Below are 115343 nucleotides of genomic sequence, written 5' to 3' on the forward strand. Positions count from 1 at the left end.
ATGGATACCGTGTCTCCTTTCCCGGGGAATGGCTATGGCACAGCGAAGGTGTAGCACTATTGGGATCAGTTATTTAGGCCCTCTTTTGCATTAGGGAAGGTGCTAACAAGTCACTTGGCACAAAAACACACCATTCTAAATTATTGATATTAAATGGCTAAACTTTTTAGTTTTGGCACATAGGGTACTTATTCGCACCTTCCCTAATACCCCCACCGATTAAATGCCAGCGGCATCTTGTTGAGCTTCTCGCGATGCTCGCGCCAGTTGGGCAGATGGGTATCCATCAGTGTGATAAATCGCTGGTTATGTTTGCGCTCTAACAGGTGAACCAGCTCGTGCACCACAATAAATTCCAGGCATTCAGGGGGCTTCTTGACTAATTCGAGGTTGATCCAGATGCGGGATGTATCTGTTTTGCAGCTCCCCCACATGGTCTTCATCCGTTTGATACCGACAAACGAAGGGGTGACGTTGAGCAAGGCCTGCCACTTGGCCATCAATATCGGCAGCCGCTGGCGTAGCAATTGGCGATACCAGCCCAGTAGCAAGGCTTCTCGCTTCGCGGCGTCATAATGAGCGGGAACCCGCATCCGGATCCACCCCCCTTGTAGCTTGACGCTGTGCGCTCCCTCAACCGGGATCACCTCCAATCGATAGCCCCGTCCCCAAAGGTAGTGCGTCTCGCCGCTGCACATCTGGCGCTCGCTCTGACGTGGCTGCGCCTGAAAGTGGGCCTGTTGCTGCCGGATCCACGGCAAGCGTCTGACCACGGCCATTCTGATGGCCGTCTGTGACAGCGACGCCGGGGCCGAGACGCGCACGCGACCATCAGGGGGCAGCACATTGATGTGCAGGTTCTTGATCCCCTTATGCTGCAACTCCAGCGTGAGCTCACCAATGGTGATCAGGGGCATCAGTGGTACTCCTGCTGCGCTTTCACCAGCTCCATCACCTCGGCAACGGTCACATCGTATCCCTTGGTTTCTTCGGCAATGGCAAACGCGATCTCCCGCTCCTTGAAGCGATCGCCATACCAATCGGCCTTCTTGGTATAACGCACGGCGGTATCAATCCTGGCCACCAGCAGCTCATCCTTGCCCAGATTGTCATAGAGTGCCCGTTTGGCTGCCGTGTCTATGCTCTCTGGGTAGGCGCTCTGGCTATGGCTCTGTGGATATTTCACCTGCTTGGCCAGCTCGCGGACCTTTTCCAGATACTCCTGATAGGAGATGGCCTGCTGGCGGCGCAGATCGATCAGCTCATCGAGCAGCACCGACATCCTCTCGTAGTATTTGGGGTTGACCGGGTTCTCATCGACGATGGTCCGGCGCACGTTGTTTTCAATCGCCTCGGCCATCGACTCCTGATTGTCGCGCATCTCCTTGGGCAACCCATCCAGCGCCTCGGGGCCGCGCTGGATAATGAGCTCCAGCAGCCCCAGCTCCTCAAAGTCCATCAGCGTCTCGCTGGGGTCGGCATCCACCCACAGATCCAGCATCTGGCGCATGCCCGGCTCGAACTGCTTCATATCCACCAGATCACCACTGGCCAGCTTGATCTCATCCCGGACCTTGGCGAAGTGTTCGACCTCCTGCTTGATCGAGGCGGCCTGCGAGGCGCTGTAACCCGCCTCCTCCAGCTCACCCGCCAGATTGGTAAAGGCGCGGAGCAACTTGGCCACCAACTGATAGAGGGTCAGCCGCAATGCCTCTTTCTCGCTCAGGGTCTCTTCATCGGCTCCCGGCTCACAACAGAAATAATGCTGATAATCGAGTTGCGACTTGGGCGCCTTCACCGGCTCACACAAGGCACGGACGGCTTCCAGAGCGTTATCCAGATCCTCTTTGGCCTGGGCCAGTCGATCCTTGAGCAGCCCGGCCACATCCTCCTTGTCATAACCCGCGAAGGCCTCGGCCGTATAGTCGTTGACCGTCTTCTCCAGCGACTTGAACAGGTCTTTGTAATCGATGATGTAGCCGTACTCCTTGTCGTCACCATCCAGCCGATTCACCCGACAGATGGCTTGGAACAGGTTGTGATCAGCCATCTTCTTGTCGATATAGAGGTAGGTGGCAGAGGGGGCATCAAAACCGGTCAGCAGCTTATCCACGACAATGAGCAGACGCATCTGGCCCGGCTCTTTGATAAAACGCTGCTTGACCAGTTTTTCAAACTCTTCGACCCGCTTAGCCGCCTCATCCTCCGGCTGCTCGAAATAGTCGGCCAGCATCTTGCGATAGATGTTGTACTTGGCCAGCTTCTCCGTCAGCCCCTCGCCCGTCTCCTCGCCCTTGATCTCGCTGGCATTGGGTTGGTAACTGGTGACGATGGCGCACTTGCCAGCAAAACCGGCCTGGCTGAACATCTCGTAACTTTTGCAGGCTTGATAGACGCTGGCGCAGACCAGCATGGCATTGCCACGACCATCGGCCAGCCGGGGCTTGCGCTCGAAGTCGAGCAGAATATCGGCCACTATCTGCTCCAGCCGCGAACGACTGGAGAGCAGCTTCTGCATTGAGGCCCACTTCTGTTTAAGCTGCTGCTTGCCCAGTCGCGAGAGATCCTTGGTCTTGGTATCGAACCACTCATCCACTTTTTTCTGGGATTTGACCCGCTGATCGATATCCCGCGCCTCGTAGCGCAGATCCAGCACCACGCCATCACTCACCGCCTCGTTGAACTTGTAGGTGTGAATGTAGGGGCCAAAGACCTCGATGGACTTTTTTTTGTCCTGCTTCATCAGCGGTGTGCCGGTAAAACCGATAAACAGCGCCTCTGGCAACAGGCTCTTCATAGCCCCATGCAGCTTGCCGGACTGAGTGCGGTGGCACTCATCGACAAACACAAACAGCTGCCCCTTGGGGCTGAAGTCCGAGGGCAAACTGCGGCGCATATCAGCAATAAAATCATCCGAGCTGCCATCATCTTCGTCATCCGACTCGCCTTCTGGCGTGCGACCGAACTTGTGTACCAGCGAGCAGATAAGCCAAGGGTTATGGGCATGCAGACGGGTCACCAGATCGGCACCGCTCTTGGTGCGCAGGATCTCCTCTTCCACCCCACTGAATACCTTCTCGATCTGCTCATCGAGTTCAGTGCGGTCGGTGATGATGAGCACCCGGCTGTCGGTCACATTTTCTCGGATCCACTTGGCCAGCCAGACCATGGTCAGGCTCTTGCCGCTGCCTTGGGTGTGCCAGATGATGCCGCCATCCCGGCGGCGGATATAAGCCTTGGCGGCACGGATGCCGAAATACTGGTTATGGCGGCAGGTTTTCTTGGTGCCCGCATCAAACACGATAAAGTCGTGGATCAGCTCCAGAAAGCGCGCCTTACTGCACAACTGCGTCAGATGCTGGTCCAGCAGATTGGCACCCGGCAGATCGACATGGTCGGAATGGATTGGATCGGCTGGCTCTTTCCACTCCAGATAGTATTTCTCGTGGGTTTCGATAGTGCCGTAGCGCACCCCTTGGGTGTCGTTGCCCGCCATCACCAGCTGCATGGTGGTGAAGAAGTTGCGGATAAAATCCTTCTTCTGGTTATCCAGGTTCTGGTGGATACCTTCGGAGACAGAGACGGTAGATCGCTTGAGTTCAATGACGCCAAGGGCAATGCCGTTGACATAGAGCACCAGATCCGGCCGTTTCTTATGCTCGCCTTTGACCGTCACCTCTTCGGCAATGGCAAAGTCGTTGGCCTGCGGATTGGCCCAGTCGATCAGCCAGACGGTTTGGTTCTGCTCGCCTGCCCCTACTTTTTCCTTCACGCCATAACGCAGCAGGCGATAGACCTCCTTGTTGGCGTCATAGAGGATGCGCCCTTCGCCCAGGCTTGCCGCCCGATCCAGTTGCCTTAGCACCTTGGGGATAAGCGCCGCGTCCACACCACGCCCCGCCAGCCAGGCGGTCAGCAGTTCCGGCTCGACATTCCGGTTGTTCTCCCGTGTATGCCAATCCCCCAGATAGCGATAGCCCAGCTCCGCTTGAAATAACTTGATGACGCGGTTCTGGGTTGCCCGCTCCCGTTGGCCGACTGAAATCATGCTCTCTATCCCTGTTATTCTCTCAAGCCGCCGCGACAACCGCGCAGCCGCTCTTATTTGTTACACCCACTTCGTTACACCAATCCCTGCTGCAAACGGGTCAAGGCGATCTGCAGACTGCGATCATCAAACAGCCGCGCCTTGCGCTCACCCCACGGGGTTCCCGCTGGCCAGCGCTGCAACCCCTCTCGCAGCGCGCTCAGCGTCGGCGCACAGCCCTCTTCGGCTATCAACCAATCGACCGTGGCCAATAACTCCATGCCATAGGGCGACTCAAAACCGTCGATTAACGCGGTCGTCTGCTCCAGTATCGGTAAAAATGCTTTGGCCTCGGTATGGAGATAAACGGCAAGCTCTTGTTTTTTGGCCTCATTAAACCAGATGACATCAAACGGCTTGCTATCCGGGATGCGCTTGTCGGACTGCAGATAACTGCCGTCCATCGCATTGAGCAGATGAGTCAGATTGTTGGCATAAGGGCCATAACGATGGGCCTTAAACTGCAACTGCAGCGGATCCCCCAGCGGGTTACGGCCAATGACCCGAGCCAGAAACCAGGCCAGCTTCTGGATCTCCAGCAAGCTGCACTCCATCCCTAAAAACCAGTAGCGACGCACCAGTTCAGCAATCAGGGCCCGAGCCGGAGTCAGCTCCGCCACCCCGCCCCGCTTGGCCACATTTTGGTATTGGCTACTGGGCTCATAGAGCAGGATATCGATATCCAGATCGCCCAGTGCCGTTTCAATCGCCTGTTTGACCTCTGGCCAAGGCAGACCACCGTTGCCAGCCCCCAGCGGCGGAATGGCAATCGAAGAGACCTGCTGCGCCTGTAACCAGGCCCGCAGATCCTGCAAACCGTCCTGGATCCACGCCATCTGTGCCGGATTGCGCCAGTGCTGTTTGGTCGGAAAATTCACGATCCAGCGCGGCCCCAGCAGCTCACCCGTCTGGGTAATAAACATCTTGCCGGTGACGACATCACCCTGTTTGCACGCCTCGGCATAGGCGCGCATATTGGCCGGGAACCGCTCCTTGAACATCAAGGCGATCCCCTTGCCCATGACACCGACGGTGTTGACGGTATTCACCAGCGCTTCCACCGGAGCATCCAGCAGATTGCCTGTTGTATATCGAATCATCTGAAATACCACCCATCACGGACATAGACGGGGCGCGAGACCCCCACCCGATTCATGCATTGTTCCACGCGGTTCTTTATCTCTTCGTTGTAACACACCACGCCCAACAACGCCTCGATGGGGCAATGTTGATGGATCAAGGCCTCGGCCTGATAGCGTTCCAGCTTGCTCAAATCTTCCGCATCACGCTTGAAGTCACGGCGCTGCAACAGTGGCCAGTCAATCCGCCCCAGATCGCCAAGATCGACATAGAAATTGGCCCACTGGTAATAGGCATGGCTATCGGTAAACACAAACGGTAGCCCCAATTCAGCCATGCGATGCAGGCTGGAAACCAGGATCAAGATTTCATCATTTTCACGCTGGGGAACACCGCGCCCTGAGTGAATATTGCTGAGCATGGGAGAAAACGGCGTGAAGTAGAAGGGCACATAGTCATTCAATACGCCGTAAGGCGCCAGCGGCACCGGATGGCGCGCGCGCTTGGCAATCAGCTCCGGCAACCCGATATGCACCCAGTGCGAGTTTTGCTGCTGACCATTCCCCGCCCACAGGCCATGGGTCAGGATCCATTCCAGGTTATCCCGATGCACGATCCGGAATATCAGCGCCTTCTCCGGATTCAGGCTCTGGCTATAGTCATAGGCCATGGGTGGCTAGCTCCTGCGATACCCAACGCTTGATAAACACGCCAACGATGACCCCACCCGCTTTTCGTATGCGGGTGGCCGCTGTGCACGCCATCAAGCAACTCACAATAAAAGTATCTCTTTCTTTTCAGATAGATAAACATCTATCGCGCCAATTAACAACCGCCCCAGTCACGCAACAGTCAAGCAAATCCGGCCTGGGTGGCTCGGTGGCCAGGCTCGCGGCAGAGGCGGTCATCTGGCTGGGCTGCACTCATGCCCCGTCTATGCCCCCGCCGCCAGCGGCAGGCGAATTTTGCCGGTCAGCAGTTGCTGCATCATGCCTTGCTTCAGGGCGCGGGCCTTCTCCAGCTTCTGGGTTAACACCTGCAGCTCGTTATCCATATCGGATAAAATAGTGGCGATGGCGGTTTGTTCCTTAATATCTGGAAAAGCAAAGCTGATTTGATCAACATGACTGGGTTTAAGGTTGTTAATGCTAGACCCTGCCAAGACCAAATCAATATATCTTCGGTACCATTCGGTATTCATGAGATAATGAACATACTGACGATTCACATTATCCGAAGCCCTATAAACCCCCATAAAAGCCCCAAAGGTGTATTTGTAACCATCATCAATACTATAAAACGCCGACTTCCCGACCAGACTTTTACTACCATTAGCCATGCAAATGAGAATGTCGCCAACCATGATTACTTGATGATCTGCAACTCGTGATTTAGATACATATTGCAATTCTGACTTTTCAATTTTTGACTCAAATATGTTATTTGAACGAAACAGTCTTATCGACTCGGATGAGTCATAAAGAAAAAGATCATGATTTGGATTGTAACTTACACCTCTAATCGTTCGACCAAAACTTCCTAATGACAGAACCTCCCAATCCTCCGGAATATCTCCCAGTTCGCTGGGTTTATAACCTTTCGGGGTGCCATCGGGGCGTAGGGCGAAGGCGGGCAAGCGGGTGCGGCCGGTCAGCAGTTGCTGCATGGTGGCGCTCTTGATGGCCTGCTTCTTGGCGATCAGCTGCGCCAGTGCATCGATCAGCGCATCGCTATCCGACAGCACATTGGCAATGGCGGTTTGTTCTTGTTTTTTACTAGGAAACGGTACAACAAAATTCAGCAAGTCACCGACATTGATATGCTTCATTGTTGTTCCAGTTTCTAACTCTTTTAACCGCATGCGTCCTTGCTGAGAGTTAAACAAATAGGAAAAAAAGGCCGAGTCATATTCAGGCTTAAACCTATTTATTATTAAGGCGTGACAATTCGATCCTTCCAAACATGGAGGAACAACTGTTACAAGGCCGACATCTCCAGTTTGAACCATTAAAAGATCGCCAGCCTTAAGGCACGACTTTGAATTTTTCCTATGGAATTCCTCAGTAACCTTTTTTATGCCATGAAAATTAAAGCCATTCTCTTCAACATTATAACCCTGTATGTATGTAACCCCATTATGGGCCTCTGTATAATGCGTTTTGGCTGTCCCTACAAAACCATTGGTCATCAAACACGTTAATGATGACATTGGGGATACACTCCAATCCTCCGGAATAACCCCCAACTCGGTCTGCTGATAGCCTGCCGGGATCGCCTTGCCTGCTGTCTCTTGCATCATCTGCTCTGCCATTATGCCCACTCCAGCCCCATGCTTTTGAGATGCGCGGCCACCTTGGCCTCCAGAGCGGCGACCTGCTGAGTCAGTTGCGGCAGGGTGGCGCGGTAGCGCTCCTCCAACTCCTTGACGCGGTTGGCCAGCTGCTGGGTGATGCGCTCAATCTCCGCCTCGATGGCGGCCTGCAAGCTGGCGCGCCACTTATCCTCCACCAGCAGTTGCTTGATCTCACTCTCCAGAAGCTTGGGGTAACGGGCAACCACAGCCCGATCCAGCACCTCTTGCGCTTCTTTTACCGCCTTTTTGGCACTGCTTTCGGCTTCGAACAGCTTGATGGCGGTTTTTAGTGCCGATTTTTCGTCGGCATCGCTGGCTTGCTTGAGCCGCGCCTTCAGGCTGGCGGCGTTGATCTTGCCCGCGTCGTTGGCCGCGTCACTCAGCAGCCCCTCGTCGCCCCCTTGCTCTTCCAGATAGCTCTCCAGATGTTGACTCACCTCATCCGCGGTGGCCTGCAAGGCGTCGATTTCGGCCTGCTTATCGCTAAAGAAGCGGGCCACCAGCAGGGCCGGAGGCAGCAGCTCGGCCTTGTATTTGCTCTTGCCCAGCACCAGATCCGGCGTCTCTTTAAGCTTCTCGCCCTTGTCGACTTTAAGCTCGCGCAGCACCTTGCCCGCCACCCAGCCATCCTGGCAGAGCACATAGACATCGTCCTGCATCACGGCATGCCAGTAGTCCAGCAGCAGTTGGTAGATATCGTAGTTATCGATGAGCGGCAGCGGCGCATAGGCGGCGAGCAGCGATTCGCTGATCTCCTCGATCAATGCCTTGGGCGATTCACCCGGCTCAATCTCCGCCAGATGGCACTCGGTAAACCAGCGTGAGAAGGGTTCAAGCGAAGCAGAGGCAAAACGGACAAATTCGGGGTGCGCCAGTATGGTGCCCTTGACCTTGGCGGCCTCCACCCGGCCATGACTGTAGCCCGCATGGGCCGGAGCAAACAGATCGGCCCGCAGGGTCGGGAACACCTGCCAGTAAGCGCCCAGAGCATCGATATCGCGATTGGGAATGCCGCCTTTAAGGTGGGCGGCCAGATCGTGCAGATCCTCGGCCTCGCTGGCATCGATATAGCGCGGAATATTCAGGTTGTAGTCGTTGGCGGCGATCTCCGACAGCGGCACGGCGCGGCTGTAACGGGGGATCAGCTGCTCACGGGTAAAGGTATCGACGATCTTGTGGATGTCCTGCTCGCGCAGCCGGTTCTTGTTGCCATCTTTGATAAAGCCTTTGCTGGCATCGATCATAAACAGGCTCTGGCTGCTGTAGCCGCTGGTCTGGATGGCGCGCTGGTGTGCCGTCTCTTTGTCGATGACGATGATGCAGGCCGGAATGCCGGTGCCGTAGAAGAGGTTGGCAGGCAGGCCGATAATGCCCTTGATAAAGCCTTGTTTGAGCAGATTCTCGCGAATGCGCGCCTCGGCATTGCCACGAAACAGCACGCCGTGGGGCAGGATCACCGCCCCCTTGCCACGGCTGTTGAGGCTCTTGATGATGTGCAGCAAGAAGGCGTAATCGCCATTTTTCTCCGGCGGTACGCCCCAGACAAAGCGGCCAAACTCATCGTGCTCGGCATCCAGGCCGCTGGTCCAGTTCTTGTTGGAGAAGGGCGGGTTGGCGACAGCAAAGTCGAAGCTCTTGAGCTGGTTGTTGCCCTCCTTCCACTGGGGCGCGGCCAGGGTATTGCCCTTCCAGATCTTGGCGGTCGGATTGTCGTGCAGGATCATGTTCATGCGCGCCAAGGCGCTGGTGGCGTTATCCATCTCCTGACCGTAGATGGTGAGCCCCTTGGGTCCCGCCTCGTCACTGGCCTTGAGCAGCAAGGAGCCGGAGCCGCAGGTAGGGTCGTAGACGGTGGCATCTTGCGGCGTCTGGCGGCTGATGCCGATCACCTTGGCCAGAATGCGCGACACCTCGGCCGGGGTATAGAACTGGCCCTTGGACTTGCCCGATTCGGTGGCGAAGTGGCGCATCAGGTATTCGTAGGCATCGCCTAACAGATCATCGCCCTCGGTGCGGTTGGCGGAGAGATCCAGCCCCTCGAAGATGCCGATCAGCTTGGTCAGGCGGTCGATCATCTCCTTGCCCTTGCCTAGCTTGTCTTCATCGTTGAAGTCGGCGATGTCGATCACGCCTTTGAGATCATTGGCTTCGGCCAGCGCCGAGATGGTGAGGTTGATCGCCTCGCCGATATTCTTGTCGCCCTTGAGCGCCACCATGTCGTCAAAGCTGGCCCCTTGCGGCACCTCAATCATGGCGTAGGGGTTGCCCTTGGCCTTGTCGGAAACGTACTTCACAAACAGCAGGGTCAGCACATAGTCCTTGTACTGGGAGGCGTCCATGCCGCCGCGCAGTTCATCGCAACTGGCCCACAGGGAGGAGTAGAGTTCGTTTTTCTTGATAGCCATGGAAAGGGTTCCAATAAGAGTCAGTTTGCGCCAAGGGCGCATGGAAAACGAAAAGAGGCGATTGTTTGCACCCATACGGGTGAGCACGCCAGAGATTGCCAACGAGTTTACCCACTTGACCCCGTGGCAACCATGGTGGATATCACATCAGTGACGGATAGGCAGATCGTTTGCTGCAAAAGCCATCATTTGCCTTCCAGCAAGGCCGGCGGTGTGCTCTCGCCACGGCATTTGAGTTGCCCCAGCGCGTTGGTTCGACAGACGGTGCCATCAGATGCACGCAACTGACCAAGTGCATCTTCACGCCATGTCACCCGTTCACCGGTTTTGGCATTGCTGCCGCGAATATTGCCCAGCGTGTCTTGCCGATAGGTAGTGCCATCGCTCCCCTTAAGATTGCCGAGCGCGTCCTTACGCCAGGTCGTTCCGGTTCCCGAGTCTTTGATGTTGCCAAGCGCATCCTCACGTAAGGTGCCCTGCTTGCCATCGTCACATTGATAGCGGGTATGGCCCAATGCATCTTTTCGATAGGTGCAGTCGGCTGCAAACACGACTTGCGGCGTTAGGCTCAGCAGCAGTGCGGCCAGCGACCACTGGCGTGTCGCTAGCCAAAAGCCGGGTTGGTGACTCATTGCATCTCTCCTCTGACGTGAACTCGATTGACTATACCGGGCCAGCCGCTCAGCCTCGATACTGAGGTTTTTAACATGTCGTGTTTTCAGGCGGATGCGTGATGGCAAGATCGTCCACTGAGGCGCGATCAGTCCAGCTTGAGAGAATTAACCTCGTTGGTATTTACCCACTTGCTCAAGAAAGTAGCTGCCCAGCTCACCCTTATGCTGGCTTGCTTCGCTTTCTGCGCTGGCCAAGTAACCGTTGCGCTCCTTCCATACCGCATATGCGGCGGCCTTCTCGACCTCGACCCGTTCTTGCTGCTCTTTCGGTAGGGCACACAGATTGTGACTCATACTGACCTCTTTGTTATTTGTTGGCGCCATGGTACGTCATCAGTGGCATGCGGGACTTGCGCTGGTTCAAAGGTGGTGCGCTATAATGGCTGTATATAAATACAGGTGTTTTGCCATGAAGCTGTTAACCCCAGACCCATCACCCGCCGAGGTGACCATCCCGCTGTTCTTACACCGCGCCTCTTGCGGCTTTCCCAGCCCAGCCAGCGACTATCTGGAAGGGAAGTTGGACCTTAACACCCACTGCGTGACGCACCCTGCCGCCACCTTCTATCTGCGAGCTGAGGGGGAGAGCATGACCGGGGTGGGGATCTTCCCCGGCGACCTGTTGGTGGTGGACAAGAGCCTCACCCCACGCCATGGCGATGTGGTGATCGCCCTGCTCGATGGAGGCTTTACGGTCAAGACGCTGCAGCTAAAGCCAAGGCTGCGATTGCTAGCGGCCAATCCGGCCTTTGCGCCGATCGATCCAAGCCTGAGCCTCTCCCTTGAGCTGTTCGGGGTAGTTACCCATGTGATCGGCAATCTGAGACAGCGTGATGGCCATAGCGCTCGTTGATGTAAACAACTTCTACGCCAGCTGTGAGCGGCTGTTTCGCCCTGAGCTGCGTGGCCGCCCGATCGTGGTGCTTTCCAACAACGATGGATGCGTGGTGTCGCGCAGCCCCGAGGCAAAGGCGATGGGCATCAAGATGGCCGGGCCCTACTTCAAGATCCGCGAGCAGTTCGAGGCGCATGGCGGTGTGGCGTTCAGCTCCAACTACGCGCTCTATGGCGATATGTCTGGCCGGGTAATGAGCACGTTGGAGACCATGGCCCCCGAGCTGGAGGTCTACTCCATCGATAAGAGTAAGTTGTATAGTGCGGACGCCTAAGCTATTGAGTTCTATCTATGGACATTGTTAAGCGTCCCAGGGGCGTTGAATGGCGACGCTAGAGCGCATTCATTTCGTGCCCCATTACCTCGTGCGCAGAGAGAACGCCGTCGCATACTCCCCCAGTAGCAGCCGGCCATCCATTGAGGGCTTGCCCCAAATCTTTTGGGCAGACTATGCACCTTGGAGGGAGGCAAACCTGTGGGCAGTGGAGCGAGCAACGACTGGTGACGCTTCTCTTAAGACCGTTGCCAGTAACATGAATGGCCTTCTCAATTACGCTAAATTTCTTGAATCTCGTGATTTGCAGTGGTTCGAGTTTCCCGCTCGCAAAGCTGACCGCTGCCTGGTGCTATACCGAGGGGCGTTGATCAAGATGCGCGATGCCGGCCAGATCGGCCCATCCACGGCGTCTGAGTACATGCGCAATTGCATCATGTTCTATCGGTGGGTAAGGCATAGGGAGCTTCTTTCTCCACACGTCCAGCTGTGGCGGGAAAAACCCTACGTCGTTAAATACTTCGACCGGGTGGGGTTCGAGCGAACGATCAGCGGAACCACCACCGACCTCAGCATCCCGAACCGTAAGCGCCCAGGCCAAACGCTTGAAGATGGGCTGTTGCCAGTCTCGGAGACCGATCGCGATGCAATTCTGGATTTCGCCGCAGAGAACGCCACGCCCGAGCTCTACCTCATGTTGGCCCTTGGATTTTTTACCGGGATGCGGCTCGGCAGCATCTGTGATCTCAAGATTCAGTCTCTGGAGCGCGCCGCCCCCGACCCTTCCGCTGAAGGGCTTCTACGCCTTGCAGTTGGTCCAGGCGCAGCTCCGCCAGTGCACACGAAATTCGGTGTGACTGGCCAGGTCTGGATACCCGAAGCGTTGCGTGATGAATTGCTGGAATATGCCAAAGGCTGGCGGAGGATGGAACGAGAGGCGAAAGCCTCGCCCGAGAATCGTGATTTGCTGTTCTTGACCCGCTTTGGTAACGCCTATGGCAGGCGCGGCACCGATCAGTCATCTGCTGTGAATGTTGAGATGTCCGAGTTTCGAAAACGGGGCGTCAAAGCAGAACTACAGGTGCTCCGTAAATTCCGCTTCCATCAGTCGCGCTGCACCTTCGGTACCGAATTGGCACGTCTGGCGCTATCGGCTTGTGCCGATGTCGCTATTGTAATTGCGACGGTCAGCGACGCGTTGCTCCATGGGCCTAACTCTGAAGCCACCACCTTCAAATACATCCGATTCGTACAGGCACTGCCGATCAAACAAGCCCTCTCAAATAGCTTCATGGCGGCATTTAGCGGGATCGGCGCTGGGGCGCGGCACGATGGATAGTTCCGAATTCGACCTCACTTTCCCGATGCTTGAGTATGGGGCCACTGAAACGCCCTGGGACCTCCGGCCGCTGCTGTTTCGCGGAGGTGCAGCAGCAAAGGTGAAGCATGTGGGCCGCCAGATCGCGCAGGGCGAACTCGGCAGTCCCTTGCCGGAACGTTTCGAGCTGGTGACGCAGCTGCATGAGCACATGACTGACGACCTTGCTGGTGGCGGAAGTCGCTTCTCGGTGCAGAACAAGATCAGTGCATTGCGCCGATTCTTTGCCTGGATCGATTCAGAAAACGTGAATCTCAGTCTCGAGACGGCGGCCGACACGTTCATTCGTTGGACCGATCACTTGCTCCAGCGTCATCGAGTCGAACGCAATTTCAGCGATGGGTCCCTGTACGATCTCACCAGGCTCACGGCGACGATGCTGGACCGAGCATTGGACCGCCAAGCAAGCCTGAGCAAGAGCACACGTATTCGCAAGCCGCGCGGCAAAGGCAAGGTACATACGAGCAAAGCGGACAAGCAGAATCTGCAAAACACCTTCGCATTCGGACACCTTCTAGCTGACGTATGCGAGGCATTGACCTGGAGGGGGACAATGGCCCCCCTCCCAGTTTGTATTTCGTTACGCACCGGCCAAGTGCTGGAACTATGGTCGGGATTGCAGAGCCCCGAGAAAGTAGCGGCCCGCCGTACCAGGCCGCAAAACCAAGCGCAAATCGAAGCATCCCTGGCGGCGCGTGCCGCCCACGATGCAGATCGGACACTGCGGACCCGTTTCCCCATCGTCAATTTACGGATCGAGAGTGAATTGCTGATGTTCATCGCCCAGACCGGTCTGAACCTCCAGCAAGCACATACCCTGCGGGTTGAGCAGTTTCATTACACCAGCCACATAGACGGCTACCAGGTACGTACCTACAAAAATCGACGGGAAGGAGAAGTGCTATTCGAGATCTTTGCCAGTTATCGAGAGTGGTTCGAGCGCTATCTCGAATGGCGTTCCGAATGGTTTCCCAATGAGCCGGATGGTTTGCTCTTTCCGCTTATACGTAGCGGGGGACGAATCCTAGAAGAGGCGACGCAGTTCACGAACGTTACGCGCATCTGCCGCGAGCTTGGCATACCGATAGTGAGACCGCGAAAACTGCGCGGGACGCGCATCAACTGGTTGCTTCGGGAGTCCCAGAATCCCCAACAGGTTGCGGAGTTGGCCCAGCATACGGTGCAAACGCTGATACGCGTATATGCCGACCCCCATCCGCAGATCGCTATGGTGGAAATTACGCGCTTCCATCAGCAAACCGATCCGTCCCTTTCACCTCCTGCTCCTGGTAGATGTGTATCGGCCACACCTGAACCAGTGGGCACGATGCCGAAGAATGGTCCGCGACCCGACTGCATCAATGCTGCCGGTTGCCTGTTCTGTACCCAGCACCGGGATATCGAAAGTGAGGATCATGTGTGGTCTCTCGGTAGCTTGCGCCACCTCAAATCGCTTGAACTGGCACGCTACCGCCCATCCAGTTCGGGTAAGCACCTGACGACAGAGCATCCGGCCCTGCTGGTGATCGATCGGCTGACGGCCAAACTGCGCTTCTTCGAAGAAAGTAGCGAGGTCCGCAGGCTTTGGGTCGAAGAAGCCAGAGCGCGCATAAGTGAAGGTGACTACCACCCGGCCTGGGATGGCTTCATCCGATTGGCAGAACTGCGACAAAGATCAGCATGACGAAAAATATTCTTTCCGAACTTGGCCTCGGCATCGACTCGCCCCTAGCGATTCCTGATGCGCCGAACTACCGTCCGCCGTGCTGGCCACCGCAGCGTGATTGGCCGGTCATCATAGATGCCGCTGGCCAGGTGGTGAGCCGTTGGGGCGATGCCATTTGGCGGCTCGACCCATGGGCGGGAAAACGGCTCACTCTCAATTTCGGCGATGGCCCAGCTAAGAAATATGTCGCCGCGATCGATCCTGCGAACGCCGATTTATTGCGGACCGTAATCGGCTGGTGGCTATACGGCCCCAATGGAGCCCGTGGATACCGAGGCCTGAAAACGCGCTTCGACCAGATGCGTCGGCTGTTCGTCTTGTGCACTCAAGAAGGCATTCTCGCATCCGAACTGAGTCATTTTCCGCGCGTTGCCGACCGTCTCCCGGAGGTGCTCCAGGCTTCCCGGTCCGGTGAGTTCTTGGCATTGCTGCACGAACTGTACGAGCGGCGGGATGCGCTGGGGTTCACCTTGTTGGATCGCGCAGGGTTGGCACGCCTCGCAGCGGCCATGCCCGACCACCAGAAGCTCCAGACCCCCTATATCCCGCCCCGCATTTGGCACTATCAAATCACACGCTTGCGCGAATGCCTGGATGACTTTTTGGCGCATCGAGGCCAAGTCGAGGAGTGCTTCCGCTTCTGTCTGGCTGCCTATCGGCACAACTCTGCCAGTCTCCAAGGACAACGCAGGCCACAATCGTTCTATCCGTTTCAGTGGCCGTCGGATGGATCAAACGGAAAGTGGACTGGGCGGCAGTACTACGGCCCATTCATCGACACCGCGCATCGGTTTGGCATGGTGGAACTATTTCGTCGCTGGCTGGGAGTGAGCGACGACGAAATTCGCATTCAAACTCTGAGTCGCTACCTCAACCTCGTGAGTCGATCTGGACTGTGCTATCTGCTGAACTTCAGCCTCATGCGAGTCGAAGAGGCTTGGAACCTGCGCGCCGATTGCTTGCACATAGAACGTGATCCGCAGTTTGGCGACATCCATGTATTGTGCGGACGAACGACCAAGACGATGTCGGATTCTGAGGCACTTTGGGTGACGTCCCCGTCAGCTCAGGTGGCAGTTGAAGCCATGCGTGTGGTCGCAGACCTCCGCGCAGAATGCGACTCTCCCCCCGGCGAGGCCTCGGTGCCGGATGATCCGGCCAAGCGCTATCTGCTTGATTATTGCCTTGAACCGTGGGGAACGAAGTTCACCAAGATCAACCGCACGATTCGGCCATCGATTCCGAGCTATGCCCATGTGCTTCAGTGGTTCGACAAGCTGTTCGACCGTGAGCAATTGCGCATTACGCCGGAAGATTTCGAATTGGCTCGGTTGGTGACGCCGACGCTGACCGACGAGTTTGCGGTCGGCAAAATCTGGCCGTTGGCCTGGCATCAACTCCGACGAACCGGCGCAGTGAATATGCAGGCATCCGGGCTGGTCAGCGACGCTTCATTGCAGTTTCAGCTAAAGCACGTCGCCAGAGCGATGAGTCTCTACTACGGGCAAAACCATTCCAGGGTACGGCTGGAAGAGAAGGCCCATACCTACTACGTCCGCACCATGTACGAAACTTTGGGTAGGCAGCTGCAACAGCTGACGAGCAACCGATTCGTCAGCCCCCACGGCGAGAAGCGAAAATCTGAGATTGTCCGCCTAATCTCAGCCTCTGATGCTAAGAAAGCGATCAATCTGGCTAAGAAGGGGACGGTCACTCATCGACCGATTTTGCTGGGCATCTGCACGAGCCGTACCCCCTGTCCCTATGGGGGCATCGACAATATCGCTCGCTGCGGAGGGGGCGACTCCCCCGGAGAAACCAAACCATGTGCGGACGTTCTCTATGACCCCGAGCAACTCGACGAAGTCGAAGTGTTGGAGGCGGTATTGGATGAGCGCCTGGCCGCTGCCGAGGTAGACAGTCCGCTAAGGACTTCGTTGGAAGCCCAGAAACGTAGTGTGGAGAATTATCGCCATGTCATCCGGCAAACATGAATCCGCTGACCCGGCTAAGCGAATGAGTGCCGGCGAGCAGTATCGCGCAGCGTTCGAGCGGCTGAAGAGCAACAAGCCCGAACGACTGCCGAAGGGGACGCCCGTAAGTCAGAACAACGTTGCCAAGGAGGCCGGCAGCGACCCCTCTGCACTGAAAAAAGCTCGTTTCCCCCTACTGATCGCTGAGATCCAAAAGTACGTGGAAGGACACGCTGAGCAACGTCCGCCATCAGTGCGCCAAGTCAGCTTATTAGCCCGCAGAAAAAATCGTGGACTTCGAGAACGGATCGAGGAAATCACGCAGCAGCGTGACCACCTAGCCAGCCTACTCAGTGAGGCCGACGCCACCATTCTTGAGCTGTACGACCGTATTGCGGACTTGGAGCGCCAACTGCCGGCCTCCAATGTGCTTCCTCTTGATCCGCGAGGCCACAAAAAACTTTGAAACGGAGAGCTCGCAATATTCGAAAGAAACACAGCCATGCCCGACCAGCCCGGCATGAAACGTCGGGCTAGCCGCCGAAGAGCTTCTTGCGTTGCGCGGTCCGCTCCCGGCGTAGATTCTCGTAGGCAGTTCGGCGTTTAGTCGCGTTTTTGATTAATTCCAGGACCTGGGCGATATCGCCGAGCAACTCCTCACGCGCGGGAAGCGGTAGTTGGCGCTCGCCTGGGGTGTCGTGGGCCTCGGTAGCTTCGCAGGCCCGCGCATACACTGCCAGCAACTGCTCCCACTCCTCTGCGGGGTGGCCAATGACAGCACCAAATGCTTCTACGCTCACCACATCGCTGAACGGCTGGACGGTATTGTTCAAAAAAACCTCGCGTATGGCGCGCTCGACAGTGCCTCGGAGGCTTGAGTATCCCGATGCGATTTGCCGCTCAAGCTCATCATCCGGGTCGCTGCCGACCGGAACGTTCAGTGCTTTCGCACGACTTTCGAGATCGGCCAGGCGGGCCTTGGTGTCCATCGTCGTCCACGTCAGCCCCTCGCTCACTAGTCCCGGCGACTCGTCCCAACCGATGGTCTTGTAGCTGGCCGAGCGATCAGCGCGCTGAAGCGCCATCGCGAGCTCGGTCAGGAACACCGCATCATGGGTGAACACCAGCACTTGGCGGGTCTCAGCCAGCGCTACCAAACGCCGAGCTATGGCCCGACGATATACGTGATCCAGCGACGTAGACGGATCGTCGAAAATAACGGTCGAAGTATGTGGCAGGGATTCGAGCTCGGCGAGGAACATAGCCATCCCCAACGCGCGCTGCTCGCCCTCTGACAGCACCTTGGAGGCTTTCGCCGTGATTTCCTGCAGGCGCAGCGTGACCTTGGTCACCCCCAGCTCTGTGCGCCCGCTCAGGTCGGGTTGCACCCGTCGCTTATAGCCCAGGGCTTTCAACTCAGCATTCATAGAAGCGGCCAGAGCCTCGGTCACATGCGTCGCCGCCAGGGACGTCAGTTTGCGTGACACTGCCGCTGGGTTGAGGGCGGCATGGCAGCGGCTCAATGTGGCATGGACCTGACTGTCCTGAACAAAGCGCTCCACCGCGCCAAGCTGGTTGGCGAGGCGTTGTCGGGCTTCTAGCTCTGCCAGTTCTTGGGTCAGCGCCAAGCGTAGAGCGGGATCGGCAGAGGTCCGCAGGGTATTGGCGTCGACTCGGAGCGAAGCAGCTTTGGCGGCGAAGAGACTATCGAGGTTTGCTTCGATAGGAAGCGGTTCTGACTCGGGGGACCAGTTTCCAGTTTGCAGGGCTTGGCTAACCCAAGTATGCCGGGCGGTCCAGACCGATGCCGCTGCGGTGATGGCAGCGTGTAGGTCGGGCAGTCGCTCCTCCACGTCAGCCCGTGTTGGCACATCCAGAACGTTTAGATCGACAGCCTGCACCTTCCCTAGAGCGTTCATGCGCGCAAGCGTGGCGGCTTGCGCATCCGCCGTGGCGCTGTCGGCGACAAATGCCGCGAAACGCCGCATGCGCTCCGAGGCATCCGTTGAATAAGGTTGCTGGCAGAGTACGCAGTAAGCGTCCGGTTCCAGGTGCGGGAAGGGATGTTCAGGGTATGCCGTCTGCTGAGAGAAAGCCTCAGCGGCTCGGTACATCGTTTGCCAGAGTTCAGCTCCTGTGCCTTCCAGCAGCGTGGCGGTGGGTGAGGACGTTACCGGCAACTCCATGGCGTTCAGTGTGTCTCGATCCTGAAGACGCGCTTGCGCCAGTTGCATGGCGAGATGCGCGGTTTTTTCCGTTGTAATCAGTTCCTTTGCCCGTGCTATGGCACGATCATTCACCCAGCGCTGGACTTCCTCGGCTCGACGCTGCGCCTGGTCCAAGCGTGTCGCCAAACGTTCCAAGGCCAGCGCCTGCGGCACAGGATCGCTTTCCAGTAATGTCCGCTTCAGAAACTCCAGTCGCCGGAGTTCATCGTCACCGACCGTCCCTAATCGAGCAAGCACGGCGCGGTCCGAGTCCCCACCTAATTTGGCGATGTAGCGGCCGACTTCGGTGTCACCCTTCAGCGGTTCGAATTGCCGGGTATCCAGAGCCAAGGCATTGCGTTCGGTCCCAATCCGTGCCTGTAAATCACGCTGAAGTAGGACCAGGCGCGTCAGATGAGTGAGTCCGTAGGGCTGAAATGCAGGGGTCCCTTCCGCGTCGATGTAGTCATTGGCACAGGCCGCGTCGTAGACCGAGACCGAACTCAAATGCAAATGGGCCGGCCCGTTCTGGACCCAACGTGCGGTTTCCGGAGTGCCATCCACCAAAATGGCGAAATCTGCTGATGGCAGTCTAGCTGGGGTTGCCGCCCCAAAAGCGTCGGGCAGGACCTCCACCCGATGCCGAGCGTTGCAGGCATTCTTGAAGACGCGGGCGTAGCCGGATTTGCCGGCGCCGTTATGACCAAAGAAAATGGTCATGCCCTCCGGTGCGAGGTCAAAGGCACGACCGGACGGGAAGCCGTTTACCTGGTCTAGCCCCGAGACACCCACCAACCGCACGGTTGCGCCACTTCCGGCGCCTGGTACGTCGTCCAGCGTGAATGGCCGTGCTCCCCCCGTGGTTGCGTCTTCCCGTTCTTGCTCGCGAACCATTCGCAGAATGGTCTCGATGTCATCTTGGGTTAGTTCGGCCCGGGCAAATATCCGGCGCAGTGCTTCCTGCTGCCAGGGTCTGAGTCCGCCGGCCCACCCAATAATCTCGTCCAACAATGGCATATCCGTCTCCTTTCCAGATCCGCCGATTAAAGGCCGCGCCCAGTTGGATGGCAAGTGGCCAGCGCCTTCGAGGTGCTTCGCCGTGTTCCGTTTGCCTGCCTTCCTGACCGCCACCCTAGTGGCTTGTCCGGTCGTGACGCTACACGGGCAGAATTTCTGCATGCTGGCCAGTATCAAGCCGCTCTAAAGTCCGCTACCGGAAAGCGCTGTTTAGCGGTGAGAGACGGGGAAAGTGCGGAAGCTACTACCGACGCAAGCGATGTGGTGAGCAGTCCTCAGGTATGTGCGAAATTGCACTCCTCTTGACCACCAATTTGGGTTGGCGTTGACCACGGATTGCGTTCAACTTGACCAGGGCGTGTCACTGTCACGACCGTCAGAGAACGGCCAAAAACGGACACCGCCAACCCGTTGGAAAAAAAACTGAGCGTTGCTTTCCGTTAAGTTTGGTAGTTGCAAGCCCCGTTCAGGAAGAATTGCTCGATCAACGCCGCCATACCTGCGCGTGCGATACGGCCGCGGCGCTCGGCGTCTACCAGGCCGAAGATCAAGGAGGAGAAGATTTCGGTAAGCGCCGGGGCACCGATATCGATACGGAATACGCCCAGTTTTTGCCCGCGGAGAAAGAACTCGTCCAGCGTTTCCGAGTAAGGCAGCCATCGGCAGCCGCCTGCATCTAAATCAAACGTGTCCGGGCGCCACTGGAATGAGAGGAATACCAACAACTCCCTGTGAATCAAATGGCCTTCGATCAGACGATGCAATGCGTCCAAGGGCGCCGCCTCAAGATCGGCATCGGCAATGACCCTATAAATAACCACCGAACCATGATTCAGAAGCATCTCGATCAGGTTGTCGCGGGTGCCGCAAAACCTGTTGAGCGTCGCCTTGCTGACCCCCGCTGCCTGGGCTATTTCTTTGAACGTGGCTCGCGGGTGGTCAACGATGGCGATCGCCAGGGCCTTCAGCAATTTCTCATCGGCAGCAGTTAAGGCAATGCTGATCAAGGTCCACCGTTGTCGCTTCTCAAACGTTATCCGCAGATGAAGCAGCAGACCCTGGCAATGGCCGCAGATCAAAACAACGGATTCGAGCAGTCGCGCAAGCCCACCCGACGTGAAGAGTTCTTGCGGACCATGGAGACAATAGTGCCTTGGGCCGCCCTGTGCCAGGTGATAGAGCCGCACTACCCCAAGGCCGGCAACGGCCGCCCGCCCATTGGCCTAGAGCGCATGCTGCGCATCCATTTCCTGCAGCACTGGTTCAACCTGGCCGATCTGGCGTGCGAGGAGGCTCTGTATGACAGTGCCAGTCTGCGCCGCTTTGCGGGCATTGACCTGGGTCGTGAACGGGTGCCCGATGCCACCACGCTGCTGAAGTTTCGCAAACTGCTCCATGAGCACAAACTGGGCGAAGCCCTGTTTGCCAAGGTAGGCCAGCAATTGCAGGAGCGCGGCTTGAAGGTCAATACCGGCACCATCGTGGATGCCACCATCATCGCCGCGCCCAGTTCTACCAAGAACGCCGACAAGGCGCGCGACCCCGACATGCACCAGACCCGCAAAGGCCAGCAATGGTATTTCGGCATGAAGCTGCACATTGGGGTGGACAGCCAAAGCGGGCTGGCGCACAGCGCCGTGGTGACGGCGGCCAACGTGCACGACAAACACCCACTGCCCGATCTGCTGCATGGCAATGAGCGACGCGTGTACGGCGACTCGGCCTATGCCAGCCAGAAAACACTGATAGCGAGCAAAGCCCCCAGGGCCAAGGACTTCACCAACCAGCGCACCCGCCGTGCGGGCGAGGTGGACGAAGTTCAGCGGGCCAAGAACCGCAACAAGTCACGGGTGCGCGCTCGGGTCGAGCATGTCTTTGCGGTGGTAAAGCGCCTGTGGGGATTCACCAAGGTGCGCTATCGCGGGCTGCAAAAGAACGCCACGCGTGCGTTCACGGCCTTGGCGCTGGCCAACATCTACCTTGCCCGAGGGCGCCTGCAGGGACAGGTGCGCCCGTAAGGGTCCGAAAGGGGCTCAAAGGCTCCCGAAACAGGCCCTGTGGGGCAAAGCACAGTATCTTTGCGGGCCATTTGGCATTCAAATGGCTGTGCGATGGATATGACGTTACTTGTTCAGCATTGCCTTAAATCCATCGGTCACTCTTTATCTATCGCGGGCAGATGCGGGTATTTTGCCTAGAACACTCATTTTTCTCAAAGAGGATACTAGCTTTGTTCACACCAAAATCAAATGAGTCAATATTGACTTATTTGATTTTTGCGTGGATCATGCGCGGCTTCGACTACGTACTGGCTTCGCGCTTGGGTGAGATATGAACAAATTCCGCGAATGGATCACTTTTTCCGTGATCTCCTATTTGATCGCCGTGACCCTGGTTGGCTGCGACAAGCCCGAAGAGCAACGGGAAGAGGCGCCAGCGCGTGAAGTCGATGTGCTCAGCGTGAAGACCGAGCCCTTCACAGTGTTCGCCGAGCTACCAGGGCGCATCGAGCCGGTGCGTGTCGCCGAGGTGCGCGCGCGGGTGGCGGGGATCGTGCTCAAGCGCACCTTCGAGGAAGGGGCCGACGTGAAGGCCGGTGACGTGCTGTTCCAGATCGACCCTGCGCCGTTCAAGGCGGCCCTGTCGCGGGCGGAAGGTGAACTGGCTCGCGCCGAGGCGCAGCTGTTCCAGGCTCAGGCGATGGTTCGCCGTTACGAACCACTGGTGAAGATCGACGCCGTCAGCCAGCAGGATTTCGACAACGCCATGGCCGCTCTGCAGAGCGCCCAGGCCGACAAGCGCTCGGCCCAGGCCAATGTCGAAACTGCCCGCCTGGACCTGGGTTATGCCGAGGTTCGCGCCCCCATCGCCGGGCGTATCGGTCGCGCCCAGGTCACCGAAGGGGCTCTGGTAGGCCAGGGCGAAGCCACGCTGCTGGCACGTATCCAGCAACTCGATCCGGTGTACGCCGACTTCACCCAGCCTGCTGCCGATGCCCTGCGCCTGCGCGCGGCAATCGCCGAGGGCAAGGTTGCCGGTGCGAGCGACCAGCCGCTGTCGCTGCGTGTCGACGGTACCGATATCGAGCGCAAGGGCACGCTGCTGTTCACCGATATCTCGGTGGATCGCAGCACCGGGCAGATCGCCCTGCGAGGCCAGTTCGACAACCCCGAGGGCGTGCTGCTGCCGGGTATGTACGTGCGTGTGCGCACACCGCAAGGGCTCGACCAGAACGCCATCCTGGTGCCGCAACGTGCCGTGCAGCGTTCGGCTGACGGCCAGGCCAGCGTGATGCTGCTGGGGGAGGGCGATACCGTCGAGGCGCGCCAGGTCACCACCGGTGCCATGCAGGGCTCGCGCTGGCAAATCAGCGAGGGCCTGCAGGTCGGCGACAAGGTGATCACCAGCTCGCTGGCGGCTATCCGTCCGGGCGCCAAGGTCATCCCCCGCGAGCAAGATGCCGCCGAAGCCGCTCCACAGTCCCAGGTGCAGTAAGCCGGAGAACCTCTCATGTCCCTGTTTTTCATCCGGCGCCCCAATTTCGCCTGGGTAGTCGCCCTGTTCATCTCGCTGGGTGGCCTGCTGGCCATCCCGTTCCTGCCGGTGGCGCAGTACCCCAACGTGGCGCCGCCGCAGATCACCGTGACCGCCACCTATCCCGGCGCTTCGGCGCAGGAGCTCACCGACTCGGTGACCAGCGTCATCGAGGAAGAACTCAACGGCGCCAAGAACCTGCTGTACTTCGAGTCCACCAGCAACGCCAACGGCATCGCCGAGATCACCGTCACCTTCCAGCCAGGGACCGACCCCGAACTGGCCCAGGTTGACGTGCAGAACCGTCTGAAGAAGGCCGAGGCACGCATGCCGCAGGCCGTGCTGACGCTCGGCATCCAGACCGAGCAGGCCACCGCCGGCTTCCTGCTGATCTATGCGCTGAGCTACACCGATGGCGACAAGGACGCCAACGTCACGGCGCTGGCCGATTACGCCGCGCGCAACATCAACAACGAAATCCGTCGCGTGAACGGCGTCGGCAAGCTGCAGTTCTTCGCCTCCGAGGCGGCCATGCGCGTGTGGATCGATCCGCAGAAGCTGGTCGGCTACGGCCTATCCATCGATGACGTGAACAACGCCATCCGCGCGCAGAACGTGCAGGTGCCGGCCGGTGCCTTCGGCAGCACGCCGGGTTCCAGCGAGCAGGAGCTGACGGCGACCCTGGCGGTCAAGGGTACCCTGGACAACCCGCAGGAATTCGCCGCCATCGTGCTGCGTGCCAACCAGGACGGCTCGCGCCTGACCCTGGGCGACGTGGCGCGCATCGAGGTCGGCAGCCAGGACTACAACTTCGGCTCGCGCCAGGACGGCAAGCCCGCCGTTGCCGCCGCCGTGCAGCTGTCGCCCGGTGCCAACGCGATCCAGACCGCCGAGGCGGTCAAGCAGCGTCTGACCGAGCTGTCGGCCAACTTCCCGGACAACGTCGAGTTCTCCGTGCCGTACGACACCTCGCGCTTCGTCGACGTGGCGATCGACAAGGTCATCATGACCCTCATCGAGGCCATGGTGCTGGTGTTCCTGGTGATGTTCCTGTTCCTGCAGAACGTGCGCTACACCCTGATCCCGTCCATCGTCGTGCCGGTGTGTCTGCTCGGTACGCTGACCTTCATGTACCTGCTTGGCTTCTCGGTGAACATGATGACCATGTTCGGCATGGTGCTGGCCATCGGCATCCTGGTGGACGACGCCATCGTGGTGGTGGAGAACGTCGAGCGGATCATGGCCGAGGAAGGCCTGGCGCCGGTGCCGGCGACCATCAAGGCGATGGGGCAGGTGTCCGGGGCGATCATCGGTATCACCCTGGTGCTGTCGGCGGTGTTCCTGCCGCTGGCCTTCATGGCCGGCTCGGTGGGGGTGATCTACCAGCAGTTCTCGCTGTCGCTGGCGGTGTCGATCCTGTTCTCGGGCTTCCTCGCGCTGACCTTCACCCCGGCGCTGTGCGCCACGCTGCTCAAACCGATCCCCGAAGGCCATCACGAGAAGACCGGTTTCTTCGGCTGGTTCAACCGCAAGTTCACCGCCCTGACCGGCCGCTACACCAAACTCAACGGCAAGCTGGTGCCGCGCGCCGGGCGGGTGATGTTCATCTACCTGGGCGTGGTGGTGCTGATGGGTTTCTTCTACCTGCGCCTGCCGGAATCCTTCGTGCCGGTGGAAGACCAGGGCTACATGATCGTCGACATCCAGTTGCCGCCAGGCGCCACCCGTGAGCGCACCTCGGCCACGGGTGAGGAGCTGGAAGAGTTTCTGATGGCCCGCGAGGCCGTGCAGACGTCCTTCCTGGTCCTCGGCTTCAGCTTCTCCGGCATGGGTGAGAACGCGGCCATTGCCTTCCCGCTGCTCAAGGACTGGTCCGAGCGAGATTCTTCGCAGTCGCCGGAAGCCGAGTCGGCTGCGGTCAACCAGCACTTCGCCAACCTCGATGACGGCGCGATCATGGCGGTGCCGCCACCGCCGGTCGAAGGCCTGGGCAACTCGGGTGGTTTCGCCCTGCGCCTGCAGGACCGCGCCGGCCTTGGCCGCGATGCCCTGTTGGCAGCGCGCGATGAAGTGCTGGGCAAGGTCAACGGCAATCCGAAGTTCCTCTACGCCATGATGGAAGGTCTGGCCGAGGCGCCGCAGCTGCGCCTGGTGATCGACCGTGAGCAGGCGCGCACGCTGGGAGTCAGCTTCGAAGCGATCAGCAGCGCGCTGTCCACTGCGTTCGGCTCGTCGGTGATCAACGACTTCGCCAACGCCGGCCGCCAGCAGCGCGTGGTGGTACAGGCCGAACAGGCCGAGCGCATGACACCGGAAAGCGTCCTGCGCCTGCATGTGCCCAACGACAGCGGCAGCCTGGTACCGCTGAGTGCTTTCGTCACCACGAGCTGGGAAGAAGGCCCGGTGCAGGTCGCGCGTTACAACGGTTACCCGTCGATCCGCATTGCCGGTGACGCCGCGCCCGGCGTGAGCACTGGCGAGGCGATGCTCGAACTGGAGCGCATCGCTGCCGAGCTGCCCGAAGGTATCGGTTACGAGTGGACCGGGCTGTCGTATCAGGAGCGGGTCGCCAGCGGGCAGGCGACGATGCTGTTCGCCCTGGCCATCACCGTGGTGTTCCTGCTGCTGGTGGCGCTCTACGAGAGCTGGGCGATCCCGCTGACGGTGATGCTGATCGTGCCGGTCGGCGCACTCGGCGCGGTACTGGCGGTGACTGCTATCGGCCTGCCCAACGACGTGTACTTCAAGGTCGGCCTGATCACCGTGATCGGCCTGGCGGCGAAGAACGCCATTCTCATCGTCGAGTTCGCCAAGGACCTGTGGGAAGACGGCTACTCGCTGCGCGATGCTGCTGTCGAAGCCGCGCGCCTGCGTTTCCGCCCGATCATCATGACCTCCATGGCGTTCATGCTCGGCGTGGTGCCGCTGGCCATCGCCACTGGCGCCGGCGCTGCGAGCCAGCGCGCACTGGGCACCGGGGTGCTGGGCGGGATGCTCAGCGCGACCATGCTCGGGGTGATCTTCGTGCCGATCTTCTTCGTCTGGGTGCTGTCGCTGCTGCGCACCAAACCTCAGCAAACCGACAACCATCCCCTGCATAAAGCGGAGTAATGCGATGACCTCTCACTTCATGCTCCGTCGCGCTCTGCTGCCCCTGGCCATCGCCGCCCTGGCGGGTTGTTCGCTGGCCCCGACCTACGAGCGCCCGCAGGCACCGGTCGCGTCGCACTGGCAAGCCGCCGACGCGGAGGGCACCCGTGCCCAGGCGCTGGACTGGCAGACCTTCATCGTCGATGCCGACTTGCGCCGCGCGGTGGATACGGCGCTGAGCAACAACCGCAGCCTGCGCCAGGCGCTGCTGGATATCGAAGCTGCGCGTGCCCAGTACCGCATCCAGCGTGCTGATCGCCTGCCTTCGATCAACGCCAATGCCAGCGGCAACCGCCAGCGCCTGCCTGCCGATCTGTCGCAGACCGGGCGCTCGGAAGTGACCAGCAACTATCAGGTCGGCCTCGGCCTCGCGGAGTACGAAGTCGACCTGTTCGGCCGCGTGCGCAACCTCTCCGAGGCCGCGCTGGAGACCTACCTGGCGACCGAGGAGGCGACCCGTGCCACGCAGATCAGCCTGGTTGCCGAGGTCATCCAGGCCTACCTGACCCGCGATGGTGCGCTACGCCGCATGGCCCTGGTCGAACAAACCCTGGACAGCCGCATGGCCTCGCTGGAGCTGGTCAGCCAGCGCCGTGCAGCGGGGGCCGCCACCGCCCTGGATTACCAGGAAGCGGTCGGCCTTGCCGAACAGGCTAGGGCCGAGCGCGAGAGCACCGAACGCCAGTTACGCCAGGCGGACAACGCCCTGGTCCTGTTGCTCGGCACGCCAGATGCCGCTCGCCTGCTGCCCGCGACGCCCCGCGACGACCTGATGGTGCTGCAGGACATCGCCCCCGGCACCAGCTCGGAACTGATCGAACGGCGCCCGGACATTCTCGCCAGCGAGCACCGCCTCAAGGCGCGCAATGCCGATATCGGTGCAGCTCGCGCCGCGTTCTTTCCCCGGATCAGCCTGACCGGTTCGGTGGGCAGCTCCAGTGCCGAGTTGTCCGGATTGTTCGATGGCGGCTCGCGGGCCTGGAGCTTTGCCCCGACGCTGTCGCTGCCGATCTTCGCCGGTGGCCGCAACCGCGCCAACCTGGACCTCGCCGAAGTGCGCCAGGACGCGGCGGTGGCCGACTACGAAGGCACCATCCAGACCGCCTTCCGCGAAGTGGCCGATGCCCTGGCCGCCACCGACACCCTGCGCCGCGAGGAGGCTGCCCGCCAGGCTCTGGCCGGTTCCAGCGAGGCTGCGATGGCCCTGGCTAAGGCGCGTTACGAGGGCGGCGTGGACGACTACCTGCGTTATCTTGACGCCCAGCGCAGCACCTTTAGCAACCAGACCACACTAATTCAAATCAGCACGGAACGGCAGATTGCGCTGGTTGACCTGTTCAGGTCTCTGGGCGGTGGCTGGGGCCAAACTGAACCGATGGCCGGGATCGGCGCTGAGTGAGCAAAGCCAGGAGTCCTGCATCCGAAGACCGGACTCTGGCTCCATCACCGGTGAGCTACTGGTCATCGACGGGGCAATCGTCTGATCGAGAATAAGACTGTCTGACGACTGGCAGGCCTATGGATTATTGGTGGCAGCAGCTAACGGCTCTATAAAGAGCTGCAAAAAATCACTGTAACGCATGATTGACTGACTGCTTCTGGCCGGTTTCTGCCTGTTGCGTCTCTGCTGCCCACTGGCCAAGTCGGATGCACGCGGTGGTCAGTACCAATGCAATTGACTGGTCAAATGGGTGCAATTGCGCAGGTATGGACTTCAAGCCCCAATTTCCTGGAAAAGAGGTTCTTTCTATGGACATCCGACATCAGAGATTGAGTAGCGGAATGTCTGAGCTGAAGTCATGTCCATGGCTGTTCTTCTTTCCTTTACATCGATGAAGCATTCCTGTCACTGTCAGAGTCGTTTGCCGGGGAGCTGACAGCCTATGGGCAACAGATCCGGCAGCGAGTGTGGCAGTGGACCGGCCTAACGGTAGGGGTCGGGATCGGCCCCACCAAGACCCTCGCCAAGCTGGCCAACTATGCCGCCAAGAAGTGGCCTGCCACTGGTGGTGTGGTCGATTTGCGTGACGAGCTGCGCCGTGCCCGGCTGATGGCCATCACCCCGGTGGATGAGGTGTGGGGTATAGGGCGGCGCTTGGGGGCCAAGCTGGTGGCACAAGGCATCCACACCGTGGCTGACTTGGTGGCCAGCGATGCCAAAGGGTTACGCGCCCAATACGGCGTGGTGGTCGAGCGGATCGTACAGGAGCTGCGTGGCCTGCCTTGCGCAGAGCTGACCGTTGAACCGGCGGCGAAGCAGCAGATCCTCTCGAGCCGTTCCTTTGGGGAGCGCGTGACTGAGCGTGGGGAAATGGCCCAAGCGTTGTCAGGCTTTATGGCTCGTGCTGCCGAGAAGTTGCGGGCCGAGGGAATGTGTTGCCAGCGGGTGCACCTGTTTGTGCGTACCAGCCCCTTTGACGAACGTGCACCTTACTACAGTGAGCAGGCTGGCCTTCGGCTAGTCAGCCCCAGCGATGACACCCGGTTGTTGCTACAACAAGTGGGCGTGTTGCTACCGCAGATTTGGCGTGACGGTTACCGCTATCAGAAAGGCGGGGTCATGCTGAGTGAGTTCACTCCCAAGGGGCAGCAACAGGCCGATCTGTTTGCCCCGTCCTCCGCTCAATCGGATGCGCTGATGACTGTGATGGACCAGATCAAAGCCAAGGGGCTGGGGCGTGTAGGCTTTGCTAGTCAAGGCTCGGGATCGCCTGAGTGGATGATGCGACAAGCGCACCTGAGCCCCTGTTACACCACCCGCTGGGAGGACCTGCCGGTGGCGAGGTAGAGCCACATTCACCAGCTCAAACATCATACGGCCGCAGGATATACCTATAAAACACGCATATTCGCTGCAGATAAAATACCCTTACGTAAATCACGCCGTAGCTTATACAAGCTACGGCTGTCGCTGGGTGACCTGCTCACGGTCAAAGTCAGCAGCCCATTAGGGCTGGTCAGTCGCCCATGTTTACCACCATTTTGAAAGGCCCACCCCTGACGAATCAACTGGCGGATCAGCTGGTCGATGTCTTTATTTGAACAGTACTTCATACGCCCACATCTGTATTGGTCCGGATATAGCGTGCGCCAAATCGCTTATGGTCAAAGCTCATTTCGCTAAAGGCCATCCCTGCACCAACCTCGAGGATTGGCCGACTGTAGGCATAACCCTGACCAGCAGGCAACAGAGGGGTGTTCTGAAAAAAACGCCCGTATGGATCAACCATCAGATATGACTCATGCATGTCTAGGTTGTCCTCGATACAGAGGATTTGAGAGAAGGGGTTATGGCGAGAAACAAACGCAGCAAACTGCTCGTCATTAACAGTCAGGTGTTGATTCACTACCGGCAGCATGCGCAGGACTTTCCACTTATCAGGCGCAAGACTCACGATCAGTGGGCCCAGATCTTCGTGGTGGTTGATCTGGTTAACCACGGTATTGAGCTTGATACGCAGCTCTGGGTTTAATTGACGAGCCTTATCCAAGTTGGCGGCCAGACCATTCAAGTCAAGTTGTCGGCCACGATAATCTACTCGCCCAATTGCATGATTGTTTGCGGCTGAAGCCGAATCAATGCTGATACCGAGCCAAGTCAGATATGGCGCCAGACGGTTTAGCAGCCCATCGTTGAGATAGCTGCCGTTACTTATTAACGAGACCTCGAATCCGAGGTCTCGCGCTTGACTGACGATGGATGGAAGCTTGCCCGCATGCAACAATGGCTCCCCACCAGCCAGATTGAGCCGTACTGAACTCCATTTTAATTGGCTAGCTAATGGGTTTGCACGGTTAGCCGGTCGAAAGAAACGGTACAGCTCGGTCAGAAACTTAGTGGTTTGCTCCGGATCTCGGATCAGCGCTCTCTGGCAAGTCATTTTATGCCAAGTCGCATAACAGTAGTGGCAACGATAGTTACAGGCTTCCGTTAAGTGCCAATTGATAACGATTTGAACGGGTAACGACATGATTAGGCTCTCTTTGGTCAAGGATACGCAAAGGGTGCCTATGGGTTGGCTTAAACGATATGAAACACCGTGTATCCCCCAGTTTTGCGGACTGTGAGAGGGGGGTACAGGGTATTTCAGTGATCCGATGGATACACATTGCCAGAATGGCCGAGACATCAAACAACCTCAGGATGAGACACAACATGAGCACCTTGCCACTACCCGAAGCCATCTTGCTGGAAATTCATCAAAGCCTTGGCTGCCAAAGCTATCCGACTACCAAGAAAACAAAGTTTGCAACCGGCCAGATAAGTCTTAAAGCTCACAAAAGTATGGTCGAAGAAGTCTTTGACGATATACTCAGGGCGCTAGGAATGGACCCACTGGCACAATTAGATGCACTCGACAACTTCATGGAATTTGTGCATGCCTACAAGTTGCTCGAGCTCAATACTTGGACATTCGCCGCAGATCAACGCCAGATCATCTGGACGATGTTGACGCATTTCTATATGCCGGGTCTGGCCCGCCGGATGGGGTTTTGGAACCTTGAGCAAACACTAGATAGAGGTATGCCGGGTGGGCGTTTCTGGTATCTTCCAGAGCCCTGCGAGGTGAATGGCAAACCTAGCCTATATATGCCGGTTGCCCAAGTGGTCGATTGGCTGTTGGACCTGCTGGGTATGCCTCTAGAGGCATTCGCAGAGCAACATAGTGGATTGATCGAGGATGGCAATGATGGTTTACGCCGATCCTTATATAACTGGCGTAATGGAACCACGATTCGCCCAGAGACCATCGATAAGTACTTCTCTGACAAGATAAAACTACGTTTTGACGGCGCGATATTACTCCACAACGATTGCAGCCCTTCTGCACAATTCAACAACGTTCTGAGTTTTTTGGAAAAAAAAGGGCTGAGTGCCGATAAGCTGCTGTTGGAAATCCCCATGACTCAACCTGGTCGCATAGAGTCAATTCTGGCCGGGCAGGCAGATGAAGACGAGCAAGCCACCTTCGTTAAATGCATCGCCGAGCGTTATGCAGCACCTTTACCCAACACTATCCGCCAACGCTTGTTACTTGCTCGGACGGTACAGGATGGTTATGTACGGCTACTCAAATACCTATTTCCCAATGTTGACAAGTTGTGTGCAGATCCCCAGCAAAATAAATTACTTCAACTATTCGCCATCTATAAGGCTATCTACAACTTGACTATCGATGCATACCGATATTGTAGAGAGCAAGGTGAATCTGCTGAAAATACGTGGTTCGAAGCACATCTGCCTGAATGGGACAAACAAGGCATATTCCTTTCGATCCTTCCTTCTCGTCGTGAAACTGCAAACCTAGAGCTCGCTCAGTTATTGACTCGTCATTTCTACCATTTGCAGCCTGGGGCGATGCTTGAAGATCACTTTGCACTCGACGCAGTATCCGCTGAACCCATCATTCGAAAAAAGTTGGAACTCCTCAAGGCTCATGCTGATGAGACACAAGCTATCTATCGGTTGATTGACCGGATGAGAACCTCATCACCTTGGCGCGCCTTGCAAGCCGAGCATCGATATTGGGTCGTCAGTCAGGTCGCGCAGCATCCATCCCTAACTCCACGAGCCAAAGAGGCCGCTGTCCAGCGTCTGTATGAGATAGCAGCAACACCAGCCGAAACTATCCAAACAATTCTGTTCGGACTGGACGGCTACCTGAATGGTGATCGTAAACAAAGGCCAAAGGACACAAAAACCAAGGTACAAGTTCTACTCGATGAAGCTGAAGCCAGCTCAGGATATGAGTTATGGAAAGCACCCATTTTGCAATACAAAGCCAAGCACCTGCTGGCCAGTAATGATTTTAAGGGGGCAGCCAAGCTGTTCAGAGAGGCGCTGGATGCTGCTTCGGAACGTAATTATGGTCCTATACGTGGGGAGATCGCGAGGGATGGTCTGGCCTTAGAAGTTGCCAACCAGAAACTAATCACCAATAACCACGAAAAATACTATCGGGAGATGCTGGCCGGAGGAATGATGGCCGAGTGCGATACGATTCCATCTATCGAGGATATTGCACGCTGGGCATCAGATTACTTTTGGGATGACCTATACAAACCCTATCCAGGTATTGAGGCCGAAATCCGTAGCATACAAAGTACGATGGATAAGTTACTTAACGACCTGCTGCCATTGTTCCAAGCTGGTGATGAAGAAGGATTGCAAAAATGGATCAAAGCCAATCGTTCATTGTTGAAATCTAGCCTGCCTGATGTCGATGGAAATTCCGTATTGATGGCTCTTCTCAAGATGCATTCTTCTTTTATGCAGATAATGCCTCCCATGAAGTTAATTGTTCCACTCGAGCTGCAAAGTGAAACGCGTCGGTTCGAGGCCATGTTGGCGCATTGGCGCTCGTTTATCGGCCAACTGGCACAAGAGAGCCCTAAACAACTAAATATTCCCGATATTAAAGGGCAAACCCCCTTGATGCTGATGGCTGAGAAAGGAGATACCGAGTTAGTAACCATCATGCTCAAAGCTGGCGCTGATCCAGAAATACAAAGCAGTAGCGGAATGACTGCTCTACATTCGGCGATCAAGTCTGGGGTAGATAGTTGTGTGGATATACTCCTCGATCACCCGTGCAAGCGAGACAATCTCACGGATGACGGGCAATCACCACTGCACACGGCGAGTTGGACTGCCAATTTGCATGCCGTCAGGCGCTTGCTGCAACTATCCCCCAAACTCGCACGGCAGCGCAACTCTCAGGGAATGACCCCCCTAGAATGGATTAACCACTTGATCGACAACCCAGAAGCATTAAGCCTCTTAGCTAACCAGCGGGCTCAAAATGGGCTGCGTTGTGCCACCAAGCAAGAGTTGCTCGTAACTGCAGACTTGCTTGCACAAGCGATGTCTGTGTTACAGAAATAGAGCGAACCTAAAGCGCATCGAAGGATGGGGACACTGATATAGCGTTCTCCTGTGATTTGCCATCTGAAGTTGAACGACCGATTCCGGGTTCTATGAATAGGCAAATTTGGACGGGGAATTTTTTTCCAATCGAGGAACTGATACAACAGAGAGCGCCGACTTTCGCAAGAGGCAGTTACCTTTTGAGAAAGGTAAGAGTTAAAATTTCCTTCACTGCCAATGAGCCATTCCAGCCCAGATAACACTATGTTACTGCAGAAGTTCTGATGTTAGGCATACGGTTAGGCATATTGAAATTTTCTGAATTGGCCATTTTTATTTAAAATCAAATAATTAACCGCCTGGTTCAACATCCCCCAGCTCCACCACCTTCTAAAGCCCTGATTCGTCAGGGCTTTTTCTTTATGGCTGGTCAGGGAGTGACACACTGAGGTGTCACATATGCTCTATCCCGGTCTCATCAAAAACCGCTGTGGTGTCTACTGCTACCGCCTGATCTTCCCCCCATCCCTCCGCCAGTACGGCGCTCCCCGTGAGACTCGCTTCTCACTGGGCACAAAAAATCGCGCTAAAACGGGAGAATTGTGGATCCATGCTTTCAAAATTGGCAGGCTCCTGCTCGACGAATTATTGGCATTAGTTCAGGAAGTCGATCAGGAAGTAAACATGGCTGAAATCTCAGAAATCATGAAGGCGAAGATCGCCGCGAAAAGAGAACAAATCCGGCTCGGGGAGCAGTTGGCCGCACTGCAAGACCAGATTAACGAGCAGCGTCTTGCAGCACTGCGCTCTCGCAAGGAGCTGGCGACAGCTCAGGCTGTGACTCAGAAGGCGAAGGAGCTGGCCCGTACTGCGGTTGGCATTGCCCAGCGGACACAAGGCCAGCTCATTGAAGCCCGGCGGACGGCGGACGCTCTCGCCTCGTTGCCAACAACGCTCAACGCCGAGCCGGTGCCCGTCGGTAGTGCCTTGGTTGCCCCTTCTGCGCCCGGTCAATCGTTGGAATGGCTGGTGGCCCGATTCAACGAGCACAGCGAACATGTGGAGAAGCTCAAACCCAAGACCCTGAGCCAGCGCAAAAGCAATCTTGCGCGTTTTCTCGATGTTCTCGGCCCGCTGAACAGCGCGGCGCTTGTTGCTGCCGATATTACCCACTATCGAGAGGTTATCCGCACGATCCCTAAGAATCTCCCGAAATTGTCAATCTGGAAAGAGCGCCCTGAGGATCCCTTGCTGCGGCGTAACTGGTATCTGGGCTTAGGCAAGCAGGGCCTGCCATCCCTGTCCGAGCAGGGACAGATGACCCACTTCCATGACGTTAAACCCTTTCTTAAATGGCTTAAGGCTGAGCGGTATGTCGCCGAGGATTTCAGCGACATGCTGACACCCATCAAGAACGATGCCGACTATGAAGAAGGCGGACAACCCTTCACTCAGGAACAACTGGGGAAACTAGTTAATAGACTCTGGCGAGCCGACAGTAGGCTTCCCTACGAACAGCCGAAAGACTGGCATTTCTGGGCTCCATTGCTGGGACTGACTACCGGGATGCGCGGCGATGAAATTGGCAGCCTCACTGTGGCCCATGTCATTTATGTAGGAGGCATAATCATGCTCAACGTGCCGGGCTCTAAGACCCCTAACGCCGAGCGCCTGATACCGCTCCCGGATGTAGCTTTGAATGCGGGTTTTATGCAGTTGGTGGAATGGGCGCGGATGTCTAGTGGCGACGCGCGACTGTTCCCGGACTGGGCGCTTGGCGGCGACTCAAAGGCACAAAACTACTCACACAAGCTGGGCAAGTGGTTCAACCATTACAAGGGAACCGGGTTGTTGGCAAAGCTGGACATTTGGCAAACCGATCATCAAGTCAGCTTTCACAGCCTGCGGCATACCTTCATCACAGCCGCTCATCATACTGACATCCGGCTTGAGCTAATGCAGATGATCGTCGGCCACGGGCCAGACCTGCGCAATACCTATGGTCTGCCAGCTACTAAAGATAAGGGGTCATCCACCCCCTACATCAAACCGGGTGTCAAATATAGCCCACGGATGCAGGAGGCTTGTGCAACGCTGCGCAACGTCATAAACAGTGTCGATTTCGGCTGTGACCTGACCGGGATTAATTGGTTGAACTGGCGAAGAGCCAAGAAAATGGGGAATTTGAAATGAGATCCGACATCAGCTTCGAGGACGTCCTGCTGTCCATACAGGCTAGGGTATTGAGCGTGTCGCTGCCCTGTGGGTGCCGCCTGTCTAACGGTCGCCATATCCATCATTGCGAAGGCGTGTGCGAGTGGTTTCAATGGAGCGAGCGCGAATTATCACAGGCAGGGAAAAGGGCGCTCTGGACGCTACTGATCCAGAGTGCCTTCGATGACATCCAGCACGTTTCACCCGCTGATGTGCTGGATTATCTCGACGAGAGCGACAACGGAACGCTCCCGGTGTCTGCTGCCGATTTCAATCTGTGCCTGATGCTGGGGCGTGATGTTCTGGGGGTGACTCGTCAGGTGGTGGCATAGCTGCGAAAGGTTTGATTCTGGGGGCCTAGAACGCCCCCTGTGCGTTTTTGTCGCTATGCCATTTGGTACGGTGCCGGATGCTCGCTGGAGTGCTCTAAAGCGGTTTTTGTAAATCGTCCCGGTACTGTCTCACACGTTTACGATCCCCCTTACACCTGACACACCCCGTACATCTACTTTTACTACCGGGTCATTAACCGTCCGTTACCGGGTCAGCTCTCCTTGCATCTCTTCCCTTCCGAAGTGAGTGGCTGCCCACTTGTCCAACTCTACGAGCATGGCATCAAGGGCACTGTCTTCAGGTAGCCGGGGCTGGTGGACTGGTTGGCCCTCTATGTCGCCAAAGCTCACAGAATCGCTTTTAACCGCTTTGTTGGTGCTTGTGCTGTCTTGGGGTGATTTTGGGTTTGAAATTGATTCTGGCGCGTCCTGTGGGCCTTCATGAGCGTGTCCGGGTGTGCCTGTGTGGTCTTCGGCCTCGATTTTCAAAATTGCAGTGCTGACGTTCTCACTGGGGGATGAGTAGGGAGCTGGTTTTTCTAGGACTTTGGTTTGTGTGGGGCTGGTGGCCTTTTGGCTGACCGTGGAATCCCGTTCGGCAATGAAGTGAGGGAGAAGGAGGGCTGTCGTTCTCCCGTAATGGGCTTGTCCTAGGCGCGTCAGCTCGTGGGGGATGTAGAACTCGGCGTCTTTGCCTATGTCCTTGTGTATATACCAGCCCCATCCGATAGCCTCTCCCATACCGTAGCGCTCAGTGGTACGACGCTGGCGGCGCGAGTCTGAACCATCCCATTCACCGCCCGCACTCTTGAGCCTCTTTTTCTGCTCTGCGGTGAGGCTTCCGAAGTAGATACCATGACAGTGGGATCGGCCCTCGCTGTCTCTCTCTATGCAGAACATGGTCATGTGCTCGACCTCGCGTCCTAGCGCACGACCCAGACGCTTCCTGATGGGGTCTTTTAGTTCAGCGGGGCTCTTAGCTGCGTCCTCCATGGATAAATTCAGGGAAAAGGCTACGTACCGCTTGCTACACCTCTCATACATCATGCCGGATGTAACCCAAGCGTACTTTTCCAAGCCTGATAAGTCTTTCCATGGCCGAAGGGGTTCCTTCCTCCAGTTGGGTGTTGAGATAAGGACAAAGGAAGGATCATACATATTTACTACAGACGAGATCATTTTCTCGTAGTCGCGTCGGGACGCTAAGCCAGACAGGACAAGGCTTTGACGCACCATCCCCTTGAGAGCTCTTGCGGCGGTTTTTGTATTTGGAAACCTTGCTCGCCAAAGCGTCCAGCGGGCTGTTTCACTGATGCTGGTTACAGCTCTGTTTGTGGCTCGCCGGATACTTTTATCAACGTTCATCCCCCCCTTGAGTGCATCCCTGATTCTGGCGATCTGCATCTTAGCAATCCGCTCGTCTCGGGATGGGGAGTCGTCGCGGTGTAGGTTGCGACGGGCAAGCGCAAACTCATTAGGCTGCGTTAATTTTGATGACCGGTCATTGAGCGCCGAGCTCTCTGATGATACTCTTTTCATAGTTAAAACCTTTTGTGCCGCCTCATTGGGCGGCTTTTTTTTACCTGCTTGCCAACGGCAAGCCCTCTTTCAAATCTCGTTCACCTCATCCCCCTGAACGCCTGTAAAGCGCGTACAGCGACAACTGACCGGTTAGGGCCGGTGTCAGTACCTATGGGGATTCCAGCGAAAAGACGCCGCGAAATGGGCGTTAGCGAAGAGGTAGGGCCGACTCATCGGCCAAAATAACAGGGTTACTTTGCAGCATGGGCGGGGCCGCCGTCAACCTGCATCACTCTGGCGGCACATCGCCCCAGCAATCGCGCTCGGCCCTGATAGCCAATATCTCCTCGTCTGTGTAGTCTCTCACAACCAGCTCCGGCAGGGCTTCGACCACCTCCGGCTCCGCTGCCAGTGTGAGTACCCGGCGCAACCCATCAGCGGCCAGCTTGCTGGCTGTGGCACACGCTGAAAGGATCTTGGCCGCTTGGTGCCTGTCACATTCACTATCAATTGTCAGGCTCTCTAACAGCTCGGCTGTCTTGGTATGGATTTGGTTGCAAAGTGCAACCTGTGACCGGACGAGGCGAGCGCCCTCCGAGGCGGCGAACTCAGAAGATAATGAGGCCCGCAATCCGGCGCGGGCCTCCTCTATCAACTCCTCCCGCATCGAGTCGGGGCGAACACCTGAACGCCCCCGGATCCGTTTCACTGTGGATAGGCTGATTCCCGTCTGCTCGGCGATAGCAACAATCGGCCATCCTGCCGCGAGAGCTGCGGCAACCTGCGCTTCAAGGGCGGGGGAGGTGCGACGCATCGCGGCCCCCCTCTATTCCGAGCGCATCACACGGGGTCAATTGCTCCCATCGGGTGATTGCCAGCTCTACAATTTGCGTGGGCGACATATTCAGAGCACTGGCCCATATCGCCACACGTTCCGCGACTGGACGGGATAGCCGTATTACTTGGACTGTTTTTTGCGGCTTCATGCTTTCCCCTCTCCATGCTCCAAACCCTGCTGCTGTTCGCAGAACATCGTCCATAAACGCGCATTCCCATTTTGATATGTCAGGGTTGCCGCCCGCTCATTGTCATTGGCTATGGGGGCTACTGCCGCCGATTGTGGGATCCTAGACAGCATGGAGACGAAGAAATCATTTTCTACTGGCACATGCATAGAGATCAGATCCACCCCGGCAGGTGATACGAGCAAGGAGCGGACGATCTCGCGCAACCCTAACACCTGCTGCAATGCGAAAAATCTCCGGCTATCCATACGCCTCGCCTCGCATAGATTACGAACAGCCCCATAAAGCCGGGTATCAATAACTCGGGCCTGATCTTCATTGGTCTTTTGAACCTCAAGGATTACATCGCGAGCCGCCACAACGTCCCCCTTATCCATCAGTTCCAAAGCGTATGAGAGCTTGCCCGCTGTCACACCATGCGCCTGTTCGAAACGCGTTTCCGGGATCATGCTTTACCTCCATTGCGGGCCAATGCCGCCGCTATACGATACGAGCCGCCAAGGCTTCCACGCTCAATAGTGCGCTGACGCTGCTTCTCGATTTCCTCCTTAACTTCCATGCGCATCCTGTCCGCCAAATCTAGATGGGTCTCACGCTCTTCAATCCAGCCGGTTTCCCCTTCACCAGTGATGATCTCGTCGTCTTCAATCTGCTCAACCGGTATACCGGCAAGCTCTGCTAAAAACGCTTTGTCCCTACCTTCCAGATAGTGCGCATCCTCACCCATCCGCTCTGCGAGCTGACGCTTCAACATTGAAACCTTCATGTATAAGCCTATAAATCTCAATAAGTTACAATGATCGCATGTTACACAAATAGATGACCGATCACCATATTATAGACAAAAAAATACCGGCGCTTGGCCGGTATGTTATTGCTTTATTCGCGTGTTGTTTGGATCGTCATTACGCTGCTTTGCAGGCTCGCTTCACACTGGCGGGTGAAATCCCAAAATGTTCGGCGGTCGCCTGGATGCTTGCGCTGTTTTCCTTCCGCCAGATAGCAACGGCAACATCATCAATGGTCTTTTCTCGCCCTAATGCTTTGCCCTCTGCCTTGGCCTTGGCGATCCCGGCCATCTGACGGGCCTTGATATTTGAGCGTTCCAGCTCTGCGACAGCGGCCAGCATGGTCAGCATTGCCTTACCGATTGGCGTGGACAGGTCGAACCCCTCCCGCAAGCTGATAATCGACACACCCTTGGCTTGCAGCGCCTCAACCGTGTGCAGAACGTCAATGGTGTCACGCCCAAGACGGTCAACGGCGGGAACAATTAGCGTATCGCCCTTCCGCACAAACTTGAACAGCTCGGAGAATTCCGGGCGCTCTAATGCCTTCACTGCACCAGATATACCCTCGTCTGCGAACCACGTTTCCACCTTGTGGATCTGCTCAATGCTGTGGCGCTGAGTCTCAACGCTCTGCTCGCCAGTGCTTACCCTTAGATACCCGATAACAGCCATAACCATTCCCCACGTGTGGCTCAAAAACTATGGCTCACAATATAATGATAGCTCATATTGAAATCAACACTTTTGAGCCACTCTTTTCGATAGGGTGTTTGGGTGGCTCAAAAGGTACACATTATAAGCCAGCGCTGAAGGGATGATCCTGCAGTTGCCTAACCTCATCTGACCGTTTTCATCATCAACCATGAAGACTAATCAACTAGATTTAGCAACATGAATTAGCGAAAAACGCTGGTCATTTATAGATTTCGCAGGAAAAAATAACGGAAAATTTCATTTAGGAAGCATACACAATAGTGTGTGTTATCTATAGAGAGGCAAGATGGATTAACTAAGACAGGACCGAGAACTGAATGCAGTTTTGCTTTTTCAACAACTCGCCATGCTCTTTGAGTAAAGAGCATGGCATGTTATCAGGATCAACTACTTGGAATGTCTTTCTTTCAAATACTTGACCGTCGAACTGCATTGACGCGAATCGATTCCATTCAGCCCCATTTGAGCACAGCAAATCGAAGAGAATCTCACCAGAGACTTCCTTCTTCTGCAGCTCATCCATAACAGATGACAGCTCTTGTAGGGGATTTTGATAGTCAGTAGCAATCACAACTGCTGCGTAGCGACTATCATCCGTCCGAATGAAATACATGGCTCTCCGTCTTAGTGAAGGTCGTCAAGGAAAGAATAGATTGTATTGGTCAGCCTGTTAACTTCTTCGAGGCTGCCGATTACCCGACTGCCATCGATCAAGCTTTCCATATGGAACAATCCATGTCGATGCTTATTGAAAAAAGAGTAAGCGTTATGGACTAAAGTCTGTTCCTCTCGTTGAGGCATCAGATGATGATAATCCTGCTTTAAAACATACGTGTTACGCGCAGGATCTTGGAGTTCATAGAAAGAACCCACGGTTCTTTCTCGAGTCACTTCAATCCCTCTATCGGCTAGAAAACTCTTGACAGCCCCCTCAAGCGATCTCAACTCAGGGAATACTAACATTGAGTAGTCTGGCAGCTTAGGGGCGGAAAGCCTAACACACAGACTGGACAAAAGTAAGGCACTTGTCACTTTTGGTAAGCGTTCAACAGACTTTGGAAGTTTTGTCCGTAAAAATTCCATCGCGATCTCCGGCCTAACGATCTCTGCCTTGCCGCCATCTTCTGTACGACTCAACACATACTCTAAACCAGCCAAATCTAACAAAGATGACATCAGATAAATTAGCCGTCGATAACATGACAAAGGGCGGCCTTGTATCTGTAAAGTTCGGGTATTTCTGTGATGAGTAACAACTATTTGATCTTTATTGATTTTTGAGCTGATTCGCCACTGTGCTTGTCGCTCTTCATTCCTAGTAATTTCTACTTGGTAATCTCCCTCACTGCATTCAGGGACTTCAGAGATAATCGGCTCTATCTGATCTTGAGCAACCCCCCTGATAGACATATTAACTTGTTGAAACTCATCAGGATGAATTGTCTCAAACAGTCGCTGTGCTAAATCGAAACCAACCTGTTGATTTTTACCAACTTTATAGTTAAGTGTAGACGTTCCATTTTTATTGAAGTAGACATCCAAAGTCGCATCGACCATACCAACTTTGCCAATGATCACACGGTAAATTTGTTTCTCCGGCAACATCCCCCTACTTCTGAGGCTAAGGGAATGCTCAGTAAGAAACTCATCGATTACAGGTTCTAAGCATTCACGATTGAGATTGAGTTCCTTGAAAGATGGCAGCTCAGTAGACATTGTGTGCAGTCCATGAAGAAAGTGTGAGTCTGATGCTACCAACCGCTTCTGTTTCAAAGCAATCATCAGGCTACTAAAGCATGAACTCAATCATTGAACATGCATAAAAGGGAGTTGAACCGGCGTCCAAAATTTGGTGTCATGGTGAAGGGTCACAGAAATGATTCGCTGGAACAGGTCATCTAACCGATTGATCTGAAATGATAAACTAAAGATTGGTTGTCACCTCCCCCCAGCTCCACCAAACGTTTGGAAAGGGCCATCTCGCAAGAGGTGGCCCTTTTTTTATTCCTCTGTTTTCAGCAAACACCCAACCGCACAATCTCGCCGCTTATCCCGTTACGTCTCGCAACCAACTATCAACGCTGGCATCAGGGTGATGGTCATGGCGATGCTCATGGTGTCACCGCGCTGCAGCAGACGCAGGCCGGGGTGACCGGCCATGTGGTGGGCATTGGCGGCGTGGCTCTGAGGCTCGAGACAAACAAAACCGCTCGTTTCATCCGGCTGATAGAGCATCAGGAAAGAAGCGTCGCTGACCACCTTCAACCGCTGCTGGCGGGCGGGGTGCACCATCTCGGCCGTACCATGCCAACCACCGTAACAGTGGTTGAGCCACCCTTGCGGGCGAACCCACTGGCGAAAGTCGAGGTGGGGCGCAAGCCTGCTCGACCAGTCGGTCGGCAGATGCTCCGGCCCCTCCTGCCAGACGCCGCTCGCCAGAAAGCGAATCTTGGTCTGCTCGTCGCGCCAGAAGAAGGGATGAAAACCGGCGCCGTAGAGACAGGGTGCTTCCCCCAGATGCGTCAGACTGATGCGTGCCAGCAGGCTCACCCCCTGCAGCCGATAGTCAATCTCGGCCAGATAGTGAAAAGGGTCGCATTGGCTGGTGAGCTGCAGCGTCACCGAACTGGCAGAGTCCGCCACCCGTTGCCATGGCTGCAACCAGCCATCGCCATGCAGAAAGAAGTCGGGATCTAGGGGACTTTCTGGCAAGCCATGCTCCTCCCCCCACAACTCAACACAGTTGCCTGCCACCCGGTTGGCCAGCGGCACCATGGGAAAGAGGGCGCTTTCGCCGGGATGACAAGATGCACCGGGGTTGGTGCCGCGCAGCAGCGGGCGCCCCTGCTCATCCTCCAGCCCCAGCACACAGGCTCCTTGGGTTGAAACCCGCATCCGAAGATGCGGGTTGCTCAATGTGTAAACCGTCATGCCGAGGCGCTCGCCTTGGTCGGCGTCAACTCCACCTTGCCCTGGGCCAGCTGGGCTTCCAGCGCCTCCAGCGTTACTCCCTTGGTCTCGGGCACCTTGCGGTAGATGAAGATCAGCCCGGCGAAACAGATAAGGCCGTAGAGCAGGAAACTGCCAGCAGCCCCCAGCCCGGCGTTGAGCAGCGGGAAAGTGTAGGTCAGCACGAAGCAGGCGATCCAGAGCGCCAGGGTTCCGGCCGACATCGCCAACCCGCGCACCCGGTTGGGGAAGATTTCGGAGAGCAGCACCCAGGTGACCGGTGCCAGGGTCAGGGCATAGATGGCGATGGCCGCCAGCACCAGCAACAGCACCGGCAAGCCCAGCACGCCGCTGGCATAGGCCGCAGCCATCATGCCATAGATGATGGTGAGACCAGCCGAGCCAATCAGCATCAGCTTGCGGCGGCCAAGCTTGTCCACCATGGGCAGCGCAATCAGGGTAAACAGCAGGTTGATAAGGCCGGTGGCGACGATGGACTTGAGAGTGCTGTTGATATCAAACCCGGCGGAGGCAAAGATCTCCTGCGCGTAGTTGAAGATGACGTTGATGCCGCACCACTGCTGGAACACCGCCAGCACCATGCCGATGATGAGGATGGGGCGCACCGAGGGCTTGCCCAGCTCCGCCAGCGATACCTTGTGCGCCGACTCCCCCACCAGAGTCTGGCGGATCTCGGCCAGCGTCTGCTTGGCATAGGCATCCCCGCCAATCTTGCCGAGCATGCGGGCCGCCTGCTCATACCGGTCATCTTTGGCCAGCCAGCGCGGTGACTCCGGCACGAAGAACATCAGCACCAGAAACGCCAGCGCAGGTACCAGTTCGGCCCCGAACATCCAGCGCCAGCCGGACTGGCCGTTCCAGGTGGCCAGAATATCGGCCTGGGTGGCGTTGCTCGCGACCGGATCGGCGATCATCAGGTTGACCAACTGAGCAGCCAGCACGCCGATGACAATGGTGAGCTGGTTGATGGCAACGAACTTGCCCCGCTTGTCGGCCGGGCTGATCTCGGCGATGTACATGGGCGAGAGCGCAGAAGCCAGACCGATACCGATCCCCCCCACGATGCGATAGACCACGAACAGATCGAAGTTGCTGGCCGCAGCCGTGCCCCATGCCGAGATGGCAAACAGGATGGCGGCCAGGATCAGCGGCTTCTTGCGGCCGAAGCGATCCGCCGACCAGCCGGAGATGGCGGCCCCCAGCACACAGCCCACCAGCGCCGAGCTCATGGCCCAGCCGGACTGGGCCGGGTCGGTGATAGAGAAATAGGCCTCATAGAAGGGCTTTGCCCCGCCGATGACCACCCAGTCGTAACCAAACAGCAGGCCACCGCAGGCGGCCACCAGGCAGATCATCCAGACGTAGCCCATGTTGAGCCGGTGCGTATCCGAGCGATGTTGAGTGTGTTCCATGACTCATCCTTATTATCTTGTCGATTGTAGGGTGCAGTGGCGCCCCGTACCGTGGCGGGGCGCCCGTTGTTGTTATGGCTGTGATGGATTGAGTGACAGCTCACGGCAGATCAGGGCAAACAGCTGCCCCTTGTCGTGGGCCGGGTTGAGAGTCAGCAGCTCGCGCAGGGTCTGGGCACATGCTTCACGCTGATCCAGCCCCAACTGGCCGAGGGCCCGGACCAGCAGGCAGTGCTGACGGTGTTTGTGCTGCGGGTCGTCATCCAGCACGATGAGATCCGGCAGCGAGACGGCGAAAAAGTCCGCCTCGACCGACTCGCCCATTGCCTGCTCGGCCCAGCCGACCATCCCTTCAAACAGACGCTGCGCCTCGGCAACCCGTCCAAGACGAGCCAGCGCCATACCCTGATAGAAGAGATAATCCACCGGCTGATCGTTGTAGTAGCGGCTGGCCCCGAGCGATCCTTGGCCCAGACAAGCCTGTTGCAGGCACTGGGCCGCCAGACTCTGGTTGTCACAGGCCAGATGGCAGAGCGCCAGCAGGAAGTGGATGTCATTGTCGGTTTGTCCCACAAGGCGCCCCTCCCCCAGATTGAGGGGATAGTTCAACGCCTGTTGCAGCAACGGAATAGCCTGCTCGTGGCGTCCCTGAGTCATCAACACCAAGGCACGGCGCTGCTGGTTGATGAGGTACTGGCCGGTCACCTTGCCCTCGCCCCCCTCCCAGGGGTGGAATTCGCGCAGCCGCAAGATCTCGGCCGCCGCATCCAGCTGACCGGTAATGTGATAGAGGCTGAGCAGTTCGGCGGTCAGATCGTCGCGCTTGAGGGCGACCGCACGGTGCGCCTCCAGCAGCGCCAGCCGCTCTGCAGGAGCCATGGCACAACGCTTGTGCAGTTGATCCAGCTCGAACAGCAGCCGCGCATCGTCCGGCTTGAGGGCAAAGGCCCGGCGCAGACACCGCTCGGCCGCCGCCATATCACCCGCCTTGTTGAAGTGGTGGATACCGAGGTTGCGCCAGACCGGGGCAAAGTCCGGTGTCTGTTCGCACACCTGCTGCCACAGGGCAATCGCCTGCACATAGTTGCGCTTGCTGTAGTGGAAGCAACCCAGCAGGTAGCTGGCAAACCAGCTGTGTGGCAGTTGCCCCAGCATGGCCACCTCGCCAAGGGTATTGGGGAAGCGCACCTTGCGGCCAAACGCCCGCTCGGCTCGCGCCAGCAGGGCATCCTGCGCCTCACCTTCCGGCAACAATGCAGCCTGGAACAGCAGCGGCAGGGTCTCCTCCATCGTCAATGTTGAAAGCAGTTGCTGCGCCAGCTCGGGGCGTCCCCAGCTCAGCAGTTCGCTGACGAGGAAGCAGAGGTTGGTGCCACGCCCGTTGCAAAGATGTACCAGCGCGTCGCGATCGGTGCTCTGCTCGCTTGCCAGCCAGCGCAGGAAGGCCAGCTGATAGTGGAGTGGATAGCGGACTCGCTGTTCGTCGATATAGGAGATGGCTGCCTCCGGCTCACTAGACTCCAGCAGGGCCAATCCCTTGAGAGCGATGGCGCCGTAGTGGGTGCCGTTGACGGCGAGACTGCGCTCGACAAATTGCAGTGCCTGCAAGGCGTCGCGGCGCACCATGGCGATACGGGCCAGCCCGAGGAAGCCGCCATCGCGGCAGTTGCCACTCCAGGTCGCCTTGTAGAAGTCATCAAAGGCTGCATCGAACTGGCCGAGACGCTCTTCGATATGGCCGCGCAGCAAACTCGCCTTGCCACATTGGGGATTCTTGTTGAGGCGATGGGCACGGGTTAGCGCCTGATTAGCGTAAACCAGCGCCTGCTCGTAATTGGCACGGTTGTACTCCAGCGTTGCCAGTGCCAGGTTGCAGCGATAGTCGCCGCTATCCAGCTCCAGCCCCCGCTGGTAGTAATCAAAGGGCGAGCGGCTGGCGTGCAGATACTGCTCCAGATGCTGGCCGATGAAGTAGAGCTCGTCGACCGAGTCGAGATTGACGGCGGGTTCCGGCGCGGTAGCGGGATCCGGCAGGGCTTCGCCTGCGGGTTGATGCTCGAGGTAACTCAGCACGCACTGACCCTGCTCATCCAGCAGACGGGCCTGCAAGCGTCCCTCGCTGGTGATAGCGAAAGGCTCAAGCCAGGCCTGACCCGGCTGCAGATCCAGAGGTTGCGTAAACAGCACGCCCCCCTCGTCGCTTACCTCGAAGCTGCCCCCGAGAAGTGGCGCTACTGCATAGACCCCGCAGACGAGCCCGTCATTGCTGCGCTCCAGCTTGATGGCGGCGCGGGTGTTGGCGTTTTGCAGAGTGCCCAGGGTGTTGTAGGGCAGGAAGTTCTGCACAAACACCTTCTCCTCCCCCGCATCCAGCCAGGTGAAGTCGGGCTGGTTGTCGGTGTAGACCCCGGTCATCAGCTCGATATAGGGGCCGTTGTCGTCGGTCAGGTTGCGATCCCAGGCCAGACCGAAGTCACAGTTGCCCCAGCTCCACTGCTTTTTGCCCGGCGAGACGTGGTGATCCGCCACATGCAACAGGCCCCCCTGTTCGTCATGACAGTAGGCGCCGACAAAGTCGTAGTCGGACTTGTCCGCCATATAGGAGGTGGGCACCGGAATGTTGCGGTAACGGGAGATATCGACCCCGGCGGAGTAGTCCACCTTGTAGTAAGTGCCACGGGCGATGGGGAAGGCACTGACGTCGCGCTTGCCGTGGTCATAGACGGCGGTGACATCGGGCGGGAAGACGCTCTGGTGGGCATCGCCCCCTTTCACTGCCGGGTTGGACCACCAGAGGAAATGGCGCGGCGTATCGTTGCCGTTGAACACCTTGCCGGTGATCTCGATGAGCGCCTTGTCGGGATAGAGGGTGAACCCCGCCATCACCTGTAAACCACGCATCGGCTCCACCTCGCCCAGCCAGACGGTCTTGGCGCCACCCTCCTGCTCCGCGATGGTGAAATCCACCGGCATGAAGGTGGTGGGTCTGTGGTGCTGCGGCCAGTTGAACTCGATGCCGCCGGAGATCCAGGGTCCCACCAGCCCCACCAGCGCGGGCTTGATCACTTCGTTGTAATAGACGAAATCCCGCTGCATCACCTTGTCGTAAGCACGGTGGATGCGACCGCCCAGCTCCGGTAACAACATCACCTTGATGAAGTCGTTCTCCAGCCAGACCGCCCGATAGGGCTTCATCTGCTTCTGGCCGGTAAGAGTATCGATCACCCCATAGGGATAGACGGCCCCCGAGGAGCCCTGATAGACCCGCTTCTCGAGAAACATGGGGTTGGGATCTTCGGCGCCCACCTCGTAGGTCGGCAGGGTGATGGTTTCGACCCAGACCTTGACATCAGCTCTCATCAATCTCGCCTCACTTAATACTTGTTAGTAAAAATTTCAGTGAGACCAGATTAGAATGGTTAAACCACCATTAATTGCCTAAAGATCACGCAATATAGTAAGCGGAGTTTAGTGAAGTGATGAGCACAGGGTTGAACAACCAGAAGGTACGCCACCACAACAAGCAGGTGCTGTTGGCCCTGCTCTATCAGCTCAAGGAAGCGAGCAAGTCCACCCTGGCGCGCCATTGCGAGCTCTCCATTCCGGCGGTCAGCAAGATCCTCGACGAGCTGGTGGCCGAGGGGGCCATCAGCCACAGCGACCAGAACCTCTCCCAGCGCGGCATCAATGGCGGCAGCTACCGCATCGCCAGCGGTCAGGGGGCAATCCTCTGCCTCAATATCAGCCCCACCAGTCTGGAGAGCATTCTGGTGGACAACCTGATCACCCCTCTCGACGACTACGCCGGCCAGAAAATTGCGCCGCAAACCCCGGACGAGCTGCTGCGCCTGATCGAGGCCTGCTACTACCAGCACAAGCGCCGCCACAAGGGGCTGGCGATCCGGCTGGCCATCGCGGTACACGGTCAGGTCAACCCGGCCAGCGGGGTATCACAGACCATGCCCCAGGCCCCTTGGCACGCGCCGGTCGAGCTCAAATATCTGCTGGAGGAGCGCCTCGGCTGCGAGGTGATAGTGGACAACGACTGCATCATGCTGGCGCTGGCCCAGAAGTGGCAGGAGGAGGAAAACGTCGGCGATTTTTGCGTCATCAACGTCGATTACGGCATCGGTTCAGCCTTCATCATCAACGGCCAGATCTACCGGGGAGCCCTGTTTGGTAGCGGCCAAATCGGCCACACCATCATCAACCCGGATGGCAGCGCTTGTGCCTGCGGCCGTTACGGCTGTCTGGAGACGGTCGCCTCCCTCTCGGCCATCAAGAAGCGGGCCAGGGTCTTTCTCAAGCAGCAGGGGGTGGATCTCGCTGCGCTGGCGGAGAGGCGTGTCGGCACAGCCCAGTTGCTGGCACGTTACCAGCAGGGGGATCCCATGATCCGGGCCATGGTGGATGAGGGTGCCCGCGCCATTGGTCTGAGCCTCTACAACTTCCTCAACATCCTCAACATCAACCGTATCTGGCTCTATGGCCGCAGCTGCGGTTTTGGCGAGGAGTGGCTGCAGACCATCATCCATCAGACCGGTGCCAACCCGTTCGACTGCAGCGACGCCGTCAACGCCACCCACATCCGCTTTGGCCAGCTCAGCCGCGCCCAGCAGGTGATGGGGATTGGCTATCTCTATGTGGAACGTGCCCTGGCACAGCCTCGCTAGCCTGTTTGCGCAAGGGCTGGCTCAGACCCGCGCCTGCTGGCAGGCCCAGTCGATGAAGGCTTGCGCCTTGGGGTTCTGGCAATTGGGCAGGGTGGCGATGTAGTAGCGCTGGGCGCAGCGCACCGCCATGTCCGGGAAGGGGGCCACCAGCTCGCGCCGTGCCAGCCGCTTGCTCACCAGGTTCTGGCGTCCCATGGCGATCCCGGCGTGATTCATGGCGGCGATGATGGCAAGATCGGAGCGATCAAACCCCATGCTGGCCCTGCATGCCGAAAGCGACACGCCGGACTGCTCGGCCCAACTGGACCACTCGTCGCCGTCGGAGTCATGGCCCCAGGCTTGCCGATCATGGAGCAGGCGGCAGTGCGCCAGGTTGGCCGGGTTGCCGAGCAGCCCGTGCTGTTCGGCATACTCAGGGCTGCACACCGGCACCATGTACTCGTCCATCAGCGGATGGATGGCGAGCCGCGCAGGCGTCTTGTCGTCGAAATAGAGGGTGAGATCGATGCCGTAACCATGCAGGTTGATGTTCTCGTTGCCGGTCATGATGTTGAGCTCGATCTGGGGATGCAGGCGGGAGAAATCCGCCAGTCGCGGCACCAGCCAGCACTGGGCGATAGAGGGGCGCGAGTAGACGGTCAGGGTGCCCGACAGCTCCTGATGGCGGATCTCCAGGATCTCCTGGTTGATGAACTCCAGCGATGACTTGAGCGCCCAGAACACCCGCTGCCCGTCTGCCGTCAGCGCCACCTTGCGGTGAAAGCGCTGGAACAGCTTGAAGCCGAGATCCTCCTCCAGGGCGCTTATCCGGTGGCTCACCGCGCTCGGGCTGAGCGCCAGCTCGTCGGCCGCCAGCGCAAAGGAGCCGTGTCTGGCTGCCGCTTCGAAGGTGTGCAGCCTGGCCAGCTGATAGCCGTTGAGCAGCTTGTTTCCCGCAACACTGCTTCTCGCCACATAGTTCTCTTCGCCGTACATATGCCCCCCCTTGCAAAACCGGCACCGATGATACCGAAAAAGTGGCCCGCTGCATCAGCTCACACCACGCAAAACCACCTTCACACCATAAATGTGATGAATGTGGCACCTTTGCATCAACCCAGCTCACCCAAGCTGCCGATTTCATCATTTGTCAGGGAACCTGCATTTTCATTCAATAGCGCCAACATCATTCCCATGACAGAGGCACGCCATGAATTCAGAAATGTGGATCGTCGGAACCCTGCTGACCAGCATACTGCTGATCGTCGTCACCATAGTGAAGGGCAAGGTCCACCCCTTCCTCGCCCTGCTGCTGGCGAGCTTCTATGTGGGCGCCCTGATGGGGATGAACCCGCTCAAGATGGTCAACGCTATGGAGGAAGGCATCGGCGGCACGCTGGGCTTTCTGGCCGCCGTCATCGGCCTTGGCACCATACTCGGCAAGATGATGGAAGTGTCGGGCGCCGCCGAGCGCATCGGCCTCGCCCTGCAGCAGTGCCGCTGGCTGTCGCCCCAGGTGACCATGGTGCTGGTCGGGCTGGTATGCGGTATCACCCTGTTTGTGGAGGTGGGTGTGGTGCTGCTCATTCCGCTGGCCTTCTCCATCGCCCGCAAGACCAACACCTCGCTGCTGACCCTGGCCATTCCGCTCTGTACCGCCCTGATGGCCGTGCACTGCATAGTGCCACCCCACCCCGCCGCCCTCTATGTCACCAATCAGCTGGGTGCCGATGTGGGATCCGTCATCGTCTATGGCCTCGCGGTCGGGTTGTTTGCCTCGCTGGTAGGCGGCCCGCTGTTTCTGAAGCTGCTGGGCAAGCGGGTACCGTTCAAGGAGGTGCCTACCGCCTTTGCCGACATCCAGGCCCGCAGCGAGGACGAGCTGCCGACCTTGGGCGCCTCTCTCTTCACCGTGCTGCTGCCTATCCTGTTGATGCTGGTCAAGACGGTAGCTGAGCTCAACATGGATCACGCCAGCCACCTCTATACCCTGCTGGAGTTTATCGGCAACCCCATCACCGCCATGTTCATCGCCGCCTTCACCGCCTACTACGTGCTGGGGATCCGCCGGCGCATGCAGATGGAAGGGCTGCTGGACCAGACCGAGCAGTGTTTCTCCTCCATCGCCAACATACTGCTGATCATCGGTGCCGGCGGCGCCTTCAACGGGGTACTCAAGGCCAGTGGCCTTGGGGACGGCCTGGCCACCATTCTCTCCCAGCTCGACATGCATCCCATCCTGCTGGCCTGGCTGGTGGCCATCGTGCTGCACGCCGCCGTGGGCTCCGCCACCGTCGCCATGATGGGGGCTACCGCCATCATCTCCCCCATCATGGTGCACTACCCGAACATCAGCCCGGAGATCATGACGCTCGCCATCGGCTCCGGTGCCATTGGCTGCACCATGGTGACCGACTCCCTGTTCTGGCTGGTCAAGCAGTATTGCGGCGCCACCCTGAACGAAACGCTCAAGTACTACACTACCGCCACCTTTGTCGCCTCCCTGATGGCGCTGGCCGGCACTTTCCTGCTCTCCTGTATCGTGTAACGAGGCCGAGAACACCATGAAACACATCGATGTATCACAACTCACCCAGCAGTTTCCACTGCTGCAATCCCTGATCGCGCTGGAGCCGGTCAGCTGGTTCAACCCCAAGGCCACCACCCTGGTGGAAGGTCTTCCCTATGTGGGGCTCGATGGCAGCGATGTGGCGGATGCCTCCGCCCGCCTGGCCCGCTTCGCCCCCTACCTGTGTGAAGCCTTCCCCGAGACCCGCGCCAGCAAGGGCATTCTCGAATCCGACATCGCTGCCATCCCGGCCATGCAGCACACCCTGAATGCCCGTTACGGGGTCGAGGTGAGCGGCAGGCTGCTGCTCAAAAAAGACAGCCATCTGCCCATCTCCGGCTCCATCAAGGCACGCGGCGGCATCTACGAGGTGCTGACCCATGCCGAGCAGCTGGCCATCAAGGCCGGTCTGCTCTGCGAAGAGGACGACTATCGCAAGCTGTTCACGGACGAGTTCCGCCACTTCTTCGGCCAGTACAGCATTGCGGTGGGCTCCACCGGCAACCTCGGCATGTCCATCGGCATCATGAGCGCTCGCCTCGGCTTTCGCGTCACCGTCCACATGTCGGCTGATGCGCGGGAGTGGAAGAAGCGCAAGTTGCGCGAACATGGTGCCATCGTGGTGGAATACGCCGAGGATTACGGGGTCGCGGTGGAGCAGGGCCGCAAGGAGGCCGAGCGCGATCCCGCCTGCTTCTTCATCGATGACGAGAACTCACGCACCCTGTTCCTCGGCTACGCGGTAGCCGGTGAGCGGGTGAAAAAGCAGTTTGATGAAATGGGGATTGTGGTGGACGCCGACCATCCGCTGTTTGTCTACCTGCCTTGCGGCGTCGGTGGCGGCCCCGGCGGGGTGGCCTTTGGCCTCAAGCTCGCGTTCGGTGACCACGTTCACTGCCTGTTCGCCGAGCCGACCCACTCCCCCTGCATGCTGCTCGGGGTCCACACCGGCTTGCACGATGCCATTGCGGTGCAAGACCTTGGCATCGACAACCTCACTGCGGCCGACGGCCTCGCCGTGGGGCGCGCTTCCGGCTTTGTCGGCCGCGCCATGGAGCGGCTGCTGGCAGGTTTCTACACCCTTAGCGATCAGGAGATGTATGACCTGCTCGGACTCTTGGCCCGCGCTGAGCAGATCAAGCTCGAACCTTCTGCCCTGGCCGGCATGGCAGGCCCGTGGCGCGTCGCGGCCAACCTTGAGTGGCAGGCCGGTCAGGGGCTGGATGCAGCAAAAATGGCTCGGGCCACCCACCTGGTATGGGCCACTGGCGGCGGCATGGTGCCCGCCGAGGAGATGGAAAAGTACCTGGCCAGCGCCCGCCGCTGATCTTTTTTTCAGCCATAAAACCCGCCAGACTGGCGGGTTTTTCTCGTGTGGGATCAGCAAGATGGCGCCGCTGTTCGCCCCCTTGTAAGCCAGACGGCCAGACAGCTGGACACCCTGAATTGCCGACAATCCCCCCAAGCTGGTTATTTTGTGATACGATAGTGGCCGTTTTTTGACATCTGCACCCACGTTGGCGCCCTGATCCGGCGAGATCGCGACCCAATCCGTCGATCACAACCATCACGGGCATGCAGAAAAACCGTGGCCTGATGGCCCCGTCCGGCACAAAGCCTGGCGGCGGTCAGCAAGACACACGAGATAAGGAGATCGGGCAATGAAACAATATCAAAGCTGGCTGGGACAATATCTGATGAGTCGCCGCGATGGGGATCACGCCATGGCATCCGAACTCGCCAGCTCCATCTGCGAGTTCTGGCAGGCCCAGGGAGACGAGGCCGAGTTCAGCAAGTGGCAGCAGATCTACCAGCAGCACGTGGAAAAAACCACCTGACCCATTGGGTGCCCCCCTCGGCACCCGCCCATCACCCATAAAAAAACCGGCGCTCATGGCGCCGGTTTTGCATTTCAGTGACCCGTATTACATCTGGTCGACCATATCCTGGGCGAACTGGGAGCAGGAGCGCAGGGTGGCGCCTTCCATCAGACGCTCGAAGTCATAGGTGACGGTCTTGTTGCGGATCGCCGCTTCCATCCCCTTGATGATGAGGTCGGCCGCCTCAACCCAGCCCATGTGGCGCAGCATCATCTCGGCGGAGAGGATGAGGGAACCCGGGTTGACCTTGTCCTGACCGGCGTATTTCGGCGCGGTGCCGTGGGTCGCTTCGAACAGGGCCACGCCGTCACCGATGTTGGCACCCGGTGCGATGCCGATGCCGCCCACCTGGGCCGCCAGCGCGTCGGAGATGTAGTCACCGTTCAAGTTCATGCAGGCGATGACGTCATACTCGGCCGGGCGCAGCAGGATCTGTTGCAGGAAGGCGTCGGCGATGACGTCCTTGACCACGATGGTCTTGCCGGTTTTCGGGTTCTTGAAGGAGCACCAGGGGCCGCCGTCGATGAGCTGGGCATCGTACTCTTTCTGGGCCAGGGCATAGCCCCAATCCTTGAAGGCACCTTCGGTGAACTTCATGATGTTGCCCTTGTGCACCAGGGTCACGGAGTCGCGATCGTTGTCGATGGCATACTCGATGGCGGCACGGACCAGACGCTCGGTACCGGCCTTGGACATGGGCTTGATGCCGATGCCGCAGGTCTCGGGGAAGCGAATCTTCTTCACGCCCATCTCGTTTTGCAGGAAGGCGATCACCTTCTTGGCTTCGTCGCTGTCGGCTTTCCACTCGATGCCGGCGTAGATGTCTTCGGCGTTCTCGCGGAAGATCACCATGTCGGTCAGATCAGGACGCTTGACCGGGCTCGGGGTGCCCTCGTAGTAACGAACCGGACGCAGGCAGATGTAGAGATCCAGCTCCTGGCGCAGGGCCACGTTGAGGGAGCGAATACCGCCGCCGACCGGGGTGGTCAGCGGGCCCTTGATGGCCACGCAGTATTCACGAATGAAATCCAGGGTTTCGGCCGGCAGCCAGGCACCTTCGCCATAGACATGAGTCGACTTCTCGCCGGTGTAGATCTCCATCCAGGCGATCTTGCGCTCGCCTTTGTAGGCTTTCTCGACCGCGGCATTCACCACATTCAACATGGCCGGGGTCACGTCCACACCGATGCCATCCCCTTCGATAAACGGAATGATCGGATGGTTGGGAACCTGCAGCTTGCCGTTGGCATCGACTGTGATTTTCTGGCCCTGGGTCGGGATAACTACTTTGCTTTCCATCGGCATCTCCTAACTTCCGTTTGTTATCAATCTGTAAGTTGCGCGCGGCCATCTTAAGCCCATCCATTTGCAGAATCAAATGGCGAGCACGCATGTCAGCCCATAGTCGCGCACTGGATCACAATGCGTCCCTTCTGCCTGCTCCGGATCCGAAGCAGCCCCGCCGGAGCCTGACTCGGACAGGCTCCAGCAGCATCCCTGCTTATCCCGCCAGCCCCTGCGGCTGGCTGAGTGCCCGGTACTGGGAGGGGGTCAGCCCGGTCTTCTGCTTGAACACCCGGCAAAAATAGTTCACATCGCTGTAACCACAGCGGCTGGCCACCTCTTCGAGGCGAAAGCGGTATTTCTTGAGCATGAACTTGGCCCGATCGATGCGCACCCAGCTGATGTAATCGGCCAGGCGCATGTGCCCCTGCTCGCGAAACAGATGCGACAGGTGGCTGACCGAGACGTTGAAGCGATGGGCGATCGAATCCCGGCTGATGGGGCGGTGAAAGTTCTCCTGGATATAGATGCAGATCCCGTGAAACAGCTCAGCCCCCCGCGGCCGCTCGAAGGTGGACTCGGCCAGCAGCTGGCGCACGCTGGTGAGCAGCGCCTGCAGCAGGTGATTGTCGGTGGGGGAGCGAGCGGGATCCTCGGTCAGCACGTTGAGCACCGCCAGTATGTGTTCGTTCACATGGCCGGCCCGGGCCATGATGCTGTGCTTTTGCACGTCAAAGAAATCGGGGTCTTCCCGCCGCTTGCTCACCAGACTGAAGCCCAGCTGACGCTTGCCGAACAGCAGGCTCAGCACCGAGCAGTCGGTGGTCCAGAGCGGCTTGTTCCAGCCGTTGGGAGGGATGTAGAGCGCCTGCCCCGGGGCGATGCAGATCTCCTGGCAGCCCTGCTCCCTGTCCCAGATCTGGTTGCGGTACTCGCCGCTGAACACCAGCTCGAGGCGGGGAAAGTTGACCTGATAGCTGAAACCGGGCGGCACCCCCTGATCCTGGGCGAACCAGATCTGGTCGAAGGGGGCCTGCTCGTGGAGGGCGCCATCGAGCAACTGGCTGAAGACAAGAGACATGCTGATCCTGATCAAGAGAGAGGCAAGCGGTTGCGGTGCCCGCGACCGCCCATGTTATAGTCCGGTCCACGGCAGCAATGCCACCCTTTTCTGCACCCGATTTTCTGCACACCAAATGAGGCATCCCTTATGAGCAGTCGCGATCTGCCCTCTTTTTTGTCAATGCAAAATCCGATTCAAGGCTACGACTGGGGCAGCCATGACGCCCTCACCACCCTGTTCGGCATCCCCAATCCGGCGGGCAAGCCCCAGGCCGAACTGTGGATGGGTGCCCACCCCAACGGCTGCTCCGAGGTAGTGCTGGCCGGACAGGCACAAAAGCTCTCGACCCTGATAAAGAGCGCCCCCGCCGCCGTGCTGGGCGAGGCCACCCAGACCCGTTTTGGCAACCTGCCGTTCCTGTTCAAGGTGCTGTGCGCCGAGAAGGCCCTCTCCATTCAGGTGCACCCGAGCAAGGCGCAGGCCGAAGCGGGCTTTGCCAAGGAAGAGGCCGCCGGCATCCCGCCCAAGGCCGCCAATCGCAACTACAAGGATCCCAACCACAAGCCCGAGCTGGTGTTTGCCCTCACCCCCTATCAGGCGATGAACGGCTTTCGCGCCATCCCGGCCATCCTGGCGCTGTTCGAGCGGGTCAAGCTGCCCGCCCTTGCCGAGCTGGTCGCCGCCCTCGCCGCCAGCCAGAACGAAGCGGGTCTGCAGCACTTCTTCCACCAGCTGCTGGTGCTGGAAGGAGCGCGCAAGGAGGAGGCACTGGCGGGCCTGCTGGCCTTTGCCGCCGCCCATCAGGATGAAGAGACCTTCGCCCTCGTCACCAGCCTGGCCGCCCAATACCCGGGGGATGTGGGGCTGTTCTCGCCGCTCTTGCTCAACGTGGTGACCCTGCAGCCCGGTCAGGCAATGTATCTGGACGCCTGCACCCCGCACGCCTATGTGCGCGGCACTGGCCTCGAGATCATGGCAAACTCCGACAACGTGCTGCGCGCCGGGCTCACTCCCAAGTACATAGACGTGGCAGAGCTGTTGGCCTGCACCCGCTGCTTGCCCAAGCCGGACGACCAGATCCTGCTGGCCCCCCGCATGGAAGGGGCGGTGCAGCACTTCGAGGTGCCGGTACCGGACTTCACCTTCAGCGTCTATCCGGCGGGCGAGCACCAGCTCACCACCACCAGCGCCGAGATCCTGTTTGCCATCGACGAGGCCGTGATCCTCAAGCGCGGTGACGACACCCTGCGCCTCGAGAAGGGGCAGTCCGCCTTCATCCCGGCCGCCACCGGCCGCTACCAGCTGCTGGCCGAGGGCCGGGTCGCCCGCGCCGGCAACCGCTGCTAAGCCGATTCAAATCGACCCACGACCACAAGGGCCATCCAGGATGGCCCTTGTTTTTTGACGGTCTCAGCCACTACGCCGCCCTGCCTTCTGCCGACAAATTTCTTGATGTGCGGCATAAATTCATCAGATCCTGCTGTCGTCCTCTGCCGGGTTGGCTATCATGCCCGTCTGGCTATCACTGCGCCTTGACCCTCGCCGAGGCCACCACGGTCACCCGGCCCCCGTTCAGGAAGAACATCATGAAAGGCTACTGCGGACTATCCGTTTTACTGCTGGCGCTGCTGGGCAGCCCGGTGCATGCCGCCTGTGACAAGGAAGTGGCGCTCAGGCTGGCCAAGGCGTTCTGGAGCGAGCACAAGGATTTCTATTACGCCGACCCGGCGCCGCTCAAGGCGCTGCTCACCCCCGACTTCTTCGCCGTGCTGAGCAGCGAGGCCGCCTGCAACGCCGACGGCGAGGTGTGCGCCATCGATGCCGACCCCTGGATCAATGCCCAGGATGGCGAGGTAAGCGAACCCGTCAGCTTCACCCTGGCCAACGCACAAGAGCAAGGAGTAACGGTCAGGATGCAGTATCTGTTCGCCCTCTCCGACAGCCAGAAAGAGCCGCAGACGGTCAGCCTTCATTTTCAAAAGAGCGGCGACAATCGCTGCTACCTGATGGATGACTTCATTCCGCCCGGCGACGGCTCGCTCAAGCAGCGCCTGCGCCAATGGCAGAGCCACAACGCCATCGAGCCGCAATAAAAAACCCCCGCCGTGCTGGCGGGGGTTTTGCATTCTGCCGGGCCGCGCGCCTCAGCGCCGGGCTGGCCACGGGGTCACTCCTCCACTGCCTCCGGCTGAGGTTCTTCAGCGCGGATCTGCTGCAGCTCTTCGACCCTGGCCTGCCATTTGTCGTGGGCCTGTTTGCGCTCCTGTTGCTTGAACTCTTCGCGCATGGTGTCGATCTCTTGGACCAGTTTTTCCATCGGGATGTCTCCTTACATCTGGGTGAACATGACAAGTAAAACGGGTTGACGGCACACTCCGCATCAAGGGCGTTGGCCTGTCGGTTCATCAGGTTTGACTTCCGGTTTGCCAAAACTGTCCAACTAAATAAACGATTGGATATGCAAAAAGCAATCTAAAAAATGATTAAACGTCTCCCGGAAGGCCATCAAAAGGAGGTCAAAACCGCCTCTTTCCGCTCTGACCAATAAAATACAAAACATTAATTATCAAATAGTTAAATGCACATCACTACAAATCTGCACACCCTTTTCAATCGGCCGATTATGCACTGATTTTTCATCCCCTCATTCTTGCGTTTCCTGCCACCCCGCCACCATGAGCATCCCCCAAAGCCAGGCCACCACTTTTGCCGACCGGCTCACAATTTTCTCGCCTGCTCGAGCGCACAAATCTCCATCCCGTCGTCTGCCGACAGCATTCAGGCTCACCACTTATTGGTCATCAGTCGTACTCGGATTAAAAATAACCTTCTGTTTTAAAATGTATTTCTATAAAAATGAGATCGTTCATTCAGGCAGGACAAAATGCGAGCAGGGTCACAGGCAGGCACCGTCGGCACAAAAATCCAGTAAAGGGCACATATGTCCGATTTCGGCCGAGGCACTTGGGAGAAACAATAGGCAGGTCAACCCGTTGCACCACAGTTTCAACAGGACCACTTCCATTCGGACGGCACCAGCCAGGAGAGAACCATGCTCACCACCCTGATAGATGAAGGATTGATCTGCCTCGATCTTGCGGCCCGCGACAAGCAGGCGCTGTTTGTCGAACTGGCCGCCAGGCTCAAGGCCAGCGGCAAGATAGCCAGTCAGGATCAGTTTGTCCGCGACCTCTGGGCGCGGGAGGAGCTGGACAACACCGGTTTCGAGCAGGGGGTCGCCCTGCCCCACGCCAAGAGCGAGGCGGTGCGAGAACCCGCCATCGTGGTCGGCATCAGCCGCCAGGGCATCGACTACGGCGCCGAAGATGGCGAGCCCTCCAAGCTGTTCTTCATGATTGCCTCCCCGGCGGGCGGCGCCAACCACCATATCGAGGTGCTGGCCGAGCTATCCACCAAACTGCTGGAACCCGGTTTCATCGCCAGCATGCAGGCAGCCACCAGCCGCGCCGAGGTACTCGCCTTGCTGGCCGCAGCAGGGCCGTCCGTAGCCCCTGCCGCCCCTCAGCCGCAACCCACCCAGCCGGCGGAGCCGCAGGAGCGCGGCATCAAAGCCCAGCTCAACACCCTCAAACAGCACTTGCTGTTTGGCACCTCCCACATGATCCCCTTCATCGTCGCGGGGGGCGTCTTGCTGTCGCTGTCGGTGATGATCAGCGGCAAGGGCGCCGTGCCCGAGGAGGGCGTGCTCAAGGACATGGCCGACATGGGCATCGCCGGGCTCACCCTGTTTACCGCCGTGCTGGGCGGCTACATCGCCTACTCCATGGCAGACAAACCGGGCCTGGCCCCCGGCATGATCGGCTCCTGGATTGCAGTGCAGCAGTTTCACACCGGTTTTCTCGGCGCCATCCTGGTGGGCTTTATCGCCGGCCTCATCGTCAACCAGCTCAAACGCATCAAGCTGCCGGACTCCATGAGTTCGCTCGGCTCCATCTTCATCTATCCGCTCATCGGCACCTTCCTGGTGTGCGGCATCGTGATGTGGGTGATCGGCGCCCCCATCGCCGCCATGATGGAAGGGATGAACCACTGGCTCTCCGGCATGGCGGGCTCGGGCAAGGTGATGCTGGGGGCCATCCTCGGTGGCATGACCGCCTTTGACATGGGCGGCCCCATCAACAAGGTGGCCACCCTGTTCGCCCAGACCCAGGTCAACACCCAACCCTGGCTGATGGGCGGGGTCGGCATCGCCATCTGCGTGCCGCCGCTCGGCATGGCGCTGGCGACCCTGCTCTCACCGCGTCGCTACAAGAAAGAGGAGCGTGAAGCGGGCAAGGCAGCCGCCATCATGGGCATGATCGGCATCAGCGAGGGGGCCATTCCGTTTGCCGCCGCCGACCCGGTGCGGGTCATCCCGGCCATCGTCGCTGGCGGCATCGTCGGCAACATCACCGGCTTCATGATGCACAGCATCAACCACGCCCCCTGGGGCGGCTGGATCGTGCTGCCGGTGGTGGAGGGCAAGATGGGCTATATCCTCGGCACCCTGCTCGGCGCCCTGACCACGGCCCTTATCGTCAACCTGCTGAAAAAGCCGGTCAGCGACACCGAAGAGAGCAACGAGCGCCAGGAGGAATACCAGATCATCGAGGCGGAAGGGGAAGCCGAGGTGCTGGCCATCACCGCCTGCCCCTCCGGCGTGGCCCACACCTTCCTGGCCGCCAAGAGCCTGCAAAAAGCGGCCGCCAAGGCTGGCATCAAGCTGAAAGTGGAAACCCAGGGCGCCAACGGCATCATCAATCGCATCAGCGCCAAGGACGTGGCCAACGCCCGCTGCGTGATCTTTGCCCACGATGTGGCCATAAAGAACAAGGAGCGCTTCGCCCATATCGAGGTCATCGACGTCAAGACCCGGGAGGCCATCCACAACCCGGAAGGGCTGCTGGCCCGCACCCAGCCGGGGCGCCAGGTGGCCTGACAACGGCACTTGAGAATACCTACGACAGAAGGGGCCAAGGGCCCCTTCTTTTTATCCCGGTATCAGATAACAGCAGTCCTTCTTCATCTGGCGCCCGAACGGGGATAGCGACTTCACCCTCAGGATCGATAAGATAGGAGTCATATTGTGCCTTCGCCGGCTTGGCGACCGCACCTGGACGGAGCCTTGCAAAACATGGAATTGACGGACGTACTGCTCACCCTGGCGGGTCTGGTGACCGCCGGCATCATTCTCAAGAATCGCGCGGTGACCCAACCCGACTGGGACAAACTGCCCACCCTGCCCGAGTACCTCGCCCGCCATCCCGAATGCACCACCGACGATAGCGAAAACGCCAGTTGCTGTGCCTGCGGTTCGCACAAGGTGCTGTTCAGCCCGCTGACCGGCGCCGGCGATTACCGTTTGCGCCACACCTGCCTGGCCTGCGGCAAGGTGCTGTTTCGCAGCCGCGCCATTCTCTGACAGAATGCCGCCGCCATGCCATTACTGTACGCCTCCTCCTTGACGGCTTAACCTTCATCACTACCAGACCCAAACAGCACGAAGGGATTTGATGACACCAGATCTGGATCTGAACACCCTGCGCAGACGTTGGCTTAAAAAACATTTGCAAGAACTGCGGGCAGCAAAAAATGAGGAAGAAGAGAAAGGAGGCATACTGGGATTCGTCGGTATTCTATGCGCTCTGATCCCCTTAATGACGGCGACTGTGTACTTTGTGGGAATGCGCTATTACCAAGGTTACCTGGGGCAATTCAGACTGGACTCAACGGAGTTTTCTCCACCCGCCGACAACACACTTTTTACCGGTTTCTATCTGCTTATCCAGCTGCTTTTACCCTACGTAGTCCCAGTAATCGCTGCGCTAGGAACGCTTTTTCTTACTCTCTTTGCCATGTTGTTTACTATGAGGTGGCGTCTGACTCTCTCTTGGTGGGTGATCCGTTTCTTTGTCCTAACCCCTCTGGTACTAAAGGGAGGAAAAATCGCCAATAACTACCCGGCCCCCTTAACCTTCAACATCATGATCTGGTTGCAGAGTTCTATTTTCAAACTCGCTATTTTCATCGTCCCTCCCTTGCTGGTCATCATTGCCTCTGAACATCTCAAACCCATGGGCGAAGAACTTGCCCAAAAACAGATAGACCAGTTAGAACAAGACAAATGGCCGCAGACTGAGGCCCATAGTCAGTCTCCTCTGCTGGGGGATGAGCCCCATATTCGCATCGCCTGCAACGCTTCCCACTGCGCTTATCGCCTCAAGGGGGGTGATACCCTGATCCTGCGCTTCGATCAGATAGAAGAGACCCGCTATCGGCCTGACAAGGCCGCCTCGAAATAGCAACCGCCGCCCAAGGGCGGCGGCGCGCTATCTGGCCAGCAGTTCTTGCAGTGCGCTTATCAAGGCGTCGAGGCCTTTATCTACTTTTGAGCGAGGGCAGCCGACGTTAAGGCGAAGATAGCCTGTGCCTTCGGGGCCATAGGTGTCGCCGCGCATGATGGCGACCCGGTATTTTTCCACCAGCAAGGTTTGCAGCGCATCCATCCGTTCGGTGTTGTCGATGCCAAGGCCGCTCAAGTCAATCCAGGCGAGATAGGTCCCCTCGGGCACCCGATAGTCGATGGCGGGGAAGACTGCATTGAGCCGCGCCGCCACCTGGGTCAGGTTGTCATGCAGATAGCGTTTAAGGGCATCGAGCCAGGCACCGCCGTCCCGATAGGCGCTGATATGGGCCAGCACCCCGAGAATGGGGGGCGATGAGAGGCCGTGGGCCGCCTTGAGCCGCTGCAGATAGCCGGCCCGCACCTCGGCGTTGGCAATAAAGGCGTAGGCGCCGCCAAGAGCCGGAATATTGAAGGATTTGGAGCCCGAGCTCACCAGCGCCCAGCTCTCGTCCTCTGCCACCTCGCTCCACGGCAGGTAGCGGGCAAAGCTCACATCCATATGGATGTCGTCCGAGATGACCTTGACTCCGTTCCGCTGGCAGATGGCGGCCATCCGGCCGAGTTCATCCCGCGTCCAGACCCGGCCGGTGGGGTTGTGGGGGCTGCAGAGCAGCAAAATCCGACAATCGGGGCGAGCGGCTTGCTGCTCAAAGCAGGCCCAGTCGATCTGGTAACTCCCCTCTGTTTTTTTGAGCGGGCAAGGCAGCAGCACCCTGTCGTTGGCGGCCAGCATATTGCCGAAGGCGTCGTAGGCGGGGGTATGCACCAGCACGCCTTCGCCCGGCGCTGACCAGAGGCTCACCAGCTGGGCGATGATGTAGATGACCGAAGGGCCGTAGACCAGGTCGGCTGGGTCGAGCTGCGCCCCGTAACGGCTGGCGAACCAGTTGCTCACCGCCCCCTTGAAGTCGTCGTGATTCCAGCGGCTGTAGCCAAAGACCCCGTGCTCAAGGCGCTTGGCCAGGGCTGAGCGAATGCAGGGGGCTGTCTCGACATCCATGTCGGAGATGGTAAAGGGGAGCAGGTCGGCGTGGCCAAAACGGTCAGCCACATAGTCCCACTGGGTGCAGTAGGTGCCGTGGCGATCGACGACGCGATCAAAATCAAAGGAGTCGGTATTGGGCATCTCTTTCTCACCAGTAAAACAGCAATGAACAAGGGGGCATGGCGCCCCCGAGGTAGGGTAACAGAGGGCCGGATCAGGCCCCCATCAGGCTCTGCAGCTGGTTTTTCACCAGATGGACCTGAGGCCCGATCACCACCTGCAGGTTGTGCTCGTCGAGCTTGATCACCCCGATGGCGCCGTTCGCCTTCAATACCTTGTCATCGACCCGGCTCATGTCCTGCACCGACATCCGCAGGCGAGTGATGCAGTTATCGAGCGCCAGAATGTTGTCGGCGCCGCCCAAGGCGTTCAGGATCACCTCGCCGTTATAGCCGCTGTTGCCTGCCTTCTTGCCCGCGGGCTGGGCAGCCTCGCTGGCTTCAATCTCGCGGCTCTCTTTTTCACGGCCAGGGGTTTTGAGGTTGAAGCGCACGATGGCGAAGCGAAACACCCCGTAGTAGATGGCAAACCAGATGGCGGCTGCGACCGGTACCAGATACCACTTGGTGGCGGTGCCCTGCAGCACGCCGAACACCAGAAAATCGATGAGGTTGCCGTCGGTGTTGCCGATGGTGACGCCGAGCAGCCCCATGGTCATAAAGCCGAGCCCGGTCAGGATAGCGTGAATGACGTAGAGTACCGGCGCCACGAACAGGAACAGGAACTCCAGCGGCTCCGTGATGCCACCGATGACGCAGGCCACTACACCGGAGACCAGCAGCGCCTTGATCTTGCCGCGATTTTCCGGGCGGGCGCAGTGATACATGGCGAGCGCCGCCCCCGGCAGGCCGCCGAGGAAAGCCGGCATCTTGCCCTGAGAGAGGAAGGAGGTGGCCGACACCGAGAACTGGGTGGTGTCGGCGCAAGAGAGTTCGGCGTAGAAGATGTTGAGCGCGCCGCTCACCTCGTTGCCGCACACCAGCGACGTGCCGCCCGCCTCGGTAAAGCGAATGAGCGCCACCAGAATGTGGTGCAGGCCGAGCGGCAGCAGCAGCCGCTCGCCGGTACCGAACAGGAAGGGGCCGAAGGGGCCGGCGTGGGAGATGAGCGTCCCGATGCCGTTGATGCCGGCGGCAAACCAGGGCCAGACCAGAGGCACCACCAGACCGACCACCCCCAGCACGATGGCGGTAATGATGGGCACGAAGCGGGCGCCGCCGAAGAAGGCGAGTGCATCGGGCATCTGGTAGGTGTAGAAACGGGCATGCAGCTTGGCGACGATCACCCCGACGATGATGGCCCCCAGAATGCCGGTGTCGATGGAGCTGATGCCGAGGATGGATTTCACCCCGTAGGCCTTCTCCGCCGCCCCGTCACCGATGACGTTGGCCACCGTGAGGTAGAAGTTGATGGAGAGATTGAGCGCCGCATAGCCGACGAAACCGGCAAAGGCCGCCACCCCCTTCTCTTCCCGTGCCAGACCCAGCGGAATGGCCACCGCGAACATCACCGGCAGGTAGATAAAGGCCACCAGCCCGACCTTGGTCATCCAGAGGAACAGCAGTTGCAGCACGGTATTGTCGAGGAAGGGCATGCTCTGCTTGACCGCATCGCTGGTGAGCGAGCTGCCGACACCGAGCAGAATGCCCGAGAAGGCCAGCAGGGCGACCGGCAGCATGAAGGTCTTGCCGAGGCTCTGCAGGAACTCCCAGACGGTGGATTTGGCGGGGGACTTGGCCATGTGTCAGATCCTTGTGAGGTGAGGGTCATTCGATACGCCTGCCCGGTACCGTTCCTGACGGATGGCGACGGTGAGCCGTATCTGGTTTTGCTGGATGATAAAACGTTTTATCAACTCACAAGTGCCGACAGGATCACAGTTCAACCGCCCTGCTGGACGCTGTTCCTCAAATTTGTGAGGCAGATCCATGGGCGCGGGATGTAACGTTTCACTCGGCAACCCAAGCGGGTATGCTGTGCACCTCGTCTCTTCGCCTTGATCGCCACCGCCTGCCTATGTCGCCCAAACCGCTGCTCGCCAACAACCCCAAGATCACCGACGTGGCCCGGCTGGCCGGGGTCTCGGTCACCACCGTCTCCATGGTGCTGCGCGGCAAGGGGCGTATCTCGCCGGCCACCGCCGAGCGGGTGCAGCAGGCGATCAGGGAGCTAGACTACGTGCCCAACAGCGCCGCCGCCAACCTGCGCAGCCAGCAGTCCAACCTGGTGGGGCTGATCCTGCGCGACATCACCGACCCCTTCTATACCGAGGTGACCGCCGGGGTGAGCGAGGTGCTGGAGCAGCAGGGCTATCTGCTGTTTCTGACCCAGTGCGGCCACAGCCCCGAGCGGTTGCAGCAGAGCATCCAGTCCCTGTCGCGCCAGGGGGTGGCGGGCATCATCTTCAACCCGGTGCGCGGCGCCGCCGCCAAGCCGCTGGAGAATCTGTTTGGCTCGGCGCTGCCGCTGGTGTGCGCCGCCCGTTCCTACTATCGGGACGACGTGGACTTTATCGGCCCGGACAACACCCACGCCGCCCAGCAGGCCACCACCTATCTCATCGAGCAGGGTCACCGCCATATCGCCTACGTCGGCGGGCGGGCGGACTCCCTCACCCGCGCCGAGCGCATCGGCGGCTACTGCGCCAGCCTGCTGCAATACGGCCTGCCCTTCAAACCTGAGTGGGTACTGGAGTGCGAGCGCACCCAGCGCAGCGCCGCCGACACCATCGCCCAGCTGCTGCACCGGCACCCCAAAGTGACCGCGGTGCTCTGCCACTACCCGGAGGTGGCCCTCGGCGCCATCTACGGCGTCGAGGCGAGCGGGCGCAGCGTGGGCAAGGACAACTACGTCGGCCAGCAGGTGGCCCTGCTCGGCTTTGACGATGTGGCGGAGGCCGAACTCACCTTCCCCGCCCTCACCTTCGTCAGCTCGCCGGCCCGTGACATCGGCCGCCAGGCCGCCCTGCGCCTGCTGACCCGATTGCAGCAACCCGAACTCGCCCCCACCCGCCATCTCATCATCCCCAGCCTGCAAAAGCGGGCATCGGCCTGAGTTCGCTGGGTGGCAAGCCCCCTCTTCACTTTTCCTGCGCCTTGATCCAGCGTCGATAGCGGGCGTTGCCAAGCAGGGTCTGCCACTGCTGGCAGGCCAGCGCCAAGGCGGGTGCGATCTTGGGGCGGCTCGGCTGGCCGCGCCCCAGCCGCCGCAGCTGGTATTTCACCATCGCCATATAACCTACCGAGGCCAGCACCTTGTTGCGCCAGGGGATGGGCCGGAGCTCGGCACTTGCCGCCTGCTCACGGTGCCATCTGGCGGGCAGATCCGGGGCGATTGCCAGCGCAGTGGCCATGCCGGCGACCGCCACCCCGCTGCCAAGCACCTGCTCCACCACCGGGTAGCGGCGAATTCCCCCGGTCACCATCACGGGCATATGGGCAACAGAGACGATCTCCCGAGCGAACTCCAGAAAATAGGCCTCCCGCGCCAGAGTCCGACCATCGCGGGCCTGGCCGTGCATGGCGGGCGCCTCGTAACTGCCGCCGGAGAGCTCCACCAGATCCACCTCGAGCGGGTTGAGCATCTCCACCACCGCCTTTGCATCCTCGGTGCTGAAGCCGCCACGCTGAAAGTCGGCGGAGTTGAGCTTGACCGACAGTGCGAAGCCGCTGCCCGCCTGCTGGCGGATCCCTTCAACTATCTCCAGCAGCAAGCGCGCGCGATTCTCAAGGCTGCCGCCCCAACGATCGCGGCGCTGGTTGGTGAGTGGCGAGAGGAACTGGCTCAGCAGATAGCCGTGCGCGGCATGGATCTGCACCCCGTCAAAACCGACACGCTGTGCCAGCAGCGCCGTGTTGATGAAGCGCGCCTTCACCTCGGCAATGTCGGCCTCGCTCATGGCTCTGGGCGGAGAGAACTGCCTCGAGAAACGGCCGAGCGCCATGGGTACGGCGGAAGGGGCCAGGGTGGGCTGCCCCAGCGCCGCGGGCATCTGGCGACCGGGGTGGTTGATCTGCATCCAGATCTGGGCGCCCCCGCTCTTGGCCGCCTCGGCCCAGGCACTGAAACGCCCGGCCAGCGCCGGGGAGAGATCGTCGGAGTCGAGTACCACGCCCCCCGGCCCCGTCATGGCGTGGCCGTCCACCATCACATTGCCGGTGATGACGAGGCCGGCGCCACCCTCTGCCCAGGTACGATAGAGGCGGATTAGCGCCTCTGAGGGGGCATGGTCACGGTCGGCCATGTTCTCTTCCATGGCTGCCTTGGCGAGACGGTTGATAAGCTGGCTGCCATTGGGCAGGGTCAGGGGAGTAAATGGGTTCATGGCGATCTCCTCATAGTGAGGGCCCCACCATAAGTTTGAAGCTGACTTGAAGGTCAAGCCCCTTTGTCGGGATGCCGTTGCGATAGGGGAAATGCTATCCACCCGACCCCCCTTGCTCAGGGCCGTTGACATTCAAGTCGGCTTTAATCTTAGAATCCCCCTTGATCCCGCCCTTCGTCCATGACAGTGGGCGGAGCCGCCAACCCGTAGCCCAGGAGACAAGATGAAGATCGGTGAACTGGCCAGACAGACCGGCATGGCGGCCTCGGCCATCCGCTTCTACGAAGCCAGAGGCCTGCTCAGCAAGGTGCGGCGGGGTGCCAACGGCTATCGCGACTACCCGCCCGAGACGGCGCAGTTGCTGACCATCATCGCCCTGGCGCAGCAGGCGGGCTTCTCCCTCGACGAGATCAAGCAGCTGGTGCCGGCGGATATCAGCACCTGGCAACATGCCCCGCTGCTGGCGGCGCTCAAGGCCAAGGTGAGCGACATCGAGGCGCTGGAGGCAAGACTTGCCCACAGCAAGCAGCAGTTGCAGGCCCTGATCGGGCTGGTGGAATCCAAACCCGACGAGATGCCATGTGAGGAGAACGCCGCCCGGGTATTGGCCAGCATGGGTATCACGCCCCCGCAGCAATCCTGAGCCAAACCGCCCCCTCTCGCGCAGCCCCTTGCTTAAGGCACATTGCCCCTTCAGCGGCGCCGGCACTATACCTAACAGTGCGAGGCCGGCGAGACCCCGCACAGGCATCTCTGCCCCGGCTTGCCGTCCGCGCAGGGAGGATCACGGCCCCGCCCGCCGTCTCTGCTGCAAGGTGAGCCATCATGTCATCACACCAACCCACCGGGGGCAAAAGCACCTCCCCGCTGCCGCTGGAGAACTTTTCTCTGGTGCTGGGCGGCCCACTCTATCAGCTGTGGAGCCGCGCCCATCTCGGCAATGTGTCATCCCACCTGAGGCTGCGCATCGTCACCCTGAGCGCCTTGTGCTGGCTGCCCTTGCTGCTGCTCAGCGCCTGGGAAGGCACCCTGCTTGAAGGGGTCACCGTCCCATTCCTGCTGGACATCGAGTCCCAGGCCCGCTTTCTGATCTGCGTGCCCCTGCTGGTCTTTGCCGAGCTGATCGTCCATCAGCGGATCCGGGGCATCATCGCCCAGTTTCTTGAACGCCAACTGGTGCCAGACGCCTCGCTGCCACGCTTTAATCAGGCCATAGGCAGCGCCATGGCATGGCGCAACTCGGTGGCCGTCGAGCTCGCCCTGCTGCTGTTTGTCTTCTCCAGCGGCTACTTCATCCGCACCAACACCTTCGTGCTCGATGCATCCACCTGGTACGTCACCCAGAGTGACGGTCAGGATCATCTCTCCTTCGCCGGCATCTGGTTTTTCTGGATCAGCATCCCCATCACCCAGTTTCTGGTGCTGCGCTGGCTCTACCGCATCCTGATCTGGAGCCGGCTGTTGTGGCAGCTCTCCTGCCTGCCCCTCGCGCTGATCCCGACCCATCCCGATCGCAATGCCGGCCTCGGCTTTCTCGGGGCCTCGGCCTATGCCTACTCGCCACTGTTGACCGCCTTCGGAGCCCAGCTGGCCGGTTATGTGGCCAACCGCATCCTGCACGATGGCGCCGTGCTCACCGCCTACAAGCCGGAAATTGCCCTGCTGGTGGTCGTGGGGCTGTTGCTGGTACTCGCCCCGCTCACCGTTTTCGCAGGTCAGATCATGCGCACCAAACGCCAGGGGATGCGTGAATACGGCGCCCTGGCGGCCGAATACACCCGCGATTTCGAGCGTCGCTGGCTGCGCAGCCAAGACCGGGATGGCGAAGCCCTGCTGGGAGCCGCCGACATCCAGTCCCTCGCCGATCTCGGCAATGCCTACGCTGTGGTCAAGGAGATCCGCCCCCTGCCCTTTAGCCGGGACACTTTTATGCAGCTCATCCTGGCCACCCTGATACCCTTCGTGCCGCTGCTGTTCACCCTGTTCCCGTTCGAGGTGATGCTGGATCGGGTGATCGGGATTATTTTCTAGGGGCCGGCCTTCACCATATGCGGGGACAAGCTCCCCGCATTCTCGACAAAGCTCACATGCGTGACTAATGGCAGATAAGTCTTCTGGTCTGATTGAAGCCCGCGTAGCTATGATGGCGCCATGAGGAATGCAGGTGGCCACAGGGTCACCGCAGGCAAAAACATATGCCCCTCTCTTCGTAACCAGCCAGGGATCATGCAATGAGTGGATTGGATCGTCACGGCCAGCCATTGGCCAATTACAACGCGGCACGTAACCGCGACAAGCAGCTAAACAATCTGATGGGTATTTTGGATGGTATCGTGGCCGACAGCGCCATCGATGAGCAGGAGATGCTCTATCTGGACATCTGGCTCAAAGAGAGCGCCAGCCTCAACGGCTGGATCTTTTGTGAACTGCGGGAGATGGTGGCCGACGTCCTGCAAGACGGGCAATTGTGTGAAGCAGAGAAGCTGCACTTGATGAGCGCCCTTCCCCGCCTGATGGAAACCTATCGCCATCTACCCGGAGTCGACTTCTATTCAGAAGAGTCAGACAAGTTGTTACTCGAGGGACTCTGCCAGGGCTTGATGGGAGACCAAACGCTTTCTGATGATGAGATCCACTACCTGAACTGGTGGATGAAACAAAACAGCATGCTACGAGCCCACTATCCCGGTAAGCAGCTTTATCAGACCGTGGAGCGGATCCTTCAGGATGGCGTTATCACTGAAGAAGAGAGGGAAGAGTTGCAGCAACAATTGCTGCTGTTTGTCGGCAATCCTTTCGAGCAAGGGGTTGTCACGGGTATGGCGACCAAGCTGGCCATCAGCGATACCGAGATCGATACCTTGCATGGTTGCAGTGTCTGTTTTACCGGTATGTTTCTTTCCGGTACACGCCGGCAGTGCGAGGAAACAGCCCTGCTATTGGGTGCAACTCCCCAAGACGCTGTCACACAAAAACTTGATTACCTCATCATCGGTGAGCTCAGTTCACGGGATTGGCGTTTCTCCTCATATGGCAGAAAAATCGAAAAGGCCATGCTGCTGCAGGAGAAGGGACATGCGCTGCAGATTGTCACCGAGGAGGCTTGGCTTGCCCATGCCAACACTCTGCACGAGTCGACTTGAACCTTACATCACGGCGAGGGCTCACGCCCGCGCCTTGATAATTCATTCCTTCTGCTAGCCCACAGCATGCCAAAACGTGAGCCTGCTCACTGCGTTGGCAAGGAGAGATTGAGAGCCAAGTGGAGAGGAATATGATGGGCACCCACTCTCTTCACGAGCCCCTTTATGAGCAACCCGCACGACCAGAATCCACCGAGTGAAATCCATCGCTGTGACAAATGCCGGGAGCGCACCCGCCATATCGTGGTGCTGGTCGCCCGCGATCACACTCAGGACATCATGCCCAAGGATCCGCGCAAAGCCTTCTGGCAAGCCTTTCGCTCCAGCAGCCTGACCAACGCGGTATTCGGCCAGACCCTCGCCTATCAGGCTACCCATGTAAAGCACCTGATCTGCGAGCGCTGCGGCGAGAAGTTTCTGGAGTATTGAGGCCCAGAGGACGGTGCACTACGGACCGTCAGAGCGGGATAAAAGAGAAATAAAGATGAAGTTTGTCGAGATGGCCCCCGGTCAACTGCCGCTGGCGCTGCTGCTGGAGGCCGATCCCGCAGAGCAGCGCATTGCCGCCTATCTGCCCGGCGCCTGGGGCTTTGCCGCCCTGGCGGGCAACGAGGTAGTGGGCGCCTGCGTGGCGGGTCTGGTGGGGGAGCAAACGGCCGAGCTCTTCAATATCGTCGTTGCCCCCAACCACCAGCAGCAAGGCATCGGATCCCGCCTGCTGCGCTTCGTGTTGACCAGCCTGGCCGGGAAAGGGGTACACCGCGTCGAGCTCGGTACCGGCAGCTTCGGCCACCAGCTCACCTATTACCAGCGCCACGGCTTTCGCGTCGATGCCGTCATTAAGGATCACTTCCTTATCCACTATCCGGAGCCCCTGATGGAACACGGCATCCAGCACAAGGACATGCTGCGGCTCTACCTTGAACTGGGCTAGGCTATCCCTACCCTCAGCAGCCTGTAGCGCCCTGGGGATAAATGGTGGGGGGATCAATTTAGCGTCGCCACATCTCATCGAAAGCAACGAGAGCCATATCGATCGCCATGACACTGGTAAAGGGATGAATGCAGGATGCAGACAAGAAAAGCCAGCCCAGATGAACTGAATGCCATCTTCTGGATGGGCTTTGATGCTTGGGGCGAAGGACTGTCACCGACTGAATATCTGGCGAACTGCCACGCCAGTCAAAAATACCGCTCCGGTGTGTGGTATGTCCTGATTGTGGACAATCAGCCTGTCTCTTCCCTTATCGTCTATCGGGACCGGTTTGGCCTTGGCCAGGGCTGTTTTGGCATAGGTTCACTGGCAACGACACCTGCGATGAGGGGGCAAGGATTTGGTGCCCATCTGCTGCGTGGTGTGACAGGCATGCTGCTGGATAGTCCCGATGCCGTCGCCACCTTCCTCCATGCAGATATCGACCATCACTTCTACGAGAGGCTGGGGTATAGGCGCATTCCGGGGGGTGATTGCATGTATTTCTCTCATAGGCGGCCACGCTATGTCGACGAACCGCCAACCTACTTTTAATCCGCTCCCAGCGTCATCACCTCTACCTTCCAGCCTCCACACATTCTGTGACCAAACAAGCGGTGCAATTCACTTCGTTCATTGCACCATACGGTACTTGATACGCACCTCTGCGATTAACAAGGACGTTATGTTCAAGCTTGAAACAACACATCTTATACTGCGCGATATGCAGCCAACTGATGAGGCGGCATTTGTCGTTATCTCGCAAGAGAGCAAGTATCAGCGGTTTTACAGCGAATCAGATTGCGACCCGGATAAATATCGGCAGCTCACCAAGCTGTTTATCGAGCAGGCAAATGAACACCCTCGCACCGCCTATCAATTGGCCATCGAGTACAAGGCAACCGGGAAATTTATTGGCACGGTCTGCCTGCGTCTTGAAGCAAATAATCAGGCATCAATGGGCTGCGGCATGTCCCGGGAGTATCAGGGTCATGGCTTAATCAATGAAGCAGCGCATGCCTTGCTGGATTTTGGTTTCCGGACCTTGGCGGTACACCGGGTCTATGCAGAAACCATCAGCCGGAATCGCGCTGCGATACGGTTATGCAAAACGTTGGGCATGAGGCAAGAGGGATATTTTCGCGAACACCGTTTCTTCAAAGATCAGTGGTGGGATACCGTGGTGTTGGCCATCCTCCAGCGCGAGTGGCAACAAAGTTCGTCACCAGCCAATTAGGCATATAAAGAGCGCTCATAGATGCAACGAATTCTGATTATTGGCAACTCGGGATCGGGCAAGAGCTGGTTGGCGGCTCGATTGGCTGAGGGATTGACTATCCGGGAGGTCAATCTCGACACCATTGTCTGGCAGCCGGGCGGCTTTAACCAAAAACGGCCCCAGCATAAGATTGACCATGCCATTCAGACACTTGCTCAAGAGCCCTCATGGGTGGTCGAAGGGGTATTTGGCGCCCTGGCCGAGCAACTGCTTGATGCCGCCGATACCCTGCTATTTCTGGATCTCGACTGGTCTGTATGCCGTGATTCACTACTATCACGCGGATCACAAAGTGCCAGGCAACGGGATGCAGTGGCAGCCGAAGAGAGCTTTCAACAACTGCTGGTATGGGCATCGGAATATGGGCAGCGAGCCAGCAAAAGCTCCTGCCAATCCCATCGCGAGCTGTTTGATCGATTCCCAAACGCCAAGCACCGTTTCACGACTCGGGCAGAGGTAAATAGCAATCTCACTCAACTGACCACTCATAGCTAACGGGGTAGCCCGTAGGTTCGAATAGCGGAGCGTATTCGGACGTTCGCGTTATCACCTCTCTCTTTTCGGCCATCCCCTCTCTTGCCTCCCCTCCCTGCCCAAACAAGCGGTGCAATTCACTTCGTTCATTGCACCCTACGGGGCCAATGCCTGTGCTTTCACTCGCGCGTTGTGGTGGGCTGTCTGGCACCAATGGCTCAACCCATTTCTCCACCTTTCCCCTCGCCTGTCTCCCCTTACCAAGCGCCCCGTCACCGCCATTTATGTGCACCAGCTCACACCCCGCCCGCTCTTTTCACCTCACAAATTTACAGCTCCTCACTGATTCTAGGCCGGATAACATCACTCTCCATCATAAAAACATGTTGAAAGAATCAGCACCAAGGCGCTGATTTTAAAAAATAAAAAATAACTTATCGATTCAATCCAGACCCATTTTATCAGCTGGTCTGCTGTGCGATCGGGGTCACACTCGAGGCGATAGCGCACAAAAATCCAGTATTTCGCAGTTTTGTCCGATAGGTGCGCAGCTCAGCGGGCGGGATAATAGTGGGGTCACTTTTGTCTGCATCTCCTGGGCGATAGCCCAGGAAAAGATGCCAACAGGCTCCGGCCAGGAGCAGGGAGAACGCCATGATCACCACCCTTATCAACGAGCAGCTGATCGCGCTCGATTTAAAGGCCACGCGCAAGGAGGAGGTCTTCACCGAGATGACCCGCCTGCTCGCGGCGCAAGGCAAGGTCAGCGACGAGCAACAGTTCATCAAGGACCTGTGGGCCCGGGAAGAGCTGGACAACACCGGCTTTGAAGAGGGCGTCGCCCTGCCCCACGCCAAGAGTGCGGCAGTGAGCACCCCGGCGGTGGCCATCGGCATCAGCCGCGCCGGTATCGAGTACGGCGCCGAGGATGGCAAGCCCTCCCGGCTGTTTTTCATGATTGCCTCTCCGGCTGGCGGCGCCAACCACCATATCGAGGTGCTGGCCGAGCTCTCCGCCAAGCTGATTGAAGAGGGCTTTATCGATGCCCTGCTGGCAGCCAAGACGCCTACCGATGCGCTGGCGCTGCTGCTCGAGAAGAAAGAGCCGCAAGTGGCCACCCCGGCCGCCGACAAGGGGCTGATCATCGGCGTCACCGGCTGCCCGGCCGGCATCGCCCACACCTATCTGGCGGCGGAATCCCTGGAGCGCGCCGCCAAGGAGCTGGGCTTTGAGGTGAAGGTAGAGACCAACGGCTCCATCGGCGTCAAGAACAGCCCGACTGCGGCCGAGATCGCCCGCGCCAGCGCCATCGTGGTGGCCTGCGACAAGCAGGTGGACATGGCCCGCTTCAACGGCAAGCCGCTCATCAAGACAGGCGTGAAGGCCCCCATCAAGGATGGCAAGGGGCTGATTGAGCAGGCGCTGAAGGCCCCCGCCTATGTGGCGGACAAGGATGAGCGCAAGAGCGAGGAGAAGAGCTCAGGCGGCAGCTCGGATCTCTACCGTTATCTGATGAACGGCGTCTCCCACATGATCCCGTTTGTGGTGACGGGGGGTCTGCTGATCGCCCTGGCACTGGCCATCGGCGGCGATCCGACCCCGAGCGGCATGCAGATCCCGGCAGGGAGCATGTGGAACCAGATCCTCAACGTGGGGGTCGCCGCCTTCACCCTGATGATCCCCATTCTGGCGGGCTACATCGCCTACGCCATCGGTGATCGTCCGGCACTGGCACCAGGCTTTATCGGCGGCTGGATCGCCAACAACGGCAGCTTCTACGGCGCCGACGCCGGTACCGGCTTTATCGGTGCCATCATCGCGGGCCTGTTGGTCGGTTATCTGGTGCGCTGGATTGCCACCCGCCACTACCACAAGATGGTGCAGCCGCTGGTGCCGATCCTGATCGCCCCCATCGTCGGTTCCCTCTTTATCGCAGCGGTATTCATCTTCATCATCGGCGCCCCCATTGCCGACATGATGACGGGTCTGAACGCCATGCTGCTCTCCATGAGCGGTGGCAGTCTGGTGCTGCTGGGGATCGTGCTGGGCGGCATGGCCGGCTTTGACATGGGTGGCCCGGTCAACAAGGTGGCCTTCCTGTTCTCGGTGGGCATGATCGCCTCCGGCCAGACCCAGTTCATGGGTGCCATGGCCTGCGCCATCCCGGCCGCGCCCCTTGGCATGTCGCTGGCCACCGTACTGGGTCGCAAGCTCGGCATCTTCGACGCCACCGAGATTGAAGCGGGCAAGGCTGCCGGTGCCATGGGCCTGGTGGGGATCTCCGAAGGTGCGATTCCATTCGCCGCCCGTGATCCGCTCGCCGTCATCCCGGCCAACGTGCTGGGCAGCATGACCGCTGCCGTGATGGCCTTCCTGTTCGGCATCACCAACAGCGTCGCCCACGGTGGCCCCATCGTGGCCCTGCTCGGCGCCGTCAACAAGCCGCTGCTGGCCCTGCTCTGCATGATCTGCGGCGCCATCGTCACCGGCGTGGTCGCGGTTGCCCTGAAAAAACTGCGGGTCAAGAAGAGTGACGAGGTGACCCTGGCCAAGGCCGCCTGATCCCCGTCCAACCAAGCCTCCCTGCTGGGAGCGACCAAACCGGACGAGGCCACCTGCGGGTGGCCTCCTCTTTTGTCGGGTTCGAGAGAGCCCGTCCACCTCTGCTGTACGACGCCGGCTTGTGATCCTCTTCACGCTTCGCGGCCGGATCCCGCCAAACTAGGAAATTTTCCTACCCCCCCTAGGGATGGCTCTCACGCCATTTGCAGCGCGCCTCATTAAAGTCACGCTACCTGATGTCGTTACCCGACCCGCGCCACGGCGCAAGGGACGGGCATGGGTTCAATCGACAGGGGCTCGCCGCGCACCGCGCCCGCTTCCTGTTGTTCTTTCCGTGGCGTGACCTCCAACTCCAATCAAAAAGGGAGGAACGCGGCGGAAACAGCGTCTATCTCGCAGAGGATGAACGAAGATGTTTAAACTGCTCGAACAGGTCCGGGTCCCCACCCTGAACCTGCCGGTCGAAGCCCGGCGCAAGCTCTGGTTCAAACCGTTTATGCAATCCTATCTGGTTGTGTTCATCGGTTACCTGACCATGTATCTGATCCGCAAGAACTTCAACATTGCGCAGAACGACATGATCCAGGAGTACGGTCTCTCCATGACCGAGCTCGGCATGATCGGCCTTGGCTTCTCCATCACCTACGGGGTGGGCAAGACCATCGTCTCCTACTATGCCGATGGCAAGAACACCAAGCAGTTCCTGCCGCTGATGCTGATCCTCTCCTCCCTCTGCATGCTGGGCTTCAGTGCCAGCATGGGCGGCACGGGTTTCAGCCTCTACCTGATGATCTTCTTCTACGCGGCCAGCGGTTTCTTCCAGAGCTGTGGCGGCTCCTGCAGCTACTCCACCATCACCAAGTGGACGCCCCGCAACAAGCGCGGCACCTACCTCGGCATGTGGAACCTCTCCCACAACGTGGGCGGGGCCGGTGCGGCCGGGGTGGCGCTGTTCGGTGCCAACTACCTGTTCGATGGCAACGTGCTCGGCATGTTCATCTTCCCCTCCATCATCGCGCTGATCGTCGGCTTCATCGGCCTGCGCTTTGGTAGCGATTCGCCGGAAGCCTATGGTCTGGGCAAGGTGGAAGAGCTGTTTGACGAAGTGGCCAGCGAAGAAGATATCGCCACCGAAGAGCAGCAGCTGACCAAGTGGCAGATCTTCGTCAAGTACGTGCTGATGAACAAGGTGATCTGGCTGCTCTGCTTTGCCAACATCTTCCTCTACGTGGTGCGCATCGGTATCGACCAGTGGTCCACCGTCTATGCCCACCAGGAGCTCGGTTTCTCCAAGGAAGTAGCCATCCAGGGCTTTACCTTCTTCGAAGTGGGCGCTCTGGTCGGTACCCTGATGTGGGGTTACCTCTCGGATCTGGCCAACGGTCGCCGTGGTCTGGTGGCCTGTATCGCGCTGGCGCTGATCATCGCCACCTTGGGGCTCTACCAGCACGCCACCACCCAGTTCATGTTCCTGGGATCCCTGTTCCTGCTTGGCTTCCTGGTGTTCGGTCCGCAACTGCTGATCGGCGTGGCCGCCGTGGGCTTCGTACCCAAGCAGGGCATCAGCGTGGCCGATGGCGTCAAGGGCACCTTCGCCTACCTCATCGGTGACAGCTTCGCCAAGCTGGGTCTGGGCATGATTGCCGACGGCACCCCTATCTTCGGCCTGACCGGCTGGACCGGCACCTTCGCCGCGCTGGACATGGCCGCCGCCGCCTGTCTGGTGCTGATGGCCTGCGTCGCGGTCGCCGAAGAGCGCAAGATCCGCCGCATCAAGCGTGAACTGAAAGCAGCTACCTTGGCCACCCAGTCCGTCTGAACCAGCGCGAGCTCAAAGCTGCCACCCTGGCCACCCAGTCCGTCTGAGCCCCGGCATCCGCCCAAGCAGACCGGGCAGTCACTGCCCGGCAGCACGGTTTCACTCCGTAGTGAGCATTCGGCCCGCCCTCTGGCGGGCCGTTTTTTATCCTCTCTTTTCCCCACTTGTCCCTTTTGGGGCCACAAAAGCGCTCACCCCTTGCCCATCCCTTCAACAGAGCGCAGTCGGGATCCCATTTTTGCCTCCGCCCCTTTGGCAAGGCCGCCCCTTGGCGCTATCTTGTTGCCCCACCCAAACTTGCCGTGAGAGCCCATGAAGATCCTCGCCGTCACCGCCTGCCCCACCGGCATCGCCCACACCTACATGGCCGCCGAGGCGCTGCAAAAAGCCGCCGACAAGCTGGGGCTCAAGATCAAGGTCGAAACCCAGGGGGCCATGGGGCTGGAGAACATCCTCACCGCCCGCGACATCGCAGGCGCCGATCTGGTGCTGATCGCCTCCGATATCGAGATTGAGCAAAAAGATCGCTTCCTCGGCTGTCCCATCCACCAGGTCGCGCTGGAGGCGGTGCTGCTCGATGCGGTGGCCGTGCTCAAGGCCGCCGCCCCCGGCGTCTGAATGCTGATCCGCGAGATCTCCTTTCACTGCCGGCTGGGGCTCACCATCACCCAGGCCAAGCAGTTGAGCCGGCTGGCCGGGCTGTTCAAGTCCCATATCCAGTTCATCAACGTCACCCGCCATCAGGCGGTAGAGGCGACCAACCAGCTCTCCCTGCTCACCCTGGCCACCCAGCCCGGCGATCTCTGTCTGCTGCTGATCGAGGGGCTAGATGCCGAGCTGGCCCACATGGCCTTCACCTGCTGGTGCGTGGAGCTAGGCCAGCCGCTGGGGCGCCCCGGCAGTGCCACCCTGGCCGAGCAGCGCCTGGGCCAGGCGCTGCCCGACTATTGCTTCACCCTGGCTCAACTTGGCCATGCCACGGCGCCCCTCGACAAGGGCCAGGCATTGGCGGTGCTGGTGGATCTGCTGCCCGCCGCGCTGATAAGCGACAGGCCAGCGCTGGAGCAGGCCATCGCCGCGCGCGAGCAACTGGCCGCCACCATCATCCGGCCCGGGCTCGCCATGCCCCACGTCATCTGCCCCGCCATCCGTCGACCCGCGCTCTCGCTGCTCAGCAGCAGCGAGCCCATCGAGTGGGGCTCCGCACTCGGGCCGGTGCAGACCCTGATTTTGCTGGCAGTGCCCACCGGTCTGGCTCCCGAGCAGTTGCGCCCCCTCACCCGGCTGGCCCGCGCACTGATGGACGAGCAGGTGGGCACCGCATTGCTGCACGCCGGCTCCGCCCCCGCCCGTCAGGCCATCGTCATCGACGGCCTGCTCGGCTGAGCAGCTGGCCTCCCGTCCCCGTCGTTCATGCCCGCGACAGCCCCCTGTGGTACACTCGCCCTTCCCCTGTTTTTGGTATGCATGCGATGAAATCAACCCGCCCCCGTCTCTCCCTCTCCCCCCGCCCTGACACCGAGCACAAGGCCAAAGGGCCCGCCATGACGCGCCCATCCCAACGCCGGGAGGCGCAGCACGCCATGAGAGACAAGGAGGGCGAGCGCAAACCGGCCCCCGCCCCGGCCGATCGCAAGCTGCTGCTGTTGAACAAGCCCTACATGGTGCTCTGTCAGTTCACCGACGAGGCGGGCCGCGAGACCCTCAAGGATTACATCACCGAGCCCGGTATCTATGCCGCGGGCCGGCTCGACCGGGACAGCGAGGGGCTGTTGCTGCTCACCAACGACGGCAAGCTGCAGGCGCGCCTCACCCAGCCGGGAGAGAAGACCCCCAAGACTTACTGGGTGCAGGTGGAAGGAGTGCCAAGCGAGGAGAAACTGGCTGCCCTGCGCGCCGGAGTGGAACTCAACGACGGCATGACCCTGCCCGCCGGGGCGCGCATCATGGAGGAACCTGCCGTGTGGCCACGCAACCCGCCCATTCGCGAGCGCAAGGAGATCCCCACCTGCTGGCTGGAGATCAAGATAGTGGAGGGGCGCAACCGCCAGGTGCGGCGGATGACCGCCCACATCGGCCACCCCACCTTGCGCCTTATCCGCTACGCCATCGGCGACTGGACCCTCGACGCGCTGGCACCGGGGGAGAGCCGCGCCCTGCCCGCCCCCGAGCTGGCACCGGCCCCTCGGCCAACTACCACGCAAGGGAAAGCACGGGCATCCGCCAGGCCGCAAGGGACAGGCAGCCACAACGCACCGCGAGCGGCTCGCCGCCCCCTGCATCAGGGCCAAGAGCAGGCACCCGGCCAAGGGCGGGGCAACCGCGAAGCCGAGCCGCGCCCCGGCCATCGCAGCGGCGGGCGCACCACCGCCCGTCGCCCGGCCCGTAGCAAGCCGTCGGAATAACACGCGTAAGCCATTTGGCCTGCGTGTCGTCACCTGAACAGCACACTTGAAGCGAGCGCCCCACCGGGGGCACAGCCAACCAGACAAGGAGTCCCTATGAGCGATCACCCACCGCTGCCCACCCGCCTCACCGTGGCCGCCCTGGTACACTGGCAGGGCCGCTTCCTGCTGGTGGAAGAGGAGATCAAGGGCCAGCGCCGCTTCAACCAGCCCGCCGGCCATGTGGAGCCGGGGGAAGATCTCATCCAGGCGGCCTGCCGCGAGCTGAAGGAAGAGACCGGGCTCACCGCCGCCCCCACCGGCTGGCTCGGAGTCTATCTCTACAAGCCGGCGGACAGCGAGGCCACCTTTGTGCGTACCGCCGTCATCTTCGACCTTGAAAAGGCGCCGGGTCAGCACCATCCAGAGGATCCTGACGGCGACGTGCTGGCCTGCCACTGGCTCACCCTGGCGGAGATCGCCGAGTGCAAACAAGCCCTGCGCAGCCCTCTGGTGTGGCAGTGCATTCAGGACTACCTGGCCGGCACCCGCTTGCCGCTGTCGGCCCTCAAGGCCTTCATCTGAGAGCCGTTGGAAGCTCTTTTTGACGCGATCGGGCCGAGACAAGAAAAACGATTTCCTGCTGCCAGGTTCCTGATGGGAACGGCGGCATGGATATGTGACCGGGGGCGCGAAATTCTGGTAGAATACGCCCCGTTTAAACGAACTGGTAACTTCGACTAATGACAGACAACAGCCAAATCAAGGTGATCGTCGGCATGTCCGGCGGCGTGGATTCTTCCGTCTCGGCCTACCTGCTCCAGCAGCAGGGCTATCAGGTCGAAGGCTTGTTCATGAAGAACTGGGAAGAAGACGACACGGACGAGTACTGCTCTGCCGCCCAGGATTTGGCTGATGCCAGGGCCGTCTGCGACAAGCTGGGGATGAAACTCCACACCATCAACTTCGCCGCCGAGTACTGGGACAACGTGTTCGAGCACTTCCTCGAAGAGTACAAGGCAGGCCGTACGCCGAACCCCGATATCCTGTGCAACAAGGAGATCAAGTTCAAGGCGTTCCTGGAGTTTGCCGCCGAAGAGCTGGGGGCCACCTACATCGCCACCGGCCACTATGTGCGCCGTGACGACAGCACCGGCCGCCCGCGCCTGCTGCGCGGCCTGGATACCAACAAGGATCAGAGCTACTTCCTCTACACCTTGAGCGAAGCTCAGGTGGGTCAGAGCCTGTTCCCGGTTGGCTGCCTGGAAAAACCCGAGGTGCGCCGCATCGCCGAGCAGCTGGATCTCATCACCGCCAAGAAGAAAGACTCTACCGGCATCTGCTTTATCGGTGAGCGCAAATTCAAGGACTTCCTGGCCAAGTTCCTGCCCGCCCAGCCCGGTAAAATCGAGACCGTGGATGGCAAGGTGATCGGCGAGCATCAGGGTCTGATGTATCACACCCTGGGCCAGCGCAAGGGGCTCGGTATCGGTGGTCGCAAAGATGCCACCGAAGAGGCCTGGTATGTGGTCGACAAAGAGGTGGAGCGCAACGTGCTGGTGGTGGCGCAGGGTGAGCATCCCCGCCTCTACTCCGATGGCCTCATCGCCAGCCAATTGCACTGGGTGGATCGCACCCCCATTCGTGCGCCGCGCCGCTGCACCGTCAAGACCCGCTATCGGCAGGAAGATATTCCCTGCCTGATCCAGCCCATCGACGATGAGACCATCCGGGTCATCTTCGACGAGAAGCAGGCTGCGGTCACCCCGGGTCAGTCCGCCGTCTTCTACGACGGGGAAGTGTGTCTGGGCGGCGGCATCATCGAACAACGTTTCAGCCATCCGGTCTAAGGGCTGGGCGCTCACGAGCGTCCGCGCTGTACTCCCTTCTCCCTTCTCGGGAGAAGGGTTGGGGATGAGGGGGTAACCACCCTCACCCTGACCCTCTCCCTGAGGGAGAGGGGACAAAGACAAAACAGCACAAGGCAGCGATACATGATTGGCAACTTCCAGGCCGGCTCATGGCATCGGCCGATGAATGAACAAAACAGGGCTGTGAAGATATGAGCGACAAATTTCAAGGCCGGATCATGGCCTGCAGCGGATATCTGCCAGTGAATGAACAGAACAAGGCCGCGAAGATATGAGCGACAAATTCCAAGACAGAACCATGGCCTTTGCCGGCATCTGCCAGGCCGCCTATCTGGTGCAGAAGGTGGCCCGTGACGGCAGCTGCGACGAAGCGGCCCTGCGCGAGAGCCTCTCCAGCATTCTGGTGACCAACCCGAGCCAGCCGCTCGAGGTGTTCAACAACACCCATCTGGCCATTCGAGACGGCTACCGCGCGCTGGTCGAGCAGCTGGGAGCCGACGGCAGCCAGAAGAATGCCGAGTTGACCCGCTACGTGGTGAGCCTGATTGCGCTGGAGCGCAAGCTGGCCAAGCGCAAGGACATCCTCAACATGCTGGGTGAGCGGATCAGCCAGATTGGCCGCCAGCAACAACACTTCGATCTGCTCGACGAGCAGATCCTGGCCAACATGGCGAGCATCTACAGCGATCTCATCAGCCCCATCGGGCCGCGCATCCAGGTGGCGGGTACCCCGCTGTTCCTGCAGCAGCCGCTGGTGCAGCACAAGGTGCGCACCCTGCTGCTGGCAGGCATCCGGGCCTGCGTGCTGTGGCGTCAGCTCGGTGGCAGCCGCACCCAGATCATCTTCGCTCGCAAGAAGATGGTGGAGCTGGCCAAACGTTACTAATCATCGGCTCGCGCGCAGGCCGAGGGACGACAGCAAGGCGGGCAGCCGCACATCCCCTTGCTGACACCCTGGGCCCACGCATGAGTGGATACGGATCCCCCACACCAATCATCAGGAGTTCACCCCATGGAGCTGTCCGCGCTGACTGCTGTTTCCCCGATTGACGGTCGTTATGGCGACAAGGCCGATGCCCTGCGCCCTATCTTCTCCGAATTCGGCCTGCTGCGTTTTCGCGTCGAAGTCGAGGTGCGCTGGTTGCAAAAACTGGCCAGCCACGCCGGGATACCGGAAGTCCCTGCCCTGAGCGCGGCCGCCAGTGCCCTGCTCGACGGCATAGTCCAGAGCTTCAACGAGCAGGATGCCGCCCGCATCAAACAGATCGAGCGCACCACCAACCATGATGTGAAAGCGGTGGAGTACTTCCTCAAAGAGAAAGTCGAAGTGAACCCGGAGCTGGCCGCAGTCAGCGAGTTCATCCACTTCGCCTGCACCTCGGAAGACATCAACAACAACTCCCACGGCCTGATGCTGAAAACCGCCCGCGAAGAGGTCATCAAGCCTTATTGCGAGAAGCTGATTTCCGAGCTCAAGCGCCTGGCTCACGAGTATCGTGACATGCCGCTGCTCTCCCGTACCCACGGTCAGCCGGCCACCCCGAGCACCATGGGCAAGGAGATGGCCAACGTCGCCTACCGGCTGGAGCGCCAGTACAAGCAGATCATGGCGGTGGAGATCCTCGGCAAGATCAACGGCGCGGTCGGCAACTACAATGCCCACATCAGCGCCTACCCGGATGTGGACTGGCACCAGTTCTCCGAGGAGTTCGTTACCTCCTTGGGTCTGACCTGGAACCCCTACACCACCCAGATCGAGCCGCACGACTACATCGCCGAGCTGTTCGACGCCATGGCCCGCTTCAACACCATCCTGATCGACTTCGATCGCGATGTGTGGGGCTACATCTCCCTGGGCCACTTCAAGCAGCGCACCATCGCCGGCGAAATCGGCTCCTCCACCATGCCGCACAAGGTCAACCCCATCGACTTCGAGAACTCCGAAGGCAATCTGGGTCTGGCCAACGCCGTGTTCCAGCATCTGGCGAGCAAGCTCCCCATCTCCCGCTGGCAGCGGGATCTGACCGACTCGACCGTGCTGCGCAACCTTGGTGTGGCGGTGGGCTACTCCCTGATTGCCTATCAGGCGACCCTCAAGGGCATCTCCAAGCTGGAAGCCAACGACTCAGCCATGGCTGCCGATCTGGATGCCAACTGGGAAGTGCTGGCCGAGCCGATCCAGACCGTGATGCGCCGTTACGGCATCGAGAAGCCCTACGAGAAGCTCAAAGAGCTGACCCGTGGCCGCCGCGTCGATGCCGAAGGGATGCGTACCTTTATTGACACCCTGGAGTTGCCGGAAGCCGTCAAGGTCGAGCTGAAGAAGCTGACCCCGGCCAACTACATCGGCGACGCCCAGCGTCTGGTCGATCTGCTGAAATAAGCGAATAAGTGACACCACCGGGGCCCTGTGCATGATCTGCAACAGGGCCCCGGTTATTTTATGTGGCACCCTATACACCCTTTGCAAGAGGTCTTGCCCGAGGCCAGCCACCGCCTCCGGCAAGACCTCTCTTGACCTTTGTCGAACCCTTTGACGAGAAGATCTATGTACCAACTCAATCTGGATATCGCTCACTTCCTCGAGCACTACTGGCAGAAGCGCCCACTGCTCATCAAGGGCGGCTTCACCGACTTTCAGGATCCCATCAGCCCGGACGAGCTGGCGGGTCTGGCCATGGAAGAGGTGATTGAATCGCGCCTCGTCACCCGCTTCAACAACAAGTGGGAGGCTGCCCACGGCCCCTTCGAATCCTACGATCACCTGGGTGAAGAGAACTGGACCGTGCTGGTGCAGGCCTGCAACCATTGGGCCCCCGAGGTCAACGAACTCGCGCTGCCGTTCCAGTTCATTCCGGGCTGGCGTTTTGACGATGTGATGGTGAGCTTCTCCACCCCTCACGGCGGGGTCGGCCCCCACATCGACAACTACGACGTCTTCATCACCCAGGGCCAGGGCAAACGCCACTGGCGCGTCGGCGATGCTAAACCCTTGAACGAGTTCGCCGCCCACGCGGCCCTGCTGCACTGCGAGCCGTTCGAGGCGATCATCGACGTCATCATGGAGCCGGGCGATATCCTCTACATCCCACCTGGATTCCCCCACGAGGGCTACGCCATCGAGCCGTCCCTGAACTTCTCGGTGGGCTTCCGCGCGCCGGATGCCAAGGCGCTTATCTCCTCCTTTGCCGATCACCTGATCGACAACGAGGTGCGCACCGAGCGTTACGGCGATGCCGACCTCAAGCCCCGCGCCCGTCACGGCGAGATCCAGCCCCACGAGCTGCACCGTCTGCGCGAGCTGATGCAGCAGGCCCTCGATGACGAGACCCTGTTCAAGGAGTGGTTCGGCACCATGATCTCCGAGGCCAAGCACGATCTGGACGTCAATCCGGTGGAGCCGGACTACAGCGCCGAGGAAGTGGCCGACCTGCTGACCCAGGGCGAGCCCGCCATCAAGGTGCCGGGCCTGCGCACCGTCTGGTTCAGCGGCGAGAGCCAGCAGTGCTATATCGATGGCGAAGCCTGGACGCTGCCAAGCGAGGATGCCGCCGCCATTTCGCTCTTGTGTGACAAGGACATGGTCACCCAGGCCGACATGGTGGAGCTTGCCGATCAGGCCGGCTTCCTGCAACTGCTGACCCGGCTGGTCAACCGCGGCTACTGGTTCTTCAGCTGAGCTGACGGACAGAGATAAAAAAGGCGCCCGAGGGCGCCTTTTTCACAGATATAGACCATTCATGCCTCGAGCGGCGCTTCGTCAGGCAGCTCGTCAAACAACGGGTGGTAAAGCACTTCGCCCTGCATCCCGGTCAGGCCGCCTTCCTGCAGCTCCATCGCCATGAAGCAGTCGGCGGGCACTTCGTAGATGCAGTGCAGGCCGAACTCGCTGGCGGGGCGAAAACCGAAGCGGCTGTAATAGGTCGGGTCACCCAGCACCACCACCGCCTTCCAGTCCATCTCCAGCGCCGTGTCCAGCCCCTCGCGTACCAGATCCGACCCTATGCCCTGCCCCTGCCAATCGGGATGGACCGCCACGGGCGCAAGACCGAGCCAGGGCCCTTCCATGCCGTTAATGGTGATCGGGCTCAGCATCAGGTGCCCCATGAACTCGTACTCCTCCTCCTCGACCATGGTCACCACGGCGGCGCCACATTCGCGCAGGCGGTTGACCAGTTCGGCCTCGTCGGAACGGCCAAAGGCGGCGCTCACCAGGTCATAGACCGGCAGCATGTCGCCGGGGCGCTCGGTTCTCAGCATACAGCGTTACTCCTCGTACAGCAGAGCGGGCATTATTCCACAAACTGACCGCCGCCCTGAGCACCTTTGTCGAGAAATGGGAGGGTGGACTCAGGAAACCGCGCGGCCAGCAGGCGCAGCACGATTTGCAGATCGCTCGGTTGCAGGGTGGTGATGGCCGCCCGATAGGCCGCAAACAGCTCGGCATCCGTCTGCTCCAGCCAGCTCAGCGTCTGGTCTGGTCCGCGATGCCAGCGTCCGGCCAGCTCGTCGATGAGGGTGGGCAACTCCACCAGCAGCCAAAGCTGGTGATAACGGCGACTGACGCCATTCCCCTGTGTGTTCTCGCCGCTCGCCCGGCGGGCCAAGGTGCCCAGCCAGCCGAGCCGCTGACGCCGCTCCGCCAGCGTGAGCGGAGCCGGCCCCTGGCGCTGCAGGCTGGCCAGCTGCTGCAGATAGGCCAGCCCCTGCTCTTCACAGTCCTTGAGCAGCAGCCCCCGGTACAAGTAGAGCTGGTCCGGCTCGGCCTGCGCCAGCGCCGCCTGATCGTGATACTCCACCGCCAGCGGCCCGTCGTCCTCCTGCTCGGGCAGGGAGTCGACAGCCAGTCCGCCCTCTGGCTCCGGCCGCGCCAGAAAGAGGGCCAGCCGCCTCGGCTCACCCTCCTCAGCGCCTGCTTGCAGGATGGCCGCCACCACCCGTTCGTCGGCCAGCAGAGGGGCCAACTGCCGTTTGAGCGGGGCCGCGAGCGTCTGGCTTCGCTCCAACTGCCAGTAGCTCACCTCGCACGGCGGCTGACCACTCAGCTCGCGCCGACCGCAGTAACGCATACCCAGCTTGGCCATCACCCGGCCGGAGGCCAGATTGCCTGGCATATGGCGGGCGGTCAGCACCGGCAGTTGCAGCCGGTCAAACGCAAAGGCCTTTACCAGCCGGGCGGCCCGGGTCGCCAGCCCGCGATTTTGCCAGGGCACGCCCACCCACCAGGCGAGCTCGCCGTTCCAGTGCAGCGAGATCACCCCCACCAGCGGCGCCTGGCCCTCCCCTACTGGCAGGGTCAGCGCCCAGCTCCAGCCCAGCTCGAGCGCCGCCTTGCGCCAGCAGCCGGCCAACCAGTCACGGGCCGCCTCCGGCGGGTAGGGATGGGGGATGTTGAGGGTGTAGCGGGCGAGCGCCGCATCGCTGCAATAGCGCACCACGTCGGCCTCATCGCACGCCAGCAGGGGACGCAGTTGCAGGGCTGGCCCCGACGGCGAGGCGGGCTCGGTCAGCACCGGCACCGTCAGGCGGCGGGCCAGCAGGCGGTTGAGCACGGCGCCCAGATCGTCTTGCGCCGTCAGCGTCAGATCGGCGCCCTGTAGCCCCAGCGTCAGCAGCCCCTCCTCCCGGGCCAGGGTCAGCAGGGAGGCCGAGCCGCTGATCAGGATCTGGCGGCTCGGATCCCTCGCAGGCTGGGCAGGCAAGTCACCATCCAGCCAGGCGGCCAGCAGCGCGCTGGCCGAACGCACGCCATCGGGCGGACAACAGGACCAGAGTCCGCCGGTGTCGCTCGGCAAACCCTCATCGACCTTGCTCTGCAGCAACAGCCAGCGGCCGCCCTGCCGTTGCCAGGCTTGCAGCACCGGCGCCCAGTGGGGCTGCCACAGGGCCCGCTCGATCAGCAGCTCCATCAGCCGGCCTGGCAGGCAGCCGGCAGGCTCAGGTGACGGGGATGCGCCTCGATACGGGCGATCCAGTCGCGAATGGCTGGCCAGCCCTGCAGCGAGAAGATCCCCTCCTCCGCCACATGGGTGTAAGCGTAAAGCGCAATGTCGGCGATGGTCGGGGACTCACCGCACAGGTAGGGACTCTGCTTGAGCTGCTGCTCCAGCACCGCCAGCGCCTTTTCACCGCCGGCTTTGAGCCCGTCGAGGCGCGCCTCCTGAGACTCCGGCCGCCCCAGATAGTGCACGATGAAACGGGCTACCGCGATATAGGGCTCATGGCTGTACTGCTCGAAGAACAGCCACTTGAGCACCTCGGCCTGCTGGCGCGGCTCGGTCGGCCACAGGGGCGAGCCCTGCGCCAGATAGAAGAGGATGGCGTTGGACTCTGCCAGGGTATCGCCGTGGGCCAGCTCCAGCACCGGGATCTTGCCGTTGGGGTTGATGGCCAGAAAATCGGGGGTACGGGTCTCCCCCGCCAGCACATCCACCGGCACCCAGTCGAGGGGCAACTCAAGCCAGCGGGCCAGCAACCAGGGCTTGTAGCAGTTGCCGGACTTCAGATCGCCATACAGACGCATACAGACTCCTTGTCAGCGGCAGCGGGCACTCAGGGCGCCAACCGCTCGATGTGCCAGCCTTCCCCCTCGCGGGTGTAGTAGAAACGGTCGTGCAGGCGATGCTCGCCCCCCTGCCAGAATTCGACCGTGTCGATCCGCACCCGAAAACCACCCCAGAAGCTCGGCAGCGGCACTTCGCCATTGGCAAACTTCTGCTTGAGCTCGAGGAATTTGGCCTCCAGCACACCGCGCGCCGAGATGCGGGTCGACTGCTGAGAAACCCAGGCGGCGATCTGGCTGTCCTTGGGGCGGCTGTGGAAGTACTTCATCACCTCGAAGGTGCTCATCTTCTCCACCCGGCCGGTCACATGCACTTGTCTATCCAGCGTGTGCCAGGGAAACAGCAGGCTGATGCGGGGGTTGCCCTCCAGCTGATGCGCCTTGCGGCTGCCCATGTTGGTGTAGAACACCATGCCCTCTGCATCGTAATGCTTGAGCAGCACGGTGCGCTGCCAGGGCTGGCCGTCGGCATCGACGGTGCCCACCACCATGGCGGTGGGATCGGTCAGCTTGGCCTCGCACGCCTGGGCCAGCCACTTCTCGAACAAGGCGAGGGGCTCGGCCGGCAGATCGGCCCGGTGCAATCCACCCCGGGTGTATTCGCGGCGCAGATCGGCTACATCCATCATCTTGATTTTCCTTCTCTCTTTGCCGCCCATGCGGCCATGCGTGCTGGCATTGTGCGACGAGCACGCCATGGGTACAAGCCTTGTGACCGGCAAATGGCGGCTGCAAAAAAGAGGGAGGCTCACGCCTCCCCCCTTGGTATGTCCTTCACACGCTCTTGGTACGCCATGCCCGCCGGCAGGCTTATTGCTTGCCAGAGGCAGCGGGACAATGCGCCAGCATGCGCCGGTTGTAATCCGCCGCGTAGGCCGCCAGCTTGGCCTGGGCCTCTTCCTGCCCGGGCTTGATGACATCCCCCAGGCCATCGAGGTAGCGCACGCCGCAGCGCGCCTTGGCCGAGGCCTGCTGCTCCGGCGCGATGCCGGGCGCCACCTCGCCGCGCCCGGCCCGCACGATCAGCCGGTAATCCTGCTTGGCCAGACTGGCGCTGACCGCCTGCTCCAGGGTATCGGCGTCCGCCTGGCAGCCGCCAAGCAGGGACACCAGCACCAGCCAGCCAGCCCTCATCCGCGCCTCCGTTGCCAACCCAGCAGGGCCAGCGCCAGAGTCCAGAGACCGAGGGCGCCACCACCACCGCCGCCACCGCCCGAGCTGCCGCCGCTTTGGACGACCGGCAGCTTGGCCGGACTGATGGCGAAGAAGATGTTGTCGCTGCAGGCCACCTTGAGGCGTGCGGCGCTGGCCAGATCCGCCGGCAGGGTGACGGTGGCGGCGCCACTGTTGGGTTGGCTGACCGCCAGATTGCTCCAGCTGGCCCCCTCATTCTGGGTGATGAACAGGTCTACCTTGCTGCAGCTGATCGGCGCCAGCGTGGTGCCGGCCACATCCCAGCTGACCGCCTGGCTGGCCCCCGGCGTCAACGCCACCCCAAGCGGGGCGGTCAGCCGGAAGGCGCTGCCGGTGTTGACCACCTGGACCTTCATGTCGTCGCTGGCGACACCGCCCTTGCCATCACGCACCGTCAGCCGGAAGTTGAGATCCCGGTTGGTGGTGGGCCAGGCCTCGCCCTTGGCGAGCATGCCCGAGAGCAAGGAGGGCAGGCTCGGCAGGATCCGCTCCGCCGAGCTGGTGGGGGAAACGAAGCGAAACAGCGGCCGGCTGCCGTCGTCCACCATGGTGGCCGGGCTGCTCGATTCCGTGCCCAGGTCGATCTGCTCCCAGGTGTAGGTCAGAGGATCCCCGTCCAGATCGGCGCCAGCCCCCTTGAGCACGAACGGCGTGTTGGCCGGGATGATGCGGCTGGCCCCGGCCGCCGCCTGGGGCGCATTGTTGACGAGGTTGAGGGTGGTACCACAGGCCGGCACGGTCGCCATGTGCGCTCGCATCTGCTCGATGGACTTGCTGTGGAAATAGGGGTCGCTGTGGGGCTGGATGTTCTCGTCCCCGCAGATCCCGGCATAGGCCATGATGGAGGTACCGCTGCCCGGCTCCCAGGCTTGGGTCGCCTCCCGATTGCCGCTGCCACAACTGTTGGTGGTGCCGTTGAAGGTGTGGTCGGCGCCGAACTGGTGACTGATCTCGTGGGCCACGTAGTCGATAAAGAAGGCATCCCCCACCGGGGTGGCTGAGCCGGTCATGCCCTGCGAACGGGTGGCGGTACAGAGCGCACCGAGATTGGCCAGCCCGCCGCCCCCGGTATTGACCACATGGCCAATGTCGAACGGTCCAAGCGGCGCGCTGGGCAGGGTCTGGGCATTGGCCTGCACCACGCTGTTGATGTCGACGTCGGCATCACCATTGGTGAAGGGATCGCTGGCCGGATCGGTAAAGATGATGTTGTCGTTGCCGCTGGCCAGCTGAAACTCGGCCCCCACGTCGCGCTGGTATACCTCATTGACCCGGTTGAGCAGGGTGGCGATGGCCGCGGTGGCCAGCACCTTGGAGCCACCGTGGAACTGGGTGTACTCCCCCGCCGCCGAAATGGCGATGACGTAACGCTTGCGCACGTTGCCATCCACCTGCACCTTGTGCGCCAGCGCCCTGCTGGCCTCGCTGCCGATAACCTTGTCCGCGTCCTCCTCCAGCCGGCTGTAGGCATCCTGCTGGTAATAGACGGCATAACCGTCGGCATTGCGCAGCGGGTCGACGAACACCGTCTTGCCCTGATGGGTGAACATGGCGTGAAAGCCCAGCGGCCCCAGGTCAAAACGTCCCGTCTCTACCGGTGCCGCCGGGTTATGACCCTTGAAGGTCAGGATCTCGGGGAATTTGGCCGCCTGATCGGCAGGCAGCAGATCATAGGCCTCGAGGGTGAAGGTCACCTCTCCCCCGTCGGGCAACGGCAGGGTCAGCGCACGGGCCCCGGCCTGCAGGCCGGCAAAATAATCGATGGGCACCTTGGCGACCCGAAACTGGTTGGCCCGCACTTCATAGCCGTCGGCGGCGCTGGCGCGCGCCACCACCGTGTCCCACTCCTTGGCCGCAAGGCCACCCGAGCTCATCAGGCTGGCTACCACCAGCGCCAAGGGAGAAAATTTCATCAACTGCATCTTTTTAGTCCTTTTAAATGCACTCACCCAAACTGCAACTGGCATCATTCGCCTGCCGCCCTGCTTAGTCCAGCACCACCTGACGGATATTCCCCGAATGGGGAGTGTTGCACCAACCCTGTCTAGCCCCTATCATTGCGCGGATTTATCAGTTTTTGAGCCGCGTCACCATGACGACGGTTCGTCTTTATCTGACCAAGGTTAATCTCATGCTCAAATCCCCACTGTTGCCCCGTTTCGGGGACCTGGTCGTTGCCATTGTTGACGATGTGCTGGGCCAGGGTCTCACCCTGGATCGCGCCTATGCCCGTCACTTCTCCGGCATCGAACTCAAACCGCAAGAACAGGCAAGGATTGCCCTGGTCACCGGCGATCTGCTGCGTCGCCTCAGCCTCTATTGCGCCCTGACCGGCATCCAGGTCCGTCAGGCCGAGAAGAACGTCTGGCCACTGCTGCACAGCTGGCACGCTTTTCACAAGATAGCCCAACCCAACCATCCGACGCTGGATCGCTTCAATGAAGAGGCGTTTCGTCGTCGTCTGACCGAAGCCAAGAAGAACCCGGTGCTGATGGATGGTTGCCCGACCTGGCTTGAAAAACTCGGCAGCGAGCAACTGGGCGAAGCCTGGCCTGCCGAACGTGCCGCGCTGGCCTGGATGCCCAAGCGTTATCTGCGGGTGAACAGCCTCAAGTGCACCCGTGAAGAGCTGCAGGCCGCACTGGCCAAAGAGCAGGTCACCACCATTCCAGTGGAAGGGGTCGACTCAGCCCTGCAAGTGACCTCGGATGCCGCCCTGTTTCGTACCAAGGCCTTTGCCGATGGCTGGTTCGAGCAGCAGGATGCCGGCTCCCAGCAGGTTGCGGCCGCGCTGGAAGTGAGCCCCGGCATGCGCGTCATCGATGCTTGCGCCGGTGCTGGCGGCAAGACCCTGCATCTGGCCGCCATGATGGAGGGCAAGGGCCGCCTGCTGGCGATGGATGTGGAAGAGTGGAAGCTGGAAAACCTCAAGCAGCGCGCCCGCCGCGCCGGGGCCCACAACGTGGAAACCCGGGTGATCACCAGCAGCAAGACCGTCAAACGCCTCAAAGAGAGTGCCGATCGCGTGCTGCTGGACGTGCCCTGCTCCGGCCTCGGCGTGCTCAAGCGCAACCCGGATGCCAAGTGGCGCGACACCGCCGAGCGGCTGCCGGTACTGGTTGCCCTGCAGGCGGAGATCCTGCAACGCTATAGCCAGATGGTGAAGGTGGGTGGTCTGCTGGTCTATGCAACCTGCTCCATCCTGCCGGAAGAGAACCGTCAGCAGGTGGACAAGTTCCTCGCTGCCAATGAAAACTACCGTCTGCGGGATGACCACACCGTCAGCCCGGCCGCCACCGGCTTCGATGGCTTCTACATGGCACGCATCGAACGCATCGCCTGATGCCTGTTGTAAGATAAAGTTGTGAAATAAAAAAGGGGAGCCAGCGGCTCCCCTTTTTGCATGATGCAGATGCTGCCTTATTCTGCGGTGGCGTCATCCTGCTTGTGTTTGGCGGCAGTTTCCTTGATCAGGGTCTGCAGCTCGCCAGCCTGGAACATCTCGATCATGATGTCGCAGCCACCGACCAGCTCACCTTCCACCCACAGCTGGGGGAAGGTCGGCCAGTTGGCAAACTTCGGCAATTCGGCGCGGATATCCGGGTTTTGCAGGATGTCGACGTAAGCAAACGGCTCGCCACAGGACATCAGGGCCTGGGAGGCCTGGGCAGAGAAACCGCAGCTGGGTAGCTTGGGGGAACCCTTCATGTACAGGATGATGGGGTTTTCAGCCAGCTGCTGTTTGATCTTTTCAATAGTTTCCATAGGTGCCTCACTAGAGCGATTTCGGCGGCCATTCTACTGCAATCCGGGCAGACCACAAACTGGCAAACCACCTCGGGTGCAAGAAGTGATGAATCAATACGCCGCAGCTTGATCCGGATCATGGCGAGAATCAAGAGTTGTTAGCCCATCTTTGATGCTGGTACAATCGATGGGCTTTGGGCCATCTGGCCCCCTTATTTCAAGAACAATTCTTTTCAAGATAGAAAAGAGTACGCAATGTCTTGCAACCGTCGCCTTCGCACGGCCAGCCAATGGAGAGTAGAAAATGGCATTCGAACTTCCCGCTCTGCCCTATGCAATCAATGCTCTGGAACCGCACATCTCCCAGGAAACTCTGGAATACCACCACGGCAAGCACCACAACACCTATGTGGTCAACCTGAACAACCTGGTGCCGGGTACCGAGTTTGAAGGCAAGTCTCTGGAAGAGATCATCAAGACCTCCACTGGCGGCATCTTCAACAACGCCGCCCAGATCTGGAACCACACCTTCTACTGGCACTGCCTCTCCCCGAACGGCGGTGGCGAGCCCACTGGCGCCTTGGCCGATGCCATCACCAAGGCCTTCGGCTCCTTCGCCGAGTTCAAGGATGCGTTCACCAAGTCCGCCATCGGCAACTTCGGTTCCAGCTGGACCTGGTTGGTGAAAAAGGCTGACGGCTCCCTGGCCATCGTCAACACCTCCAACGCCGGTTGCCCGCTGACCGAAGCCGGTACCACTCCGCTGCTGACCGTTGACCTGTGGGAACACGCCTACTACATCGATTTCCGCAACCTGCGTCCGAAGTACATGGAAACCTTCTGGACTCTGGTCAACTGGGAATTCGTGGCCAAGAACCTGGCTGCCTGATAGCCCCGTTCTTGCCAAAACGCCCCGCTCTTGCGGGGCGTTTTTTTATGCCTGTGCAACAGCAGAGACGAAAAAGGCGCCCGCAGGGGCGCCTTTGTTACGTTACTCGAGCCGGATGCGCTGGCATCACTGGTCGATTTCATCCAGATAGTCGTCCAGATTGCTGTCATCTTGCTTCTCCTGCTGCTCTTGCTTGAGCTCGGTCTGACGACCGGTCACCTTGTTCTGGTTGTACTGCAGATAGAAGTCCTTGGTCAGGGCATAAGGATCGAGCGCGTTGTCGATGATCCGCTCCTGATCGATCAGCTTGGAACGGGTACCCAGACCATCCAGCGCCCAGTGCACCACCTTCAACGGGAAAGTCAGCAAGGCATAAGGGAAATACAACGTATCCACGGTATCCCCCACCAGCTTGCGGGTGGTGGTCGGGCCGTACACCGGCACCATCAGGTAGGCGCCATCACCGATATCGGCACGACCCAGCACGGTATTGAGCTCCAGCTTGTTGCGCGCCAGGCCGGCATGCTTGGCCACATCGAAGATACCCAGCAGACCCACTGTGGTGTTGAGGGTGAAGCGACCCAGGTTGGTGCCCGCCCCCTTCAAATCGCCGGTGATGAGATGGTTGACCATGCTGCTCGGCTCGTTGAAGTTTTCCACCAGGTTTTCGATGCCGTCCTTCATTCCCTGCGGAATATAGCGGGCATAGCCGTGCACCACGGGACGGGCCACATAGGGCTCCAGCACATCGTAGTTGACGGCCCACATGGCCCGGTTGGCGCCCTGAAACGGGTCACGACCATCGCTGGCCGTGCTGGTCGCACCAGGCCGGCTCGGCGTCTCCTTGAGGTCAAGGCTCTCGGGCCCCTGCTTGGGCGGGCCGCCAGCACAGCCGCCCAGCAACAAGGCCACCATCAATGCCCCTACACGCACATACATATGGAAGTCCTAGCTTTTTATTGTGATTAATCTGAATTATAGGCAGCCCGGCCCCATCGAGGAGCCGGGCCAAAGGCGTATTAGAGGGCGTGATCGATGCGGATGTCAATCGGCGCTGAAGGAATCGAACCGGTCGCGACCGGAACGGAGACACCTTCAAACGCCCCTTCCTTGTTCATGACGTTGCCGCCACGGGAGAGGCGCGCCTTGAACTGCAGCTCGGGATAGGCGGCCAGCTTGTTGCCTTCCATCATGGCGTCACCGTCCCCCAGCGACAGGGTCAGCGGGAAGTGCGGCCCCGGGATGCGCTTGACCGCGATGGGCATGGGCGGTCCGTTGGGGATCACCGCAAACACGAACAGATGGGCATCTTCCGGCAGTGCAATGCCATCGGCCAGCGTCACCTTGAGCGGGAACTCGCCGGCCTTCACCTCCAGTACCTGGTCAGAGGCCACGTTCTGCCCGCTCGCCTCAGCCGGCACGGTCGCACTGGCCATGCCGCGCTTCTTCAACTGCTGCTCGGCGTAGTCGATGGAACGCTCCACCATGGTGTAACGGGTCGAACCCTTCTCCATCAGCGGCAACATCTCGCGCCAGCGTTGCAGGGCGGTCTTGAAGTCCTCTTTTTGCAGCGCCATGAAGGCGTAGACGGAGCGCGCCTCGATATTGGCAGGATCCTGGGCAATAGCCACCCGCAGCAGCTGGTCGGCCTGCGCGTCATCCCCTGTCATCATCAGTGCCTGGGCGTAGGGCACCGCCACCATCGCCTTCTGCGGGGCCAGCCCGTAGGCCCGCTCCAGCGCCTCGCGGGCCATCTCGGGATCATTGCCATCCAGTGACAGCCGACCCAGCAGCAGCCAGCCGCGGTAATCGTTCGGCTCGTCCTTCAGGCGGGTACGCAGGGCCAGGGTGAAGTCCAGCAGATCCTGCTCGGTGACCTCGGCGTCCCGCTCCACCAGGATGCGGTTGCTGAGCTCGCCCAGCCGACTGTTGGCATCCTGCCAGCGGCTGACCTCCTGCCAGGAGCCGAGCTTGTAGTAGAGCCCCAGGCTCACCACCACCAGCACCAGCACACCTGGGATCCAGATCATGCTCTTGCCGCCGCGGGCGGTCTGCTCCACGTCGGGGATGTCGTCCAGCAGGCTGCGCTGCAGCTCGATCAGGGTGTCCTGCTCTTCCGCCAGCACCCCTTGCTCGCGCTCTTCCCCGATCTCCAGCAGACGCTGGCGATAGAGCTGTTTGTTGAGGGCCGAGCGGCTGATGCTCTGCTTGCCCTCCCCCCGCCACAACGGCAGCACCAGCGCCAGGCTCACCAGCGCCAGCAGGGCCGCGATCACTATCCAAAATGCGGTCATTGTTTCTCTTCCTCTTTGAGCAGGGCAGCCAGACGACGCTGCTCCTCCGCGCTCAGGGCGCTATCCGCCGGCGTAGCAGCCGCGGGACGACGGCGACTGCGCACCACCACCATGACGACACCGATGACGATCACCAGCAGGGGGCCGAGCCAGAGGATCAGGGTCGACGCCATCAGCGGCGGGTTGTACAGGATGAAGTTGCCGTAACGGGCGACCATGTAGTCCACCACTTCCTGCTTGTCCTTGCCCTCGCGCACCATCTGGTAAGTCTTGTCACGCAAGTCCTTGGCCAGGCCCGCGTTGGAGTCGGCGATATCCTGGTTCTGGCACTTGGGGCAGCGCAGCTCCTTGGTCAGCTCGCGAAAGGTCTGCTCTTGGGCGTCGCTGTCAAAGGTGTAGACATCGATGGCGGCCAGCGCCTGGCCTGCCCCGCCCAGTCCCGCCAGCAGCAGCAGGGACGCAATAAACATTCTCATCAGGCTCTCCCTCACTTCATGGCGTCATAGATGGGTTTGAGGGTGCTGGCCCACACCTCGGGGTTGACGTCCCCCACGTGGCGATAGCGAATGATGCCCTGACTGTCGATGAAGAAGGTCTCCGGCGCGCCGTAGACCCCCAGATCCAGCCCCAGCATGCCGTCGGGATCATAAAGATTGATCTGGTAGGGATTGCCGAGCTCCGCCAGCCAGTTGATGGCCTTGGCCCGTTCATCCTTGTAGTTCATGCCGACGATGTAGATCCCCTGCCCCGCCAATTGCTTGAGGTAGGTGTGCTCCCCATAGCAGGTCGGGCACCAGGTGGCCCAGACGTTGAGCAACATGGGGCGCCCCTTGAGGATGCTCCTGTCATGCTGTTTATTGAGGTCATAGATGTCCTGCAGGGTGAACACGGGCACCTCCTTGCCCACCATCACGGACTCGAGCTTGGTGGGATCGGAGTAGAGCCCCTTGAACAGAAACACGGCCCCCAGCAGAAACACGATGAAAGGGATCAGAAACAACCAGGTCTTCTTGCTCATGCCTTGGCCTCCTCGTCACGACGACCGAAACGGTAGCGCTTGTCCAGCATCGCCAGCACGCCGCCGATGGCCATGAAGACGCCGCCGAACCAGATCCAGCGCACGAAGGGTTTGTAGTAGATCCGCACCGCCCAGGCGCCACTGTCGAGCTGCTCGCCGAGCGCCGCGTAGAGATCCCGGGTGAAACCGGCATCGATGGCCGCCTCGGTCATCGGCATCCGGGTCACCTTGTACATGCGTTTCTCCGGCTTGAGCAGGGCGACCTGCTTGCCGTCCTTGTGCACTTCCAGTACGCCCTTGAAGCCGTCGTAGTTGGGGCCGTTCTTCTCCTTGATGCCGGTGAAGACGAACTCATAGTCGGCAAACTGGACCCGATCGCCGGCCTGCATCCGCAGATCCTTCTCGATGCTGTAGTTCTGGGTACAGGCGATGCCGATGATGCTGACCGCAAGGCCCACGTGACCCAGGATCATCGCCCAGTGGCTGTTGCCAAGGCGGCGCACGCCGACGGCGAAGCTGTGCTTGTGGGTGGCACGCACCCAGGTCTCCTGCACGCTGGTCACGATGATCCAAGCGCCAAGCCCGATACCGAGCGCAGCCCAGGGCTTGAATTCCTCGGCCAGCAGCAGCGGCAGCAAAATGGCAGCGGCCAGGCTCAATACCAGTGCCAGCACCACCTTGCCCTTGAGCTCGCCCAGCTCCTGACGGCGCCAGCGAAACAGCGGGCCAACCCCCAGCAACAGGGCGAACGGAATGATCAGCCAGCTGTAGATGTGGTTGAAGAAGGGAGTACCGATGGAGATGCTGCCCAGCCCCAGCTCCTTGTGTACCAGTGGCAGCAGGGTGCCGAGCAGCACGGTCAGCAGACCCGCCACCAGCATGATGTTGTTGCACAGCAGCAGGGTCTCGCGGCTCCACAGTTCGTGCTTGCCGTGGCTTCTCACCTGGGAGCCCTTGAAGGCAAACAGCAGCAAGGATGAACCGATTACCGCCAGCAGGAAGCCCAGAATGAACAGGCCGCGGGTCGGGTCGGAGGCAAACGCATGCACCGACACCAGCACGCCGGAGCGCACCAGGAAGGTACCCAGCAGGCTCAGAGAGAAGGCGGAAAGCGCCAGCAGCACGGTCCAGGCCTTGAAGGTGGCGCGTTTTTCACTCACCGCCAGCGAGTGCAGCAGGGCGGTACCCGCCAGCCAGGGCATGAAGGAGGCGTTTTCTACCGGATCCCAGAACCACCAGCCGCCCCAGCCGAGCTCGTAATAGGCCCACCAGGAGCCGAGCACGATGCCCAGGGTGAGGAAGACCCAGGCAGCCATGGTCCAGGGACGGGACCAGCGCGCCCAGGTGGCATCAAGCCGACCTGTCATCAAGGACGCGATGGCGAAGGCAAAGGCCACCGAAAAGCCCACATAGCCCATGTAGAGCATCGGCGGGTGGAAGATCAGACCCGGGTCCTGCAACAGCGGGTTGAGGTCGCGCCCATCCACCGGGAAGTAGGGCAAGGTACGAATGAAGGGGTCGGAGGTAAACAGCACGAAGGCGGTAAAACCGACCGAGATGAGGCCGAGCACGCCGAGCACCCGCGCCACCGCGTCGAGCGGCAGGCGACGGCTGAACATGGCAACGGCCGCAGTCCAGCCTCCCAGGGTCAGCACCCACAGCAGCAGGGAGCCTTCATGGGCACCCCACACCGCGGAGATGCGATAGGCCAGCGGCAGCAAGCTGTTGGAGTTGGTGGCCACGTACTGCACGGTGAAGTCGTTGTCGATGAAGGCCCAGGTCAGGCACAGGAACGACAGCAACAGCAGCAGGAACTGGGCATAGGCGAGCGGACGGGCCGCCGACATCATGCCAAGGCGCCCCCATTTGGCCCCGAGCAGCGGATAGCTGCCCAGCAGCAGGGCGGTGGCGAAGGCCAGGATCAGTGAAAACTGTCCCAATTCAGGGATCATGGCTGAACTCCTTTCAAATGAGCCGCAGCACGAACCTGTAAACCGGCTTGAAAAGGTGAAAACGGTGCGAATGCTGCCGGGATCATTGCTTGCTCCCCTTCAGCTGCGCCTCGGTATATTCCGGCTTGAAGTGCATGCCGTTGGTGGCATCGGCCACTTCCGGCGGCATGTAGTTCTCATCGTGCTTGGCCAGCACCTCGAAGGCGGCGACCGTGGTGGCATCCTTGAGGGTGCCCTGGGCGACGATCCCCTGCCCCTCGCGGAACAGATCCGGCAGGATACCGTCAAACTCGACGGTCACCAGATGCCCGCCGTTGTCCACCAGCTTGAAGGCCACCTTGAGGCTCTGGGGATCCCGCTGTACCGAACCCGGGACCACCAGACCGCCGATGCGCAGGCGCTGTCCCTCTTCCGGCTTGATCTTGTCCGGGCCCTTGCCCTCCACCAGCTCGCTCGGGGTATAGAAGAGATCGATGTTCTGGCTGAGGGCATAGAGCACCAGGCCGATCACCGCGGCAAGCCCGGCACTGATCGCCAGGATGATGGTGAGGCGTTTCTTGCGTCTCGGGTTCATAGGGTGTTCTCCATCTGCTGGGCCGCCTTGCGGCGGGCCTCTCGCGCCTGCTTGTTGCGCAGTTCACCGAGCAGGGCACGGGTTTTCATACGGGTGGAAATGACGATGCCGACCAGGCAGAGCAGGGTCAGACCGAAAGAGAGCCAGACGTAGAAGGCGTAACCGCCCATCGCCAGAAAGTCACTGAATGAGGCAAAGTGCATGCTTACTTCTCCTGCTCGGCTATCTCTTTGACCCAGGGGCGGTGCCACTCCCGCATCAAGAGCTCGTTTCGAAAACGCATCAGGGAGAGGGCCCCGAGGAAGGCGGCAAAGGCCAGGATCATGATGAGCAGCGGCCACAGCATCTCGGGGGAGATGGAGGGCTTGTCAAACTTGGTGATGCTGGCGCCCTGGTGCAGGGTGTTCCACCACTCCACCGAGTAGTGGATGATCGGCAGGTTGATCACCCCCACCAGCGCCAGGATGCCAGCAGCGCGACCGGCCAGCACCTTGTCGCTGAAGGCGTTGTAGAGGGCGATGACGCCGAGGTAGAGGAACAGCAGGATCAGCTCGGAGGTGAGTCGCGCATCCCACACCCACCAGGTGCCCCACATGGGTTTGCCCCAGGCGGCGCCGGTAAACAGTGCGATGAAGGTGAACACGGCGCCGACCGGCGCGACCGCGGCCACCGTCATGTCCGCCATCCGCAACTGCCACACCAGACCGATGAAGGCGGCTACCGCCATGGTGGAGTAGGCCCCCATGGAGAGGATCGCGGCCGGAACATGGATGTAGATGATCCGGAAGGAGTCGCCCTGCTGATAATCCGCAGGTGCAAAGGCCAGCCCCCAGAGGGTGCCGATGATGAATGCCAGCAGGCTTGTCACGGCAAACCAGGGCAGCAGGGTCCCTGCCAGCTGGTACGCGCGCTCGGGTTTAGCGTAAGGGTGCAACCATTTCCACATAGCTCACAAAACCTTTCTGTTATTAATATCGTGGCGAGGCCTACCATACCCACTGCCGGAAAACATCACATCCCCCGAAAGCAATAAGCAGCCATCCTCTTGATCTATCTCAATTATATTTTTTATAACGGCCCTTCCATGGCCACTTTTTCAGACGCTTTCGTCAATTCACGCTGACTCGCAGCGCCGCCGAGACCGCCAGCGGGGTCAGGGTCAACGCACCGGCCAGCATGGCCCCCAGAATCGCCAGCTGCCCCGAATAGGGCAGCCCCATCCCCGCTGCATCGATGGCAGAGGTGGCAAAAATCAGTACCGGAATATAGAGCGGCAGGATCAGCAGGCTGAGCAGTACCCCCCCCTTGCGCAAGCCGACCGTCAGGGCGACGCCGACCGCCCCGAGCAGGCTCAGCACGGGCGTCCCCAGCGCCAGGGTGGCGACCACCGCCAGATAGGTGTTCATGTCCAGCGACAGCAAAATGGCGAGCAGCGGGGAGATGAGCAGCAGTGGCAGGCCGGTCAGCAACCAGTGAGCGATCACTTTGGCCAGCGCCAGCAAGCCCAGCGGATGGGGCATCAGCATCATCTGCTCCAGCGCACCGTCGCCGAAGTCGTCGCGAAACAGCCGCTCCAGCGACAGCATGGCCGCCAGCAGGGCGGCCACCCAGATGATACCGGGAGCAATGCGGGCCAGCAGCTTGGGCTCAGGGCCGATCCCTAACGGAAACAGGGTGATGACGATGAGGAAAAACCAGAGCGGGTTGAGGATGTCGGAGCGCTGGCGCAGGGCCATCAACAACTCGCGGTGGATCAGGTGCATTACGGCGCGCAACATCAGAACTACTCCTGCAGCAAGGGCGTGAGAGAGAGGGTCTTCAACCGTCCCTGCATCAGGGTCATGTCCTGATGGGTGGTGAGGATCACCATGCCCCCTCGTTCGGCGTGGGTCAGGAACAGCCGCTCCAGCACCTTCACCCCCTGCTTGTCGATGGCGGTGAACGGCTCATCCAGGATCCAGAGCGCCGGCTTGTCACTGAGCCACAGGCGAGCCAACGCGACACGGCGCTGCTGGCCGGCGGAGAGCTGACCGGTGGGGTTTTCTTCAAACCCGGCCAGACCGACCTGGGCCAGTACCCGCCACAGATCCACGCTGGTATCGGCCGCATGGTGCAGTTTCTGGTAAAAGGCGAGGTTTTCGAGCGGTGTCAGGGCAGCCTTGACGCCAGGCTGGTGACCGAGATAGAGCAGATTGGCGTGATATTCATCGCGGCAACTGCGGATATTTTCACCATTCCAGCACACTTCACCGGCAAAGGGTTGAGACAAGCCGGTCAGCAAGCGCAGCAGGCTGGTCTTCCCTACCCCGTTGGGGCCTTCAATTTGCACCAGATCACCGGGAGCCACCGCAAAGGAGAGATGTTCAAACAGAGTGCGATCTTCACGCACGCAGCTCAGATTGTGAATTTGAAGCAGCATGAGGATGTAATCAGTGAAAAGAAGCGGCCTGCATATTAACACAGTATCGGGAAGCGTCTTTTCAAAGATGCCAATTATCAGCAGGATTTGTGGGGGAGATCCCGCCTTGAAGAGAGGGGAGGAAAATCAGGAAGGCGGATGCCTTCCCGAACATTCATGAGCGGCCTTTTCGCAATGAAATCAACAATTCAGCCTCGGCCTTAGGCAATTCACATTCATTCATGACCTCATCGAGGTCGGCACCGAGTTCCACCATCTTGGCGGCGCGGCTGTACAGGCGACGTTCCGGATCCTGCAGGGTCAGCTCCTGCTGGCGATCGTTGATCTGCTGCATGGCCCCTTCGACGGACTGCAGACGCTGGCCCATGCCGATGGCCCCGGTATGCAGCTCCATCATCTGCTTGCGCAGGCTCTCGAGCTGCCCTTGCAGCGTCTCCACCCTGGCCTCGGACTCTCGCTGGCCACGTCGGCTGCCAATTACCCCATACAGGGCCAGCACCAACGCCAGCAAGGACAACCCCAAGGCGGCAATTTCAATCATCAACACATTATCTTCCTATCAGAGGGAACCGATATCTTCCCACTCTTCATCGGAGAGCAGCTTGTTCAGATCGACCAGGATCAACAGCTGACCATCGCGGTTGCTGACACCCTGAATGAACTTGGCACTCTCTTCGGTACCCACCGCCGGGGCCGCGTCGATCTCGGAGGAGCGCAGATAAACCACCTCGGCCACGCTGTCGACCATGATGCCGATCACCTGCTTCTCCGCCTCGATGATGACGATACGCGAGTTCTCACTCACATCGCCGGAGGGCAGGCCGAAACGGGAACGGGTATCGATGACGGTCACCACGTTGCCGCGCAGGTTGATGATGCCCAGTACATACTCGGGTGCACCGGGCACAGGGGCGATCTCGGTGTAGCGCAGCACCTCCTGCACCTGCATCACGTTGATGCCGTAGGTTTCATTTTCCAGCTGAAAGGTGACCCATTGCAGCACTTCATCTTCAGCCAGATTCTGTGCAATATTGCGCTTTTCTGTCATGTTTTTATTCCTTTTATGAAAACGTCTACTGGTAAAACTAGCAATAAAACAGCCCGAGTGCAGAAGTTATCAGCGACCTTCTATGTTGACCCCGCGCTCCAGCAACAGGAGCAATTCCTTCACATGCAGCAGGGCACACATCTTCTCCTTGACCATGCCCGCCAGCCAGGGGCGTTTGCCCTCCTGATGGCGCCATTTGACCTGGTCACGATGCAATAACTCCGTTCCCTTCAGATGATGGCAGGCAAGTCCCCAAGGAGATTCACCCAGCATGATCAAATACTTGTAATCAGGCACTTCCAGATGCTGGCCGGGCATGACCCACTGCGCCGTATCCACCACGTTCATCTTCTGTTCGCGGGAAGTCATGATCCCCTTGTACCAGCCTGGCTGACCAAACAGGGAGTTCACTTCTCCCAGTTGATGAATGCCGCCAAGCTCGGTCAACGGCACCGCAAAGGTGACACCGGCAACCTCAAAAAACAGCGCCTGAAACTCCTTGCCGGTATCGATATTCTCCCAGCTGGAGGGGGCGACCTCCTCCTGTGGCGCCAGCGCAACATCGGTCTCCGTCACCACCAACGTAGCAGGATCCGCAGCTGCAGGCTCAGGCATCACCTCGGGCCAGACTGGCTCGACGGGCAGCAGGGCATCTTCTGCCTCAATCTGGAGTGGCTCGCTGACGACCTCTTCATGACTCAGCGCGTCGATTTCAAACTGAACCTGACCAACCTGAGCCAGCAATTCACTCAACTGCTCCAGCCGTTGATCCGCTTCCAGATAAGGTTGCGCCACCTTATCGACAACCGGCTGGGGCTGACGCTGCAGCTGTATGACGGGGGCAGAGTCAGGCTCGTCAGACGAATCCAGCAGCAGCGCATCATCCAGCAATAGGGAGTGGAAGTAATCATCCATGGCCCGAACTTGGGTGGTATCTCTCATGATGTCACCTCATGAGCACGCTGACGCTCTTGCGCATCAAGATAGTTGAGCAGGGTCTCATAGGCATAGGTGCCACGGCTGCTCGGCGAATAGATGGAGGGGGGAATGTGAAGCAAACTGGCATCCCGGAATTTGGTATCTATGGGTATGACGGCATTCCATACCGCATTGCCGTGCTGCTCCTTGATGGACTGCAGAGTCATCAACGAGGCACGGGTTCGCTTGTCAAACATGGTGGGAATGACGGTATAACGGAACTTCTCCCGTTTGGAGCGCTGCATGATTTCAAACGTCTTCATCATCCGCTCCAGCCCTTTGAGCGCCAGAAACTCGGTCTGCACCGGTACCAGGATCCGGTCACACGCCGCCAGCGCATTGACCATCATGACCCCCAAGACAGGCGGACAGTCGATCAGCACGTAATCGTACTGATCCTGAATACGCAGCAACGCCCGCTTGAGTACCAGCCCCATCCCTTCCCGATTGCCCATCACCCGATCCAGGGTCGCCAGGGTGATTGACGCGGGCAGCAGATGAATGTTGTCAAACTTGGTGCGCAGCGTCAGTTTATTGACGAGCTCTGCCGTTGGTTTGACCGCCTGAAACAGCTCATAAAGAGTGCCATCCAGCCGGTCGGAATCAAAATCGAGATAAGAGGTCAGGGAGGCATGAGGGTCGGTGTCAATCAACAGCACCCGCTGACCGCGCTGGGCCAGAATACCGGCCAGCGAGACCACTGTGGTGGTTTTACCGACCCCACCCTTTTGGTTGGCAACCGTCCAAACAATCACTGTATCAATCCTGCCTCGTTGTTATGCGTATGCCACCACCTGGCAGCGTGATCACCTTGACCTCTCCTGCCTCGACCGCCTGTTGCACTGCCGGTACTTGCGTCTCCGTTACAGGCTGCACCGGGGGAGTTGATACCGGAGCAGGTGGCACCCAGGCGAACTTGGAAATAGCGACCACCACCTTGCGATTCTGTAAACGCCCCTGCTCGGTACTGTTATCCGTGAAGGGAGAAAACTCCCCGTAAGCTTCATAGGCCAACCGCTGCGGCGCTATCCCTTTGGCGATGAGCGCAGTGAGCACGGCTTCCGCCCTTGCCGCAGACAACGTCCAGTTAGAACGAAAAATTTCATTATTTATCTGCTGGTTATCGGTATAGCCGCGCACTCTTACATAGTTATCGACCTGCTTCAGAATACTTGAAAGAGTATTTAGCACGGGATCGGCATTGGTACTCATGAAGGCACTGCCACTGCCGAACAACAGACCTGAGCTCAGCTCGACCGTCAACCAGTTGTCATTGAGCGTCAGCTTGACTACCCCGGCCTCGACCAGAGAACCCATGCTCTCCTGCAATTGCGTATCGATCTTCGCAAGAGTCATACCATCTTGCGCGATGGGAACACCTGAGATGGGAGCCAAAGAGGGTGAACGGGCTGTGGCGCTCTCCAAAACCGAGGAGGCGGCAGATACCTCGTTGTTCAACAACGACTTTCCCTGCCCTTCCAGCAAACCGTCGCTGCGTGGCTGCATGACGTTGAATGCCTGAGTCATACCATCGATGACCGCGCGATACTTGTCCTTGTTGACCAGTGCCACCGAATAGAGCACCACAAACAGGGCGAAGATCAGCGTCATGTAATCGGCGTAGGAAACCAGCCAGCGATCGAGATGTTCCCGACCTTGCAGATGCAAACGGTAGCGCTTGCGCATGGCTATTCTCCCTTCAGATAAGCCTTCAACCGCCGTTCAACCTGAGGACCATTTTCACCATGGGCGATTGCCATCAAGCCTTCCAGCGTCATCTCCTGAAACAAGGCGTAATGATAGTGAAAAGCCCGCAACCGGTTGGCAATCGGCAGGTATAGCAGGTTGGCAAAGCCAACCCCGTAAATAGTGGCGACAAACGCAACGGCGATACCGGCCCCCAGCGAGGCGGGTTCTTCCAGATGAAACATGGCCTGGATAAGTCCAATCACGGCACCAATGATACCTATGGTCGGACTGTAACCCCCCATGGCTTCAAAGACCCTGGCGGAGTGTTCGTTTCGCTCCTGCTCGATATCGATATCTGCTTCCAGCAACATGCGAATATCATCTATCGACACCCCGTCCACTATCATGGTGAGCCCCTGCCGGGTAAATTCGTCGCTCTCCTGATCAGCCTGGTTCTCCAACGCCAGCAACCCTTGCTGACGTGCAAACACGGCCCAGGCTTGCAGTCGTTCAGCTTGTGCGACCAGATCCCAGGCGGGAGGTAACAGCATCCAACGGGTCTGTCTTATCGCTTCCAGTAGAAACTTGCGTGGCGTCTGCAAAATGACAGCCCCCCAGGTTCCTCCTACAACGATGACGAAAGCAGGCCCGTCAAGCAGGGTGAGCAGGTTGCCACCATGCCATAACTGGGCAATGGCTATGGCTCCCAGTGCCAGGATAAGGCCGAACATGCCCATCGTTAGCGACCCAGCTCAACCAGAATTCGTTGTGCAACCCGATCCAGCGGCAGTGACTCCGTAGCGATGCCGGCTTTGGCAACCGCTTGCGGCATGCCATATACCACGCAGGAAGCTTCATCCTGTGCCCAGATGGTAGAGCCCTGCTCCTTGAGTAGACGCGCACCATCCCGACCATCCGCCCCCATCCCGGTCAACACGATGGCGAGTACCTTGTCGGCATAGGTTTTGGCTGCAGAGGCAAAGGTGATGTCGACGCACGGCTTGTAATTCACCTTGTCATTGCCATCGACGATCCGGATACGGGCACCCGCACCACGCCCCTCCAGCAGCATCTGCTTGCCGCCCGGAGCCAGGTAGGCATGGCCAGGTTTGAGCACATCGCCATCTTCCGCTTCCTTGACCCCGATCTGGCACAGACCGTTGAGGCGAGCAGCAAACGCGGCGGTAAAGGTTGCCGGCATATGCTGGATCAACAAGATGGGATGAGGGAAATCACCGGGTAATTTGGTCAACACGTTCTGCAGCGCAACCGGGCCACCCGTCGAGGTACCGATGGCCACCAGCTGATAACTCTTGCCACTGCGTTTGAAGGCAGCCGCAGGCATGGCGCGCGGCGGTTCGGCCTGACGCTCTGCCGGCCGGGCGATTGAGCTGCCCAGCGGGGAACGGGCGGCAGGTTCAGGGGCTTTGGGACGAGCAGGTGCCGCCATCAGGAAACGCTTGCGAGAAATCTCCTTTACTCGCTGCTGCAACAGGCGAACGGCTTCATCTTTGTCACGAGCGATATCTTCAAATTTCTTGGGCAGGAAATCGAGCGCCCCGGCATCCAGCGCATCCAGCGTCGCTTTGGCCCCTTCATGGGTCAAAGAGGAGAACATCAGGATCGGAGTCGGACACTTAGCCATGATCTCGCGTACAGCACTGATGCCATCCATCACGGGCATCTCGATGTCCATGGTGATCACATCCGGGCGTAGCTGGATCGCCTTGTCCACGGCCTCGCGCCCATTTTGGGCCGTATCGATCACCGTCAGCATGGGATCCTGAGTGATGATCTCACTGACCCGACGACGGAAGAAGCTCGAATCGTCGACAACTAATACCTTGACTGCCATTGTTATTTTTCTAACTCCTTGGGCCTGGGCTATCAATGTCTACGGGCATACGCCTTGAGCAGACTCGGCACATCCAGAATGAGTGCAATACCGCCATCGCTGGTGATGGTGGCTCCCGCCATGCCTGGGGTACCTTGCAACAGGCTGTCCAGCGGCTTGATCACCACTTCTTCCTGGCCAATCAGGTTATCCACGACAAAACCGATCTGCTGCGTGCCAATCTGCACGATGACCACATGACCCGTATCCTGCCGTGACTTCTTGTGCTTGCCCCTGACTAGCCAGTTGTACAGATAGAAGAGCGGGATGGCTTTTTCGCGCACTATGATGGTGAGCTGGCCATCCACCATGTTGGCCTTCTTAAGGTCCAAGTGGAAAATCTCGTTCACGCAGCCCAGCGGCAGCGCGAAGGTCTGCTCACCCACTTCTACCATCAGGGTCGGCAGAATGGCCAAGGTCAGCGGCACCTTGATTTCAAGACGGGTACCCTTGCCCCAGGTCGAATCGATATGCACCGAGCCATTGAGGCTGACGATACTGGTCTTCACCACGTCCATCCCGACACCACGGCCGGAGATATCCGAGATCTCGGACTTGGTAGAAAAACCGGGGGCGAAGATCAGGTTGTAGGCATCGTTGTCACTCATCCGCGCCGCCGTATCGACATCCAGCACACCACGGCTGATAGCGATGGACTTGAGCTTCTCAGGATCCATACCAGCACCATCATCTTCGATGCACAGCAAGATATGATCGCCCTGCTGGGAAGCACTCAGGGTAATGGTACCCTGCCGTGGCTTGCCTGCTTTCTCACGGACATCCGGCATTTCAACCCCATGGTCACAGGAGTTGCGCACCAGGTGAACCAGCGGGTCAGCCAGCGCTTCAACCAGGTTCTTGTCCAGATCCGTCTCTTCCCCCACCATCACCAGCTCGATTTCTTTCTTGAGGGTTCGAGCCAGATCACGAACGACGCGCGGGAAGCGACCAAACACTTTCTTGATAGGCTGCATGCGGGTTTTCATCACCGCACCCTGCAGATCTGCCGTCACCACATCCAGGTTGGCAACCGCTTTTGACATGTCTTCATCGTTGCTGGCAATACCAAGGCTGACCAGACGGTTGCGCACCAATACCAGCTCACCCACCATGTTCATGATGACGTCCAGCGTCTTGGTATCCACCCGTACAGTGGTATCGCTTTGTACTGCGTTGTCTGCAGGAGCAGGGGCCGGTTGCTTGGCTGGAGCAGGGGCTGGTGCCGGTTTTGCCGGTGCAGCAGCCGGTTTGGCGGCAACAGGGGCCGGGGCAGACTTGGCTGCTGGAGCTGGCGCGGCGGCAGCGGGTACTACCGCGGCCTGCACAGGTGCGGCTGGCGGTGGAGTAATACTGGTTTGCGGCCCCTGGCCACGACCGTGCAGTTCATCCAGCAGACGCTCGAATTCATCGTCATCGATTAGTTCATCGACTTCTTTTTGTACTGATTTCAATGGATTGCTTTCAGGGGCACCGCCATGTTGGCCCTGACCATGCAACTGATCGAGTAGAGCCTCGAATTCATCGTCGGTAATATCACCAGAGCTTGCCACTACCGGGCTGGCGGCAGCAGTCGGAGCACCTCCCACCCCATGCAGTTCATCGAGCAGGCGTTCGAACTCATCGGCGGAGATCTCATCGATGGACCCCCCACCGCTGACGACGGAAGACGCGGGGACGGGATCGGCAACAGGTTCCGGCATGGCTGCGGCCACCTCGACCACCTCCTCAATGGCAGGAGCCATCTCTTCGGAGGCCACATTGCCACCCGCAGAGGCGGTCAATAGCTGCTCTTCCCCTTCAGGCTTGCAGAGCTCATGCAGGTCGTGCAGGATTTCAGCGGAAGCTGGGCTTGGCGGTTCGCGATTCTGCACCTGGGCAAACATCACATTGATGGCATCCAGCGCCTGCAAAATGACATCCATCAACTCGGCAGTAACGGTCCGCTTGCCATTGCGCAAGATATCGAACACGTTTTCGGCACCGTGACAAACATCCACCAACTCGGTCAGCGAGAGAAAGCCGGCACCGCCTTTGACGGTATGGAAGCCGCGAAATATGGCATTCAACAGATTCTTGTCATCGGGTCGCTTTTCCAAGTCGACCAGTTGTTCAGACAACTGTTCCAATATTTCGGATGCTTCGACCAAAAAGTCTTGCAGTATGTCTTCATCAACTTCGAAGGCCATGCGTCACTCCATTAAAATCCCAGGCTAGACAGCAGATCGTCCACATCATCCTGACCATTGACCACATCGGAACGAGTCTCAGGGTTCATGATGGGGCCTTCAGCTTCAATCCCGCTTACAGGAAGGCTGCGAGAAGAATGCTCAGCAGATGCCTCACCAAACATAGTCAGCATTTCTATTAATTTAGTTTCAACTTCCTGAACCAACTTGATGACCTTGCGGATCATCTGGCCGGTCAAATCCTGAAAATCTTGCGCCATCAGGATTTCTGTCAGCAGTTGCCGTAATTTATCGGCATCAGATTCAGAAGCCTTAATGAAATCATCCAGTTGGTGACACAAAGACTTGAACTGCCCAACACTCATCTCTCTGCTCATCAGGGCATTCCAGTTGGGCAGAACAAGCTGAATATTGTCATTTAGTCGGTCGGCAATCGGTAGACTGGCTTCCACGGCATCCATGGTGCGATTGGCAGCCTTGTCCGTCATGTCGATGACATAACTGAGTCGCTCCCGCGCATCGGGGATTTCATGGGTGGCCAGATCGGGGATCCGGGGATCTAACCGAAAATCTTGTAGGGAATCATGCAGTTGTCGGGTCAACTGACCCACTTTGTCAAACAGGGCCGCCGCATTGGGAGCACACGCATCGGCGATGAGAGTGTCGGCCTGTTCAAATTCACCTTGCTCAAGATGGGCAACAAGCATCCTTGCCTGATCGAGCGAAATCATTGCACTCGTTTTGGCCTTCATCCCTGCTGCTCCTTAGCCGATTCGTTCAAAGATTTTGTCGAGTTTCTCTTTGAGCGTTGCAGCAGTGAAAGGCTTGACGATATAGCCATTGACGCCCGCCTGGGCAGCTTCAATGATCTGCTCGCGTTTCGCTTCGGCAGTCACCATCAGTACCGGCAGGTGTTTTAGTTTGTCATCGACGCGAATAGCCTTGAGCAGGTCTATGCCTTGCATGCCAGGCATGTTCCAGTCGGTCACGACAAATTGAAAATCACCATTTTTCAACATTGGCAAGGCCGTGTTGCCATCGTCTGCTTCGTGGGTATTGTTGAATCCCAAGTCACGCAGCAAGTTCTTGATAATCCGGCGCATCGTTGAAAAATCGTCAACAATGAGGATTTTCATGTTCTTGTCCAAAATTCCCTCCTAAATAGCCGCCAGAGCGGCTCACTTACATGATGCAGATCGCAGGTTTTGTTTTGCGGATTATGCCTTAGAGTTTTGTTTCAGTGTAGCCAGTACAAACACTTATACATGCCAATCTCTTAAACGCGCGCGTAATCTGTGCATCGCCTGACTGTGTATCTGGCTCACGCGAGACTCGCTGACGTTCAATACCTCGCCTATTTCACGCAAGTTCAGTTCTTCATCGTAGTAAAGGGAGAGCACCAGCGCTTCCCGCTCCGGCAAGCGGCCGATGTGTTCGGCCAGCGCTCCTTGAAAACGCTCGGCGGCCAGTTCATCAAACCCGTTGCTGCCCGGCTCGTCATCGGGGTGGCCAATGACATCCTCGCTGACGCCAAGATCTTCGATGCCGATGATCTTGCCGCAGGAGACATCCTGCAGCATGGCGTGATACTCACCAAGGCTGACCCCCATCTGGGCTGCGACTTCGCTATCACGAGCATCACGGCCATGGGCTTGTTCAACATTTTCGATGGCTTCGGCGATGGTGCGGCTGTTGCGGTGTACCGAACGCGGCACCCAGTCACCCCGCCGGATCTCGTCGAGCATGGAACCACGGATACGGATCCCGGCGTAAGTTTCAAAGCTGGCCCCCTTGCTGCCGTCAAAATTGCGGGAGGCTTCGAGCAATCCAATCATACCTGCCTGGATCAGGTCATCCAGCAAGACACTGCTTGGCAGGCGAGCCAACAAATGCTGGGCGATCCGTTTCACCAGCGGAGCATGACGCTCGACCAGCACATAGGAATCCTGATGACGCAAGTACGCTTGGGCTTTATTCACGGGAACCTTCCTGTGCTATGACCGGCTTTTGCAGCAAATTTTCTAGGAAAAATTCGAGATGACCGCCGGGTTGGTTAGGAATGGGCCAGCTTGCCGCCTTGTTGGCCAGCGCTCTGAACGCCAGCGCGGCCGGGGACTTGGGGAAGGCTTCGACAATCAGCTTCTGCTTGCGCACGGCGGCTCGCAGATTGGTGTCATAGGGGACGCAGGCAACCAGCTCCAGCGAGGTATCCAGAAAACGATCGGTGACCCGGGTCAGCTTGGCATAGAGTTCCTGCCCTTCACGCAAGGAGCGAACCATGTTGGCCACCACCTTGAAGCGGAAGACACCGTGCTCCTTGGAGAGGATCTTGATGAGGGCGTAAGCATCCGTGATGGAGGTCGGTTCATCGCACACCACCACCATGATGTCCTGGGCCGCACGGGTGAAGCTCAGCACCATGTCGGAGATGCCGGCCGCCGTATCCACCAGCAGGATGTCTACCTGGGTCTTCATCTCGCTGAAAGCGCGGATAAGCTCGGCGTGTTGCACCGGCGAGAGCTCGACCATGGACTGGGTGCCCGAGGTGGCCGGCACTATCATCATGCCGTACGGGCCCTCGACGATGATGTCGTCGATGGTGCATTCGCCGGCCAACACATGGGACAGGTTGCGATGCACCCGCAGCCCCAGCATGACGTCCACGTTGGCCAGGCCAAGGTCGGCGTCCAGTACCATCACCCGTTTGCCCTGGGCGGCCATGGCTCCCGCCACGTTCAGGGTCACGTTGGTCTTGCCGACGCCCCCCTTGCCACCAGACACGGCGATCACTTTTACTCGATTGTTTTGACGCATTTTGCGCAGACCACTCGCCTGATCCATATACATGTTACTCATAAAACTCCGAATCTTCGGCCTCGCCAAAGCCTGTGCCCCAGAAATAGGGTTCTTCTGTTTCCCGCTCCAACGAGCCCATGGCAGCTCCGACGAGCTGTGCCGCATTGGCGACCTGAATATCTTCCGGAACCCTTTGTCCATCAGTGATATAGCTGATGGGCAATGCATTCTGGATACACACGTTAATCACTTCGCCCAGATTCAGACTCTCATCCAATTTGGTAAGTATGCAGCCGCTCAATGGAATGCGCCGGAAATGGTCCACCGCTTCCTGCATCACCCGACGCTGGGAAGTGGCCGACATCACCAGGTAGCTGCGGATGCGTACCTTGGCATTCTTGACCAAGGTATCGAGCTGCTCGGTCAGCCGGATATCCCGCTGCCCCACTCCGGCAGTATCGATGAGCACCAGCCGGCGGTGACGGAACTGATAGAGCGCATTGGCCAGCTCCTCGGCATCCCGCACCTGCCGCACCGGGCAGCCCATAATGCGACCATAGGTCTGCAACTGCTCATGGGCACCGATCCGGTAGTTGTCGGTGGTGATGAGCGCCACCTGCTCGGCGCCATACTTCATGGCAAACCGCGCCGCCAACTTGGCGATGGTGGTGGTCTTGCCCACCCCGGTCGGCCCGAGCAGGGCAACCGCCCCACCCTGCCGCAGAATTTCGTCTTCGCTAATCTTGAGCTGGGCCGTCAACACCTCGGCCAACTGGGCCATGGCCTGATGAATGGACATATCCTCGGGGATAAGGCCAGCCAGCTGATCGGCAAAGGCATCGTCAAACCCTATCTTCTTGAGCTCCTTGATGAGCAGGGCACGCATCGGCTCGCGGCGCTCCACCTCCTGCCACATCAAGCCGGAGATCTGGTGCTCCAGCAGCTTGCGGATGCTGGCCATCTCCTTGCGCATCCCCTCCATCTCCTGATCCCGCTGGGGGGATTGGGGAGCACGGCCGGGCGCGGCGGTTCTCGTCTTCGGTTTGGCAGGCTCGGGAGCCGCTCCCCACTGCCCCTGCTCGGCCAGAGTACGGGGCGCGCCGCTGGCTGCAGCCGACGGGGCGCCGCTCTGGCCCCCCTGACCGTTCTGGGCCGGGTTCAGCTTCTGCTGGCGTGCCAGCAGGGCGGCCAGGGTGTCGGCATAATGTTCGTTCTGCTCCTGGGCCGGACTCGGTGCAGGGCGGGTCATCTGCCGTCCGGCAGACGAGATATTGACGCTCTCATCGTTCAACTGACGGCGAACCGGCGCATCTTTGGGTCCCGGAACCTGGGATTGATAATCGACAGCGGCGACTATTTCCACCCCACCGGTGACCTTCTTGTTGGACATGATGACGGCATCGGGCCCGAGAGTCTCCTTGACCTCGGCCAGAGCCGTTCGCATGTCCTTGGCAAAAAACCGCTTAATCTTCACCCGTCATCTCCGCTAACTAGTTCTGCCCTACCGCACTGACGATGCGGATTTGCTTGTCATCAGGCACTTCCTGATAAGACAGAACGCGCAATCCAGGAATGGCATTCTTGACAAATTTCGCCAGGGTATTGCGCAGTATCCCTGATGTCAGAAGCACGGCCGGTTGGCCTTCCAGTTCTTGTCGTTGAGTGGCTTCCACCAGCGAGCGTTGCATCCGCTCCGCCAGACCCGGCTCTATGCCGGCGCCATCACCACCCCCTGCCTGCAGGGATTGATGCAATATACGTTCCAATTCCGGTGC

Annotated in this window: 101 protein-coding genes and 2 pseudogenes (1 of these 103 running past the window's edge); 44 read left to right on the plus strand and 59 right to left on the minus strand. The window is 59.4% G+C overall.

Annotated elements, in window-relative coordinates:
* Positions 1-203 precede the first annotated feature (203 nt).
* The 8 genes from OKB87_RS17340 to OKB87_RS17375 all read right to left on the minus strand — a co-directional run bounded on the left by OKB87_RS17340 (position 204) and on the right by OKB87_RS17375 (position 10893).
* The gene (locus OKB87_RS17340; protein WP_005331303.1) at positions 204-917 is read right to left on the minus strand and encodes a M48 family metallopeptidase; all 714 of its coding nucleotides are present in this window, start codon (positions 915-917) and stop codon (positions 204-206) included.
* A complete protein-coding gene (locus tag OKB87_RS17345; RefSeq protein ID WP_270828109.1) occupies positions 917-4048 on the minus strand; it encodes a type I restriction endonuclease subunit R in 3132 nt (1043 codons plus the stop codon). The genes OKB87_RS17340 and OKB87_RS17345 overlap by 1 nt, the downstream gene beginning before the upstream one ends.
* 74 nt (positions 4049-4122) lie before the next feature.
* Positions 4123-5187 carry a type II toxin-antitoxin system antitoxin DNA ADP-ribosyl glycohydrolase DarG gene (gene darG, locus OKB87_RS17350; protein ID WP_270828110.1) on the minus strand — a complete coding sequence of 355 codons (1065 nt, stop codon included), beginning with the start codon at positions 5185-5187 and terminating at the stop codon, positions 4123-4125.
* Complete coding sequence (darT, locus tag OKB87_RS17355; protein ID WP_270828112.1) at positions 5184-5837, minus strand: type II toxin-antitoxin system toxin DNA ADP-ribosyl transferase DarT; 654 nt, start codon at positions 5835-5837, stop codon at positions 5184-5186. The genes darG and darT overlap by 4 nt, the downstream gene beginning before the upstream one ends.
* A 264-nt stretch (positions 5838-6101) precedes the next feature.
* Positions 6102-7478: a restriction endonuclease subunit S gene (locus OKB87_RS17360; protein ID WP_270828113.1), complete on the minus strand. Its 1377-nt coding sequence runs from the start codon at positions 7476-7478 to the stop codon at positions 6102-6104.
* A complete protein-coding gene (locus tag OKB87_RS17365) occupies positions 7478-9925 on the minus strand; it encodes a type I restriction-modification system subunit M (RefSeq protein ID WP_270828114.1) in 2448 nt (815 codons plus the stop codon). Before OKB87_RS17365 ends, OKB87_RS17360 begins: the two co-directional genes overlap by 1 nt.
* A gap of 185 nt (positions 9926-10110) precedes the next feature.
* A complete protein-coding gene (locus tag OKB87_RS17370; protein WP_049636665.1) occupies positions 10111-10557 on the minus strand; it encodes a hypothetical protein in 447 nt (148 codons plus the stop codon).
* A 147-nt stretch (positions 10558-10704) separates the two neighbouring features.
* Complete coding sequence (locus tag OKB87_RS17375; protein ID WP_247625834.1) at positions 10705-10893, minus strand: DUF3283 family protein; 189 nt, start codon at positions 10891-10893, stop codon at positions 10705-10707.
* A 115-nt stretch (positions 10894-11008) separates the two neighbouring features.
* Here OKB87_RS17375 and umuD point away from each other — a divergent pair, with 115 nt between their 5' ends.
* From umuD to OKB87_RS17405, 6 genes and pseudogenes are all read left to right on the plus strand, one after another.
* Positions 11009-11452, plus strand: coding sequence for a translesion error-prone DNA polymerase V autoproteolytic subunit (gene umuD, locus OKB87_RS17380; RefSeq protein ID WP_270828115.1), 444 nt, complete (start codon positions 11009-11011; stop codon positions 11450-11452).
* Positions 11433-11750: pseudogene (locus OKB87_RS17385) on the plus strand (Y-family DNA polymerase); the annotation flags it as partial. The gene umuD and the pseudogene OKB87_RS17385, both read left to right, overlap by 20 nt.
* A 67-nt stretch (positions 11751-11817) precedes the next feature.
* A complete protein-coding gene (locus tag OKB87_RS17390) occupies positions 11818-13107 on the plus strand; it encodes a site-specific integrase (protein ID WP_034039555.1) in 1290 nt (429 codons plus the stop codon).
* Positions 13100-14830, plus strand: a complete 1731-nt coding sequence (locus OKB87_RS17395) for a site-specific integrase (RefSeq protein WP_034039553.1) — start codon at positions 13100-13102, stop codon at positions 14828-14830. Before OKB87_RS17390 ends, OKB87_RS17395 begins: the two co-directional genes overlap by 8 nt.
* The gene (locus OKB87_RS17400) at positions 14827-16866 is read left to right on the plus strand and encodes a hypothetical protein (RefSeq protein ID WP_034039551.1); all 2040 of its coding nucleotides are present in this window, start codon (positions 14827-14829) and stop codon (positions 16864-16866) included. Before OKB87_RS17395 ends, OKB87_RS17400 begins: the two co-directional genes overlap by 4 nt.
* Positions 16847-17311 carry a hypothetical protein gene (locus OKB87_RS17405; protein ID WP_023443007.1) on the plus strand — a complete coding sequence of 155 codons (465 nt, stop codon included), beginning with the start codon at positions 16847-16849 and terminating at the stop codon, positions 17309-17311. Before OKB87_RS17400 ends, OKB87_RS17405 begins: the two co-directional genes overlap by 20 nt.
* Positions 17312-17378: 67 nt before the next feature.
* On the opposite strand, the gene OKB87_RS17410 is transcribed toward OKB87_RS17405, so the two are convergent.
* Together OKB87_RS17410 and OKB87_RS17415 are read right to left on the minus strand one after the other, a co-directional pair.
* Positions 17379-20069: an AAA family ATPase gene (locus tag OKB87_RS17410; RefSeq protein WP_058131653.1), complete on the minus strand. Its 2691-nt coding sequence runs from the start codon at positions 20067-20069 to the stop codon at positions 17379-17381.
* Between the two features lie 440 nt (positions 20070-20509).
* Positions 20510-21076, minus strand: coding sequence for a TetR/AcrR family transcriptional regulator (locus OKB87_RS17415; RefSeq protein WP_228741387.1), 567 nt, complete (start codon positions 21074-21076; stop codon positions 20510-20512).
* A 36-nt stretch (positions 21077-21112) separates the two neighbouring features.
* Between OKB87_RS17415 and OKB87_RS17420 the strand changes: the two genes are divergently transcribed.
* The 5 genes and pseudogenes from OKB87_RS17420 to OKB87_RS17440 form a co-directional block, all read left to right on the plus strand.
* The gene (locus OKB87_RS17420) at positions 21113-22087 is read left to right on the plus strand and encodes an IS5 family transposase (RefSeq protein ID WP_088903445.1); all 975 of its coding nucleotides are present in this window, start codon (positions 21113-21115) and stop codon (positions 22085-22087) included.
* 313 nt (positions 22088-22400) lie between these two features.
* On the plus strand, positions 22401-23564 hold the full coding sequence (locus tag OKB87_RS17425) for a multidrug efflux RND transporter periplasmic adaptor subunit TMexC2 (protein ID WP_088903431.1): 1164 nt from the start codon (positions 22401-22403) through the stop codon (positions 23562-23564).
* A gap of 15 nt (positions 23565-23579) precedes the next feature.
* Complete coding sequence (tmexD, locus tag OKB87_RS17430) at positions 23580-26714, plus strand: multidrug efflux RND transporter permease subunit TMexD (RefSeq protein ID WP_225159535.1); 3135 nt, start codon at positions 23580-23582, stop codon at positions 26712-26714.
* A gap of 4 nt (positions 26715-26718) precedes the next feature.
* Positions 26719-28152, plus strand: a complete 1434-nt coding sequence (locus tag OKB87_RS17435) for a multidrug efflux transporter outer membrane subunit TOprJ2 (protein WP_088903432.1) — start codon at positions 26719-26721, stop codon at positions 28150-28152.
* A gap of 429 nt (positions 28153-28581) precedes the next feature.
* A pseudogene (locus OKB87_RS17440) lies at positions 28582-29541 on the plus strand (DinB/UmuC family translesion DNA polymerase); the annotation flags it as partial.
* Between the two features lie 262 nt (positions 29542-29803).
* Here OKB87_RS17440 and OKB87_RS17445 read toward each other — a convergent pair.
* Positions 29804-30724 (minus strand): viperin family antiviral radical SAM protein, encoded by a 921-nt coding sequence (locus tag OKB87_RS17445; protein ID WP_201922053.1) that lies wholly within the window; start codon positions 30722-30724, stop codon positions 29804-29806.
* A 185-nt stretch (positions 30725-30909) separates the two neighbouring features.
* On the opposite strand from OKB87_RS17445, the gene OKB87_RS17450 reads away from it, so the two are divergent.
* The 3 genes from OKB87_RS17450 (at position 30910) to OKB87_RS17460 (ending at position 36167) form a co-directional block, all read left to right on the plus strand.
* Entirely contained in the window at positions 30910-33639 is a 2730-nt protein-coding gene (locus OKB87_RS17450) for an ankyrin repeat domain-containing protein (protein ID WP_201922057.1), read from the plus strand.
* 441 nt (positions 33640-34080) lie between these two features.
* Positions 34081-35814, plus strand: coding sequence for a site-specific integrase (locus tag OKB87_RS17455; protein ID WP_270828118.1), 1734 nt, complete (start codon positions 34081-34083; stop codon positions 35812-35814).
* A complete protein-coding gene (locus OKB87_RS17460) occupies positions 35811-36167 on the plus strand; it encodes a hypothetical protein (RefSeq protein ID WP_270828120.1) in 357 nt (118 codons plus the stop codon). Before OKB87_RS17455 ends, OKB87_RS17460 begins: the two co-directional genes overlap by 4 nt.
* A gap of 204 nt (positions 36168-36371) precedes the next feature.
* On the opposite strand, the gene OKB87_RS17465 is transcribed toward OKB87_RS17460, so the two are convergent.
* The 10 genes from OKB87_RS17465 to OKB87_RS17510 form a co-directional block, all read right to left on the minus strand.
* Positions 36372-37571: a hypothetical protein gene (locus OKB87_RS17465; protein WP_270828121.1), complete on the minus strand. Its 1200-nt coding sequence runs from the start codon at positions 37569-37571 to the stop codon at positions 36372-36374.
* 406 nt (positions 37572-37977) lie between these two features.
* Entirely contained in the window at positions 37978-38502 is a 525-nt protein-coding gene (locus tag OKB87_RS17470; protein WP_167824804.1) for a helix-turn-helix domain-containing protein, read from the minus strand.
* 168 nt (positions 38503-38670) lie between these two features.
* On the minus strand, positions 38671-39162 hold the full coding sequence (locus tag OKB87_RS17475; RefSeq protein WP_270828122.1) for a hypothetical protein: 492 nt from the start codon (positions 39160-39162) through the stop codon (positions 38671-38673).
* On the minus strand, positions 39159-39467 hold the full coding sequence (locus tag OKB87_RS17480; RefSeq protein ID WP_171274227.1) for a hypothetical protein: 309 nt from the start codon (positions 39465-39467) through the stop codon (positions 39159-39161). Before OKB87_RS17480 ends, OKB87_RS17475 begins: the two co-directional genes overlap by 4 nt.
* 151 nt (positions 39468-39618) lie before the next feature.
* Entirely contained in the window at positions 39619-40176 is a 558-nt protein-coding gene (locus OKB87_RS17485; protein WP_270828123.1) for a recombinase family protein, read from the minus strand.
* 337 nt (positions 40177-40513) lie between these two features.
* Positions 40514-40831 carry a type II toxin-antitoxin system RnlB family antitoxin gene (locus OKB87_RS17490; RefSeq protein WP_268014637.1) on the minus strand — a complete coding sequence of 106 codons (318 nt, stop codon included), beginning with the start codon at positions 40829-40831 and terminating at the stop codon, positions 40514-40516.
* Between the two features lie 11 nt (positions 40832-40842).
* Entirely contained in the window at positions 40843-41934 is a 1092-nt protein-coding gene (locus OKB87_RS17495) for a type II toxin-antitoxin system RnlA family toxin (RefSeq protein WP_270828126.1), read from the minus strand.
* Between the two features lie 339 nt (positions 41935-42273).
* The gene (locus OKB87_RS17500; protein WP_270828127.1) at positions 42274-43149 is read right to left on the minus strand and encodes an aldose 1-epimerase; all 876 of its coding nucleotides are present in this window, start codon (positions 43147-43149) and stop codon (positions 42274-42276) included.
* Positions 43146-44600 (minus strand): sugar porter family MFS transporter, encoded by a 1455-nt coding sequence (locus tag OKB87_RS17505; protein ID WP_270828128.1) that lies wholly within the window; start codon positions 44598-44600, stop codon positions 43146-43148. The genes OKB87_RS17500 and OKB87_RS17505 overlap by 4 nt, the downstream gene beginning before the upstream one ends.
* Positions 44601-44672: 72 nt before the next feature.
* Positions 44673-47960, minus strand: coding sequence for a DUF5107 domain-containing protein (locus OKB87_RS17510; RefSeq protein ID WP_270828129.1), 3288 nt, complete (start codon positions 47958-47960; stop codon positions 44673-44675).
* Between the two features lie 119 nt (positions 47961-48079).
* Between OKB87_RS17510 and OKB87_RS17515 the strand changes: the two genes are divergently transcribed.
* Positions 48080-49273: an ROK family transcriptional regulator gene (locus tag OKB87_RS17515; protein WP_270828130.1), complete on the plus strand. Its 1194-nt coding sequence runs from the start codon at positions 48080-48082 to the stop codon at positions 49271-49273.
* 21 nt (positions 49274-49294) lie between these two features.
* Here OKB87_RS17515 and dsdC read toward each other — a convergent pair whose 3' ends face one another.
* Entirely contained in the window at positions 49295-50248 is a 954-nt protein-coding gene (dsdC, locus tag OKB87_RS17520; protein WP_270828132.1) for a DNA-binding transcriptional regulator DsdC, read from the minus strand.
* Between the two features lie 214 nt (positions 50249-50462).
* Between dsdC and dsdX the strand changes: the two genes are divergently transcribed.
* The 3 genes from dsdX (at position 50463) to OKB87_RS17535 (ending at position 53659) form a co-directional block, all read left to right on the plus strand.
* Positions 50463-51800, plus strand: a complete 1338-nt coding sequence (dsdX, locus tag OKB87_RS17525) for a D-serine transporter DsdX (protein ID WP_270828134.1) — start codon at positions 50463-50465, stop codon at positions 51798-51800.
* Between the two features lie 16 nt (positions 51801-51816).
* Positions 51817-53148 carry a D-serine ammonia-lyase gene (locus OKB87_RS17530; RefSeq protein ID WP_270828135.1) on the plus strand — a complete coding sequence of 444 codons (1332 nt, stop codon included), beginning with the start codon at positions 51817-51819 and terminating at the stop codon, positions 53146-53148.
* Between the two features lie 334 nt (positions 53149-53482).
* Complete coding sequence (locus OKB87_RS17535) at positions 53483-53659, plus strand: hypothetical protein (protein ID WP_011705338.1); 177 nt, start codon at positions 53483-53485, stop codon at positions 53657-53659.
* 87 nt (positions 53660-53746) lie between these two features.
* Here OKB87_RS17535 and icd read toward each other — a convergent pair whose 3' ends face one another.
* Together icd and OKB87_RS17545 are read right to left on the minus strand one after the other, a co-directional pair.
* The gene (gene icd / locus OKB87_RS17540; protein ID WP_017786499.1) at positions 53747-55000 is read right to left on the minus strand and encodes an NADP-dependent isocitrate dehydrogenase; all 1254 of its coding nucleotides are present in this window, start codon (positions 54998-55000) and stop codon (positions 53747-53749) included.
* 202 nt (positions 55001-55202) lie between these two features.
* Positions 55203-56066, minus strand: a complete 864-nt coding sequence (locus OKB87_RS17545) for a helix-turn-helix transcriptional regulator (protein ID WP_270828137.1) — start codon at positions 56064-56066, stop codon at positions 55203-55205.
* 129 nt (positions 56067-56195) lie between these two features.
* Here OKB87_RS17545 and manA point away from each other — a divergent pair, with 129 nt between their 5' ends.
* A complete protein-coding gene (gene manA / locus OKB87_RS17550) occupies positions 56196-57395 on the plus strand; it encodes a mannose-6-phosphate isomerase, class I (protein ID WP_270828139.1) in 1200 nt (399 codons plus the stop codon).
* A 239-nt stretch (positions 57396-57634) separates the two neighbouring features.
* Complete coding sequence (locus tag OKB87_RS17555) at positions 57635-58141, plus strand: hypothetical protein (RefSeq protein ID WP_270828140.1); 507 nt, start codon at positions 57635-57637, stop codon at positions 58139-58141.
* 74 nt (positions 58142-58215) lie between these two features.
* On the opposite strand, the gene OKB87_RS17560 is transcribed toward OKB87_RS17555, so the two are convergent.
* Entirely contained in the window at positions 58216-58365 is a 150-nt protein-coding gene (locus OKB87_RS17560) for a hypothetical protein (protein WP_011705333.1), read from the minus strand.
* Between the two features lie 735 nt (positions 58366-59100).
* On the opposite strand from OKB87_RS17560, the gene OKB87_RS17565 reads away from it, so the two are divergent.
* The 3 genes from OKB87_RS17565 to OKB87_RS17575 all read left to right on the plus strand — a co-directional run bounded on the left by OKB87_RS17565 (position 59101) and on the right by OKB87_RS17575 (position 62350).
* Complete coding sequence (locus tag OKB87_RS17565) at positions 59101-60987, plus strand: PTS fructose transporter subunit EIIC (RefSeq protein WP_270828143.1); 1887 nt, start codon at positions 59101-59103, stop codon at positions 60985-60987.
* A gap of 195 nt (positions 60988-61182) precedes the next feature.
* Positions 61183-61470: a hypothetical protein gene (locus OKB87_RS17570; RefSeq protein WP_270828145.1), complete on the plus strand. Its 288-nt coding sequence runs from the start codon at positions 61183-61185 to the stop codon at positions 61468-61470.
* A 91-nt stretch (positions 61471-61561) separates the two neighbouring features.
* The gene (locus OKB87_RS17575; RefSeq protein WP_270828147.1) at positions 61562-62350 is read left to right on the plus strand and encodes a hypothetical protein; all 789 of its coding nucleotides are present in this window, start codon (positions 61562-61564) and stop codon (positions 62348-62350) included.
* Positions 62351-62377: 27 nt separating this feature from the next.
* Here OKB87_RS17575 and OKB87_RS17580 read toward each other — a convergent pair whose 3' ends face one another.
* Positions 62378-63580, minus strand: coding sequence for a MalY/PatB family protein (locus tag OKB87_RS17580; RefSeq protein ID WP_270828149.1), 1203 nt, complete (start codon positions 63578-63580; stop codon positions 62378-62380).
* A gap of 73 nt (positions 63581-63653) precedes the next feature.
* Positions 63654-65240: a maltose/glucose-specific PTS transporter subunit IIBC gene (gene malX / locus OKB87_RS17585; RefSeq protein ID WP_044799549.1), complete on the minus strand. Its 1587-nt coding sequence runs from the start codon at positions 65238-65240 to the stop codon at positions 63654-63656.
* Between the two features lie 275 nt (positions 65241-65515).
* Here malX and OKB87_RS17590 point away from each other — a divergent pair, with 275 nt between their 5' ends.
* On the plus strand, positions 65516-66553 hold the full coding sequence (locus OKB87_RS17590) for a Mal regulon transcriptional regulator MalI (protein ID WP_270828151.1): 1038 nt from the start codon (positions 65516-65518) through the stop codon (positions 66551-66553).
* Between the two features lie 25 nt (positions 66554-66578).
* Here OKB87_RS17590 and OKB87_RS17595 read toward each other — a convergent pair whose 3' ends face one another.
* The gene (locus OKB87_RS17595) at positions 66579-67823 is read right to left on the minus strand and encodes an NADH:flavin oxidoreductase/NADH oxidase family protein (RefSeq protein WP_077097130.1); all 1245 of its coding nucleotides are present in this window, start codon (positions 67821-67823) and stop codon (positions 66579-66581) included.
* Between the two features lie 223 nt (positions 67824-68046).
* Between OKB87_RS17595 and OKB87_RS17600 the strand changes: the two genes are divergently transcribed.
* The 18 genes from OKB87_RS17600 to OKB87_RS17685 all read left to right on the plus strand — a co-directional run bounded on the left by OKB87_RS17600 (position 68047) and on the right by OKB87_RS17685 (position 86007).
* Positions 68047-68466 carry a MerR family transcriptional regulator gene (locus OKB87_RS17600; RefSeq protein ID WP_077097132.1) on the plus strand — a complete coding sequence of 140 codons (420 nt, stop codon included), beginning with the start codon at positions 68047-68049 and terminating at the stop codon, positions 68464-68466.
* Positions 68467-68648: 182 nt separating this feature from the next.
* Complete coding sequence (locus OKB87_RS17605) at positions 68649-69854, plus strand: hypothetical protein (RefSeq protein ID WP_077097133.1); 1206 nt, start codon at positions 68649-68651, stop codon at positions 69852-69854.
* A 200-nt stretch (positions 69855-70054) separates the two neighbouring features.
* Positions 70055-70966, plus strand: coding sequence for a BRCT domain-containing protein (locus OKB87_RS17610; protein ID WP_252410976.1), 912 nt, complete (start codon positions 70055-70057; stop codon positions 70964-70966).
* Positions 70967-71131: 165 nt separating this feature from the next.
* A complete protein-coding gene (locus OKB87_RS17615) occupies positions 71132-71395 on the plus strand; it encodes a hypothetical protein (RefSeq protein ID WP_043159861.1) in 264 nt (87 codons plus the stop codon).
* A 55-nt stretch (positions 71396-71450) separates the two neighbouring features.
* A complete protein-coding gene (locus OKB87_RS17620) occupies positions 71451-71900 on the plus strand; it encodes a GNAT family N-acetyltransferase (protein ID WP_077097135.1) in 450 nt (149 codons plus the stop codon).
* Positions 71901-72035: 135 nt separating this feature from the next.
* Positions 72036-72494 carry a GNAT family N-acetyltransferase gene (locus tag OKB87_RS17625; protein ID WP_077097138.1) on the plus strand — a complete coding sequence of 153 codons (459 nt, stop codon included), beginning with the start codon at positions 72036-72038 and terminating at the stop codon, positions 72492-72494.
* Between the two features lie 130 nt (positions 72495-72624).
* Positions 72625-73176 carry a GNAT family N-acetyltransferase gene (locus OKB87_RS17630; protein ID WP_270828156.1) on the plus strand — a complete coding sequence of 184 codons (552 nt, stop codon included), beginning with the start codon at positions 72625-72627 and terminating at the stop codon, positions 73174-73176.
* Between the two features lie 21 nt (positions 73177-73197).
* On the plus strand, positions 73198-73713 hold the full coding sequence (locus OKB87_RS17635) for an AAA family ATPase (RefSeq protein ID WP_077097141.1): 516 nt from the start codon (positions 73198-73200) through the stop codon (positions 73711-73713).
* A gap of 633 nt (positions 73714-74346) precedes the next feature.
* Positions 74347-76254, plus strand: a complete 1908-nt coding sequence (locus OKB87_RS17640; protein WP_044799541.1) for a PTS fructose transporter subunit IIABC — start codon at positions 74347-74349, stop codon at positions 76252-76254.
* A gap of 412 nt (positions 76255-76666) precedes the next feature.
* A complete protein-coding gene (gene uhpT, locus OKB87_RS17645; protein WP_076361246.1) occupies positions 76667-78073 on the plus strand; it encodes a hexose-6-phosphate:phosphate antiporter in 1407 nt (468 codons plus the stop codon).
* A gap of 312 nt (positions 78074-78385) precedes the next feature.
* Positions 78386-78691, plus strand: coding sequence for a PTS fructose transporter subunit IIB (locus OKB87_RS17650; protein ID WP_041217721.1), 306 nt, complete (start codon positions 78386-78388; stop codon positions 78689-78691).
* The gene (locus OKB87_RS17655) at positions 78692-79459 is read left to right on the plus strand and encodes a PTS sugar transporter subunit IIA (RefSeq protein WP_077097143.1); all 768 of its coding nucleotides are present in this window, start codon (positions 78692-78694) and stop codon (positions 79457-79459) included. It abuts the gene before it with no gap.
* 77 nt (positions 79460-79536) lie between these two features.
* Positions 79537-80478, plus strand: coding sequence for a 23S rRNA pseudouridine(2457) synthase RluE (gene rluE / locus OKB87_RS17660; RefSeq protein WP_252410977.1), 942 nt, complete (start codon positions 79537-79539; stop codon positions 80476-80478).
* 96 nt (positions 80479-80574) lie between these two features.
* On the plus strand, positions 80575-81042 hold the full coding sequence (locus OKB87_RS17665) for an NUDIX hydrolase (RefSeq protein WP_077096047.1): 468 nt from the start codon (positions 80575-80577) through the stop codon (positions 81040-81042).
* Positions 81043-81200: 158 nt separating this feature from the next.
* Positions 81201-82307, plus strand: coding sequence for a tRNA 2-thiouridine(34) synthase MnmA (gene mnmA / locus OKB87_RS17670; protein WP_270828158.1), 1107 nt, complete (start codon positions 81201-81203; stop codon positions 82305-82307).
* Between the two features lie 292 nt (positions 82308-82599).
* Positions 82600-83214, plus strand: coding sequence for a high frequency lysogenization protein HflD (gene hflD, locus OKB87_RS17675; RefSeq protein ID WP_270828160.1), 615 nt, complete (start codon positions 82600-82602; stop codon positions 83212-83214).
* A 126-nt stretch (positions 83215-83340) separates the two neighbouring features.
* The gene (gene purB / locus OKB87_RS17680; protein ID WP_270828162.1) at positions 83341-84711 is read left to right on the plus strand and encodes an adenylosuccinate lyase; all 1371 of its coding nucleotides are present in this window, start codon (positions 83341-83343) and stop codon (positions 84709-84711) included.
* Positions 84712-84876: 165 nt separating this feature from the next.
* The gene (locus OKB87_RS17685) at positions 84877-86007 is read left to right on the plus strand and encodes a ribosomal protein uL16 3-hydroxylase (RefSeq protein WP_039215278.1); all 1131 of its coding nucleotides are present in this window, start codon (positions 84877-84879) and stop codon (positions 86005-86007) included.
* A gap of 59 nt (positions 86008-86066) precedes the next feature.
* On the opposite strand, the gene OKB87_RS17690 is transcribed toward OKB87_RS17685, so the two are convergent.
* The 6 genes from OKB87_RS17690 to OKB87_RS17715 all read right to left on the minus strand — a co-directional run bounded on the left by OKB87_RS17690 (position 86067) and on the right by OKB87_RS17715 (position 92006).
* Positions 86067-86588: a GNAT family N-acetyltransferase gene (locus OKB87_RS17690; protein WP_011705313.1), complete on the minus strand. Its 522-nt coding sequence runs from the start codon at positions 86586-86588 to the stop codon at positions 86067-86069.
* Between the two features lie 32 nt (positions 86589-86620).
* Positions 86621-88237, minus strand: a complete 1617-nt coding sequence (locus OKB87_RS17695; protein ID WP_270828164.1) for a GNAT family N-acetyltransferase — start codon at positions 88235-88237, stop codon at positions 86621-86623.
* On the minus strand, positions 88237-88851 hold the full coding sequence (locus tag OKB87_RS17700) for a glutathione S-transferase family protein (RefSeq protein WP_270828166.1): 615 nt from the start codon (positions 88849-88851) through the stop codon (positions 88237-88239). The genes OKB87_RS17695 and OKB87_RS17700 overlap by 1 nt, the downstream gene beginning before the upstream one ends.
* 29 nt (positions 88852-88880) lie before the next feature.
* Positions 88881-89519: a pyridoxamine 5'-phosphate oxidase gene (pdxH, locus tag OKB87_RS17705; RefSeq protein WP_011705310.1), complete on the minus strand. Its 639-nt coding sequence runs from the start codon at positions 89517-89519 to the stop codon at positions 88881-88883.
* Positions 89520-89700: 181 nt separating this feature from the next.
* Positions 89701-90024, minus strand: coding sequence for a hypothetical protein (locus OKB87_RS17710; protein ID WP_024943890.1), 324 nt, complete (start codon positions 90022-90024; stop codon positions 89701-89703).
* A complete protein-coding gene (locus OKB87_RS17715; protein ID WP_270828167.1) occupies positions 90021-92006 on the minus strand; it encodes a reprolysin-like metallopeptidase in 1986 nt (661 codons plus the stop codon). The genes OKB87_RS17710 and OKB87_RS17715 overlap by 4 nt, the downstream gene beginning before the upstream one ends.
* A gap of 209 nt (positions 92007-92215) precedes the next feature.
* On the opposite strand from OKB87_RS17715, the gene OKB87_RS17720 reads away from it, so the two are divergent.
* Positions 92216-93427, plus strand: a complete 1212-nt coding sequence (locus OKB87_RS17720) for an RsmB/NOP family class I SAM-dependent RNA methyltransferase (RefSeq protein ID WP_029303566.1) — start codon at positions 92216-92218, stop codon at positions 93425-93427.
* 77 nt (positions 93428-93504) lie between these two features.
* Here the strand turns inward: OKB87_RS17720 and OKB87_RS17725 are convergent, their stop codons facing one another.
* Positions 93505-93849 (minus strand): Grx4 family monothiol glutaredoxin, encoded by a 345-nt coding sequence (locus OKB87_RS17725; RefSeq protein ID WP_168965964.1) that lies wholly within the window; start codon positions 93847-93849, stop codon positions 93505-93507.
* A gap of 286 nt (positions 93850-94135) precedes the next feature.
* Here OKB87_RS17725 and sodB point away from each other — a divergent pair, with 286 nt between their 5' ends.
* Complete coding sequence (gene sodB, locus OKB87_RS17730) at positions 94136-94720, plus strand: superoxide dismutase [Fe] (protein WP_011705306.1); 585 nt, start codon at positions 94136-94138, stop codon at positions 94718-94720.
* A gap of 126 nt (positions 94721-94846) precedes the next feature.
* Here sodB and OKB87_RS17735 read toward each other — a convergent pair whose 3' ends face one another.
* The 24 genes from OKB87_RS17735 to flhA all read right to left on the minus strand — a co-directional run.
* Positions 94847-95659: an MlaA family lipoprotein gene (locus OKB87_RS17735; RefSeq protein WP_016350065.1), complete on the minus strand. Its 813-nt coding sequence runs from the start codon at positions 95657-95659 to the stop codon at positions 94847-94849.
* Positions 95660-95739: 80 nt separating this feature from the next.
* Entirely contained in the window at positions 95740-97014 is a 1275-nt protein-coding gene (gene ccmI, locus OKB87_RS17740) for a c-type cytochrome biogenesis protein CcmI (protein WP_207137219.1), read from the minus strand.
* Positions 97011-97490: a cytochrome c-type biogenesis protein gene (locus OKB87_RS17745; protein ID WP_011705303.1), complete on the minus strand. Its 480-nt coding sequence runs from the start codon at positions 97488-97490 to the stop codon at positions 97011-97013. Before OKB87_RS17745 ends, ccmI begins: the two co-directional genes overlap by 4 nt.
* An 11-nt stretch (positions 97491-97501) precedes the next feature.
* Entirely contained in the window at positions 97502-98032 is a 531-nt protein-coding gene (locus tag OKB87_RS17750; protein ID WP_005298853.1) for a DsbE family thiol:disulfide interchange protein, read from the minus strand.
* A complete protein-coding gene (locus tag OKB87_RS17755) occupies positions 98029-99984 on the minus strand; it encodes a heme lyase CcmF/NrfE family subunit (RefSeq protein ID WP_011705302.1) in 1956 nt (651 codons plus the stop codon). Before OKB87_RS17755 ends, OKB87_RS17750 begins: the two co-directional genes overlap by 4 nt.
* Positions 99985-100066: 82 nt before the next feature.
* The gene (ccmE, locus tag OKB87_RS17760) at positions 100067-100558 is read right to left on the minus strand and encodes a cytochrome c maturation protein CcmE (RefSeq protein WP_011705301.1); all 492 of its coding nucleotides are present in this window, start codon (positions 100556-100558) and stop codon (positions 100067-100069) included.
* Positions 100555-100761 carry a heme exporter protein CcmD gene (ccmD, locus tag OKB87_RS17765; RefSeq protein WP_011705300.1) on the minus strand — a complete coding sequence of 69 codons (207 nt, stop codon included), beginning with the start codon at positions 100759-100761 and terminating at the stop codon, positions 100555-100557. The genes ccmE and ccmD overlap by 4 nt, the downstream gene beginning before the upstream one ends.
* Positions 100762-100763: 2 nt before the next feature.
* Complete coding sequence (locus OKB87_RS17770; RefSeq protein ID WP_011705299.1) at positions 100764-101504, minus strand: heme ABC transporter permease; 741 nt, start codon at positions 101502-101504, stop codon at positions 100764-100766.
* 163 nt (positions 101505-101667) lie between these two features.
* Complete coding sequence (ccmB, locus tag OKB87_RS17775; RefSeq protein WP_011705298.1) at positions 101668-102336, minus strand: heme exporter protein CcmB; 669 nt, start codon at positions 102334-102336, stop codon at positions 101668-101670.
* A 5-nt stretch (positions 102337-102341) separates the two neighbouring features.
* A complete protein-coding gene (gene ccmA / locus OKB87_RS17780) occupies positions 102342-102977 on the minus strand; it encodes a cytochrome c biogenesis heme-transporting ATPase CcmA (RefSeq protein ID WP_077096029.1) in 636 nt (211 codons plus the stop codon).
* A gap of 154 nt (positions 102978-103131) precedes the next feature.
* On the minus strand, positions 103132-103518 hold the full coding sequence (locus OKB87_RS17785; protein ID WP_011705296.1) for a DUF2802 domain-containing protein: 387 nt from the start codon (positions 103516-103518) through the stop codon (positions 103132-103134).
* Positions 103519-103536: 18 nt separating this feature from the next.
* Positions 103537-104025, minus strand: coding sequence for a chemotaxis protein CheW (locus tag OKB87_RS17790; protein WP_005298836.1), 489 nt, complete (start codon positions 104023-104025; stop codon positions 103537-103539).
* 69 nt (positions 104026-104094) lie between these two features.
* Complete coding sequence (locus OKB87_RS17795; RefSeq protein WP_269383882.1) at positions 104095-104967, minus strand: chemotaxis protein CheW; 873 nt, start codon at positions 104965-104967, stop codon at positions 104095-104097.
* Positions 104964-105758, minus strand: coding sequence for a ParA family protein (locus OKB87_RS17800; RefSeq protein ID WP_011705294.1), 795 nt, complete (start codon positions 105756-105758; stop codon positions 104964-104966). The genes OKB87_RS17795 and OKB87_RS17800 overlap by 4 nt, the downstream gene beginning before the upstream one ends.
* A 4-nt stretch (positions 105759-105762) precedes the next feature.
* Positions 105763-106689 carry an OmpA family protein gene (locus OKB87_RS17805; protein ID WP_270828171.1) on the minus strand — a complete coding sequence of 309 codons (927 nt, stop codon included), beginning with the start codon at positions 106687-106689 and terminating at the stop codon, positions 105763-105765.
* 2 nt (positions 106690-106691) lie between these two features.
* Positions 106692-107429 carry a flagellar motor protein gene (locus tag OKB87_RS17810; RefSeq protein WP_024943899.1) on the minus strand — a complete coding sequence of 246 codons (738 nt, stop codon included), beginning with the start codon at positions 107427-107429 and terminating at the stop codon, positions 106692-106694.
* A 2-nt stretch (positions 107430-107431) separates the two neighbouring features.
* Positions 107432-108547, minus strand: coding sequence for a protein-glutamate methylesterase/protein-glutamine glutaminase (locus tag OKB87_RS17815; RefSeq protein ID WP_017409957.1), 1116 nt, complete (start codon positions 108545-108547; stop codon positions 107432-107434).
* A 32-nt stretch (positions 108548-108579) separates the two neighbouring features.
* The gene (locus tag OKB87_RS17820) at positions 108580-110772 is read right to left on the minus strand and encodes a chemotaxis protein CheA (protein WP_270828172.1); all 2193 of its coding nucleotides are present in this window, start codon (positions 110770-110772) and stop codon (positions 108580-108582) included.
* Positions 110773-110783: 11 nt separating this feature from the next.
* Positions 110784-111524 carry a protein phosphatase CheZ gene (locus tag OKB87_RS17825; protein ID WP_011705289.1) on the minus strand — a complete coding sequence of 247 codons (741 nt, stop codon included), beginning with the start codon at positions 111522-111524 and terminating at the stop codon, positions 110784-110786.
* 12 nt (positions 111525-111536) lie between these two features.
* Positions 111537-111908 carry a chemotaxis response regulator CheY gene (gene cheY, locus OKB87_RS17830; RefSeq protein WP_005298814.1) on the minus strand — a complete coding sequence of 124 codons (372 nt, stop codon included), beginning with the start codon at positions 111906-111908 and terminating at the stop codon, positions 111537-111539.
* 123 nt (positions 111909-112031) lie between these two features.
* Positions 112032-112751, minus strand: a complete 720-nt coding sequence (locus OKB87_RS17835) for an RNA polymerase sigma factor FliA (protein WP_017409955.1) — start codon at positions 112749-112751, stop codon at positions 112032-112034.
* Positions 112744-113619 carry a MinD/ParA family protein gene (locus OKB87_RS17840; RefSeq protein ID WP_010634619.1) on the minus strand — a complete coding sequence of 292 codons (876 nt, stop codon included), beginning with the start codon at positions 113617-113619 and terminating at the stop codon, positions 112744-112746. Before OKB87_RS17840 ends, OKB87_RS17835 begins: the two co-directional genes overlap by 8 nt.
* Before the next feature lies 1 nt (position 113620).
* On the minus strand, positions 113621-115042 hold the full coding sequence (flhF, locus tag OKB87_RS17845; protein ID WP_270828174.1) for a flagellar biosynthesis protein FlhF: 1422 nt from the start codon (positions 115040-115042) through the stop codon (positions 113621-113623).
* 16 nt (positions 115043-115058) lie between these two features.
* Positions 115059-115343: the end of a flagellar biosynthesis protein FlhA gene (gene flhA / locus OKB87_RS17850; RefSeq protein WP_011705285.1), read on the minus strand. 1818 nt of this gene lie beyond the right edge of the window; the window shows 285 of its 2103 coding nt (coding positions 1819-2103); its start codon lies off the right edge, out of view — the gene reads right to left on this strand; the stop codon is at positions 115059-115061.

The organism is Aeromonas sp. Y318-1, from assembly GCF_027706125.1.
Taxonomy (GTDB): Bacteria; Pseudomonadota; Gammaproteobacteria; order Enterobacterales; family Aeromonadaceae; genus Aeromonas; species Aeromonas hydrophila.

What these genes read in the sequence shown, in the direction of transcription:
- OKB87_RS17560 (WP_011705333.1), bottom strand. Translation starts at nt 58,365, where the DNA reads ATGGAAAAACTGGTCCAAGAGATCGACACCATGCGCGAAGAGTTCAAG.
- purB (WP_270828162.1), top strand. Translation starts at nt 83,341, where the DNA reads ATGGAGCTGTCCGCGCTGACTGCTGTTTCCCCGATTGACGGTCGTTAT.
- OKB87_RS17475 (WP_270828122.1), bottom strand. Translation starts at nt 39,162, where the DNA reads ATGATCCCGGAAACGCGTTTCGAACAGGCGCATGGTGTGACAGCGGGC.
- OKB87_RS17770 (WP_011705299.1), bottom strand. Translation starts at nt 101,504, where the DNA reads ATGTGGAAATGGTTGCACCCTTACGCTAAACCCGAGCGCGCGTACCAG.
- darT (WP_270828112.1), bottom strand. Translation starts at nt 5,837, where the DNA reads ATGGCCTATGACTATAGCCAGAGCCTGAATCCGGAGAAGGCGCTGATA.
- OKB87_RS17605 (WP_077097133.1), top strand. Translation starts at nt 68,649, where the DNA reads ATGTCATCACACCAACCCACCGGGGGCAAAAGCACCTCCCCGCTGCCG.
- OKB87_RS17745 (WP_011705303.1), bottom strand. Translation starts at nt 97,490, where the DNA reads ATGAGAATGTTTATTGCGTCCCTGCTGCTGCTGGCGGGACTGGGCGGG.
- OKB87_RS17405 (WP_023443007.1), top strand. Translation starts at nt 16,847, where the DNA reads ATGTCATCCGGCAAACATGAATCCGCTGACCCGGCTAAGCGAATGAGT.
- OKB87_RS17410 (WP_058131653.1), bottom strand. Translation starts at nt 20,069, where the DNA reads ATGCCATTGTTGGACGAGATTATTGGGTGGGCCGGCGGACTCAGACCC.
- malX (WP_044799549.1), bottom strand. Translation starts at nt 65,240, where the DNA reads ATGGCCAAGTCCCCCGCCAAATCCACCGTCTGGGAGTTCCTGCAGAGC.
- OKB87_RS17500 (WP_270828127.1), bottom strand. Translation starts at nt 43,149, where the DNA reads ATGACGGTTTACACATTGAGCAACCCGCATCTTCGGATGCGGGTTTCA.
- OKB87_RS17590 (WP_270828151.1), top strand. Translation starts at nt 65,516, where the DNA reads ATGTCGCCCAAACCGCTGCTCGCCAACAACCCCAAGATCACCGACGTG.
- ccmD (WP_011705300.1), bottom strand. Translation starts at nt 100,761, where the DNA reads ATGCACTTTGCCTCATTCAGTGACTTTCTGGCGATGGGCGGTTACGCC.
- OKB87_RS17750 (WP_005298853.1), bottom strand. Translation starts at nt 98,032, where the DNA reads ATGAGCAAGAAGACCTGGTTGTTTCTGATCCCTTTCATCGTGTTTCTG.
- OKB87_RS17515 (WP_270828130.1), top strand. Translation starts at nt 48,080, where the DNA reads ATGAGCACAGGGTTGAACAACCAGAAGGTACGCCACCACAACAAGCAG.
- ccmB (WP_011705298.1), bottom strand. Translation starts at nt 102,336, where the DNA reads ATGTTGCGCGCCGTAATGCACCTGATCCACCGCGAGTTGTTGATGGCC.
- OKB87_RS17625 (WP_077097138.1), top strand. Translation starts at nt 72,036, where the DNA reads ATGCAGACAAGAAAAGCCAGCCCAGATGAACTGAATGCCATCTTCTGG.
- OKB87_RS17445 (WP_201922053.1), bottom strand. Translation starts at nt 30,724, where the DNA reads ATGTCGTTACCCGTTCAAATCGTTATCAATTGGCACTTAACGGAAGCC.
- OKB87_RS17720 (WP_029303566.1), top strand. Translation starts at nt 92,216, where the DNA reads ATGCTCAAATCCCCACTGTTGCCCCGTTTCGGGGACCTGGTCGTTGCC.
- OKB87_RS17735 (WP_016350065.1), bottom strand. Translation starts at nt 95,659, where the DNA reads ATGTATGTGCGTGTAGGGGCATTGATGGTGGCCTTGTTGCTGGGCGGC.
- OKB87_RS17600 (WP_077097132.1), top strand. Translation starts at nt 68,047, where the DNA reads ATGAAGATCGGTGAACTGGCCAGACAGACCGGCATGGCGGCCTCGGCC.
- OKB87_RS17505 (WP_270828128.1), bottom strand. Translation starts at nt 44,600, where the DNA reads ATGGAACACACTCAACATCGCTCGGATACGCACCGGCTCAACATGGGC.
- OKB87_RS17570 (WP_270828145.1), top strand. Translation starts at nt 61,183, where the DNA reads ATGGAATTGACGGACGTACTGCTCACCCTGGCGGGTCTGGTGACCGCC.
- ccmA (WP_077096029.1), bottom strand. Translation starts at nt 102,977, where the DNA reads ATGCTGCTTCAAATTCACAATCTGAGCTGCGTGCGTGAAGATCGCACT.
- OKB87_RS17455 (WP_270828118.1), top strand. Translation starts at nt 34,081, where the DNA reads ATGCTCTATCCCGGTCTCATCAAAAACCGCTGTGGTGTCTACTGCTAC.
- dsdC (WP_270828132.1), bottom strand. Translation starts at nt 50,248, where the DNA reads ATGTACGGCGAAGAGAACTATGTGGCGAGAAGCAGTGTTGCGGGAAAC.
- OKB87_RS17470 (WP_167824804.1), bottom strand. Translation starts at nt 38,502, where the DNA reads ATGCGTCGCACCTCCCCCGCCCTTGAAGCGCAGGTTGCCGCAGCTCTC.
- OKB87_RS17360 (WP_270828113.1), bottom strand. Translation starts at nt 7,478, where the DNA reads ATGGCAGAGCAGATGATGCAAGAGACAGCAGGCAAGGCGATCCCGGCA.
- OKB87_RS17755 (WP_011705302.1), bottom strand. Translation starts at nt 99,984, where the DNA reads ATGATCCCTGAATTGGGACAGTTTTCACTGATCCTGGCCTTCGCCACC.
- OKB87_RS17435 (WP_088903432.1), top strand. Translation starts at nt 26,719, where the DNA reads ATGACCTCTCACTTCATGCTCCGTCGCGCTCTGCTGCCCCTGGCCATC.
- OKB87_RS17630 (WP_270828156.1), top strand. Translation starts at nt 72,625, where the DNA reads ATGTTCAAGCTTGAAACAACACATCTTATACTGCGCGATATGCAGCCA.
- OKB87_RS17460 (WP_270828120.1), top strand. Translation starts at nt 35,811, where the DNA reads ATGAGATCCGACATCAGCTTCGAGGACGTCCTGCTGTCCATACAGGCT.
- OKB87_RS17345 (WP_270828109.1), bottom strand. Translation starts at nt 4,048, where the DNA reads ATGATTTCAGTCGGCCAACGGGAGCGGGCAACCCAGAACCGCGTCATC.
- OKB87_RS17375 (WP_247625834.1), bottom strand. Translation starts at nt 10,893, where the DNA reads ATGAGTCACAATCTGTGTGCCCTACCGAAAGAGCAGCAAGAACGGGTC.
- OKB87_RS17535 (WP_011705338.1), top strand. Translation starts at nt 53,483, where the DNA reads ATGAAACAATATCAAAGCTGGCTGGGACAATATCTGATGAGTCGCCGC.
- uhpT (WP_076361246.1), top strand. Translation starts at nt 76,667, where the DNA reads ATGTTTAAACTGCTCGAACAGGTCCGGGTCCCCACCCTGAACCTGCCG.
- OKB87_RS17795 (WP_269383882.1), bottom strand. Translation starts at nt 104,967, where the DNA reads ATGAGAGATACCACCCAAGTTCGGGCCATGGATGATTACTTCCACTCC.
- OKB87_RS17595 (WP_077097130.1), bottom strand. Translation starts at nt 67,823, where the DNA reads ATGAACCCATTTACTCCCCTGACCCTGCCCAATGGCAGCCAGCTTATC.
- OKB87_RS17665 (WP_077096047.1), top strand. Translation starts at nt 80,575, where the DNA reads ATGAGCGATCACCCACCGCTGCCCACCCGCCTCACCGTGGCCGCCCTG.
- OKB87_RS17485 (WP_270828123.1), bottom strand. Translation starts at nt 40,176, where the DNA reads ATGGCTGTTATCGGGTATCTAAGGGTAAGCACTGGCGAGCAGAGCGTT.
- OKB87_RS17370 (WP_049636665.1), bottom strand. Translation starts at nt 10,557, where the DNA reads ATGAGTCACCAACCCGGCTTTTGGCTAGCGACACGCCAGTGGTCGCTG.
- OKB87_RS17810 (WP_024943899.1), bottom strand. Translation starts at nt 107,429, where the DNA reads ATGGGCATGTTCGGCCTTATCCTGGCACTGGGAGCCATAGCCATTGCC.
- OKB87_RS17610 (WP_252410976.1), top strand. Translation starts at nt 70,055, where the DNA reads ATGAGTGGATTGGATCGTCACGGCCAGCCATTGGCCAATTACAACGCG.
- OKB87_RS17635 (WP_077097141.1), top strand. Translation starts at nt 73,198, where the DNA reads ATGCAACGAATTCTGATTATTGGCAACTCGGGATCGGGCAAGAGCTGG.
- OKB87_RS17695 (WP_270828164.1), bottom strand. Translation starts at nt 88,237, where the DNA reads ATGGAGCTGCTGATCGAGCGGGCCCTGTGGCAGCCCCACTGGGCGCCG.
- OKB87_RS17685 (WP_039215278.1), top strand. Translation starts at nt 84,877, where the DNA reads ATGTACCAACTCAATCTGGATATCGCTCACTTCCTCGAGCACTACTGG.
- manA (WP_270828139.1), top strand. Translation starts at nt 56,196, where the DNA reads ATGAGCAGTCGCGATCTGCCCTCTTTTTTGTCAATGCAAAATCCGATT.
- OKB87_RS17490 (WP_268014637.1), bottom strand. Translation starts at nt 40,831, where the DNA reads ATGTATTTCATTCGGACGGATGATAGTCGCTACGCAGCAGTTGTGATT.
- OKB87_RS17840 (WP_010634619.1), bottom strand. Translation starts at nt 113,619, where the DNA reads ATGTATATGGATCAGGCGAGTGGTCTGCGCAAAATGCGTCAAAACAAT.
- OKB87_RS17480 (WP_171274227.1), bottom strand. Translation starts at nt 39,467, where the DNA reads ATGTTGAAGCGTCAGCTCGCAGAGCGGATGGGTGAGGATGCGCACTAT.
- OKB87_RS17465 (WP_270828121.1), bottom strand. Translation starts at nt 37,571, where the DNA reads ATGCAGATCGCCAGAATCAGGGATGCACTCAAGGGGGGGATGAACGTT.
- OKB87_RS17400 (WP_034039551.1), top strand. Translation starts at nt 14,827, where the DNA reads ATGACGAAAAATATTCTTTCCGAACTTGGCCTCGGCATCGACTCGCCC.
- OKB87_RS17495 (WP_270828126.1), bottom strand. Translation starts at nt 41,934, where the DNA reads ATGTCTACTGAGCTGCCATCTTTCAAGGAACTCAATCTCAATCGTGAA.
- OKB87_RS17545 (WP_270828137.1), bottom strand. Translation starts at nt 56,066, where the DNA reads ATGTCTCTTGTCTTCAGCCAGTTGCTCGATGGCGCCCTCCACGAGCAG.
- darG (WP_270828110.1), bottom strand. Translation starts at nt 5,187, where the DNA reads ATGATTCGATATACAACAGGCAATCTGCTGGATGCTCCGGTGGAAGCG.
- OKB87_RS17725 (WP_168965964.1), bottom strand. Translation starts at nt 93,849, where the DNA reads ATGGAAACTATTGAAAAGATCAAACAGCAGCTGGCTGAAAACCCCATC.
- OKB87_RS17785 (WP_011705296.1), bottom strand. Translation starts at nt 103,518, where the DNA reads ATGATTGAAATTGCCGCCTTGGGGTTGTCCTTGCTGGCGTTGGTGCTG.
- rluE (WP_252410977.1), top strand. Translation starts at nt 79,537, where the DNA reads ATGCATGCGATGAAATCAACCCGCCCCCGTCTCTCCCTCTCCCCCCGC.
- OKB87_RS17710 (WP_024943890.1), bottom strand. Translation starts at nt 90,024, where the DNA reads ATGAGGGCTGGCTGGCTGGTGCTGGTGTCCCTGCTTGGCGGCTGCCAG.
- OKB87_RS17815 (WP_017409957.1), bottom strand. Translation starts at nt 108,547, where the DNA reads ATGGCAGTCAAGGTATTAGTTGTCGACGATTCGAGCTTCTTCCGTCGT.
- OKB87_RS17390 (WP_034039555.1), top strand. Translation starts at nt 11,818, where the DNA reads ATGGCGACGCTAGAGCGCATTCATTTCGTGCCCCATTACCTCGTGCGC.
- pdxH (WP_011705310.1), bottom strand. Translation starts at nt 89,519, where the DNA reads ATGATGGATGTAGCCGATCTGCGCCGCGAATACACCCGGGGTGGATTG.
- OKB87_RS17620 (WP_077097135.1), top strand. Translation starts at nt 71,451, where the DNA reads ATGAAGTTTGTCGAGATGGCCCCCGGTCAACTGCCGCTGGCGCTGCTG.
- umuD (WP_270828115.1), top strand. Translation starts at nt 11,009, where the DNA reads ATGAAGCTGTTAACCCCAGACCCATCACCCGCCGAGGTGACCATCCCG.
- OKB87_RS17700 (WP_270828166.1), bottom strand. Translation starts at nt 88,851, where the DNA reads ATGCGTCTGTATGGCGATCTGAAGTCCGGCAACTGCTACAAGCCCTGG.
- OKB87_RS17805 (WP_270828171.1), bottom strand. Translation starts at nt 106,689, where the DNA reads ATGCGCAAGCGCTACCGTTTGCATCTGCAAGGTCGGGAACATCTCGAT.
- OKB87_RS17340 (WP_005331303.1), bottom strand. Translation starts at nt 917, where the DNA reads ATGCCCCTGATCACCATTGGTGAGCTCACGCTGGAGTTGCAGCATAAG.
- OKB87_RS17395 (WP_034039553.1), top strand. Translation starts at nt 13,100, where the DNA reads ATGGATAGTTCCGAATTCGACCTCACTTTCCCGATGCTTGAGTATGGG.
- OKB87_RS17575 (WP_270828147.1), top strand. Translation starts at nt 61,562, where the DNA reads ATGACACCAGATCTGGATCTGAACACCCTGCGCAGACGTTGGCTTAAA.
- OKB87_RS17425 (WP_088903431.1), top strand. Translation starts at nt 22,401, where the DNA reads ATGAACAAATTCCGCGAATGGATCACTTTTTCCGTGATCTCCTATTTG.
- OKB87_RS17790 (WP_005298836.1), bottom strand. Translation starts at nt 104,025, where the DNA reads ATGACAGAAAAGCGCAATATTGCACAGAATCTGGCTGAAGATGAAGTG.
- OKB87_RS17640 (WP_044799541.1), top strand. Translation starts at nt 74,347, where the DNA reads ATGATCACCACCCTTATCAACGAGCAGCTGATCGCGCTCGATTTAAAG.
- OKB87_RS17420 (WP_088903445.1), top strand. Translation starts at nt 21,113, where the DNA reads ATGAAGCAGCAGACCCTGGCAATGGCCGCAGATCAAAACAACGGATTC.
- OKB87_RS17655 (WP_077097143.1), top strand. Translation starts at nt 78,692, where the DNA reads ATGCTGATCCGCGAGATCTCCTTTCACTGCCGGCTGGGGCTCACCATC.
- ccmE (WP_011705301.1), bottom strand. Translation starts at nt 100,558, where the DNA reads ATGAACCCGAGACGCAAGAAACGCCTCACCATCATCCTGGCGATCAGT.
- icd (WP_017786499.1), bottom strand. Translation starts at nt 55,000, where the DNA reads ATGGAAAGCAAAGTAGTTATCCCGACCCAGGGCCAGAAAATCACAGTC.
- OKB87_RS17530 (WP_270828135.1), top strand. Translation starts at nt 51,817, where the DNA reads ATGAAACACATCGATGTATCACAACTCACCCAGCAGTTTCCACTGCTG.
- OKB87_RS17450 (WP_201922057.1), top strand. Translation starts at nt 30,910, where the DNA reads ATGAGCACCTTGCCACTACCCGAAGCCATCTTGCTGGAAATTCATCAA.
- OKB87_RS17690 (WP_011705313.1), bottom strand. Translation starts at nt 86,588, where the DNA reads ATGCTGAGAACCGAGCGCCCCGGCGACATGCTGCCGGTCTATGACCTG.
- OKB87_RS17365 (WP_270828114.1), bottom strand. Translation starts at nt 9,925, where the DNA reads ATGGCTATCAAGAAAAACGAACTCTACTCCTCCCTGTGGGCCAGTTGC.
- OKB87_RS17820 (WP_270828172.1), bottom strand. Translation starts at nt 110,772, where the DNA reads ATGGCCTTCGAAGTTGATGAAGACATACTGCAAGACTTTTTGGTCGAA.
- OKB87_RS17825 (WP_011705289.1), bottom strand. Translation starts at nt 111,524, where the DNA reads ATGAAGGCCAAAACGAGTGCAATGATTTCGCTCGATCAGGCAAGGATG.
- hflD (WP_270828160.1), top strand. Translation starts at nt 82,600, where the DNA reads ATGAGCGACAAATTCCAAGACAGAACCATGGCCTTTGCCGGCATCTGC.
- sodB (WP_011705306.1), top strand. Translation starts at nt 94,136, where the DNA reads ATGGCATTCGAACTTCCCGCTCTGCCCTATGCAATCAATGCTCTGGAA.
- OKB87_RS17555 (WP_270828140.1), top strand. Translation starts at nt 57,635, where the DNA reads ATGAAAGGCTACTGCGGACTATCCGTTTTACTGCTGGCGCTGCTGGGC.
- OKB87_RS17615 (WP_043159861.1), top strand. Translation starts at nt 71,132, where the DNA reads ATGAGCAACCCGCACGACCAGAATCCACCGAGTGAAATCCATCGCTGT.
- tmexD (WP_225159535.1), top strand. Translation starts at nt 23,580, where the DNA reads ATGTCCCTGTTTTTCATCCGGCGCCCCAATTTCGCCTGGGTAGTCGCC.
- OKB87_RS17510 (WP_270828129.1), bottom strand. Translation starts at nt 47,960, where the DNA reads ATGAGAGCTGATGTCAAGGTCTGGGTCGAAACCATCACCCTGCCGACC.
- OKB87_RS17565 (WP_270828143.1), top strand. Translation starts at nt 59,101, where the DNA reads ATGCTCACCACCCTGATAGATGAAGGATTGATCTGCCTCGATCTTGCG.
- mnmA (WP_270828158.1), top strand. Translation starts at nt 81,201, where the DNA reads ATGACAGACAACAGCCAAATCAAGGTGATCGTCGGCATGTCCGGCGGC.
- OKB87_RS17715 (WP_270828167.1), bottom strand. Translation starts at nt 92,006, where the DNA reads ATGCAGTTGATGAAATTTTCTCCCTTGGCGCTGGTGGTAGCCAGCCTG.
- OKB87_RS17650 (WP_041217721.1), top strand. Translation starts at nt 78,386, where the DNA reads ATGAAGATCCTCGCCGTCACCGCCTGCCCCACCGGCATCGCCCACACC.
- cheY (WP_005298814.1), bottom strand. Translation starts at nt 111,908, where the DNA reads ATGAAAATCCTCATTGTTGACGATTTTTCAACGATGCGCCGGATTATC.
- dsdX (WP_270828134.1), top strand. Translation starts at nt 50,463, where the DNA reads ATGAATTCAGAAATGTGGATCGTCGGAACCCTGCTGACCAGCATACTG.
- OKB87_RS17580 (WP_270828149.1), bottom strand. Translation starts at nt 63,580, where the DNA reads ATGCCCAATACCGACTCCTTTGATTTTGATCGCGTCGTCGATCGCCAC.
- ccmI (WP_207137219.1), bottom strand. Translation starts at nt 97,014, where the DNA reads ATGACCGCATTTTGGATAGTGATCGCGGCCCTGCTGGCGCTGGTGAGC.